The organism is candidate division TA06 bacterium, from assembly GCA_016235665.1.
In the GTDB taxonomy this organism is placed as follows: Bacteria; Edwardsbacteria; AC1; order AC1; family EtOH8; genus UBA5202.
Map to the genome: position 1 here is coordinate 1 of JACRJI010000010.1, position 115,343 is coordinate 115,343.

Annotated in this window: 118 protein-coding genes and 1 pseudogene (1 of these 119 running past the window's edge); 75 read left to right on the top strand and 44 right to left on the bottom strand. The window is 54.5% G+C overall.

Annotation, left to right across the window (positions count from 1 at the left end; translation table 11 throughout):
* Positions 1-411 precede the first annotated feature (411 nt).
* The 29 genes from HZA73_04990 to HZA73_05130 all read left to right on the top strand — a co-directional run bounded on the left by HZA73_04990 (position 412) and on the right by HZA73_05130 (position 31,302).
* Positions 412-948: a CDP-alcohol phosphatidyltransferase family protein gene (locus HZA73_04990; GenBank protein ID MBI5805380.1), complete on the top strand. Its 537-nt coding sequence runs from the start codon at positions 412-414 to the stop codon at positions 946-948.
* Positions 949-975: 27 nt separating this feature from the next.
* Positions 976-1,971, top strand: coding sequence for a tetratricopeptide repeat protein (locus HZA73_04995; protein ID MBI5805381.1), 996 nt, complete (start codon positions 976-978; stop codon positions 1,969-1,971).
* Positions 1,972-2,019: 48 nt separating this feature from the next.
* Positions 2,020-3,123, top strand: coding sequence for a DUF362 domain-containing protein (locus HZA73_05000; protein ID MBI5805382.1), 1,104 nt, complete (start codon positions 2,020-2,022; stop codon positions 3,121-3,123).
* Positions 3,124-3,152: 29 nt separating this feature from the next.
* Entirely contained in the window at positions 3,153-4,016 is an 864-nt protein-coding gene (locus HZA73_05005; GenBank protein ID MBI5805383.1) for a putative phage abortive infection protein, read from the top strand.
* A 114-nt stretch (positions 4,017-4,130) separates the two neighbouring features.
* Entirely contained in the window at positions 4,131-4,688 is a 558-nt protein-coding gene (locus tag HZA73_05010) for a hypothetical protein (GenBank protein MBI5805384.1), read from the top strand.
* Between the two features lie 128 nt (positions 4,689-4,816).
* Positions 4,817-5,413, top strand: a complete 597-nt coding sequence (locus HZA73_05015; GenBank protein ID MBI5805385.1) for an isoprenylcysteine carboxylmethyltransferase family protein — start codon at positions 4,817-4,819, stop codon at positions 5,411-5,413.
* A gap of 350 nt (positions 5,414-5,763) precedes the next feature.
* A complete protein-coding gene (locus HZA73_05020; protein MBI5805386.1) occupies positions 5,764-6,501 on the top strand; it encodes a class I SAM-dependent methyltransferase in 738 nt (245 codons plus the stop codon).
* A gap of 303 nt (positions 6,502-6,804) precedes the next feature.
* Positions 6,805-8,679, top strand: a complete 1,875-nt coding sequence (locus HZA73_05025; protein MBI5805387.1) for a penicillin-binding protein activator — start codon at positions 6,805-6,807, stop codon at positions 8,677-8,679.
* A gap of 180 nt (positions 8,680-8,859) precedes the next feature.
* On the top strand, positions 8,860-9,099 hold the full coding sequence (locus tag HZA73_05030; protein MBI5805388.1) for a hypothetical protein: 240 nt from the start codon (positions 8,860-8,862) through the stop codon (positions 9,097-9,099).
* Positions 9,100-9,119: 20 nt separating this feature from the next.
* Positions 9,120-10,181, top strand: coding sequence for a DNA polymerase III subunit delta' (gene holB / locus HZA73_05035; protein ID MBI5805389.1), 1,062 nt, complete (start codon positions 9,120-9,122; stop codon positions 10,179-10,181).
* Positions 10,178-10,969: a stage 0 sporulation protein gene (locus tag HZA73_05040; GenBank protein MBI5805390.1), complete on the top strand. Its 792-nt coding sequence runs from the start codon at positions 10,178-10,180 to the stop codon at positions 10,967-10,969. Before holB ends, HZA73_05040 begins: the two co-directional genes overlap by 4 nt.
* Positions 10,966-12,951 (top strand): methionine--tRNA ligase, encoded by a 1,986-nt coding sequence (gene metG, locus HZA73_05045; protein MBI5805391.1) that lies wholly within the window; start codon positions 10,966-10,968, stop codon positions 12,949-12,951. The genes HZA73_05040 and metG overlap by 4 nt, the downstream gene beginning before the upstream one ends.
* Before the next feature lie 536 nt (positions 12,952-13,487).
* Positions 13,488-14,273: a SagB/ThcOx family dehydrogenase gene (locus HZA73_05050; protein ID MBI5805392.1), complete on the top strand. Its 786-nt coding sequence runs from the start codon at positions 13,488-13,490 to the stop codon at positions 14,271-14,273.
* Positions 14,274-14,318: 45 nt separating this feature from the next.
* Positions 14,319-15,341: a carboxypeptidase-like regulatory domain-containing protein gene (locus HZA73_05055; protein ID MBI5805393.1), complete on the top strand. Its 1,023-nt coding sequence runs from the start codon at positions 14,319-14,321 to the stop codon at positions 15,339-15,341.
* Positions 15,342-15,469: 128 nt separating this feature from the next.
* Positions 15,470-16,030, top strand: coding sequence for a nitroreductase family protein (locus HZA73_05060; protein MBI5805394.1), 561 nt, complete (start codon positions 15,470-15,472; stop codon positions 16,028-16,030).
* Positions 16,031-16,038: 8 nt separating this feature from the next.
* A complete protein-coding gene (vsr, locus tag HZA73_05065) occupies positions 16,039-17,385 on the top strand; it encodes a DNA mismatch endonuclease Vsr (GenBank protein ID MBI5805395.1) in 1,347 nt (448 codons plus the stop codon).
* Position 17,386: 1 nt separating this feature from the next.
* A complete protein-coding gene (locus HZA73_05070; protein MBI5805396.1) occupies positions 17,387-17,974 on the top strand; it encodes an HNH endonuclease in 588 nt (195 codons plus the stop codon).
* Between the two features lie 101 nt (positions 17,975-18,075).
* Positions 18,076-18,768 carry a hypothetical protein gene (locus HZA73_05075; protein MBI5805397.1) on the top strand — a complete coding sequence of 231 codons (693 nt, stop codon included), beginning with the start codon at positions 18,076-18,078 and terminating at the stop codon, positions 18,766-18,768.
* A 93-nt stretch (positions 18,769-18,861) separates the two neighbouring features.
* Positions 18,862-19,356, top strand: a complete 495-nt coding sequence (gene rfaE2, locus HZA73_05080) for a D-glycero-beta-D-manno-heptose 1-phosphate adenylyltransferase (protein ID MBI5805398.1) — start codon at positions 18,862-18,864, stop codon at positions 19,354-19,356.
* Positions 19,357-19,417: 61 nt separating this feature from the next.
* Entirely contained in the window at positions 19,418-20,197 is a 780-nt protein-coding gene (locus HZA73_05085; protein ID MBI5805399.1) for a hypothetical protein, read from the top strand.
* Positions 20,198-20,218: 21 nt separating this feature from the next.
* Positions 20,219-21,934, top strand: coding sequence for a proline--tRNA ligase (locus HZA73_05090; protein MBI5805400.1), 1,716 nt, complete (start codon positions 20,219-20,221; stop codon positions 21,932-21,934).
* Between the two features lie 269 nt (positions 21,935-22,203).
* A complete protein-coding gene (locus tag HZA73_05095) occupies positions 22,204-22,788 on the top strand; it encodes a nucleotide exchange factor GrpE (GenBank protein MBI5805401.1) in 585 nt (194 codons plus the stop codon).
* Between the two features lie 50 nt (positions 22,789-22,838).
* On the top strand, positions 22,839-24,764 hold the full coding sequence (gene dnaK / locus HZA73_05100) for a molecular chaperone DnaK (protein ID MBI5805402.1): 1,926 nt from the start codon (positions 22,839-22,841) through the stop codon (positions 24,762-24,764).
* Positions 24,765-24,952: 188 nt separating this feature from the next.
* Positions 24,953-25,591, top strand: a complete 639-nt coding sequence (locus HZA73_05105) for a hypothetical protein (protein MBI5805403.1) — start codon at positions 24,953-24,955, stop codon at positions 25,589-25,591.
* 31 nt (positions 25,592-25,622) lie between these two features.
* On the top strand, positions 25,623-26,798 hold the full coding sequence (dnaJ, locus tag HZA73_05110) for a molecular chaperone DnaJ (protein ID MBI5805404.1): 1,176 nt from the start codon (positions 25,623-25,625) through the stop codon (positions 26,796-26,798).
* Between the two features lie 44 nt (positions 26,799-26,842).
* A complete protein-coding gene (locus HZA73_05115; GenBank protein ID MBI5805405.1) occupies positions 26,843-27,397 on the top strand; it encodes a hypothetical protein in 555 nt (184 codons plus the stop codon).
* Between the two features lie 41 nt (positions 27,398-27,438).
* A complete protein-coding gene (locus HZA73_05120; GenBank protein ID MBI5805406.1) occupies positions 27,439-28,221 on the top strand; it encodes a 16S rRNA (uracil(1498)-N(3))-methyltransferase in 783 nt (260 codons plus the stop codon).
* Complete coding sequence (locus tag HZA73_05125) at positions 28,218-30,527, top strand: T9SS type A sorting domain-containing protein (protein ID MBI5805407.1); 2,310 nt, start codon at positions 28,218-28,220, stop codon at positions 30,525-30,527. The genes HZA73_05120 and HZA73_05125 overlap by 4 nt, the downstream gene beginning before the upstream one ends.
* Before the next feature lie 217 nt (positions 30,528-30,744).
* The gene (locus HZA73_05130) at positions 30,745-31,302 is read left to right on the top strand and encodes a CvpA family protein (GenBank protein ID MBI5805408.1); all 558 of its coding nucleotides are present in this window, start codon (positions 30,745-30,747) and stop codon (positions 31,300-31,302) included.
* 178 nt (positions 31,303-31,480) lie between these two features.
* Here HZA73_05130 and HZA73_05135 read toward each other — a convergent pair whose 3' ends face one another.
* A complete protein-coding gene (locus HZA73_05135) occupies positions 31,481-31,801 on the bottom strand; it encodes a hypothetical protein (protein ID MBI5805409.1) in 321 nt (106 codons plus the stop codon).
* On the opposite strand from HZA73_05135, the gene HZA73_05140 reads away from it, so the two are divergent.
* The 13 genes from HZA73_05140 to HZA73_05200 all read left to right on the top strand — a co-directional run bounded on the left by HZA73_05140 (position 31,800) and on the right by HZA73_05200 (position 46,234).
* Positions 31,800-32,720: a DMT family transporter gene (locus HZA73_05140; protein ID MBI5805410.1), complete on the top strand. Its 921-nt coding sequence runs from the start codon at positions 31,800-31,802 to the stop codon at positions 32,718-32,720. The two genes, HZA73_05135 and HZA73_05140, sit on opposite strands and share 2 nt — an antisense overlap.
* Positions 32,720-35,053 carry an endonuclease MutS2 gene (locus HZA73_05145; protein MBI5805411.1) on the top strand — a complete coding sequence of 778 codons (2,334 nt, stop codon included), beginning with the start codon at positions 32,720-32,722 and terminating at the stop codon, positions 35,051-35,053. Before HZA73_05140 ends, HZA73_05145 begins: the two co-directional genes overlap by 1 nt.
* Before the next feature lie 69 nt (positions 35,054-35,122).
* A complete protein-coding gene (locus HZA73_05150; protein ID MBI5805412.1) occupies positions 35,123-35,917 on the top strand; it encodes a 4Fe-4S binding protein in 795 nt (264 codons plus the stop codon).
* The gene (locus HZA73_05155; GenBank protein ID MBI5805413.1) at positions 35,898-36,191 is read left to right on the top strand and encodes a pathogenicity locus; all 294 of its coding nucleotides are present in this window, start codon (positions 35,898-35,900) and stop codon (positions 36,189-36,191) included. Before HZA73_05150 ends, HZA73_05155 begins: the two co-directional genes overlap by 20 nt.
* Before the next feature lie 23 nt (positions 36,192-36,214).
* Positions 36,215-37,342 (top strand): hypothetical protein, encoded by a 1,128-nt coding sequence (locus tag HZA73_05160; GenBank protein MBI5805414.1) that lies wholly within the window; start codon positions 36,215-36,217, stop codon positions 37,340-37,342.
* A gap of 187 nt (positions 37,343-37,529) precedes the next feature.
* Positions 37,530-39,038, top strand: coding sequence for a DUF1846 domain-containing protein (locus HZA73_05165; protein MBI5805415.1), 1,509 nt, complete (start codon positions 37,530-37,532; stop codon positions 39,036-39,038).
* A 56-nt stretch (positions 39,039-39,094) separates the two neighbouring features.
* Positions 39,095-39,733, top strand: coding sequence for a CDP-alcohol phosphatidyltransferase family protein (locus tag HZA73_05170; protein MBI5805416.1), 639 nt, complete (start codon positions 39,095-39,097; stop codon positions 39,731-39,733).
* Positions 39,730-40,374, top strand: a complete 645-nt coding sequence (locus HZA73_05175) for an HAD-IB family phosphatase (protein MBI5805417.1) — start codon at positions 39,730-39,732, stop codon at positions 40,372-40,374. The genes HZA73_05170 and HZA73_05175 overlap by 4 nt, the downstream gene beginning before the upstream one ends.
* On the top strand, positions 40,371-41,066 hold the full coding sequence (locus HZA73_05180) for a hypothetical protein (protein ID MBI5805418.1): 696 nt from the start codon (positions 40,371-40,373) through the stop codon (positions 41,064-41,066). The genes HZA73_05175 and HZA73_05180 overlap by 4 nt, the downstream gene beginning before the upstream one ends.
* A 1-nt stretch (position 41,067) precedes the next feature.
* Positions 41,068-42,156, top strand: coding sequence for a DUF362 domain-containing protein (locus HZA73_05185; protein ID MBI5805419.1), 1,089 nt, complete (start codon positions 41,068-41,070; stop codon positions 42,154-42,156).
* Between the two features lie 245 nt (positions 42,157-42,401).
* A complete protein-coding gene (locus HZA73_05190; protein MBI5805420.1) occupies positions 42,402-44,066 on the top strand; it encodes a peptidyl-prolyl cis-trans isomerase in 1,665 nt (554 codons plus the stop codon).
* A gap of 1 nt (position 44,067) precedes the next feature.
* A complete protein-coding gene (locus HZA73_05195) occupies positions 44,068-44,904 on the top strand; it encodes a peptidyl-prolyl cis-trans isomerase (GenBank protein ID MBI5805421.1) in 837 nt (278 codons plus the stop codon).
* Positions 44,905-44,950: 46 nt separating this feature from the next.
* Entirely contained in the window at positions 44,951-46,234 is a 1,284-nt protein-coding gene (locus HZA73_05200; protein ID MBI5805422.1) for a peptidylprolyl isomerase, read from the top strand.
* A 122-nt stretch (positions 46,235-46,356) separates the two neighbouring features.
* Here HZA73_05200 and HZA73_05205 read toward each other — a convergent pair whose 3' ends face one another.
* From HZA73_05205 to radC, 22 genes are all read right to left on the bottom strand, one after another.
* Complete coding sequence (locus HZA73_05205; protein ID MBI5805423.1) at positions 46,357-49,188, bottom strand: M1 family metallopeptidase; 2,832 nt, start codon at positions 49,186-49,188, stop codon at positions 46,357-46,359.
* Positions 49,189-49,644, bottom strand: coding sequence for a hypothetical protein (locus HZA73_05210; protein MBI5805424.1), 456 nt, complete (start codon positions 49,642-49,644; stop codon positions 49,189-49,191).
* On the bottom strand, positions 49,641-50,183 hold the full coding sequence (locus HZA73_05215) for a DUF4416 family protein (protein MBI5805425.1): 543 nt from the start codon (positions 50,181-50,183) through the stop codon (positions 49,641-49,643). Before HZA73_05215 ends, HZA73_05210 begins: the two co-directional genes overlap by 4 nt.
* Positions 50,184-50,246: 63 nt before the next feature.
* Entirely contained in the window at positions 50,247-50,930 is a 684-nt protein-coding gene (locus HZA73_05220; GenBank protein ID MBI5805426.1) for an epoxyqueuosine reductase, read from the bottom strand.
* Positions 50,931-51,629 (bottom strand): DUF554 domain-containing protein, encoded by a 699-nt coding sequence (locus HZA73_05225; protein ID MBI5805427.1) that lies wholly within the window; start codon positions 51,627-51,629, stop codon positions 50,931-50,933.
* Positions 51,630-51,700: 71 nt separating this feature from the next.
* Positions 51,701-53,149 (bottom strand): DUF853 family protein, encoded by a 1,449-nt coding sequence (locus HZA73_05230; GenBank protein ID MBI5805428.1) that lies wholly within the window; start codon positions 53,147-53,149, stop codon positions 51,701-51,703.
* A 17-nt stretch (positions 53,150-53,166) separates the two neighbouring features.
* Positions 53,167-53,673, bottom strand: coding sequence for a DUF3795 domain-containing protein (locus HZA73_05235; GenBank protein ID MBI5805429.1), 507 nt, complete (start codon positions 53,671-53,673; stop codon positions 53,167-53,169).
* A 1-nt stretch (position 53,674) separates the two neighbouring features.
* Positions 53,675-53,986 (bottom strand): DUF1232 domain-containing protein, encoded by a 312-nt coding sequence (locus HZA73_05240; protein ID MBI5805430.1) that lies wholly within the window; start codon positions 53,984-53,986, stop codon positions 53,675-53,677.
* A gap of 16 nt (positions 53,987-54,002) precedes the next feature.
* A complete protein-coding gene (locus HZA73_05245; GenBank protein MBI5805431.1) occupies positions 54,003-54,380 on the bottom strand; it encodes a GxxExxY protein in 378 nt (125 codons plus the stop codon).
* 25 nt (positions 54,381-54,405) lie between these two features.
* Entirely contained in the window at positions 54,406-54,603 is a 198-nt protein-coding gene (locus HZA73_05250; GenBank protein ID MBI5805432.1) for a hypothetical protein, read from the bottom strand.
* A gap of 13 nt (positions 54,604-54,616) precedes the next feature.
* Positions 54,617-55,129, bottom strand: a complete 513-nt coding sequence (locus HZA73_05255) for a hypothetical protein (protein MBI5805433.1) — start codon at positions 55,127-55,129, stop codon at positions 54,617-54,619.
* Positions 55,116-55,523: a divalent-cation tolerance protein CutA gene (locus HZA73_05260; protein MBI5805434.1), complete on the bottom strand. Its 408-nt coding sequence runs from the start codon at positions 55,521-55,523 to the stop codon at positions 55,116-55,118. The genes HZA73_05255 and HZA73_05260 overlap by 14 nt, the downstream gene beginning before the upstream one ends.
* An 11-nt stretch (positions 55,524-55,534) precedes the next feature.
* Positions 55,535-56,185 carry a Type 1 glutamine amidotransferase-like domain-containing protein gene (locus HZA73_05265; GenBank protein MBI5805435.1) on the bottom strand — a complete coding sequence of 217 codons (651 nt, stop codon included), beginning with the start codon at positions 56,183-56,185 and terminating at the stop codon, positions 55,535-55,537.
* A complete protein-coding gene (locus HZA73_05270) occupies positions 56,182-56,730 on the bottom strand; it encodes an NUDIX hydrolase (protein ID MBI5805436.1) in 549 nt (182 codons plus the stop codon). The genes HZA73_05265 and HZA73_05270 overlap by 4 nt, the downstream gene beginning before the upstream one ends.
* Before the next feature lies 1 nt (position 56,731).
* Complete coding sequence (locus tag HZA73_05275) at positions 56,732-57,508, bottom strand: DUF4292 domain-containing protein (GenBank protein MBI5805437.1); 777 nt, start codon at positions 57,506-57,508, stop codon at positions 56,732-56,734.
* Complete coding sequence (locus HZA73_05280; protein ID MBI5805438.1) at positions 57,501-59,159, bottom strand: tetratricopeptide repeat protein; 1,659 nt, start codon at positions 59,157-59,159, stop codon at positions 57,501-57,503. Before HZA73_05280 ends, HZA73_05275 begins: the two co-directional genes overlap by 8 nt.
* 160 nt (positions 59,160-59,319) lie before the next feature.
* Positions 59,320-60,081 (bottom strand): 3',5'-cyclic-nucleotide phosphodiesterase, encoded by a 762-nt coding sequence (locus HZA73_05285; GenBank protein ID MBI5805439.1) that lies wholly within the window; start codon positions 60,079-60,081, stop codon positions 59,320-59,322.
* 92 nt (positions 60,082-60,173) lie between these two features.
* Positions 60,174-60,803 (bottom strand): hypothetical protein, encoded by a 630-nt coding sequence (locus HZA73_05290; GenBank protein MBI5805440.1) that lies wholly within the window; start codon positions 60,801-60,803, stop codon positions 60,174-60,176.
* 40 nt (positions 60,804-60,843) lie between these two features.
* Positions 60,844-61,425, bottom strand: coding sequence for a DUF523 domain-containing protein (locus HZA73_05295; protein MBI5805441.1), 582 nt, complete (start codon positions 61,423-61,425; stop codon positions 60,844-60,846).
* 18 nt (positions 61,426-61,443) lie between these two features.
* Positions 61,444-61,692: a DUF4342 domain-containing protein gene (locus tag HZA73_05300; protein ID MBI5805442.1), complete on the bottom strand. Its 249-nt coding sequence runs from the start codon at positions 61,690-61,692 to the stop codon at positions 61,444-61,446.
* Between the two features lie 28 nt (positions 61,693-61,720).
* On the bottom strand, positions 61,721-63,208 hold the full coding sequence (crtI, locus tag HZA73_05305; protein ID MBI5805443.1) for a phytoene desaturase: 1,488 nt from the start codon (positions 63,206-63,208) through the stop codon (positions 61,721-61,723).
* A gap of 16 nt (positions 63,209-63,224) precedes the next feature.
* A complete protein-coding gene (radC, locus tag HZA73_05310; protein ID MBI5805444.1) occupies positions 63,225-63,905 on the bottom strand; it encodes a DNA repair protein RadC in 681 nt (226 codons plus the stop codon).
* Between the two features lie 103 nt (positions 63,906-64,008).
* Here radC and HZA73_05315 point away from each other — a divergent pair, with 103 nt between their 5' ends.
* On the top strand, positions 64,009-64,647 hold the full coding sequence (locus HZA73_05315) for a response regulator (protein ID MBI5805445.1): 639 nt from the start codon (positions 64,009-64,011) through the stop codon (positions 64,645-64,647).
* Here HZA73_05315 and HZA73_05320 read toward each other — a convergent pair whose 3' ends face one another.
* Positions 64,648-65,355, bottom strand: a complete 708-nt coding sequence (locus tag HZA73_05320) for a DNA alkylation repair protein (protein MBI5805446.1) — start codon at positions 65,353-65,355, stop codon at positions 64,648-64,650. It abuts the gene before it with no gap.
* A 178-nt stretch (positions 65,356-65,533) separates the two neighbouring features.
* Between HZA73_05320 and HZA73_05325 the strand changes: the two genes are divergently transcribed.
* The gene (locus tag HZA73_05325; protein ID MBI5805447.1) at positions 65,534-66,655 is read left to right on the top strand and encodes an ATP-binding protein; all 1,122 of its coding nucleotides are present in this window, start codon (positions 65,534-65,536) and stop codon (positions 66,653-66,655) included.
* A gap of 125 nt (positions 66,656-66,780) precedes the next feature.
* A complete protein-coding gene (locus tag HZA73_05330) occupies positions 66,781-67,779 on the top strand; it encodes a VWA domain-containing protein (GenBank protein ID MBI5805448.1) in 999 nt (332 codons plus the stop codon).
* A gap of 82 nt (positions 67,780-67,861) precedes the next feature.
* Here HZA73_05330 and HZA73_05335 read toward each other — a convergent pair whose 3' ends face one another.
* From HZA73_05335 to HZA73_05390, 12 genes are all read right to left on the bottom strand, one after another.
* On the bottom strand, positions 67,862-68,419 hold the full coding sequence (locus HZA73_05335) for a hypothetical protein (GenBank protein ID MBI5805449.1): 558 nt from the start codon (positions 68,417-68,419) through the stop codon (positions 67,862-67,864).
* A gap of 206 nt (positions 68,420-68,625) precedes the next feature.
* Positions 68,626-68,955 (bottom strand): MGMT family protein, encoded by a 330-nt coding sequence (locus HZA73_05340; protein MBI5805450.1) that lies wholly within the window; start codon positions 68,953-68,955, stop codon positions 68,626-68,628.
* A 71-nt stretch (positions 68,956-69,026) separates the two neighbouring features.
* Positions 69,027-69,785 carry a slipin family protein gene (locus HZA73_05345; GenBank protein ID MBI5805451.1) on the bottom strand — a complete coding sequence of 253 codons (759 nt, stop codon included), beginning with the start codon at positions 69,783-69,785 and terminating at the stop codon, positions 69,027-69,029.
* 68 nt (positions 69,786-69,853) lie between these two features.
* Positions 69,854-70,000: a four helix bundle protein gene (locus HZA73_05350; protein ID MBI5805452.1), complete on the bottom strand. Its 147-nt coding sequence runs from the start codon at positions 69,998-70,000 to the stop codon at positions 69,854-69,856.
* A 24-nt stretch (positions 70,001-70,024) separates the two neighbouring features.
* Positions 70,025-70,225: a four helix bundle protein gene (locus tag HZA73_05355; GenBank protein MBI5805453.1), complete on the bottom strand. Its 201-nt coding sequence runs from the start codon at positions 70,223-70,225 to the stop codon at positions 70,025-70,027.
* A 49-nt stretch (positions 70,226-70,274) separates the two neighbouring features.
* The gene (locus HZA73_05360) at positions 70,275-70,433 is read right to left on the bottom strand and encodes an NfeD family protein (protein ID MBI5805454.1); all 159 of its coding nucleotides are present in this window, start codon (positions 70,431-70,433) and stop codon (positions 70,275-70,277) included.
* Complete coding sequence (locus HZA73_05365; protein MBI5805455.1) at positions 70,394-71,257, bottom strand: PD40 domain-containing protein; 864 nt, start codon at positions 71,255-71,257, stop codon at positions 70,394-70,396. Before HZA73_05365 ends, HZA73_05360 begins: the two co-directional genes overlap by 40 nt.
* Positions 71,258-71,396: 139 nt before the next feature.
* Positions 71,397-71,540, bottom strand: coding sequence for an NfeD family protein (locus HZA73_05370; GenBank protein ID MBI5805456.1), 144 nt, complete (start codon positions 71,538-71,540; stop codon positions 71,397-71,399).
* An 18-nt stretch (positions 71,541-71,558) separates the two neighbouring features.
* Entirely contained in the window at positions 71,559-71,951 is a 393-nt protein-coding gene (locus HZA73_05375) for a hypothetical protein (protein MBI5805457.1), read from the bottom strand.
* 33 nt (positions 71,952-71,984) lie between these two features.
* Positions 71,985-73,262 carry a nodulation protein NfeD gene (locus HZA73_05380; GenBank protein ID MBI5805458.1) on the bottom strand — a complete coding sequence of 426 codons (1,278 nt, stop codon included), beginning with the start codon at positions 73,260-73,262 and terminating at the stop codon, positions 71,985-71,987.
* An 88-nt stretch (positions 73,263-73,350) separates the two neighbouring features.
* Positions 73,351-74,124 (bottom strand): AMP nucleosidase, encoded by a 774-nt coding sequence (locus HZA73_05385; GenBank protein MBI5805459.1) that lies wholly within the window; start codon positions 74,122-74,124, stop codon positions 73,351-73,353.
* Positions 74,125-74,232: 108 nt separating this feature from the next.
* Positions 74,233-75,987: an ABC transporter ATP-binding protein gene (locus tag HZA73_05390; protein MBI5805460.1), complete on the bottom strand. Its 1,755-nt coding sequence runs from the start codon at positions 75,985-75,987 to the stop codon at positions 74,233-74,235.
* A gap of 275 nt (positions 75,988-76,262) precedes the next feature.
* On the opposite strand from HZA73_05390, the gene HZA73_05395 reads away from it, so the two are divergent.
* From HZA73_05395 to HZA73_05405, 3 genes are all read left to right on the top strand, one after another.
* Entirely contained in the window at positions 76,263-77,321 is a 1,059-nt protein-coding gene (locus HZA73_05395) for a radical SAM protein (GenBank protein ID MBI5805461.1), read from the top strand.
* A gap of 137 nt (positions 77,322-77,458) precedes the next feature.
* Positions 77,459-78,808: an SPASM domain-containing protein gene (locus HZA73_05400; protein ID MBI5805462.1), complete on the top strand. Its 1,350-nt coding sequence runs from the start codon at positions 77,459-77,461 to the stop codon at positions 78,806-78,808.
* A 728-nt stretch (positions 78,809-79,536) separates the two neighbouring features.
* A complete protein-coding gene (locus HZA73_05405; GenBank protein ID MBI5805463.1) occupies positions 79,537-80,568 on the top strand; it encodes a radical SAM protein in 1,032 nt (343 codons plus the stop codon).
* Between the two features lie 61 nt (positions 80,569-80,629).
* Here the strand turns inward: HZA73_05405 and lpxA are convergent, their stop codons facing one another.
* The 6 genes and pseudogenes from lpxA to HZA73_05435 all read right to left on the bottom strand — a co-directional run bounded on the left by lpxA (position 80,630) and on the right by HZA73_05435 (position 85,878).
* Positions 80,630-81,406 carry an acyl-ACP--UDP-N-acetylglucosamine O-acyltransferase gene (lpxA, locus tag HZA73_05410; protein MBI5805464.1) on the bottom strand — a complete coding sequence of 259 codons (777 nt, stop codon included), beginning with the start codon at positions 81,404-81,406 and terminating at the stop codon, positions 80,630-80,632.
* Between the two features lie 96 nt (positions 81,407-81,502).
* Positions 81,503-82,397: pseudogene (locus HZA73_05415) on the bottom strand (2-dehydropantoate 2-reductase).
* Positions 82,398-82,439: 42 nt separating this feature from the next.
* Complete coding sequence (locus tag HZA73_05420) at positions 82,440-83,027, bottom strand: hypothetical protein (GenBank protein MBI5805465.1); 588 nt, start codon at positions 83,025-83,027, stop codon at positions 82,440-82,442.
* 374 nt (positions 83,028-83,401) lie between these two features.
* Positions 83,402-83,956, bottom strand: a complete 555-nt coding sequence (locus HZA73_05425) for a GNAT family N-acetyltransferase (GenBank protein MBI5805466.1) — start codon at positions 83,954-83,956, stop codon at positions 83,402-83,404.
* A gap of 130 nt (positions 83,957-84,086) precedes the next feature.
* Positions 84,087-85,400, bottom strand: a complete 1,314-nt coding sequence (locus tag HZA73_05430) for a bifunctional UDP-3-O-[3-hydroxymyristoyl] N-acetylglucosamine deacetylase/3-hydroxyacyl-ACP dehydratase (GenBank protein ID MBI5805467.1) — start codon at positions 85,398-85,400, stop codon at positions 84,087-84,089.
* Between the two features lie 163 nt (positions 85,401-85,563).
* On the bottom strand, positions 85,564-85,878 hold the full coding sequence (locus HZA73_05435; protein ID MBI5805468.1) for a hypothetical protein: 315 nt from the start codon (positions 85,876-85,878) through the stop codon (positions 85,564-85,566).
* A gap of 144 nt (positions 85,879-86,022) precedes the next feature.
* On the opposite strand from HZA73_05435, the gene HZA73_05440 reads away from it, so the two are divergent.
* The 4 genes from HZA73_05440 (at position 86,023) to HZA73_05455 (ending at position 89,215) form a co-directional block, all read left to right on the top strand.
* Positions 86,023-86,346, top strand: coding sequence for a helix-turn-helix transcriptional regulator (locus HZA73_05440; GenBank protein MBI5805469.1), 324 nt, complete (start codon positions 86,023-86,025; stop codon positions 86,344-86,346).
* 86 nt (positions 86,347-86,432) lie between these two features.
* Entirely contained in the window at positions 86,433-87,263 is an 831-nt protein-coding gene (locus HZA73_05445) for a metal ABC transporter ATP-binding protein (protein MBI5805470.1), read from the top strand.
* Positions 87,260-88,093, top strand: coding sequence for a metal ABC transporter permease (locus HZA73_05450; protein MBI5805471.1), 834 nt, complete (start codon positions 87,260-87,262; stop codon positions 88,091-88,093). Before HZA73_05445 ends, HZA73_05450 begins: the two co-directional genes overlap by 4 nt.
* A gap of 27 nt (positions 88,094-88,120) precedes the next feature.
* Entirely contained in the window at positions 88,121-89,215 is a 1,095-nt protein-coding gene (locus HZA73_05455; GenBank protein MBI5805472.1) for a hypothetical protein, read from the top strand.
* Positions 89,216-90,015: 800 nt separating this feature from the next.
* On the opposite strand, the gene HZA73_05460 is transcribed toward HZA73_05455, so the two are convergent.
* Together HZA73_05460 and HZA73_05465 are read right to left on the bottom strand one after the other, a co-directional pair.
* Positions 90,016-90,810, bottom strand: coding sequence for a mechanosensitive ion channel family protein (locus tag HZA73_05460; protein MBI5805473.1), 795 nt, complete (start codon positions 90,808-90,810; stop codon positions 90,016-90,018).
* A gap of 110 nt (positions 90,811-90,920) precedes the next feature.
* On the bottom strand, positions 90,921-91,799 hold the full coding sequence (locus HZA73_05465) for a polysaccharide deacetylase family protein (protein MBI5805474.1): 879 nt from the start codon (positions 91,797-91,799) through the stop codon (positions 90,921-90,923).
* Between the two features lie 217 nt (positions 91,800-92,016).
* Here HZA73_05465 and HZA73_05470 point away from each other — a divergent pair, with 217 nt between their 5' ends.
* The 23 genes from HZA73_05470 to HZA73_05580 form a co-directional block, all read left to right on the top strand.
* Positions 92,017-93,102: a 4Fe-4S dicluster domain-containing protein gene (locus tag HZA73_05470; GenBank protein MBI5805475.1), complete on the top strand. Its 1,086-nt coding sequence runs from the start codon at positions 92,017-92,019 to the stop codon at positions 93,100-93,102.
* Positions 93,103-93,208: 106 nt separating this feature from the next.
* Complete coding sequence (locus HZA73_05475) at positions 93,209-94,045, top strand: FAD/NAD(P)-binding protein (GenBank protein MBI5805476.1); 837 nt, start codon at positions 93,209-93,211, stop codon at positions 94,043-94,045.
* Between the two features lie 136 nt (positions 94,046-94,181).
* Positions 94,182-94,646 carry a hydrogenase maturation protease gene (locus HZA73_05480; protein MBI5805477.1) on the top strand — a complete coding sequence of 155 codons (465 nt, stop codon included), beginning with the start codon at positions 94,182-94,184 and terminating at the stop codon, positions 94,644-94,646.
* Positions 94,647-94,674: 28 nt separating this feature from the next.
* Complete coding sequence (locus HZA73_05485; GenBank protein MBI5805478.1) at positions 94,675-96,129, top strand: hypothetical protein; 1,455 nt, start codon at positions 94,675-94,677, stop codon at positions 96,127-96,129.
* A 68-nt stretch (positions 96,130-96,197) separates the two neighbouring features.
* Positions 96,198-96,842, top strand: a complete 645-nt coding sequence (locus tag HZA73_05490; GenBank protein ID MBI5805479.1) for a hypothetical protein — start codon at positions 96,198-96,200, stop codon at positions 96,840-96,842.
* A gap of 36 nt (positions 96,843-96,878) precedes the next feature.
* The gene (locus HZA73_05495; protein MBI5805480.1) at positions 96,879-98,927 is read left to right on the top strand and encodes a hypothetical protein; all 2,049 of its coding nucleotides are present in this window, start codon (positions 96,879-96,881) and stop codon (positions 98,925-98,927) included.
* 75 nt (positions 98,928-99,002) lie between these two features.
* A complete protein-coding gene (locus tag HZA73_05500) occupies positions 99,003-99,173 on the top strand; it encodes a four helix bundle protein (protein MBI5805481.1) in 171 nt (56 codons plus the stop codon).
* A 30-nt stretch (positions 99,174-99,203) separates the two neighbouring features.
* Complete coding sequence (locus HZA73_05505; protein MBI5805482.1) at positions 99,204-99,422, top strand: four helix bundle protein; 219 nt, start codon at positions 99,204-99,206, stop codon at positions 99,420-99,422.
* 15 nt (positions 99,423-99,437) lie between these two features.
* Positions 99,438-101,117 carry an NADH-quinone oxidoreductase subunit C gene (locus HZA73_05510; GenBank protein ID MBI5805483.1) on the top strand — a complete coding sequence of 560 codons (1,680 nt, stop codon included), beginning with the start codon at positions 99,438-99,440 and terminating at the stop codon, positions 101,115-101,117.
* A gap of 65 nt (positions 101,118-101,182) precedes the next feature.
* The gene (locus HZA73_05515) at positions 101,183-102,082 is read left to right on the top strand and encodes an NADH-quinone oxidoreductase subunit H (protein ID MBI5805484.1); all 900 of its coding nucleotides are present in this window, start codon (positions 101,183-101,185) and stop codon (positions 102,080-102,082) included.
* A 64-nt stretch (positions 102,083-102,146) separates the two neighbouring features.
* Positions 102,147-102,542: a four helix bundle protein gene (locus HZA73_05520; protein ID MBI5805485.1), complete on the top strand. Its 396-nt coding sequence runs from the start codon at positions 102,147-102,149 to the stop codon at positions 102,540-102,542.
* A 43-nt stretch (positions 102,543-102,585) separates the two neighbouring features.
* Positions 102,586-103,038, top strand: coding sequence for a 4Fe-4S dicluster domain-containing protein (locus tag HZA73_05525; protein ID MBI5805486.1), 453 nt, complete (start codon positions 102,586-102,588; stop codon positions 103,036-103,038).
* A gap of 93 nt (positions 103,039-103,131) precedes the next feature.
* Positions 103,132-103,794, top strand: coding sequence for an NADH-quinone oxidoreductase subunit K (locus tag HZA73_05530; GenBank protein ID MBI5805487.1), 663 nt, complete (start codon positions 103,132-103,134; stop codon positions 103,792-103,794).
* A 69-nt stretch (positions 103,795-103,863) separates the two neighbouring features.
* The gene (locus tag HZA73_05535; protein MBI5805488.1) at positions 103,864-104,340 is read left to right on the top strand and encodes a cyclic nucleotide-binding domain-containing protein; all 477 of its coding nucleotides are present in this window, start codon (positions 103,864-103,866) and stop codon (positions 104,338-104,340) included.
* A 206-nt stretch (positions 104,341-104,546) separates the two neighbouring features.
* Positions 104,547-106,073 carry an oxidoreductase gene (locus HZA73_05540; protein MBI5805489.1) on the top strand — a complete coding sequence of 509 codons (1,527 nt, stop codon included), beginning with the start codon at positions 104,547-104,549 and terminating at the stop codon, positions 106,071-106,073.
* A 139-nt stretch (positions 106,074-106,212) separates the two neighbouring features.
* The gene (locus HZA73_05545) at positions 106,213-107,376 is read left to right on the top strand and encodes a branched-chain amino acid ABC transporter substrate-binding protein (GenBank protein MBI5805490.1); all 1,164 of its coding nucleotides are present in this window, start codon (positions 106,213-106,215) and stop codon (positions 107,374-107,376) included.
* Positions 107,377-107,462: 86 nt separating this feature from the next.
* Entirely contained in the window at positions 107,463-107,945 is a 483-nt protein-coding gene (locus tag HZA73_05550) for an NADH-quinone oxidoreductase subunit B family protein (GenBank protein ID MBI5805491.1), read from the top strand.
* 158 nt (positions 107,946-108,103) lie between these two features.
* Complete coding sequence (locus HZA73_05555) at positions 108,104-108,859, top strand: phosphate/phosphite/phosphonate ABC transporter substrate-binding protein (protein MBI5805492.1); 756 nt, start codon at positions 108,104-108,106, stop codon at positions 108,857-108,859.
* Positions 108,860-108,897: 38 nt separating this feature from the next.
* Positions 108,898-110,685 (top strand): molybdopterin-dependent oxidoreductase, encoded by a 1,788-nt coding sequence (locus tag HZA73_05560; GenBank protein ID MBI5805493.1) that lies wholly within the window; start codon positions 108,898-108,900, stop codon positions 110,683-110,685.
* A gap of 221 nt (positions 110,686-110,906) precedes the next feature.
* Entirely contained in the window at positions 110,907-111,092 is a 186-nt protein-coding gene (locus tag HZA73_05565; GenBank protein MBI5805494.1) for a hypothetical protein, read from the top strand.
* 137 nt (positions 111,093-111,229) lie between these two features.
* Positions 111,230-113,197, top strand: coding sequence for a Glu-tRNA(Gln) amidotransferase subunit GatE (gatE, locus tag HZA73_05570; GenBank protein ID MBI5805495.1), 1,968 nt, complete (start codon positions 111,230-111,232; stop codon positions 113,195-113,197).
* 85 nt (positions 113,198-113,282) lie between these two features.
* Positions 113,283-114,668, top strand: coding sequence for a Glu-tRNA(Gln) amidotransferase subunit GatD (gene gatD, locus HZA73_05575; protein MBI5805496.1), 1,386 nt, complete (start codon positions 113,283-113,285; stop codon positions 114,666-114,668).
* Between the two features lie 103 nt (positions 114,669-114,771).
* Positions 114,772-115,343, top strand: the 5' portion of a protein-coding gene (locus tag HZA73_05580; GenBank protein ID MBI5805497.1) for a transposase. 34 nt of this gene lie beyond the right edge of the window; only the first 572 of its 606 coding nucleotides appear in the window; its start codon is at positions 114,772-114,774; the stop codon falls past the right edge of the window.

Here is a 115,343-nt window from a genome sequence, read left to right on the forward strand (position 1 = left end):
AGAAGACAGCTGATTTGGTACAAAACGTAGCCTTAACCCTGTTATGTTCTTTTTCTTTTTGTGCCGCCCCTTCGTTTGCAAGGTAAATAGCCGTCTCAGGGCAGGCTCCAGAAAAAGAACCAAAAGAAAAAGCTCGTCGCTGAAAACTCTCCTGGCCATGCTTACGCTAAAGCTTCAGCAGGCCCGCGCTGCGCTTCTCGTTGCCGGCGGGCTTGTCTGAACTCGGGCTTTGGCCAAGCCCTCAAACATGCAGACAAGCTTTTTCCGCCGTCAACTGCGATGCTCACTGATCGTTTTAACGCGACATACCGGGGTTGGCACCGGTTGTTCAACCAGTTTCCTGAGCTGATTAGGTAAGCATTCTCCATTTTTTCTTGACTTTAAAGCAGGGTAAGGTTAAACTTATGCGTCATGAACAAAAATCTCAATCTTCCCAATATCCTCTCGCTGGCCAGGCTGGCACTGCTGCCGTTCATAGTGCTTTGTTTGAAACACAACCAGAACGGGATGTTGCTGGTCCTGCTGTTTCTAGCCGTGCTGACCGATTATTTCGACGGGTTCTTTGCCCGCCGGCTGGGGCAGGTCACGGATTCCGGAAAGATACTGGACCCTTTAGCCGACAAGATCTGCGTCAACACCCTGACCATGGCACTGTGGCTGTGGCGGGGATTTCCGTTGTGGGCGGCCGTTCTGATAGTGGTCAGGGATTTGATGATTGTGATTGGTGGGTTGTTGATTATGCGTAAGAAAAAAGTAGTGCCTGTCTCCAACTGGCCGGGGAAGTGGGCGGTCACCTTCATGGCGGCCACCATCATCTGCTATTCGTTGAACTGGCAGCCCTGGGGGTTGTACCTGTTGTATGTTTCGGTGGTGATGGTTTTTATATCGGGGGTGGTTTATCTTGCCAGGTTTCACAGGAACGGTTCGGGGAGTGAGAATCCAAAGTAGAGATAACAGTAGAAAGGGCAGCGGTATATGGAAAACATCAACTACGAAGTTTTGTCAGGCTTATTGATAGTCTTGTTTCAGACAAAGCACACACCTTCGAATCTTAGTGTGACCAACCCGGTGAAATGGCTGGACAAAGCCAGGAATATATACGGCCCGGACGACCCCAGCCTGGTGCCTTTTTTGCTTAATGTGGCCCAAGCCTTCTTATTATACGGGACCACTTATCAGACAGTGGGTCCGGTTCCGTCATACGGGCCTACCAACTGCAATAACGCACTGCCACATCTGGAAAAGGCTTACGAGATCCGCAAAAGAAGCTCGCCTCCCGACAGTCTGGAAATGGCCGAAGTGATGGCTCCGCTGGGCACCTGCCTGGCTTTTATGGGAAAGCACGACCGGGCCGATTTTTATTTGAAAAAGTCCCTGGAGATCCGCGAGTCTAAACTGGGCAACGATAATCCCCTGGTGGGGCGGGTGCTTTTAGGCATGGCCATGAACCAGATACTGCAGTCGCAGCCGGGCGCCCAGCCGGTTATTGTTAAAACGATGCTTTCGGTCAACCCGCTGCCGGTGCATATGCTGCCTCCCGCTTCCCGGGAATATGCCTCCAGGTCTTTGGCTATCTATAATGATCTGCAAAAGCAGAAATACGGGCAGGAAACCTGGTACAAGCAGGATAACGCCTTCAGCTTTGACGCCCAGGAAACCGCTTTCAAGCTGTATGAGGACGAGGGAAGCGATCTGATGGATAACATCAAGGCCATCAAGGAAGCGGAAGGCGGGCCGCAAGGCGGCGGCTGTTTTGTGGCTACCGCCGTTTACGGCGATTATGACTGTCCCCAAGTGATGGCGCTGAGGAAGTTTCGGGATGAGAGGTTGCTGCCGGATCCCCTGGGACGGGCCGTGGTCTTCCTGTATTATACAGTAGGGCCTTATCTGGCGATGGTGGTGGGCAAGTTGCCGTGGCTGTCAAAGGCCCTGCGCCATCTTTTGAATGCCGTGATCAGAAAAATCAAATAACATCCTTCACGGCTAAAGATAAATAATAAACACAGCGAGGTTCCGGATATGCCAAGCCAGGTCTATTTCACCGATTTCAGCGAATCGTCCCAGCGCAACATCTACGCCAAGCTCTCTGAAATAATAGACAAAATGCCGCTCTCCAAGGTTGTGGCCAAGGGCGACTTGGTGGCGGTCAAGGTCCATTTTGGCGAGCGGGGCAACACCGCCTTCGTCCAGCCGCACTTTGTGCGGGCGGTGGTGGACAAGATAAAAGCGCTGGGCGCCAAGCCCTTCGTCACCGACGCCAACACCCTGTACGTGGGCAGCCGCTCCAACTCGGTGGACCACCTGGAGACTGCCCACCAGCATGGGTTCACCTACTCCTCGCTGGGATGCCCGGTGATGATCGCCGACGGCCTGCGGGGCGGGGCGTATGTGGAGGTCGCGGTCAACGGCACCCACCTGAAGAAAGTGAAGCTGGCCCACGACCTGTACAAGGCCGACGCCATCGTCTGCGTCACCCACTTTAAGGGCCACGAGCTGGCGGGCTTCGGCGGCAGCATCAAGAACCTGGGGATGGGCGGCGGGGCCCGGGGCGGCAAGCTGGCCATGCATTCGGACGTCACGCCGGTGATCAAGGCCGAGAAGTGCATAGCCTGCGGCAAGTGCGCCGAGAACTGCCCGGCCGATGCCATCGTCATTGATAAATACGCGGTGATAGACCCCAAGAAGTGCATCGGCTGCGGCTCGTGCATAGTGGTCTGCCCCACCCACGCCGCCCGCAACGGCTGGGACACCGGGGCCCAAAAGATGCAGGAGAAGATGGCGGAGTACCTGGCCGGGTTTGCCCAGAACAAAAAGGGCAAGATAGGATATCTGAATTTCATCATGAACGTCTCGCCGGCCTGCGACTGCTACGGCCACGCCGACAACCCGATAGTGCCGGACTTAGGGCTCTGCGGCTCGCTGGACCCGGTGGCCATTGACGCGGCCAGCAACGACCTGGTGATGCAGGCCGGGGGGAACAAGAACTCGGCGCTGGAGAAGGCCCACAAACCGGGCAGCGACAAGTTCAGGGATATTTACGCGGAGGTGGACTGGGCCTGGCAACTGGATCATGCGGAGAAGCTGGGACTGGGGAGCAGGAAGTATGAGTTGGTGACAATATAGAAAACAAATCAATAAAGTAAGGTTACATCATGCATAAAAACAATAAAGCAAACATTTGGGTTTACATTCTGCCAAATCTATTTATTGTATTGTCATGGCTTATATATTTATATGTGATAACACAAAAATTAACCTGTTGGGAACAACGATCTGGTTTTGGGGATATGTTTGGTGCGCTTAGCGCGTTATTTACTGGTTTTGCGTTTGCTGGGGTGATAATAACAGTATATTTACAGAGAGAAGAATTAGCTTTACAACGAGAAGAGTTATTTACAACAAGGGAGGAGTTTAAGGCACAAACAAAAACTTTCAATAAGCAATTATTTGAAACTTCTTTCTATCAACTTTTAAATTACCAAAACAATATTGTAAAAGAAATGGATCTGCGTACAGTTGTTGTCAATAGCAATGCTATCGGTAGAATTTGCTTCAGAGAGTTATATGATATATTTAAAAGAGAATATTGTGAAACAGTAAGGGACATGAAAGACCAGGAAGAAATAAACAACGCGATTCACGCTTATGAAAAGTTCTATGATAATAATCAGCCATTTGTCGCACATTATTTTACAAATTTGTACATAATGCTTAAATACATTGACAATGCTGAATTTATTGGAAGTGAAGACCAGGTATATAAAGAAAAAAAGTATTATACGAATATCATTAGGGCACAATTATCTACTTATGAATTGTTGCTTTTGGGTTATCATAGTTTAAGCACAATAAATCTAAGGTATAACGGTATTTTGAATAAATACAACATATTAAAATTCCTACCAGCAAATAGATTGTTAAAACCTGAACATGAAACAGTAATAAAAAATATACTGGAGTTTACAGCAAACGATGAAGAATGGTCAAAAATAAGTGGTAAAAGCAAGGGTGGCTAAGCTAAGATTATGTAAGGGCCCGAACAATATAAACCGCTAATATACCATATTCCCATACTAACTTGTAAATTAAGACCTGTTTTTAATTAGTAATTAGTAAAAAAGGAGTTGTATATGGGATTAATGATTCATAGCTTAGAAATGCTTTCGCAAAATGCTAGAAGGGACTATTATATTTATATTCTTGATTATGGTTGGCAAGAACCCTTGTCGCAAACTTTGCGAAACAATTTTCAAAACATGGCCGAGAGAGCATCGAAAAATGAATCGGCCGTTATAATTGGTGTGGGTGATGTCGGTCATTTTGACACAGAGGTTTTGTCGTGGCATAATATCAATGGTGATAATGCTGATGAATTATTACCGGCGATACTGATTACTCGTACTAACCCCCATGATTTTAAAAATATGGAGACAATTCGTAATCCCGATAAAGACTTTTCTTTTATTCTCATACCAATAAAAAAGGTGTGTAAAACAGAAACAGAGGTCGTCGCTTTAATTAAAAGTATTTTTAAAGATATTGAAAGTAAAAAAGATCTCAAGGGTTTTAAAGTAAGTAAGGAATTGAAACCGGGCATTGGGGGAGCCATTGTTAAATCGATAATTCTTGAACCAAATTTTAGTGGTATTGGTTTTAGTTTCAACAAACTGAAAGATTCTTTAAAATAAGACCTTGTCAGCCGTAGCATAAAATAATTTAGTTGGCACATGTATGGTAAGCACAACTGCTTTGGATGCATAACTCGTAGCACGATTCATCTAATTCGTAGCACAAAATTAAACCATAAAGGAAACATATGGCACTCAAACAAACCCTCGGCAACCTGTTCTTCAAATGGCGCAGCTACACGCCTATCCCGCTGCTTTTGGCGGCCCTCTATTTTGCCAGGCCCACCTGGTGGTCTCTGGCCATCGGCATCGCGGTCACTTTCATGGGCGAGGCCGTCCGGATCTGGGCGCTGTCCTATGCCGGCGGCAGCACCCGCACCCTTTCCCCGGACGTGGGCCGGCTGATCACCGGCGGGCCATTCGGCTTTGTCCGCAACCCGCTGTACGTGGGGAATTTCCTGGTCTCGCTGGGGGTGTGCCTGGCCGCCTGGCCCTGGATGCCCTGGATGATCCTGGTCTTCATCGGCGCCTTCTTTTTGCAGTACGTGTTCATCGTGGCGTTGGAGGAGGAGACCCTGGCCGGCAAGCTGGGAGCTGAGTATCAGGAGTACTGCCAAAAAGTACCGCGCTGGCTGCCGCGGCTCAGCCACTTCGGCCCGCGCTTTCCGGAAAAGGGCGACACCAAAGCCGCTTTCCGGGCCGAGCGCCGCACCCTGCAGACTTTGTGTATCACCTTGCTGGCGGTGGTGGGGATCTTCATGTGGCGGGTGATGAAGGGATACTAGGACCAAAATTGCCACAGAGACACTGAGGCACAGAGGGTTAATCAATATTTGGGATCTATGAATTGGGTTGTTAGTCTTACTCTGTGTCTCTGAGCCTCTGTGGCCGGTTATTTTTCTAACAACTATGAACAGTGTGCTGTATCTGCATAACCCTGCAGACCGTGTGCATCACCTTGCTGGCGGTGGTGGGGATCTTCATGTGGCGGGTGATGCAGGGATACTGACGGTTTTTTGCCACAGAGGCTCAGAGACACAGAGTGATACTTGCTCTTGTTAATGTCTGGTTGTAGATGATTGAATTTCCCTCCGTGCCTCAGTGTCTCTGTGGCTAAGTTTGGGTAATTTTAACTATGAACAGTTTGCTGTATCTACATAACCAGTATCAGCGGCAAGCCGCATGGACCAAGGCTCTACGGCTTTCTCTGTACCGCAGGGTACAACTGGCCGGGAAGAAGAACATCCTGGAACTGGGATGCGGCAGCGGGGTCATCCTAAGCGAGATCTCGGAGCGCACGGAGGCCCGGCTTTGCGGGATAGAGGCCGACCCCCAAATGACGGCCCTGGCCAAAGCCCAATATCCAGGCATAGAATTCAGGACGGCCCGGGCTGAAAAGCTTCCCTTTCCGGCCAACTCTTTTGACCTGATAGTCACCCACTACTTCTGGTTGTGGCAGAAAGATCCCGAAGCCGTCCTATCTGAGGCCCTCCGGGTCCTAAAAAAAGGCGGGCACCTGATCAGCCTGTGCGAGCCGGACTATATGGGCCGCATTGACGAACCGACGGAGCTGGGAGGGATAAGGGATTTGATTTTAGGGACACTGGCCAAACAGGGCGCGGATCCGGGCCTGGCCGGTAAACTCGAAACTCTCATGTCCCAAGCCGGGTTCAAGACCGAAGCCGGGCGGCAGGATGGCTGCTGGGACTGGCGGGAGTACCGGAAGCAGTTTGACCGGGAATGGGAATTCATTGAGGATCTGTGCGGCTTTGGGAAGAGGCTGGAAGCTTTGAAACAGAAGGACCTTCAGGCGGTGGCGGAGAAAAAGAGAAGGATGTGCATGCCGGTGCGCTGGGTCATAGGACAGAAGTAAAGACCGTTTTTTGCCACAGAGACTCAAAGACACAGAGGGGTTTAATTTTTATAGCTTGTGCATAAAAACACAAAAAAGGCGTGTCATAAACTACCATTAAAAAAACCGGCTGGGCCGGTTTTTTTGTTGTAAAGCAAGGACCTTATGCCCATCCCTCTCCTAATGCTTTAGGAGAGGGAAAAGGGTGAGGTCAAGCGGCATTTTTATTGTTGACAGAGCCCTAATTGCTTGCTATACTTACAGTTTATATGATGGGGCAGTGGGCTTTAACCAGACATAAAAATATCATTTCAGGTGAATAAAATGAAAAAATACGGCGTAATATTGTTGTCACTTTTGACGGTTTCCTGCGTTACCCTGCAGCCGGCGGTGGACAAGAAACCCCCAGTATCACAGGACCAGAAAGCCAGGGAGGAACTGCGGCTGAAAAAGGAAGCAGAGGCCGCCGGCCTCCTGGAAAAGGCCAAAGAACAGTATTCCGAACGCAAGCCGGCCGAGGCGGCGGAGACACTGCAGCAGTTGCTGGCCAAGCATCCCGAGACGCCGGCGGCCGCGGAGGCTCTCTACCTGACGGCACTGTACCGCCTTGAGCTGAAACAGACAGACCTGGCCTTGCAAAACGGCTTCAAGCTGACCGAGAAATATCCCGATTCCGAATTTTGGGCCAAGACCAAGAAGGTGCTGGGCGACTGTTACACCGAGAACAAGGACTATGTGAAAGCCGGTCAGCAGTATCTGGAGGGCATGGCCAAGGCCAAGGCTCCGGAGGACCGCGAGACCATCAGGCTGCCGCTGCTGACGCTGATCAACGAAAAATTATCCGCGGGCGAACTGCGGATACTCTACAAGACATATTCCACTACTGAGACCGCCCCGGCCATGGGCCTGAGATTATGCAAACTGGAGCTGGAAGCCAAGAACATTTCCGAGGCTAAAAAACTGCTGGCGGACCTCGCCAAAAAATATCCCGCCAGCGGAGAGGCCGGAACCGCCAATCTTCTGTTATCCCAGTTGTCCGGTGAGAACACCCTGATCCCGGCGGTCCCGGTGGAAAAGAAGATCGGCCTGCTGGCGCCCCTGACCGGCAAGTTCGGGGAATTCGGGCTGGCGGTGCAGAACGGGGTGGAACTGGCATTTGAGGAATACAACCAGAAGGCCGCCGAAAAATTCAAAATAGTATCGTCCGACACCAAGGGCGACGCCATCGATGCGGTCAAACAGGCCCGGCGGCTGGCCGACTCCTCCATGGTGATGGGGCTGATCGGCGAAGTGCTTTCCACCGCCACCATCGCCGCGGCCGGGGTGGCCGATGTGTTGGGCGTTCCCCTGCTTTCGCCCACCGCCACCGATGACCGGATCTCGACCATCGGGCCCAACATCTTTCAGCTGAACCCCAGCCTGAGCTGGCAGGGGCCGGCGGTGGCCCAGTACGCGGTGAAAGCCCGGGGTTTTAAGACCCTGGCCATGCTGTATCCCGACGAGGGCGCCTGGGAATCGGTGGCCCAGGCTTTTGCCAGGGAGGCCGCCAAGCTGGGGGCCAGGATGGTCTATGCCCAGGCCTACACCCCAGGCACCACCGACTTCAAGGCCCAGATCGACCAGCTGCGGCTGGTGAAGGTGGACGCGTTGTTCCTGCCGGCCTCGCCCTCGGACATCGTGATGATAGCGCCCCAGCTGGCCTACAACCAGGTGAAGCTACAGTTATTGGGCCCGGAATCCTGGGGAGACCCCAAGGTTTCGGCCCAGGGCGACGTTTACGTGGAGGGGGCCATCTTCGCCGTGCTTTCGGAAAGCTCGGAGCTGGCCCAGTCCTCGGCCGCCTTTGAAGAGCGCTTTAAGAAGCGCTACGGCAAGCCGCCGTCCAAGCAGGCCGCCCAGGGCTACGATGCCGCCAGGATCATGATCGCCGCCTTGCAAAAGAACCCGGCCTCCCGCCAGGAACTGCGGACCTATCTGACCAGCGGCGATTTCACCAGGCTGAAACTCTCGGGCCAGGGAAGCTTCGGGCGGTTCGGGGCCCAGCCCAAGGCCAAGATGATGACCATCAAGAACCGGCAGGCGGTGGGCCTGGATGAAGCGGCTGCGGCCAAGGACAAGAAGACCCCGGCCCCGGTGAAGAACGAAAAGGCCAAGGCCGACAGCACCAAGAAGGAAACACCCAAGCCGAAGAAACCGTAATGGGACGCTGATTAACGCGGATTACGCAGATAGATCTAATTCTTCATGGGAGCTTATAAAGAAACCATGAAAGCAGGAAATTGATTATTAAGACATTATCAAGAGAGTTCAGGAAACAGGTTGTTTAACTGGTGCCTACCCCGGTTGTCGCGTTAAAACGATCAGTGAGCATCGCAGTTGATGGCGGAAAAAGCTTGTCTGGCCTGTTTGAGGGCTTGGCCAAAGCCCGAGTTCAGACAAGCCAGCCAGCAACGAGAAGCGCAGCGCCCGGAGAGTTTTAAGCGACGAGCTTTTTTCTTTTTGGTTCTTTTTCTTAGTTGGCGGTACAAAAAAGAAAAAGAACACAGTCCGGTATTATCTGCGTTTTTAAAAGTCACTATTTTCTTTAGACTTCTCCCAGGTAAGATAGATAGTCATTAATATTTGTAATCAGTCTTATTGTGAAACTGTTTTCCAGCATGATCGGCCAGGAAGTGGCCAAGAAGATACTGCGCCGGTCCTTTGAGGAAAACCGGCTGGCCCAGAGCTATCTGTTCTACGGCCCTTCCGGGGTGGGCAAGGAGATGGCGGCCTTTGAGCTGGCCCAGGCCCTTAATTGCACCGGGGTGGAGGCCCCCTGCGGCGCCTGCAGTCAGTGCAAAAAGACGGTGGAGTTCAACCACCCCGATCTGCACTACGTCTTTCCGGTGCCCCATCCCTCCGGCGAGAGCGACAAGAAAAAACTGGCCGAGGAGATAGCCGAGCTGCTGGCCCGGAAGGCCGAAAAGCCTTACCTGTCGCTGGATTTCGACCGGCCGGTGGCCATTACCATAGACGACATCAGGGCCCTGCAGGCCAAACTTTCGCTCCAGCCCTATCAGGGAAAAAAGAAGGCGGTGATCATAATCAAGCCCGAGGCCATGACCACCGAGGCGGCCAACGCCTTCCTAAAAACCCTGGAGGAACCGTCCCCCACCACCAATTTCATCCTGGTCTGCGACAAGCCCAACGCCCTGCTTTCCACCATCCTCTCCCGCTGCCAGAAGATCCGCTTCATGCGGCTGGACAGGGCGGCGGTGGTCCAGAACCTGGAGGAGCGCCACGGGCTGGATCCTGCCCAGGCCAAAATGCTGGCCTCCCTTAGCCAGGGAAGTCTGGGGCAGGCCCTGGAGATGATGGACCTGGATCTGCTGGAGGAGCGCCGGATGGCCGGGGACCTTTTGCGGGCCGGGCTGGAAAAGAGATACGCCGAGATGATGGAGGCCATAGACCTGGCCACCGGCGAAAAGGGCCGCCCCCAGCGGGTGCTGGAGCTGATGTCGGCCATAGCGCTGGAGGCCCTGCACCCCGAGCCCCAGGCCTCACCTGAAATATTATCCCTGGCCCGGCTGCTGACAGAACCGCAGCTCAATAGGATCACCGCCAACATGGAACTGGCCCGGACGGCCCTGAACCGGAACGTAACCCCCAGGCTGTGCCTGATGGCCGCCTGCAGTCCCGATATAATAAAAGAGGAGCTATGAGCGAAAACCTGATAATGGTGCGCTTCAAGGAAGCGCGTTCCAAATACTATCTCAATCCCCAGGCCTACAGCCTGGTCCCGGGGGAAATGGTGATCGTCACCACCGATAACGGCGAGGAGCTGGGCGCGGTGGAGGGCGAGCGGGCCATTCTCAAGGAAAAATTCAAGGCGGCCGGAGAAGTGCTGCGCAAGGCGGCGGAGGAGGACATAGTGAAGTTCCAGGCCAACCGCAAGCGCGAGACCGAGTCCTACCAGGCCTGCCTGGACCTGATCCACCGGCACGGCCTGCAGATGACCCTGGTGGACGTGGAGGCCAAGTTCGACGGATCAAAACTGACCTTTTACTTCACCGCAGAAAAGCGGGTGGACTTCCGTTCCCTGGTGCGGGACCTGGCCGCCATGTTCAAGGGCCGGATCGAGATGCACCAGATAGGGGTGCGGGACGAGGCCCGGCGGGTGGGCGGGCTGGGGTTATGCGGCCGCCAGCTGTGCTGCGTGGCCTGGCTTAACGAGTTCGAGCCGGTGACCCTGAAGATGGCCAAGGAGCAGAACCTGTCCACCACCTCCAACAAGATGCTGGGTCTGTGCGGCCGCCTGATGTGCTGCCTGACCTACGAAGACCGCTATTACGAGGAGGCCCACCGCAGCATGCCCCGGGTGGGTTCGGTGGTCGTCACCCCCAAGGGCCCGGGCACGGTCTACAAGGTGGACATCTTCAAACAAAAAGTGATGGTCAGGTTCGAGGAAGGCCACGGGGAATTCGAGGTAGCGGAGGTTTCCAAGAAATGAGCAAGTTCTACATCACCACCGCCATACCGTTCGTCAACGCCAAACCGCATATCGGCTTTGCGCTGGAGACGGTGCAGACCGACGCTTTGGCCCGCTATCACCGGCTGTTCGGGCGCCAGGTGCGCTTTTTGACCGGTTCTGACGAGAACAGCCTTAAGAACGTGCAGACCGCGGAGAAGGAGGGGATCCCCACCGAGGCGCTGGTCAAGCGGAACGCCAAGTTCTTCGCCGACATGCACGATTACCTGTCGCTTTCCAACGATGACTTCATCCGCACCAGCTCCGAGGAACGCCACAAAAAGGGCGTGGAAAAGTTATGGCAGGCCTGCCTGGAGAACGGCGACATCTACAAAAAGCGCTATCAGGGGCTTTACTGCGTGGGCTGCGAGGGGTTCTACACCCCGGACGAACTGGTGGACGGCAAGTGCCCGGAGCACGAGACCGTGCCGGAAAACATCGAAGAGGAGAATTATTTCTTCAAGCTGTCCAAATACCAAACGCAGCTGGAGGAGCTGATAGGATCCGACCAGTATCTGATAACGCCCAAGACCCGCAAGAACGAGGTGTTGTCCTTTGTCCGGAGCGGGCTGGAGGACATCTCGGTCTCCCGTTCCAGGGAACGGGCCAAGGGCTGGGGCATACCGGTTCCCGGCGATCCCAATCAGGTGGTCTATGTCTGGTTCGACGCCTTGTCCAACTACATCAACGCACTGGGTTACGCCGATCCCGGACAGCTCTTTAAGGATTTCTGGACCGACTGTCCGGAACGGGTGCACGTCGTCGGCAAGGGCATCATCCGCTTTCACGCGGTCTACTGGCCGGCCTTTCTGATGTCGGCCAAGGTCGCTTTGCCCCACAAACTGCTGGTGCACGGATACATCACGGCCGACGGGCAGAAGATGTCCAAGTCTTTGGGCAACGTGATAGACCCCGAGGCCATAACCAAGCGGTACGGCACCGACCAGGTGCGCTATTTCCTTTTGTCGGAAATATCGACCACCGGCGACGGTGATTTCAGCTATACCCGGGCGGAACAGAGGATCAACAGCGACCTGGCCAACGATTACGGCAACCTGGCCAGCCGGATATTCAAGATGATGGACAATTACTGCGGAGGCCTTGTCCCGGAAGCCGGGAAGCCGGGAAGTTCAGACGATGAGCTTCTCTCCAGCGCCACCGGCTTGGGTTTGAGGGTCAAGGATCTGGTGGATAAATTTGACCTTAATGAAGCCATAGTCCAAACCATGGACCTGGTAAAGCTTACCAACCGCTACGTGGAATCCAATGCCCCCTGGAAGCTGTTCAAAGAAGGCAACCAGGAGCGGATCAACCTGGTCCTGTACAACGCGGCCGAGGCCCTGCGCATCGCCAGCATCCTGTTGTCCCCGGTGATGCCGGGCAAGTGCCGGGAGCTCTTATTGCGATTGGGGGTGGAGGAGAAGGACATCACGCTGGCCAAGGCTTCCGAATGGGGTCTTCTGAAGGCGGGGCAGAAGATATCGGCCGGGGAACCTCTCTTTCCCCGAATAGACACAAAAACGAAAGATGAAGGCAGAAAACAAATGACGGAAGAAAATACCAAAGCCGAAAGTGAAATCACTAAACCAGGGGCGTCGAACAGCATACAGCCTACAGCTGACAGCATAAAGCCAGTTGAAGAACTGATAGATATAGACTATTTCAAAAAAGTAAAACTGCGGACCGCCGAGATCATCTCCGCCGAGAAGGTGCCCAACGCCGACAAGTTGCTGCGCCTGCAGGTGAAACTGGGCGGGGAGACCCGGCAGGTGCTGGCCGGCATAGCCCAATGGTACACCCCGGAATCGCTGGTGGGCCAGCAGGTGGTGATAGTGGCCAACCTGAAACCGGCCAAGATCCGGGGGCTGGAGTCGCACGGAATGCTGCTGGCGGCCCAGGACAAGGACGGGGTGGTGATACTTACGCCGCAGCGCAAAGTGGAGACCGGCGGAGAGGTGCGTTGACCCCTCCCATAATCCCTCCCCGATGCGGAGAGGGAAACAAAACGGCATAAAGGTTTTAAACCCCTCCCGGTTCTTTGTTGCGATAGCCTAAAGACTATCGCTAGAATCCATCAAGGCTTGTGCTGAGCGGGGCCGAAGTGCCTCTGGTAAGGCCTGACGAGGTAACCCGATTCATCGGGGTTGATGATTAGTAGCGATGTCATTCATGGCATCGCATAAAAAGAAATTATTAAACCAGCAGGTGAAATATGTCAGAGATCATCAAAAAACTTATAGCCCTCAAAGATACTGAGCGCAAGATACTGGTGGGCGAAATCCTGGAAAGTCAAAATAATCTATGGGTGGCGTTGTGCCTTTTGCTTAAACAAGCCGATGAACCGCTACGGGAAAAATTCTATGCCAGTCTGTCTTCCGGATGGAGTGAATACATCAAAGAGCTGGCGGCAAAGGAGGTGTCACTCAAACCGGGGCAGGAACAAAAAGCCCTGGATGAGATATCCCGGATGTTAGATGGCATTGGGGCCAGGATGGAGAAGATGGAGAAGAACACCATCAAGGCCAAGAAGCAGACCCTGAAGTTCCGCGAGACCATGAAGGCCGGGTTCATCAAGCTGGAGAAGGTGATCTCGGACCAGACCAAGGGACTGGAGCGCGGGCCGCTGCAGAAGGAATATCCAAAAGACGCAGAGGTCATTGAACTGCCCAAGCCGGATAAATCCGTTTTAAAGAAATCAGACATCTTCGACTGCATCGGCGACCGCCAGAGTCGCCGCAAGTACACCGACGATCCGCTGACCTTGGAGGAGCTGTCCTATCTTTTATGGGCCACCCAAGGGATAAAAAAGCTGATGGCCAACGGCAAGGTCGGCCTTCGCACAGTTCCCTCCGGCGGATGCATGCATCCCTTCGAGACATATCTGGCAATAAACAATGTCACTGGTTTGAAAAAGGGAATGTACCGCTACCAGCCGGTGGATCACAAACTGGTCAAGCTTTTTACCGTACCGTCGATGCCCAGGAAACTGACCAAGGCGTCCCTGGGACAGACATACGTGGGCAACTGCGCGGTGACCTTCATCTGGAGCGCGGTGCCCTACAAGACCGAATGGCGCTATTCGCTGGAAGCCAAGAAGATCATATTGCAGGATTCCGGGCACCTCTGCCAGAACCTTTACCTGGCCTGCGAGTCCATCAACTGCGGGACCTGCGCCATCGGGGCTTATAACCAGAAGCTGTTCGACAAGCTGTGCCAGTTGGACGGCAGGGACGAGTTCGTGGTCTATGTGGCGCCGGTGGGGCGGGTGGCGGGGGAACAAGTTTGAAATGTTTGCCACCGCCGTCGGCGGGGTGTCGCCAGCGGCGACAAAATGTTGGAAACGTTTAAAAAGTTGGGAAAGGCCGTTATGCTGAAAAAATATTTATGGGGTGCAATAGTTCCGGTGCTGGCAATATTTATTCTAAGCGGCTCCGGGGCAAGACCCAAGAAAGAAGGACTGCCAAAGCAAAATGCTGATACCGTAAAGTATCAAAGCATTATGAAAAAGCAAACCTCTAAAGACACATCCATAACGTTTGCCGGACCTAATGGAAGGATAGCTGGAATAGTTGTTGATCTAGAAACTAAGGAACCGATACCTGGAGTAAATATCACTATAGTTGGCACCAACTTCAATGCAAAAACAGATTCAGCCGGTAAGTACACCATTGTTAATGTTCCGGTTGGCACATATGCGGTAGAGGCCCAAAAGAAAGGGTACCAAAGCCAGAGAATAACAGGCCTCAAATCCATAATGAGTTTTAGAACCCCGGTCAATTTTCGGCTTAGATCAAGTGTTATTGAGATGGAGGGTACTGTAGTAAAAAAACCAAACATCTATCTCTACCCCACAAAAAAGGAAACGCTGACCGTACAAGTACAACCAATAGGGAAAATAACAACTTCCATTCCTGAGTACAACACAGGCTGGAACATCGTGGTTGCTCCCGGTGGCAAGATAAATGATACCTACGATTATTTGTTCTACGAAGCAAAGGTAAATTATAACTTTACCCTTGATGCCGGCTGGGTTCTGCAGAGTTCTAACTTTGACCGCAGGATGAACGAGATACTGGTGAATATTGGTCTGAATGACAAGGAACGCACAGATTTCATGGCATACTGGCCCAAGAGGATGGACTGGAAGAAAAAATACTGCACAGCCTATTATCTTAAAAGAAACGAGATAGATCAGGCCGTACCGCTGACTATCTCAAAAACCCCGGAATCCTTGTTGCGGCTGTTCTTCAAGTTTGTGCCGACGGACACACTGGTCACAGTTCCCGAACCGAAGATCGAGAAATTCCAGAGAATTGGTTTTTCGGTGGTGGAGTGGGGCGGGATACTGGATTGAAAGGGCAATTGGAGGGAACGGAACTCATCCCCCGTCCCCTTCTCTTATATATTTTTCAAGAGAAGGGGTGTAGGGGTTGAGTTCGCAGCCTCTAAACTGATTTGACCAAAAACAACCAGGATCAAAAAATGAACCAAATCTTAGAAACCATAAAATCCCGGCGCAGCATCCGCCAGTTCAAGCCGGAGCCGCTCAGGGAAGCGGACCTGGCGGCCATCATAGATGCCGGGTGCTGGGCGCCCAGCGCCATGAACGGGCAAAGCTGGCACTTTACCGTGGTTCGCAGCCAGGAACTGCTGGACCGGATGAGCGCCCAGGTGCGGGACCTGTATAAGGACATCGACAGCCCCCGGATCAAAGAGCGGCTGAAGGACCCCAACTGGCAGGCCTTTTACCGGGCCCCGGTCATGGTGGTGGTCTCAGGCCAGCGGGATGCCAAGTTCCACCAGACCGACTGCGCCGCCGCCACCCAGAACATGCTGCTGGCCGCGGCCTCGCTGGGCATCGGTTCGTGCTGGATCGGGATCATCGCCCAGCTGTTGGACAGCCCGCAGGGTGCGGACTTCGTCAAAGAGCTCGATATTCCTTCAGGATACAAGGCGCTGTATGCCGTGGCGCTGGGCTACCCGGACGGGGAACAGCCGCAGGCCGCCCTCAGGAAAGAGGATGCGGTGAAGTATATTAATTAGCATTTATTATGACTGATAGATTGTTAAAATCACAGCGCAGTGAAAACATGCGCCGTATATGTTCCAAAAACACAAAACCTGAATTAATTGTCAGGCGTTTGTTGTATTCTATGGGGTATCGCTTCAAATCAAACGATAACAGCTTGCCTGGCAAACCTGATATAACAATTAAAAAACATAAGATAGCAGTTTTTATACACGGTTGTTTTTGGCATCAGCACAAAAAATGCAATGAAGGGAGAATCCCTAAGACTAAAATTAATTATTGGAAACCAAAGCTTGAAGCCAACGTTAAACGGGACAAGCAGAATGCCAGCGCGCTAAAGAAACAGGGCTGGAAGGTTCTCAAATTGTGGGAATGTGAAATACAGAATGAAAATGCGGCAAAGGATAAAGTTGTAAAATTTATGAATTCATCGGTTGTGTATAAATCAATAGAAATATGTACGGGTGCAGGCGGCCAAGCATTGGGTTTAGAGCAGGCAGGTTTTGAACACACTGCTTTGGTTGAAATTGAACCCATTGCTTGTGATACATTGCGTAAGAACCGGCCCCAATGGAATGTTGTTCAGGGCGATGTAAAATCATTTCAAGCGGATAAGCATCGCGGCATCGATCTTCTTGCAGGCGGCATACCGTGTCCGCCATTCTCAATTGCAGGTAAACAGTTGGGGGCAAAAGACGAAAGAGATCTTTTTCCGGAGGTCATCCGTTTGACGCTGGAATGCAACCCAAAGGTGGTAATGATAGAAAATGTTAAGGGATTGTTAAGTGATAAATTCGCCCCATACCGTGTTTTTATAGAAGATGAGTTTAATAAAATGGGATATAAATGCAACTGGAAATTGCTGAATGCCTCAGATTTCGGAGTGCCACAATTAAGGCCAAGAGTAGTCTTCGTGGCGTTAAAGGATGAGTTTGCACAATACTTTAAATGGCCCGAAGGAAAGAAAAATGGAAAAACAGTGGGTCAATCCTTATTGGACTTAATGAAAAGCAATGGGTGGGAAAAGGCAGAAAAATGGGCGGGGAATGCAAACGCAATTGCGCCCACCTTGGTCGGCGGTTCAAAAAAACATGGTGGTCCAGATTTAGGGCCTACCCGGTCAAGAGAAGCATGGGCGTTGTTAGATGTTGATGGTTCTGGGTTGGCAAATCAACCGCCCAATAAAGAATTTATTGGAAAACCGAAATTGACAGTTGAAATGACCGCTATTTTACAAGGTTTCCCAATTAGCTGGAAAATTGCAGGCAGCAAAACCGCATCTTACCGGCAAATAGGGAATGCTTTTCCCCCGCCAGTAGCAAAAGAGGTCGGAATATCAATATTAAAGGCACTTAAAAAAGAGGTTTAATATGCCTGACAAAATTGGCTCAAGGGCAAAACTGCGCAATTATTTTCAGAAGCATGTTGGGAAAATACTTGATTCGGCAACGCTTAGAAAAGTGGCAGGGACAAGCGAGTGGGCCCGCCGGGTCCGGGAGTTGCGCAATGAAGAGGGTCTGCACATCATTACTCACAACGATAGAAGCGATTTAAAACCTGGGCAATACATACTTATTGACACAAAGTTATTGCCAGCCTTTGATCGAGGTATTTCAAAGGAAACACGTTCAATTGTGCTTGACAGAAATGGCTATACTTGCCAGATGTGCGGTGTAGCGGCTGGCGAACTGCACCCATTTGATGGGAGAAAAGTCCGTTTGCATATAGGTCATATTATCGATAAATCACAAGGTGGTAGTGATGATTCCGCAAACTTGCGGGCGGTTTGTTCTGTATGCAATGAGGGAGCATCTAACATAACAGTAAACAGGCCGGATTCGGTAAAACTTCTGATGCAGATAAGACGAGCGCCAGGAAGTGAACAACTGAAAGTATTACAATGGTTGATGACAAAATATCCCATACAAAGTAAAGAGTTTGTAAAAAAGCTAAAGTGAAATATTTTGCAAACAATATTGCAAAAAAAGAAACTTCAGTTTCTATTTGGCCGTCGTTGCCTCCCCGATACGACCGGGCGTTACGCCTGGCGGTAAGTTATATGCAGAAAAGGTTCAAACCGACAGCCATCATTGCCTCAGGCACCATTATCCGCGGGAAGCCACACGCCAACAGTGATCTGGACCTGTATGTCATTCACCGGAAGCCATTCATGCAAAGGGTTCAGAAGCGTTTTAACGGAGTGCCGACAGAGATATTTGTCAACACTCCTACTACGGTCATCAAACATCTCATGTCTCAAAGGGAGATGAGGCGTCCCATAACCGCCCATATGATCTCCACCGGTTTTGTGTTGCTGAACAATGAGCCGTTGCTGCCGAAACTGACAGCCAAGGCCAAACAGATCCTGAAAAATGGACCGGCCAAACCGGCCAAGCTGGACATCGTGCATGAGCGATATTTTGCCGGGTCGTTATATGAGGATTCGCTGGACACGGCCCAGCCCGATCCAGCTACCGCTGCCTTGATCCTTTCCCAGGCGGTCAAACAGATGCTGTTAATGGCAGTGATGCTGGCCGGCAGGTATGAGCCCCGTGATAAGGACCTTTTACAGGCAATAAAAGAGATCGATCCGACGCTGGCCGCTTGGGCCAGATCGTTTTACACTGCGGCATCGCTGAAGACAAAACTTGGCCTGGCGGAACGCATTGCCGATAGAACCATCAAATGCCGGGGATTCATTGAATGGGAAAGCAAGCCGGTAAAGGTGAAGGTACTGGACGAGAGCAAATAGTTGGATTGTTTTTGACCTCACCCACTTCGGCCTTGCTCAGTGCAGGCCTGCCCCTCTCCTAAAGCATTAGGAGAGGGAGTGAGAAAGGAAGTAATGGTAGAGAACATGCTTAACAAGATAAAATCAATATCAGAGGCCCAAACCATCCGCCAGCAAGCCAGGGCCGCAGGCAAGAAGGTGGTCTTCACCAACGGTGTGTTCGACATCCTGCACCGGGGGCATGTGGAGTACCTGCAAAAAGCCAGGGAGCTGGGAGACCTGCTGATCATCGGCCTGAACTCCGACTCCTCGGTCCGGCGGATCAAAGGGCCAAAGCGGCCGCTGTGCGGCCAGGAGGACCGGGCCATCGTTCTTTCGGCGCTGGCCTGCGTGGACCATATCGTGCTGTTCGACGAGGACACCCCGCAGAAGCTGATCGAAGCTTTAGTTCCAGACATCCTGGTCAAGGGCGCGGATTATTCTGTCGAGCAGATCGTGGGCGCAGACATCGTCTTAAAGAACGGGGGCGAGGTTTTGCCGATAGAGCTGACGCCGGGGAGGTCCACCAGCGGGCTGATCAAGAAGATATTGGATATTAATTCAAAATGATAAATGTAACCCTTCGACAAGCTCAGGGTTCATGAAAATTGCAATTTTTAGGAGAATAGAAATGAAGAAAACCCTGCTATCTGCGTTCTTGGTAATGGTTGCCGCTTCGTGGTGCCTGGCCCAGACCGACAGCCTGCCGGTCCCAACGGCTGAGCCATGCCAATCTGCTCCTTGCGCGGAACCCTGCCAGTCTGCTAACTGCAATTCACCGTGCCAATCCGGGCCCTGCGCAACGCCTTGTTGCCCTGCTGCTGTGGCCGAACCGTTTGTTCCCAAGTGGGCGGTGGGGGCATCCATTCAACAACTAACAGATATACCAGGCACATTCTTCATTGAAAGGTTGTGCAACAAAAACATTCTGCAGATATTTATTGCAGCCGATTACAACGGGAGCATTGAACCCGACGGGGAGTATTATGACGGAAAAACAAATGATTTGTATATATCCTTAGGCGCGACCGGACTGAAAGAGATGAAAGATTGTGGCAGGTACTTGAGGTTATATTTTGGTTTGAGCCCGGAATTATTTTACGACAGATATGCCCGTACATATTATGATTATAGAGACAGCACTTACTATGACAGATATTCAACATATTATGGCGCAAAGCTCAGGGCTTTTATTAAGGCAAGCTTTGTAAAAGAAATGAACCTTAAAGGCGCCATATTCCAAAATGAATTATCGGTTATACCAATAAGTTTATATTCGCGAATCAGATATGATAGGGATTATGATGAATACAGCTGGGGCGATCATGAATCCAGTTTTTATAAAATATATTACGGGGTAAACCTTATAACGGCAGGCTCAATTACCTACAGCATAAAATACTTGTTCTAATAATTACAGGAGGCTACTTAATTGCTCTGGAGTAAAGCGTTCATACCCACGTTAAAAGAGGTCCCGGCCGAGGCCGAGATGATCAGCCACCAGCTTATGCTGCGGGCCGGCCTGGTCCGGCAGCTGACCGCCGGGGTTTACGAATACCTGCCCCTGGGCTGGAAGGTGATGCTGAAGGTGATGAAGATCGTGCGCGAGGAGATGGACCGGGCCGGGGCCCAGGAGATCTATCTTCCAGCATTATGCCCGGCCGAGATCTGGCAGGAGAGCGGCCGCTGGGAAAGCTTCGGCGACGAGATGTTCCGTTTAAAAGACCGCAAGAAGCGGGAATACGCCCTGTGCCCCACCCACGAAGAGGTGATCACCGACCTGGCCCGGGCCCAGCGCTTCAGCTACCGCGACCTGCCCCAGAACTGGTACCAGATGCAGGTGAAATTCCGGGACGAGCCCCGGCCCCGGGCCGGAGTGATAAGGGTCCGGCACTTCACCATGAAGGACGCCTACAGTATGGACCGCGATCAGGCCGGATTGGACCAATCTTACCTGTCCATGCGCGAGGCCTATAAACGGATATTCTCCCGCTGCGGCTTAAAATACTTCATCGTGGGCGCCTCCTCCGGGCTGATGGGCGGCAGCGGCTCCCAGGAGTTCATGGTCCCCTCGCCCTCGGGCGAGGACACCTGCGCGGTCTGCGAGGCCTGCGGCTACGCCGCCAACATCCAGATCGCCTCCTCCAAGCTCCAGGCGCCGAAATACCAGGACCTGCCGCTGCTGGAGGTCTCCACTCCGGAAAAAAGGACAGTGGAAGAGGTCTCCCAGTTCCTGAAAGTCCCCGCCTCCCAGCTGATGAAGAGCCTGCTGTACATCGCCGACGGCAAGCCGGTGTTCATCTTAGTGCGGGGCGACGACGAAGCCAACGAGGACAAACTGCAGAAGGCCATCGGCACCGCCACCTTCCGCCCGGCCACCCCGGAGGAGGTGCTTAAGCACACCGGGGCCAACGTGGGCTTCATCTCGCCGGTGGGGATCAAGGGCGTCAGGATCATCGCCGACCATCTTTTAAAGGACGCCACCGGGCTGGTCTCCGGGGCCTGCAAGGACCACTTCCACTACCAGGGCATCAGCGTCAACCGGGACCTCAAGGTCGACGAGTACGCCGACATCAGGACCATCAAGAACGGCGAGCCCTGCCCCGAGTGCGGCAAGCCCATGGGCCTGACCCAGGCCATAGAACTGGGGCACATCTTCAAGCTGGGCCTCAAATATTCCCAGGCCCTCAACGCCAATTTCACCGACGAGGACGGCACCCAGAAACCGCTGGTGATGGGAAGCTACGGCATAGGCATCGACCGGATAGCGGCCTGCGTCATCGAACAGAGCCACGACAAGGACGGGATCATCTGGCCGGCGGCGGTGGCCCCCTACCAGGTGCTGATCACCCTGCTGGGAGATCCTTCGTCCGAAGCGGGCCGGCTGGCCCTGAAGATCCACGACGACCTGATCCAGGCCGGCTTCGACGTCCTTTTGGACGACCGCCCGGAGCGCCCCGGCTTCAAGTTCAAGGACGCCGACCTGACCGGCATCCCGGTACGGATCAACGTGGGGGAAAAGGGCCTGCGGGAGGGAATGGTGGAGATCCGCCAGCGCAAGGACGGACAGATAAGCAAGGTTCGGCCCGAGGAGATCAAGCTCAAACTGCAGGAACTGACCGCGGCCCAGATCTGGCCGGGCAGGTAAGAACGAGCGTTTATCCACAGATTTCGCAGATTTACGCAGATTCTTCATTTATTTTCTCCAAATATGGAAGGCCCATTAGCAATAACTATTATTGCTTGACAAAATCCCAATAAATGATTATATTTATTTAACGGGGAACCTGGCAAAATCTACCACGGAAACACGGAAAGGGGAATCCTATCGAGAAGGTCATTTTTATTCGGTATTTCCGGTTTTCAGTGATTCCGTGGTAAAAAGATCGTTGTTTCCCAAACTCAAGGAGACGTTAAGTGACCGAGGAAAACAAGGGAATGGTAATGTACCGCAAGCTCAGAGGCCGTTTGAAGGAGCTGATGGGCCAGTCCACCCTGTACCGCCAGATGGCCGACGAGAACTTTGACAAGTACTTAAGGGCCATGGCCGACCTGGATAATTACCGCAAGCGCACCGCCAAGGAATACCTGGAGAAAGAGGGCGACGCCAACCGCAACCTGGTGGCCAAGATCCTTCCGGTGCTGGACAACCTGGACCGGGCCCTAAGCTCGTCCAAGGAACTGTGCGACCGGGACGAGAGCTTCCGTTCTTTCTACCTGGGCGTCCAGATGATAGACCAGCAGATCCACAAGATCCTGGAGGCCGAAGGACTGTCCATACTCAAGAGCGAGGGCCAACCGTTCGACCCCAACAAGCACGAGGCGGTGCTGGCGGTGGAAAGCCGGGAACACCAGCCCGATACGGTGCTCAACGAGGTGGAGAAGGGATTTTTGTTCCGGGATAAGATCCTGAGACCGGCCCGGGTGACGGTTTCCAAGTTTCCGTCAGAACCGGAAGCAAAGGAAGAGGATCCACCCAGCGATCAGATTAATGAACAGTAAACCAACATCAGACATAAAAGTATTTTTTAAATAATAGGAGACAAAGAAAAATGGGTAAAGTAATAGGCATTGACCTGGGAACCACCAATTCCTGCGTGGCGGTAATGGAAGGCGGAAACGCCGTGGTGATCCCAAACCAGGACGGGATGAGGACCACCCCCTCGGTGGTGGGCTTTTTAAAGACCGGCGAAGAGGTAGTGGGCATGGTGGCCAAGCGCCAGGCCATCACCAATCCAGAGAACACCATCTATTCCATCAAGCGCTTCATGGGACGCCGCTATAACGAAGTGGATTCGGAGCTGAAGCTGGTGCCCTACCAGGTCTCGGAGGGCCCGCACGGCGACGCCCGGGTCAAGGTAGGCGACAAGGTCTATTCCCCGCCGGAGATCTCGGCCAAGATACTGCGCTATCTTAAGGAAGCGGCCGAGGCCTATCTGGGCGAGAAAGTGACCCAGGCGGTGATCACCGTTCCGGCCTATTTCAACGACGCCCAGCGCCAGGCCACCAAGGACGCCGGTCAGATAGCCGGGCTGGAGGTGCTGCGCATCATCAACGAACCCACCGCGGCCAGCCTGGCCTACGGCATGGACAAGGAAAAGGCCCACAAGATAGCGGTCTACGACCTGGGCGGCGGCACCTTCGACGTCTCCATCCTGGAGCTGGGCGAGGGCGTGTTCGAGGTCCGCTCCACCAACGGCGACACCCACCTGGGCGGCGACGACTTTGACCAGAAGATCATCGATTGGCTGGTGGAGGAATTCAAGAAGGCCCAGGGCATAGACCTCAAGGGCGACAAGATGGCCCTGCAGCGCCTGAAGGAGGCGGCCGAGAAGGCCAAGTGCGAACTGTCCTCCACCATGCAGACCAACATCAACCTGCCGTTCATCACCGCCGACGCCTCCGGGGCCAAGCACCTCGACCTCACTTTGACCCGGGCCAAGCTGGAGCAGCTGGTGGACGACCTGATCCAGCGGACCATCGGGCCCTGCCGCCGGGCCATCGAGGACGCCGGCCTGAAGGTCACCGACATCAACGAAGTGGTTTTGGTGGGAGGGATGACCCGGATGCCCAAGGTCCAGGACATAGTCAAACAGGTGTTCGACAAGGAACCCCACCGCGGCGTCAACCCCGACGAGGTGGTGGCGCTGGGGGCCGGCATCCAGGGCGGCGTGCTGGTGGGCGACGTCAAGGACGTGCTGCTGCTGGACGTGACCCCGCTGTCCCTGGGCATCGAGACCCTGGGCGGGGTGATGACCCGGCTGATAGAACGCAACACCACCATCCCCACCCGCAAGAGCCAGGTGTTCTCCACCGCCACCGACAACCAGCCGGCGGTGTCCATCCACGTGATGCAGGGCGAACGGGAGATGGCGGTGGACAACCGCACCCTGGGCCGCTTTGACCTGGTGGGCATCCCGCCGGCCCCCCGGGGCGTGCCCCAGATAGAGGTCTCGTTCGACATCGACGCCAACGGCATCCTCCACGTTTCGGCCAAGGACCTGGGGACCGGCAAGGCCCAGAGCATCAAGATCACCTCGTCCTCCGGATTGAGCAAGGAGGAGATCGACAAGATGGCCAAGGACGCCTTGGCCCACTCGGCCGAGGACCAGAAGAAGCGGGAGGAGATCGAGACCCGCAACAAGGCCGACGGCCTGATATACAACACCGAGCGGATGATGAGGGAGTACGGCTCGCAGATCTCGGCCGACGACCGCAAGCGGATCGAGGACGGCATTGCACGGCTGCGCAACGTGCTGGGCCGCGATGACGTCGCGGCCATCAAGAGCGCCACCGAGGAGCTGAACGTGGCCTCCTACAAGATAGGCGAGGCGGTGTACGCCAAGGCCAAGGACCAGGGTGCCCAGCCGCAGGGCGGTCCGGGGCCCGAGGCGGCCCCCGGACCCGAGCCCGGTCAGGCCAAGCCCGAAGGCCCGGAGGACGCGGATTATAAAGTGGTGGACGACGAGAAGAAATAACGGCCCGGTAAATTTAAAACGCAACGGGGGAGATAAGCCTTGTCAAAAGGCTTCTCCCCTATTTGCGTATTTATGAGGATATGTCAGAAGTCTTTCGAACTCATCCCTTGCTCCCTTCTCTTGCCAAGAGAAGGGTCGGGGTTGAGTTCAGTGTTGATTAAAGAATGTAAAATTGCAAACTGAAGAAAATGAAACAAACCCATAGTATTACTATTTTAGTTCTTCTATCCCTGGCCTTTTGTCTTCAATGCAGGCCACAGAAGGCTGAACAGTCAGTTAAGAACAGTACTGCAACGGTGAAAGCAGAAGATTATGTTCTTGACACAATCATCACAAAACGAATACCGTTAACAGTTGATGGTGAATGGGCAACCATCAACTATCACTTGAAAGTAAAGGACTGGAAGAAGCCAGTTGAATGGATGTTTATAGTCGTTAATGATAAAGATACCATTTATGAAATCGTTTCGATTGATGCGAGAATCGATACATTTTTTTATGATAATAATTATATTTGCTATGATAGCGGAGGGTATTTTGCAAATAAGAAAGGGTGGTACCTGAACGGTATTAGTAATTTTCACTGCGATACTTTATCACCAAAAGAAAAGAGAAGAATTGATTTTAAAAAATGCAGTAAAGATTATTTTCTGTCAGAATTCGGAGCAAATAAGAAAGAACAATTAGACAATTGGAATATGTTTTGGAACGATTATGAAAATAAAATAATGTTGATATATACATTTCATGATGCTCCAGAATGTGATCCTGCATCACTTGTATACTATAATAAGCTAAAACGGTTCGTGCCAATATACGCACCATAAAGTTCACATAAATATAATAAATACTGATAAAATGACCCCCACCAAAAACGACTACTACGAAATACTGGGCATTCCCAAGAATGCCACTGATGACCAGGTAAAGCAGGCCTATCGCGCTCTGGCCAAGAAGCACCATCCCGACATGAACCGGGAGAATCCCAAGGCGGCCGAGGAGAAGTTCAAGGAACTCTCCGAGGCCTACGAGGTGCTGATGGACAAGCAGAAGCGGGCCAACTACGACCAGTACGGCCACGCCGGGGTGGATCCCAGCTTCGGCCGGGGCGGCTTCGATTTCGGCCGCGACTTCACCCACGCCGAAGACATCCAGGACATCTTCGGTTCCATGTTCGGCGGCGGCGGCGGGAATTCCATCTTCGACATGTTCTTTGGCGGGCAGGGACAGGGACAGGGCGCAAGACGGCGGGGCCGTAACGAGCGCCGGGGCGGCGACCTGCAGATCCGCCTGCCTTTGACGCTGGAGGAGATCGCCTCTGGGGTGGAAAAGACCCTTCAGCTCAAGCGCTACGAATCCTGCCCCGACTGTACCGGCTCGGGGGTCAAGTCCGGGGCGGACATCAAGGAATGCCCGGCCTGCAAGGGCTCGGGAGAGGTGCGCCAGGTCTCGCGCTCCGTCTTTGGGCAGTTCATCAACGTGGGTACCTGCCCCCAGTGCGGGGGCGAGGGCAAGATCATCTCCAAACCCTGCCAGGGCTGCGGGGGCGAGGGCCGGGTAAAGAAGGACGCCACCATCAAGGTGAAGATCCCAGCCGGGGCGGCCGACGGCAACTATCTGCCCTTAAGGGGCCAGGGCAACATCGGACTGCGGGGCGGCCCGGCCGGCGACATCCTGGTCTACATCGAGGAGAAGCAGCATCCGCTGTTCACCCGGCACGGCGACGACCTGATAGTTGGCATCTCGGTCTCCTACGCCCAGGCGGTTTTGGGCTGCAAGATAGAAGTGCCGATGCTTAACGGCAAGGCCGAGCTCTCCATCCCCTCCGGCACGCCTTCGGGCAAGATCTTCAGGATGCGGGGCAAGGGCCTGCCCCGGCTGAACTCCGGCGGCAGCGGCGATGAGTTGATCAAAGTGGAGGTCTGGATGCCCCAGAAGCTTTCCGGCGAGGAGAAGAAGCTGCTGAAACAGCTGGAGGAACTGCAGAAGAATAAAGTGCCGGGGGCCTGTAAGATAGATGTCAGTGAAAACTAATTTGCCACCGAGGCGCAGAGTTTACATAACGAAGTTGGATGCAGATGGAACAGACGATTGCTTTCAAAGACCGCAAGGTTTTCCGCGCCTGGCTTCAGAAGAACCAGGATTGCGGCCACAGTATCTGGATTGAGTATTACAAGGACGGCAGGCCGGGAATCACATATTCCGAATCTCTTGAAGAAGCGTTGTGCTTCGGGTGGATAGACTCCACCCTCAAGCGGGTGGATGATGCGGTTTATATCCGTAAATTTGTTAAGCGCCGGGCAGGCAGCGTCTGGTCAGTTCGCAACAGACTGATTGCGGGAAGGCTCATCAAATCCGGGAAGATGACCAAATGGGGAATTGAAGCGGTCAACACAGCCAAAAGCAACGGCCAGTGGGCCAGAAGCGAAAGTGAGGAGATAACCCCGGCCGATGTCGCAGGCCTGAGAAGAGTGATTAGTAAAAAGACCCGGCTGTCCAGTTTCGATAAACTGGGCGCGTCAAGAAAAGAACTGTTCGCCCGGTACTATTTCGATGGCAAGAAGGAGGAAACCCGTAAGGCCCGTCTGGACAGAATCTTCGAAGTAATGGACGGGAAAAGGCAGTTGCTGTAAAAAGGCTGGTACGGTGCATCTAACAATCACAAGACGCTGAAATGTCAGAATACTTTTACGCTCCGCCGGAGAATGTATCCGAGCGGCAGGTTATCATCACCGGCGAGGAGGCCCGGCACATCGCCAAGGTGCTGAGGCACAAGAAGGGCGACCTGCTGACCATCGTGGACGGACAGGGCGGCGAGTACATGTGCTCCATCGCCACCGCCACCGAGCACACGGTGACGGCCAACATCGTCAACAAGCTGCGCAAGTCGCACGAGCCCATCGCCCGGGTCACTTTGGCCCAGGCGGTGCCCAAGGGCCAGCGTATGGATTTCGCCATTGAGAAAGGGACCGAGCTGGGCCTGTTCGCAATCATCCCGCTGATCACCAGGAACTCGGTGGCCCGGCCCGGCGAGGCTGACCGGCTGCTGCCTCCTTTGCAGGACGAGGAAGGCCCAGGCCACAAGAGCGCCCGCTGGCAAAGGATCGCCACCGCCGCCATGAAGCAGTCCCTGCGCTCGGTGCTGCCCCAGATCGCCCAGCCCGAGGATCTCAAGGACCTGATGCAGAGGCATAAGGAGTTCGAGCTGATCCTTTTGGCCGACGAGGGCCAGCAGAAAATATCGGTGGCTTCGGTGTTCAAGGGGCTGGCTAAAATGCCCCGGACCGTCTTATGCCTGGCCGGGCCCGAAGGCGGATTCACGCCAGAAGAACGGGAGCTGGCCATGAAAAGCAATGCCCACATAGTCACTTTGGGTCCGCGGCGCCTGAGGGCCGAGACCGCCGGGATCGTACTGAGCACTTTGATCCTGGCCCAACTGGGCGAACTGGGGGAATGAAACAGATGAGTTTGATCAAGACGATATTGGTCCTGTTGACAGCCGCTGCTCCGGCTCTGGCCCAAGAGCCCCTGGAGCTCCGGGCAGCCCAGGACCGCTTTAAGCCAATGCTTGGGACGGTCAAGTTAGACTCAACCCACCAGTATGATGTCCTTAAGTACCGGCTGGCGGTGGACCTGCCCATGACCAACGACTCTCTCTACGGGCATCAAGACATTCTGGCCATCCGGAAAACTACCGGCGACAGCCTGACCCTTAACTGCGTCCGCCTGGAGGTGGATTCGGTCAAGCTTGACGGCAGCCATACCGGATACAGTCTCAGCGCCGACACCCTGTTTTTGACGGCGGATTTTGCATCGGTTGGGGTGGGACAGAGTTTCAATCTGGAGGTATTCTACCGGGGCGGGAATTTCAGCAAGAACGGGGTTTGGTCCAACGGTTATTACTGGTTCAAACAGGGAGTGGCCCGGGGCACTTCAACCGACACCCTGCATACATTGGGCTACACCATGAGCGAACCCCAGGACGCCAGGGCCTGGATGCCATGCTTTGACGAGCCCTGGGATAAGGCCGATTCCGGCTGCAGCATCTCCATCACTCTACCGGACTCCTTTGCCGCGGCTTCCAACGGCCTGCTGCAGGACACTCTGCGCAGCGGCGACCGGCTGACCTGGCGCTGGCAGGAGGATTCTGCCATCGCCACCTACCTTATGTGCTTTACCGCCTCGCGCTATGCCATGTGGTCCGATACCGCCCACCTGGCCTCGGGCCGGGCCGTTCCGTTGAACTATTTCATCTGGCCCGAGGATTCGGCCCTGTCGCGCATCGTCTTTGCCACGGTCCCCGGAATCACCAGTCTTTACGACTCGCTTTTCCACGATTATCCCTTCTGCAAGTACGGGATGGCAGTGGTCTATCCGGTCTATTTCGGAGGGATGGAACATCAGACCATGACCACCATCAGCCGTTCCTGGCTGCTGGGCAACGTGCAGAAGGGGGTGGTCCACGAACTGGCCCACATGTGGTACGGGGATCTGGTGACCTGCGGCACCTGGCCCGACATCTGGCTGAACGAGGGCTTTGCCAGCTACCTGGAGGCCGTACATTACGAATGGGAGACGGACAGCCTGCCGGGAAATTACATGAACCGGTGGTTCTGGAGAGCGCTGAGCGGTACCGCCAATCTCTATCCCATCTACAATCCGCCGGAAAACCTTTGGTTTGACTATCCCCTGGTTTATAACAAGGGTGCCTGGGTGCTTCACGGGTTGCGCTGGGTGATGGGCGATACGGCTTTCTTTCCCATGATGCGGGCATATGCGGACAGTTTTGCCAACGGCAACGCGATCACCACCGACTTCCAAAGAATAGGTGAACAGCATCACAGCTCATCGCTGCAATGGTTCTTTGACCAGTGGGTCTACCGGGCCGGGCACCCCATCTACTCCACGGCGATCTACTACAAGACCCAAGGCGACAGCAATTCGGCCTGGGTAAAACTGAGGCAGACCTCTACCACCGGAGAACTTTACAAGATGCCGCTGGCCCTGGCCTGCAGCACCTCCGCAGGCTTTGACAGCGTGACCGTGGTTTGGGACAGTCTGACCTCACAGGATTTTTTGGTTTACGATGACCAGCCGGTAGCCGGGATCAAGCTGGACCCGGACAGCTGGGTGCTTAAGGAGTGGAACGATTCCCTGCCGCATTTAACCGGATTTCTTGTGCCGATAAAAAGGGACAAGGGCGCTATCGTGCCTTGTTGGAACCGTTTTACGGCCGATACAACCATAGCGGGGTACAACCTTTATCGCAGTGCCGATTCAGCTGGACCATTTACAAGGATCAACGCCGCGATCATTACTGACACTGTCTATTTCGATGGTCCCCTCAATAATGGGGATGTATTTTTCTACTGCATTACGGCGGTCAATGGAGTTGATACTTGTTATGAAACACATTTTTCAAATATACTTTCTGGAATGGCCGAGGACGGGGTGGAGGGAACACCTGGCGAAGGCGAACCAGTAACGGGCCTTGGGCTGACCCAGGCTGCGCCTAATCCCTTTAAACAGTCAACGGTGATCAATTATCAATTGACAAGACCGGGGCTGGCAGCCATCAAGGTTTACAATGTCCAGGGACAGCTGGTGAAGACTCTAGTTAACGCCGTGAAACCAGCGGGCCGGCACCAGGCGCAGTGGAACGGCCGGGATGAAACCGGGAATAGAACTTCCAGCGGGATATATTTCGCCAGGCTGGAGGCAGAGGGCAGAACCATCACCCGGACCCTGCAGTACGTAAAGTAAACGGAAGCATTCAAGGTCGCATACACCCGAAGGGACTACAGTAGTCAGTGAATTGTGAAAGGTGAATAGTGAATATTGTGACTTGGTAGCTCATTAGCGATTGCTTCGTTTGTCAAACTTGATGCCGTCTCGCAATGACCGCTCTGTGTCACTTCGACGCCGCTCAGTGCAAGCTCTGTGGCAGGAACTTCCGGTTTAACTTAGCAAGGAGCAATACATGAACTGGATAGATATCATCATTTTGGTCCTGCTGGGGCTGGCGGTGGGAATGGGCTTCAAGAAGGGCCTGGTACAGGAGATCGTGGGCATCGTAGCCCTGATCGTCTCGTTCTTCCTGGCTTTAAAGCTGCATTCGGCCGCGACCGGCGGGCTGGTCAAGCTGTTCCCCAAGGTGCCGGCGCACTTGGCGCCCACCATCGGGTTCGCGGTGATGTTCCTGGCGGCCTTCGGGGCCATTACCCTGGCCGGGTGGCTGCTGTCCAAGCTGATCAAGGCCACGCCGCTGGACCTGGCCGACAAGCTGGGCGGGATGGTGATCGGCCTGCTTAAGGGCGCGGTGGTGATCTCCATCCTTCTTCTTCTTTTGACCTTCCTGCCATTGCCCAAGGACGTCACCCACAAATTGGACCGCTCCGGGATGATCCGTTCCATGCGCAAGGTGGCGCCGTGGGTGTACGAGAAGACTAAAGGACTGTGGCCCAAGGCCCAGGAGCTGTACAAGGAATTTGAGAAGACGCCGGAGCCCAAGAAGGTGGAGGAACTGAAGACGATCTGATAAGATAGGAATGCAAATATTAGCACGAATTATTTCCACAAAAAGTAAATATGGTAACAAGAGAAGAAGAAAAAGAAATAATTGAACAATATTCTTTGGAATTTGGTCTTACATCTTTTCAAAGAATATTATATTATTTTTCCTGTCTTACAATGTGTATTTGGTTTTTAATGCCAGTCTATTCACCAGATAAATTGCCATTGTGGGTTATCTTTGTTGTCTTTCCACCTATAATATTTCTTGGCGTAGTATCCTTACCAAAATATTTCAAAATAATGACATTCAGCTCAACTTTTGATGAATTGAGGTGGGATCCAATTTTAACCATGAAATGTACATTTGCTGCAGCATATCCACCCAAGGAGCTATTGGCTAAATACCCTTGGTTGAAATTACTACATATAGTTTTTATTCTCTTACCATTTTTATGTTTTGCCATTTCTTTTTTAGTTATGGCTGGAATTATATAAACCATTTTGGGCAGTAATTTTGTAGTCATGAAAAAATCCTCACCCCTGGTCTACATATACACTCTCAGCGCCATGCTCTTCTGGGGCCTGTCGTATGTCTGGGTCAAGATAGCCTACGAATACTACCAGCCGCTGACGGTCGTTTTCTTAAGGCTGGCGTTGTCCACGGTTTTTCTATGGATCATCGCCCGGTTCATGACACCGGGCGAAAGCATCAAGAAAGGCGACAAGCGGTATTTTATGCTGCTGGCCTTCTTTGAGCCGTTCTGCTATTTTCTGGCCGAAAGCTTCGGGCTTAAATACGTCTCCGCCGCCGTGGGCTCCATCATCATCGCCACCATTCCGGTCTTTACGCCGCTGGCGGTTTATTTTATGCTGCGGGAAAAAGTGGGCTGGGGCACCCTGGCCGGGCTGGCGGTCTCGTTCCTGGGGGTGGGGCTGATCGTGTTCAACCAGGGCTTCGGGATAGAGGTCTCGGCCAAAGGCGTGCTGCTGATGTTCCTGGCTGTCTTCTCCGGCGTGCTCTATGGCCTGCTGTTGAAGAAGGTCTCCCATAAATACTCGGCCCTGACGGTGGTCAAATACCAGAACATCATCGGGCTGTTTTTGTTCCTGCCGCTGTTCCTGTTCTTCGACTGGGGGCATTTCAGCGGCGTTGCTCCGGACCTCCGGGTGATCTCGGTCCTGGCCCTGCTGGCGGTATTCCCCTCCAGCCTGGCCTTCGTCTTCATCACCATCGGGGTCAGAAACATCGGGATATCACGGGTCAATCTGTTCACCAACTTCATCCCGGTCTCCACCGCGGTCTTTTCCTACTTTCTTCTGGGAGAAAGGTTCAATGTATTAAAACTAACCGGAATGACTGTGGTCATTGCCGGGCTGTTACTTTCAGAGTTAACTTCACGGCAAAAAGAAACCGGAGAAATAATCACACGATTTGACGGCTAATGAATCAGCATTCACTAAATATTCTTGAATTCAATTTTGTTCGTAATGCTTTAGCTCAGAAGGCTGCCACCCCCTACGGCCGGGAGGAGGCCATGGCGCTGATGCCGCTGGCCGATCCCGAGGCCGTGGTCAAAATGCAGGACGAGACGGGCGAGGCTAGGAAGTTTTTGGAGGCCGGATTCGGCCTGGACTTCTACGAACTGCAGGACATCCGTCCTCAGCTGGAGGCCCTTAAGGCCGAGGGTGTGGTGATGGACTCTCTGGTCCTGCTGCACCTGTCCCGCCATCTGTACGTGGCCCGGCAGGTCCGCTCATCGCTGGGGCTGCGCACCGAGGAGTATCCCCTGCTGGCATCGCAGGCCTTGGGCCTGATCGCTTTCAAGGACCTGGAGGACCGGATAGTCAAGGCCATAGAGCCGGACGGCCGGGTGGCCGACAAGGCCAGCACCGAGCTGTACCACATCCGGCGGGAGCAGGAGACGGTGCGCCAGCGCATCCACTCCAAGCTGGAGGACATCATGGGCCAGGAGGCGGCCGACATCCAGGAGACGCTGATCACCATCCGGGAGGGGCGCTATGTGATCCCGGTCAAGGCCGATTCCAAGAACAAGCTGAAAGGCATAGTCCACGACAGCTCGGCCTCCGGGGCCACGGTCTACATGGAGCCTTTGGCCACCATCGAGATGAACAACCGGATGCGCCAGCTGTTCTCGGCCGAAAAGCAGGAGGTGGAGCGGATCCTGCGCCAGTTCTCGGTGGAGGTCTCCGAAAACCTTGACGCCATGGAGAACAACCTGGTGCTCGTCGCCCACTTTGACCTGGTGTTCGCCCGGGCCAAACTGGCCCTGGCCTGGAAGTGCGTGAGGGCCATATTCCCGGGCGGCCAGTACCTGAAGCTGATAGAGGCCCGGCACCCGGCGCTTAAGGATCCGGTGCCGCTGAACCTGGAGCTGGGGGACGGCCGGACCACCATGGTCATCACCGGGCCCAACACCGGCGGCAAGACCGTAGTGCTCAAGACCGTGGGCCTATTGGCCCTGATGAACCAGTCAGGCCTGCAGATCCCGGCCCGGGACGGCAGCGCCCTGCCTTTGTTCGGCCAGGTGTTCGCCGACATCGGCGACGAACAGTCCATCTCCCAGTCGCTGTCCACCTTCTCCTCGCACATCTCGCAGATCAAGGGGGTGCTGGAGAATTCCACCGCCCGGTCGCTGGTGCTGCTGGACGAGATCGGGGCCGGCACCGAGCCGGCCGAGGGCGCGGCCCTGGCCATGACCATTCTTCTGCAGCTGACCAACAAGGGCTGCCTGACCCTTTCCACCACCCATTACGGGGCGCTGAAGGCCTTCGTCCAGCAGAATGTCCAGATGCTGAACGCGGCCATGGAATTTGACCGGGAAAAACTGCAGCCCACCTACCGCCTGATGATGGGCGTGCCCGGGGCCAGCTACGGGATAGAGATCGCCTCGCGGCTGGGGCTTTCGCCCGAGGTCATAAAAGACGCCCGTTCCCGGATAGACTCCAAGTCGGTCCAGCTGGAGGAGCTGATCACCTTTTTGGAACAGGTCAAGCGCCAGGCCGAGCAAAAGGAGCTGAAGGCCATGGACGACATGGAGCAGGCCCAAAGCCTGAAGGATGAATACCAGTCCCGGCTGGAAGGTTTGCAGGAAGAACTGAAGGTCATGAAGCTGAAGGCGGCCGAGGAATCCCGGAGCATCATCACCCAGGCCCGCAGCGCGGCCGAGCAGGCGGTGGCCGTGATCAAGGCCGAACAGGCCGGCAAACAGAGCATCATCAAGGCCAGGGAGATGCTGAAAGCGGCCGAAGCCCTGCTGCCCCCGGAGGAGCGGCCCCAAGCCTACGCCAGGCAGGACCCCGGCCACGTCTTTAAAAAGGGGGAGAAGGTCTACCTGACCGACCTTAAAAAAGAGGGGCTGGTCACCGACCTGTTGGATTCCGGCAAAAAGCTTAAGGTCCGGGTGGGCAACGTGCAGATGACCGTGCCCCGGCAGAATGCGGTGGCCGGTTCTTCCCAGAAGGCCCCGGAGCAGAAACCAAGCCCCACCGTCAGCGCCGACAACGTCTCCGGGTTCGCCCCGGAGCTGCACCTTCTGGGGATGCGGGCCGATGAATCCATAGAGGCGGTGGAGCGCTACATCGACGACGCGGTCTATTACGGGATCACCAATATCCGGATCGTCCACGGCAAGGGGGAAGGGGTGCTGCGCAAGGTGGTCCGGGAGATCCTGACCAAGCATCCCCAGGTGAAGGCCTTCCGGCTGGGCGCCTGGAACGAGGGCCAGGACGGGGTGACGGTGGTGGAGCTCAAATAGGCCATGCAATCAACAATTGACAATGAACATTGAACGGTAAACAGTAAACTGAGAAAAGTGATTGAATTTATGAATTTGCAGGGATCAAACATTGATTTATATTATTTCTCCGGCACCGGCAACACCCTGCTGGCGGCCCGGGAGATGCAGAAAGCATTCGCCGAAAAGGGACTCCAGTGCACGATGCACCGGATCGAGGCCAGCGACCCGCAGAAGATCGACCTTTCCCACACCATCGGCCTGGCCTTTCCCATCGCGGCCTTCACCACCTATCCCCTGGTCTGGGATTTCGTTTATAAGATGCCGGTGACCAGGGGAACAAAGGTTTTTGCCATGGCTACCATGGGAGGTTTTTCCCTTTGCGCCATGGGGCCTCTGAAAAGAGTCATGAAACAAAAAGGCTATTTACCCATCGGAGCCAAACAGGTGGTGATGCCCAGCAACCTGTGGTACAAGAACTACGATCCGGCAAAGATTCAGAAAACAATCAGCAAGGGGCAAAGGACAGCCCGGAATTTTGCCCTTGATCTTGCGGCGGGGAAGTCAAGCTGGATAAGAGTTCCGCTGGTCCCGGACCTGCTGTTCCCCCTGTTCCTCAGCAAAAAGCTCTGGCAGGGCTCTCCGGGATACGTCAAGGTAAACCCCGACAAATGCACCAAGTGCGCCCAGTGCGTGGAAATGTGCCCGGTGGGGGCCATCCAGCTCAACGAGGAACTGGTGATCTCCAACGCCTGCCAGTGGTGCATGCGCTGCATTTCCTATTGCCCGGAGAAAGCTCTTTATTACGGCAATGACCAGTACCAACGCTACAAACCGGTCGAGATCACGGAACTGACAGCAAAAGATGAAACGTCAAACCGATAACTTCAAGGGTCTGCAGGTGATCCCTGGAGTGGGCAGAAGCATCGAAGAAGACCTGAGAAGGCTGGGGATCAAGAAGGTCTCCTGCCTTAAGGGCCGGGACCCGGAGAAGCTCTACGCCAGATACTGCGCCATGGAGGGGTGCCCGGTGGATCGATGTCTGCTGTATGTCTTCCGTTGCGCGGTGTATTATGCTTCGCATGACAGGCACGACCCGGAACTTCTGAAGTGGTGGAACTGGGCTGACTTAAAACTAAAAACAAAACACAAAAAATAAAATCTTTTAGGGACCTAAGAACAATGCCGATCATCATCAAAGAGGTCGTCACCAAAAAGGAACTCAAGCAGTTCATTGAATTTCCTTTCTCGCTTTACCGGAACCATCCCTATTGGATCCCGCCGCTGCTGATGGACGAGTACGAAACCCTTAGGGCGGACAAGAACCCAGCCTTTGAGTATTGCCGGTCCAAATACTGGCTGGCTATCAAGGACGGCAAACTGGCCGGGCGGATCGCCGGGATAATCAGCCAGCGCTACATCGAAAAATGGGGCAACAAGTACGCCCGTTTCGGCTGGGTGGACTTCATAGACGATGCCGAAGTGGTCAAGTCCCTGTTCGCCACCGTCGAGAAATGGGCCGGGGAGCAGGGCATGGCCGGCATCCACGGGCCGCTGGGCTTCACCGACATGGACCACGAGGGGATGCTGGTGGAGGGTTTTAACGAGCTGGGAACTTTGGCCGCCATCTACAATCACCCCTACTACCCCAAACAGCTGGAAGCGCTGGGCTACGCCAAGGATGTGGACTGGGTGGAGTTCGAGGTCAAGGTTCCCAAAGAAATCCCGGAGAAGGCCGATCGGATCGCCAAGATCGTGATGCAGAAGACCGGGGTCAAAGTGCTGGAAGCCAAGAAGGCCAAGGACCTGCTGCCCTACGCCCACCAGATGTTCGAGGTCCTTAACGCCGCCTTCGCCCCCATCTACGCCTTTGTGCCGTTGAACGAGAAACAGATCGCCATGTACATCAAGCAGTATTTCTCGTTCATCCTGCCGGATTATACCAAGATCCTGCTGGACTCCAAAAACCAGGTGGCGGGGTTCGTGATAGGCATGCCCTCGCTCTCCAGGGCCCTGCAGAGGTCCAAAGGCCGGTTGTTTCCCTTCGGCTTCATTCACATCCTGCGGGCCATCAGCAAAAAGAACAGGCAGATAGACCTGTATCTGGGCGCCATCCGGCCCGACCTGCAGGGCAGGGGCGCCGACGCCCTGCTGATGACCGAGATGTGCCGCTCGGCCATGAAGAACGGGGTGGTCTCGGCCGAGACCAACATCGAGCTGGAGGAGAACGTGAAGGTGCAGAGCCACTGGAAGTATTTCGAGTCCCGCCAGCACAAGCGGCGGCGCTGTTACATCAAAAAATTACAGTGATAACCCACAAGGCAACTTTTTTCACCAAGGGAAATACGGGAATTGTATTGGGACGCAGATAAACGCAGATTATATTTTAAATATCTGCGGGGATCGGAATCGATCAGCGGAGATCTGCGTTCCGGTTGGTGTCTGGTTCCCTGAAGGAAAAGGGTGTCCTGAAAAACACAATAATAGTTAGGGCCAGATGAAGAACGGTTTTGACAACGAGAAATACCTGCAGCTGCAGGCCGAGGCCATCCGGGAGCGGGTGGCCAAGTTCGGGGGCAAGCTGTACCTGGAGTTCGGGGGCAAGCTGATCTATGACTACCACGCGGCCCGGGTGCTGCCCGGTTTCCATCCCAACGTCAAGATGCAGCTGCTGCAGCAGCTGAAGGACCAAGCCGACATCCTGCTCTGCATCTACGCCGGGGACATCGAGCGCCGCAAGATCCGGGCGGACTTCGGCATCACCTACGACGTGGACGCCATGAAACTGGTCGACGACCTTAAGGCCAACGGCCTCTCAGTAAAAGCGGTGATCATCACCCGGTTCGAGAACCAGCCGGCGGCGGTGATCTTCAAGAATAAGCTCCAGCACCGGGGCCTGACGGTCTACACCCACGGCTACACCAAGGGCTATCCCACCGATGTCGACACCGTGGTCAGCGACCTGGGGTACGGAGCCAACGAATACGCGGCCACCGACAAACCGCTGGTGGTGGTGACCGGGCCGGGGCCGGGCAGCGGCAAGCTGGCCACCTGCCTGTCCCAGATGTACCACGACCACCGGCACGGCCTGAAATCCGGCTACGCCAAGTTCGAGACCTTTCCCATCTGGAACATTCCGCTTAAGCACCCGGTGAACGTGGCCTACGAGGCGGCCACCGCCGACATCCGGGACTACAACATGATCGACCCCTTCCATCTTGAAGCCTACGGCAAGACGGCCGTCAACTATAACCGGGACGTGGAGGTGTTTCCGGTGCTGCGCCGGATCCTGGTGAAGATCATGGACGACCCGATGTACAAGTCCCCCACCGACATGGGGGTCAACTGCGCCGGGTTCGGCATCGTGGACGACCAGGCGGTGCAGGAGGCCTCCCGGCAGGAAATACTCAGGCGCTACTTCCGCTACCGCTGCGAGCACGTGATGGGCTTCGTTGATAAGGAGACCATCCAGCGGGTGGAACTGCTGATGAACGACCTGGGGATCAAGCCGGAGGACCGGCCGGTGGTGGAGCCGGCCCGCCGGGCTTCGGCCGAGGGCCAGGACTGCGGCAAGGGAAACGAGGGGATCTTCTGCGGCACCGCCATCCAGCTGCCGGACGGGACCATCATCGCCGGAAAGAATTCGCCCCAGATGCACGCCGCCTCCAGCCTGGTGCTGAACGCGGTCAAGAAGCTGGCCGGGATCCCGGACCAGATACACCTGATCTCGCCGGCTATCATTGAATCCATCGCCAACCTGGACCGCAACATCCTGAAAGAGCGGACGGTCAGCCTGGACCTGGAGGAGACCCTGATAGCCCTGGCGGTCAGCGCCATGACCAACCCCACCGCCCAGCTGGCCATGGAGCAGCTGAAGCAGCTGCAGGGCTGCGAGGTGCACAGCACCCACATCCCCACCCCCGGCGACGAGGAGGGGCTGCGCAAGCTGGGGGTCAACCTGACCAGCGACCCGAATTTCTCCAGCCACAGTTTGTTCGTGGTCTGAAACCGAGAGATATAGTGATTTGGTAATCACGTATTGATCAATCATTAAAACTATTTATGGCCAATCTCGTCACATTATTCCGCCTGATCCTCCTCTTCGGGCTGGTGGTGATGGCCTACCAGACCCGCTACCCCTGGCTGCAATTGGCCAACATGCCGCTGCTGGTGATAGTCATCGCGCTGGATGCGGTGGACGGGGTGGTGGCCCGGATGTTCAAGGAATCCTCGCTGTTCGGAGCCATCTTCGACATCATGGTGGACCGGGTGACCGAGAACGTACTGTGGATAGTGCTGGCCGACTTACGCTACATCCCGGTATGGGTGGCCATCGTGTTCATCACCCGCAGTCTGATCGTGGACTCCATCCGCTCCCACGGCATCCAGCAAGGCAAGACACCGTTTGGGCAGATCGTTTCCAGGTCGGGACAGTTTCTGGTGGGCAGCCGGTTCATGCGGGGATTTTACGGCGCGCTGAAAGTGGTCACCTTCGGTTGGATCTTCCTGCTGCAGCCCTGGCCGGTGCTGATGCCTGGCTTCTGGGCCAATAACTCAGGATACTTCAATCTTGTCACTGCGATCCTGATCTACCTGACCGTGGCCGTCTGTATCCTGCGGAGCATCCCGGTGATAACCGAGTTCGTGGCGGTGCACAGGGTCTTTTCCTACATCAAGCTTCCCCGCAAAAAGGCCGGATGATGCCGATAGTCTTCATAGACATCGACGGCACCATTGTCAGAGGTACCAGTTGCGAAAAACTGTTCATCCCGTATCTGCTGGGAAAACGAAAACTGGGCCTTAAGCAGTACTTCCACTTTGTCCGGTTTGCCCTGCGCCATTTCCCGAAATACGGCTTCAAGGTCTACAAGCGGGACAAGGCCTATCTGGCCGGCTTGCCGACGCTGGAGACCGGGCAGCTGGCGCTGGAGTTCATAGACAAAATATTGCCGGGGCGCTTCAACCGGGACCTTCTGACAGAACTGGAGCGCCGGAAGGCCGCCGGGGACGAGCTGGTGCTGCTTTCGGGAGCGCCCGAATTCCTGGCCGAGCCGCTGGGCAGGAAACTTGGGATCGACAATGTCATCGCCTGCAGGGTCCCTTCGCTCGACGGCCGCTTTACCAGCGGGGATCCGGAACAGCATCCCTACGGGCCTAGCAAACTGTCATTAGCCCTGGAACATTGCCGTAAGCGGGGAGTTCCAATAGAACAGACAGCCGCCTACGCCGACAAATTCAGCGACCTGCCATTGCTGGAACAGGTGGGAACGGCGGTGGCGGTCAATCCAGACAATAGATTGTTAAAAACAGCGAAAAGGAAAGGTTGGAGGATAATCAAATGAAAAAATACATCATAGTCCTGGTTATGTGCGGATTTCTTTTCGTTTTGGCCGCGGCCCAGCCCGGTGAGCAGTCCCTTATCGCCGCCTGGGAACAGTCAATAAAGAATGACCCGGCCACGGTGTCCTTTGAGAAGACAGGCGACCGTTCTTACAAGTACCAGACGAAGAAATTTCCCTATAAAGGCGGTTTGCGGGTCGTAAATGTCACGATCGATGATTACGGCACCGACTATTACAATGACGGATACGACGAGGCCTGCAAGGTCGGCTATGTGGAGACCGAGATCGACAGCAATTCCGCGTCTTTCATGGAACGCTATGCCCGCAGTTACGGGGCATGGCAGGCTTTCAATACCCTTTATTTTGACCATAAGCAGAACCAGTGGCTTAATTATAACCAGTACCGCCAATCCCTCACCAAGAAATACGGCAAAACATGCAGATCCCCCTGGCTGGCCATATTAGGAAACTTTTGGGTGATATTTTTCGTAATCCTTATAGTGTTCATCATCCTTCTTTCCCGCAGGACCAACAAACAGATGAAACAGGCCCTGGCCCGGCAGGACCATGCCCTGGCCGAGACCGACCGGGCTTTAAAGCTTTCCGAACAGTCGGTAAAGTTAAACGAAGAAAGCAACCGGTTGCTTAAAGAAATACTTGAAGCTTTAAAAAACAAAGATCAGGAAAAATAGGATGATGAGATCCAAAGTAGCGGTCATCAAAACCAGACCCGAAACAGTGATCCAGGACATTGCCCGGGTGATGGAGCTGGCGGGATTCAGGCAGTCGCTTGATCCCCAAAAGACCACCATCCTCAAGGACAATATCTCCTGGCATTATCCCTTTCCCGGTGCCAACACCACGCCCTGGCAGCTGGAGGGCGTGATCAAGGCTCTGCAGGAAGCCGGCTATAATGATATCTCCTGCGTCCAGAATAAGACGGTGGTCACCGACACCTTCAAGGGCGAGGACCTCAACCGGTACCTGCCCATCCTAAAAGGTCACAGCGTTCCGGTGCTTTACAACTTCAAGGGCCCGGACATGAAGTGGGTGCCCTATGTCCCCAAGGCGAAGATGCTGGCCCTGGACAAGATATTTCCCGAAGGGATACTGGTGCCGGACTACTTCTTCGGCAGGAACATCGTCCACCTGCCCACCGTCAAATGCCACATCTACACCACCACCACCGGGGCCATGAAGAACGCCTTCGGCGGCCTGCTGAACACCAAAAGGCATTATGCCCATTCCTGGATCCACGAGGTGCTGGTGGACCTTTTGGCCATCCAGCAGGAGATCCATTCCGGGCTGTTTGCGGTGATGGATGGAACCACCGCCGGCAACGGCCCCGGCCCCCGCACCATGTTCCCGGTGATCAAAAACTATCTGCTGGCCTCAAGCGACCAGGTGGCCATCGACGCGGTCTCTGCCCACATGATGGGCTTTGACCCCATGTCCATAAAGTACATCCGGCTGGCCCACGAACAGGGTTTGGGCTGCGGCAGGTTCGAGGAGATCGAGCTGGTGGGTGACGACGTCCGGAAGGAGAACTGGAACTTTAAAGTGGGCCAGAACCTGGTGAAAAGGGTGGGCGGGGACCTGATCTGGTTCGGGCCGTTGAAGAAGATGCAGAAATTCTTCTTTCACACCCCGCTGGTGCACCTGTTCATCCTGGCCTCGGAGATCTATCACGACTACCTGCGCTGGCCGCTAAAGGACCGGTTCACATTTGAAAAATGGAAGAAGGAAACTACCTGGGGGCGGCTGTTCCAGAAGTATTCATAGAACAGGGATCCCATTAACCGGGGAAGACAGGATTAACATGATTTACGGGATTTTTCCATCAAAACATATATCTTGGCAACAAAAGAAACAATTATATATCCTGTAAATCCTGTCTGGTTCATAGGTTCGTAATGATCATATATTTCGGGCAAATTATATTGAAAAAAACCGGAATTTATGATAAACTTTAAGTTTACGGCAAAATACAATAAAAAACCATATTACATTCAAGGAGAATCACTGCCATGAGAAAACTTTTAGGGCTGGCGCTGGTCCTGGGCCTGGTACTAACCGTGGTATCCTGCGGCAACCGTGGCAAGGTGATAGCCAAGGTGGGCAGCCAGAAAATCACTCTGGGACAATTTGACGACAACTACCGGGCCCCGGTGCCCCCGCAGGATTCGGCCACTGCCATGACAAATAAAAGGCGGCTGCTGGATCAGATGGTGGAGCAGAAGCTTTTGGCCCTGGAAGCCCTGGCCCGCAACCTGGACAAGGAGCCCAAACTGCAGAAGGAATACGAGGACCTGACCAAGAACATGCTGATGGGCCAGCTTTACCGCCAGGAGATCCTGGAGAAATCACAGCCCACCGACAAGGAGATCAGGGATTATTACAAGCGGATGGGCACGGAAGTAAAGGCCCGGCACATCCTGGTCAAGACAGAGGAAGAGGCCAAAGCCATTTACAAGTCGCTTAAGGACGGAGCCGACTTTGAGGAGACAGCCAGGCAGAAATCCCAGGATCCGGGCTCGGCTCCCCGGGGCGGCGACCTGGGCTGGTTCGGCTGGGGCCGGATGGTCCAGGCCTTCCAGAAGGCGGTCTTTGACCTGAAGCCGGGACAGCTGGGCAAACCGGTCCAGACCCCGTTCGGCTTTCACATCATCCGGATGGATTCCACCCGGGCGGCCGAGATCAAGCCCTTTGACCAGATGAAGGACATGATCAAGCAGCAGCTGACGGCATCCAAACCCCGGGAGATGGCCACCGAATACGTGGACAAGATAAAATCCTCGGCCAACGTCAAGATCAAAAAGGATGTTCTGGACCTGCTGGCCGCCAAGCAGCCCCAAACCATGGGACCGGCTCCACTGCCGCCGCTGGGAGACGAGGCGGAAAAGAAGAAGGTCATAGTTACCTACAGCGGCGGTTCCTGGACTGTGGAAGTGTTCTACAACAAGCTCAACAAAATGTTCGGCGGCAACGCCGACCTCAGGAATTCCGCAGTGCTGGAACAGCAGGTGCAGGCCATGCTGGTGGAAGACCTGCTTCTGGCCCGGGCCAAGTCCAAGAACCTGCAGAACAATCCCAAGGTCAAACAGCAGATGGAAAAGGCCTGGGACGAGATGCTGGCCGCCTCATTCTATCAGGCCGAGGTGGGCCCCAAGGTCAGCGTCAATCCGGAATCGGTCAAGGTCTACTATGCCAAGAACAAAAAGGCCTTCTATCAGCCGGCCAAGGCCATGGTCCATCAGATTGTGACCCGGACCAAGCCCGAAGCCGATGCGGTATACAAATTGCTTTCCCAGGGCGCCGATTTTGCGGCCACCGCCTCTGAAAAATCAATTGACTGGACCAAGTCCTCAGGCGGAGCCCTGGGCGAAGTGACCCAGAACGATCCCCGGTTCCCGGAAGTTTCCAAGGCGGCTTTTGCCGCCGGTCTGAACCAGGTCACCAGGCCCTTTGCCGTCAAGGAAGGTTTTGCGGTGATCAAGGTCAGCGCCCGAACCCCCGGCAAACAAATGAACTTTGACGAAGTGAAGGCATCCATTGAACAGAACATGGCCCAGGGCCAGGAGCAGATCCTGTACCTAAGCCTGATCGAGACCCTTAAGTCAAAATATCCGGTAACAGTAGATGAGAATGTCTTAAAGCTGGCCGGCCAGCAAAAGCCGGAAGAGGGAAAATAAAATGAAAAAACTAACCATGGCCGGGCTGGTCCTGATCCTCGGTTTAAGCCTGCTGGCCGGAACCGGCTGTAAAAAAGAACAGCCCCAAGGGCAGGTGGTGGCCCGGGTCAACAAGGCCGTCCTGACGGACTCAGACGTCAAGGATTATCTGCCCAACGGCGCGGCCGGCATTTCACCGGCCCAGAAGGAAGAGTTCTTAAGGCGCTGGGTGGATACGGAACTGTTCTACCAGGAAGCCATAAAAAAGGGATTGGACAAGGATCCCAAGGTGGCCAAGCAATTGCGCGACCTGAAGCGTGAGATCCTGGCCAACCAGCTGCTTCAAAAGGAAGTGGTGGAGAAGCAGAGCGTCAGCGAGTCCGAGGTCAAGGCCTACTTTGACCTGCACCAGGCCGAATTTCAGAACAATGTCCGCTACAGCCAGATAGTGGTCCAATCCCCGGAAGAGGCTGCCGCCATCAAGTCCGCGCTGGACGGAGGAGCTGATTTTGCCAAGATTGCCAGGGAAAGGTCGTTGGATGCCGCTTCCCGGGCCAACGGCGGAGACCTGGCCGGCTACCTGCAGCGGGGCAGCGGGGAGATGCCGCTGGATTTTGAGGAAAAACTTTTTGCCCTGGCCAAGGGGCAGACCTCGGACGCCATCAAGCTGTTCAACGGATATTTCATCATCAAGGTCACCGACAAGAAACCGGTCTGGCCGCCGGTGAAGTTCGAAGACGTCCGGGAGGGATTGACCAACGGGATGACCATGGGCAAGCAGAAAACGGCTTTTGACAATCTGACCGAAGAGCTTAAGAAGACCGCCCAGGTGGAGACCCACCCCGACCTGATCAAGTAGCATTGCAGCAATATAATATTTGCAAACAAACAAAGGACTATTTTTCATGAAAAAAATCTATTTGGCCGGAGGCCTGCTGCTGCTGGCTTTGACCTGCTCGCTATACGCCCAGACGGCCGGCGACGGGGTGGTGGCGGTGGTGGACGAGCAGCCTGTCCTGCAAAGCGAACTGGACAAGCAGGTCTCGCTCTTGAAACTGCAGCTCAACCAGACCCAGAACATCATTCCCGAGGACTCCCTGAAAAAACTGGCCCTGGAAAGGCTGATCGAGGTCCGGCTGCTGATGCTGCAGGCCAAGAAGGAATCGCTGGAGGTCACCGATGCCGAAGTGGAAGAAGCTTTGAACAAGAGTATCGGCGAGATGAGGTCCCAGTTTCCCAGCGAAGAGGCATTTAACGCCCAGCTTAAGGCCGAGGGTACCAATATCGACAAGCTGAAGGCCAAGCACCGGCCAGACGCCAAGAACCAGCTTATAATGCAGAAGCTGATAGACAAGAATATACGGGCCAGGGTGTCCCCGCCCACCGAGAAGGAAGTGCTGGATTTTTACGCCAGCCATAAGGACTCAATTCCCCCGGAACCGGAGAAAGCCGAGGTAGCCTGGATAGTGGTCGTGCCCAAGCCGGGCCCCGCCGCTAAGACTGCGGCCATCAAAAAGTATAATGAAGTGATGGCCAAGCTTAATGCCAAGGGCAACTTTGCCGCCTTGGCCAAAAAATATTCCCAGGATCAGGGTTCGGCCGTCAACGGGGGAGACCTGGGCTGGTTCGGGCGCAACCAGATGGTGCCCGAGTTCGAGAAGGTCTGCTTTGAAGCCAAGGTCGGGCAGGTAGTGGAGACCGACACCCGCTACGGCCGGCACATCATCAAAGTGCTGGAGAAGAAGGGAGACCAGGTGCACGCCGCCCACATACTGATCTCACCCATACCCACCGAGGCCGACCTGGCCAAGGCCCGCAAGCTGGCCGCCGGGCTGTACCGCCGGGTGACCACCGGCAAGGAGGACTTCGGCCGGGTGGCCAAAACCTACTCCGACGATCCGATGTCCAAGGAGAACAGCGGACTGCTGGGTCTGATCCCGGTGGAGGCCTTCCCCGATGCCATCAAGACCGAGCTGGCCAGCATGCAGGAAGGCGACATCAGCGAGGCGGTGGAGACCGAGCAGGGGCTGACCATCCTCAAGCTCAACAAGCGGGTGGCGGCCAGGGAGCCCACCTACGAAAACATCAAGAACGATCTGGTGGAGTACTTGAAGAACAAGAAGATGCAGGAGTCGCTGGAGGGGTATTTGAAGAATTTGAAGACCAAGTATGTGATCGAGCGGAAGTAGGGACACTGCCCGCGAAACACGCGAAAAGGCGCTAAATACTTAAGGTCAGCAAAAGAGCCTCCCCGTAATTACGGGGAGGCTCTTTGCTTTTTCCGGGTACGTACAATAGGACAGGTTAATCGCTACATCTTAACGCTAAACGATCCACCCAGGCCCACCTTCCACCTCTTCCAGTCAAACCGCTTTTCTCCTTCCAGCGGGCGGTTTATCCACAGCGGGAAGATGGCCCGTACCGGGCCCAGGGAAAGCGTGACCCCGGCGTCGGCGTAGAGGTACTTGGCCTTCATCTCCTGCCAGTTGTCTTTCACAGAGCCCACATCTCCGAACACCGAAACAAAGCCCGGCAAGACCGAGACCGAGAAATTAGCGCTTATGGCCGCGTTGCCGTGCAGGTGTCTTCCATAATAGCCCGGCAGGTTGGCCCCGCCGTCAATATGGTAATGCTCCTGGGCCGAGAACCCGCCCTTGTAGGAAATGATCATGTCGTCCAGGCCCTTGGACTTGAAGGCCCCGGAAAGGAAGTACTGCTCCTGGCTGGGGGCATTGCTCTGAATATTTCCGGCAAACAGCCGCAGGCTGGGCCTCAGCCATTTGTGGAAATAAAAGCTGTTCTTGTATTCCAGCTCGGCCCGCAGGAAGTTCTTAATATCCCAGGCCGGCTCGGCCACGTAGCCCAAAGTGGCGGCCAGCCGGAGGTCGGAACTTATAAAGGGGTTGCTGGCAGCATAGCCCCTTTCCCCGGTCAGCATGAAGATCTTGGCCGGGATGATGTCCCGGGCGTCCCAGAATCTGTACCCGTAGTCCACCATCTGGCTGTATTCCAGTTTCAGATCAAATCGTTCGGTTGGTCCCTGCATCAGGTACTTTCCCCAGCTTCGTTTCAAACCAAGGCTGGCCCAGCGCAGGTCAAAGGCCTTGCCGCCGGAAACATAGATCCTGGGCGGGCGGGGGAGGTCAGTGACAGGCGTCAGGTAATCGGCCGAGAAACTGAACTGTCTGGCTTTAAAACCGTAATAAGGAGAGAATGTCCACTGGTGTTTTCCCATCATGGGGTCGCCGTCGGCCAGATAAGCGCCGTGGGACATCACCCCCAGCCTGAAACCATTGACCGCATCGTACCAGGGCAGGGGGAAGGCGAAGATCTGATAGGCTTCGAAGTCCGGAATCCGGGGAAGAATGCAGAAGCTTACCTTACGGGGCCAGCGGTTGTTCCAGCGGTTAGCCTCCAGAATGGTCATGTTTTTATCCAGCGCCGCCCATTGCAGTTTACCGTCCATCTGCAGGTAGAAGCTGGTGTCGGGCCGCTGGGCGCTCCAATCCAGAGAATAGGACCTGTTTGCTTCGTCCAGGGCCTCGAACCTGACCGGCACCCTGAAGTCCCCCCGGCGGGAAAGCTTGAAAAGGTAAGTGTTTCCCGGAGCCTCAATCCGGGCCGCCTTGGTTATGGAATAATCGACCGGGGAGGCGTTGCTGAGCCAGATCTTAAGCGGCTGGCTGACAGTCTTGCTCGAGACCGAATCCATGACGGCCAGAAAATTTCCGGTATTTACATGCTTGAACTTGAATTTGCGGTAATAGGCTTGCATGGCGGCGTCAAAAGTGCTGTCTCCCAAATATCCTTTCAGCCACCACATCATCAGGGCCGGCTTCTTGTAGGCGGTAACGGCGTACAACGGCTGTTCGTTGACCAGCGAAGCCTTGGTGCTGATGGGCTGTTCCATCCGGTTGGCGGCGTACATATAGCTGAGGATGTAGCCGATATATCTATCCGACAGCTCCGGCAGCATCTTCTGCAAATATTTATTTGAAAGCATGTTCCCCCTGGGGCCGTACTTTTCCTCAAAATACCGCTCTTCGGAGAAGCTGTTGATCCCCTCGTCCAGCCAGGCCTCGTCCAACTCGTTGTTCCCCAGAATGCCGTAGAACCAATGGTGGCCTATTTCGTGCATCACCACGTTCTCCAGCAGCCGGGTTAACTTGTCTTCGCCCGAAGAGATGATCACCAGGTTGGGGTACTCCATGCCGCCGCCGGCCGCCATGTCTCCATCGCAGACCGTCAAAGTGGAATAGGGATAGGCACCGTACCACTTGCCGTAATAGTCCAGGGCGTCCTTGGAATACTGCATCACGTTGGCCCATTTTCCCTTGTTCTTGGGCAGGCAGAGCACTTTGATCTCCACCCCCTTGTGCGTTTCAGTTGTTTCCAGATATGAAGTATCGGCGCACCAGGCAAAGTCGTGGACATCGTCGGCGTAGAAGAAACGGTAGGAGCCGCTGTCCCCGGGCTGGTCCAGCGAATCATAGGGATTCACCAGCTCGATGCCGGTGGCCCCCACCTTCATGCCCCGGGGGACGGTCAGCCCCACGTCAAAACTGCCGTAATCCCCGTAGAACTCGCCGTTGTAGTGGTAGCCGTCGGGATGCCAGCCCAGGCTGTCATACACCGCCATCTTGGGATACCATTGGGACATCTCGTAATGCAAACCTTCATGGCCCAGCCGGGAGAATATCTTCGGGATCTTGACCCGGTAGTCCAGGGAGAAATCCAGGGAATCGCTGGGGGCCAGCGGACTGTTCAAGGGGACCTTGATCCCGGTCAGGTCCGGGCCGTATTCGTAGTTCAAGGCCTGGCCGGATGCGGCCAGTTGGTGGAGCTCGATGTATCCCCGGTCTTCGGGCTTGCTGCGCCAGAATTTGTAATCACCAGCATTCCGGGCTTCCCGGGCAAAGTCAGAATTCCTGTCCCGGTAGGCGTTGGGATAGAGGTGGAACCAGACGAACCTCAGGGTGTCCGGTGAATTGTTGAAATAGCGCAGGGTCTGGCTGGCGGACAGGCTGTGATCGGCCGTATCCAGCCGGGCCTCAATCTGATAGGCCACCCGCTGCTGCCAGGCCCAGAGGCTCCATGGGCAAAGAGAGAGGGCCAGCAGAATAAGGGTCAATGATCTTTTCATCTAAACCTCCGTTTTAAGGAGTGGTTTATCTTGAGGGATCCTTTTCCCGAGATGCAGCAACACTTCTTCCCGGTGTTTCCCAAACTGCAGATACAGCCCCCGGAAGTTCTCCAGCCAGGTCTTGTTCACGAAGGGCGAGACCAGCACCCCGGTGCGGTCGGGATAAAAGCTTTTGATCTGCTCCCAGGTCCGGGACTGGACCACGCCGCCCCGTTTCTGGGAAACTCCTTTTTCGTCAAAGCGGTAGGATGTTTTTAAAAAGAATGGGAACTCGGAAGAGATCATCAGCAAAAAAGCCAGCCCCACCCAGAACCAGGACTGCATCCAGAGATAGACCAACAGGCAGGTTATGACCGGCGCCGCTATTGCGATCACAGCCCGTTTGGGGGATTCGGCGAAAGGGTGCACTGTCCATTCAAATATCACGGCTGGTTCAGAAACTTGTTCCGGACTCATTTTTCTCCTTTTAGCTGGCTGCGGTAATCTTGCTTCAATGTTTCAAAATACTTTAGAGCTTCGGGGCTCTGGTAATCGGGGTAGGTCCATTCCAGGGGCTTAAAGCCGTCGCCCTTGTAGATCAGGGTGGTCTCGGCAAAGATCCCTTTTCCCAGATGAATGCGGTGGGAGAAATCTTTGCAGGAGGCCAGCACCAGGCGCGATTCGTTAATGTACCCGGGATCTATGTTCACTATCCGGCCCGGGGTCTCGGCCTCCCGGCTGTACTGGTCCTCCAGTTCGTTGGCCAGAAGTTTGAACTCGGCTAGCCGGTCCGGGCTTTGCAGACGGTGCAGGCTCCACCAAGTGCGGTAGAGGTTCTGGCCCATCTCTTTCTGATAGTAATCGGTGAATCCGTCGAATTCCAGCACCGGGCTTTTGCGGTCGATGAAATCGAACTTGCTCTGAAGGACCCGTTCCAGGTCCCACAGGCTGACCAGGCCGTTGTAGATCAGGCCCAGGAAATATTTTACCGGCTGGGGCGGATGGGGGAGGGACATACTTAAATACCAAAAACTAAAAATAAAATATTAAAAAGGCGAGACAGGATATCCTGAAATTCCTTAACCATTATCTTCGGCACTGCCCTGGCAGGCTTTGACGCAGACCCCGCAGATGTACTGGTTTATTCCCGGGCGGCGGGAGAAATCCTTGAGTTTGGCGATGCACTTGGGCTTGTCGTAGCCCTGTTCGGTGATGGCCCCGGCCGGGCAGGCCGTTATGCAGCGCCGGCAGGCGCCGCATTCTCCTTTAACCGGCGAGCCGGACTCAAGCGGCATATCGGTCAGCACGCTGACCAGGCGCAGCCTGGCCCGGTGCACCGGGTGGATGAATATAGCCGATCTCCCGATCCAGCCCAGCCCGGCCTGAACCGCCAGCGCCTTGTGCGACAGGTGCCCCAGGTGTTTTTCCCAGTCCACAGTCTGGGAGGCAGGGATGGGCAAAGCCTTGAAGCCTTTTTGCTGGATGTAAAATCCGAACGCTGTTGCAGCCCGGTCCAAGGCGTCATTGGCTGTCTGGTAATGGTACTTGTAGAGAAATGTCGGTTGGTCAACAATGTCATCGATCACCGGATCCGAAAGCCTGATGCCGGCCACTATTCCGTACTTCAAACCCTTGGCCGGGCCTTCCAGCTGGGGATGAAAGGTCTTGCGCACCGGATCCAAGTCTGCTATTCCGAACACCGACATGCCCAGGGATGCAGACAGGTCGCGGAGTTCTTCGGTATATTTGTAAGGGTCGGTCATTTACTTTATCCAGCCCAGCCAGGCGCCAAGCCACAGTAGCAGGGGGGCCAGGAACACCGCCGGCAGCAGGTTGGCCACCTTAAGCTTCAGGTTGCCCAGCAGGTTCAACCCGATGCCCAGCACCAAAAGTCCGCCGGCCGCGGACATCACGTCGATATAGGCTCCGGGCAGGATGCCCTGGAACAGATAGGCTGCCAGAGTCAAAAGGCCCTGATACAACAAAACCACCAGGGCCGAGAAGATGACGCCCAGGCCCAGCGAGGCCGCCAGGGCGATGGAACTGATGCCGTCCATCAGGGACTTGGTGAACAGCAGGGTGTGGTCGTTCTTAAGCCCGTCCTGCAGGCAGCCCACGATGGTCATGGGACCGACGCAGAACAGCAGGGAGGCGGTGACGAAGCCGGTGACGAATTTGTCGCTCTTGCCTTTGGAGAACCTGGCCTCCAGCGCCCGGCCCAGATCATCCAGCCTTTGCTCGATGTCCCACCACTGTCCCAGCAGGCCGCCCAGCACCATGGCGATCAGCACCATGAACAGGTGGGGGCTTTTAAAGGACAGGTCCAGCCCCACGATCAGGGTGAACAGGCCTATGGCCTGCATCACGATGGCGGAGAATTTCTCCGGCATTCGCTTGTGCAGCAGCAGGCCCAAAAGACTGCCCAAGATCACGGCGGCGGTATTGGCGATGGTTCCCAGCATGCTTTGTAGACCTCTCCCTTCGTCCCTCTCCTGGGAGGAGAGGGATAGTTATTTGGAAAAACATTGTCCTTTTAACGGAAGATTGAGCCCAGTATCCCCCGGATGATGGTGCGGCCGGCCTGACTGGCGGCGGCCCGGGCCGCACTCTTGACCATGGCCTCGGCCACGCTCTGGCGCTGTCTTGGCGCCGCCGTCCTGGCAGCGGTCTTGGGAACATTCACCGGTGCGGTCTGGGTCGTTTTCTCGGCCTTGGCCTTTAGCAGTTCGTAGGCCGATTCCCGGTCCACCATTTTTTCGTAATGGCCGAAAAGCACCGATGTTTCTATCACCTTTTTCCTCTGGCCGTCATCCACCGGGCCCAGCTGGCTGGCGGGGGGAACGATGTAGGCTTTCTGGGTCACTGACGGGCTGCCCTTCTCATCCAGCAGCGAGACCAAAGCTTCGCCTACCTCCAGCTGGGTGATGGCCGTTTCGATGTCCAGTTTGGGGTTGGAGCGGAAGGTCTGGGCCGCGGCCTTGACGGCCTTCTGGTCGTTGGCGCTAAAGGCCCGCAGGGCGTGTTGGATCCTGTTCCCCAGCTGCCCCAGTATCTTGTCCGGAATGTCGGTGGGATTCTGGGTGACGAAGTAAATGCCCACCCCCTTGGAGCGGATCAGGCGGACCACCTGCTCGATCTTCTCCACCAAAGCTTGCGGCGCATCTTCAAACAGCAAGTGGGCCTCGTCGAAGAAGAAGACCAGTTTCGGCTTTTCGGCATCGCCCATCTCCGGCAGCTGCTCGAACAATTCCGACAATAGCCACAGCAGGAAGGTGGCGTACATCTTGGGCGACTGCATCAGCCGGTCGGCGGCCAAAAGATTCACCACCCCGCGGCCCTTTTGGTCGGTCTGGATCAGGTCGTCCAGGTTCAGGGCCGGCTCGCCGAACAACTGGTCCGCGCCCTGTTCATCCAATGCCAGCAGAGAGCGCTGGATGGTGCCGATGCTGGCGGCCGAGATCTTGCCATATTCGGTGGTGAACTCGGAGGCGTGATCCCCGGCATACTGCAGCATGGAACGCAGGTCTTTCAGGTCCAATAACAGCAGGCCGTCGTCATCGGCTATCTTGAAGACCAGCGACAGCACGCCGCTCTGGACCTCGTTCAGATTAAGCAGGCGGGACAAAAGCAGGGGGCCCATCTCGGAGATGGTGGTCCGGGCCGGGTGGCCCTTTTGGCCGTAGACATCCCAGAACACCGCCGGGCAGGGCTCGAACCCAAAGTCCTTAAGACCAAGGGTCTTTATCCGGTCGTTTATCTTTGTGTTCTGGCCCCCGGCCTGGCTTAAGCCGGCCAGGTCGCCCTTGACATCGGCCAGAAATACCGGAACACCGATCCGGCTGAAGCTTTGGGCCAGACTTTGCAGGGTGACGGTCTTGCCGGTACCTGTGGCGCCGGCCACCAGCCCGTGGCGGTTGGCCATCTGGGGCAGGAGGTAAAGTTCCTTCTCGCCCTTGGCGATCAATATGGGATTTATGGACATTTTATGAACTCCGCAGCTCAAAATTTATTGTGATCTTTTGATGTTTCCAGTTCTTTTCCGCATTGCGAGCATTTTTCCTGGTACCATGAAAAAGAGGTTCCGCACCCGGGGCATTTCCAGCGTTGCTCCTGCTGTTTAAGCCATTCTTCCTCGCTATGATCCTTCAAGAACTCCAGATTCCGGAGCATCACCTTGCAGTGGGGAAGGAATTCCTTTACTTTCTGGACAAGGTCTGCCAAACGTTTGGTATGAGGGCAGGGATAATCATTGCACTGGATGCATGATCCGACCTTTTTCTCGCGGGCGCAGGCTCTAATCGCACAGCCTTGGCAGCCGGCAAAGACAGTGCCGGACTTACAGCCATGGCAGATTATTTCCGCCTGCGTGATGTATTTGCTGAACTTACCTGGCAGGTCTTCCCATCGGGCTTTGGCGCTGGTGGCAAGCTCTTTGCGGTAGGCTTTGATTATTTCGCAGGCCCCGCAGTAAAGCCCGCAGTAACTATCGTAACGAAATTCTTCCATGTTAGCTGGCCTTTTGATCGTCCCGCCATTTCCGGTATTTGCGCAGGTCCTTTCGGATCAGGGCCAGTTCCAGGGCGGCCACGGCGGCATCGTCTATGGCCCCGAAAAAGGGAATGGCATCGGGCACGAGGTCAAAGGGATTGAAGATGTAGAACAGGGCCACGGCTATGCCGAACAGCGTCCATCCGGGGGTCACAGGATAGCGTTTTTTGAAGGAGTCCCGGAGCATAGAGGCCAAAGCGCCGAAGTCATCCAACAGCTCCCGGATAAATCCATTATTTTTCTTTTGCGGAACCATAATATATTTAGACACTGAAAAACACTGATTATTAAAATATTTTTCTACAGATTTTAACCCGGTTGCCAAAATATATCAAAAGATCAACCTTTATTTTAGTTGCTTTTAAATAATTTACCAGTTGGGTCTCATGTGCTTTTGAGAGTTCACTGCAGGATTTTAATTCAATGACTACTTTTCCATCAACAATAATGTCGGCAAAATAATCGCCCACAACGTGCTCTTCAAAATAAACCTTAATTGGCACCTGCTGTTCGATAGTATGCCCAGCTTGTTTCAGTTTAATTGACAGGGCATTCTCGTATACCTTCTCAAGGAAACCGAAACCAAATTTTCTATGCACCTCGTAAGAACAGCGGATTATGGAATCGGTTATTTCCGAGTAGATATATTTAGATTCAATAGTCATAGAAATGCAGTGTATTCAGTGTCAATTAATCCCTTTGTGAGTCTCTGGTAAAGGCGGCTATTGACCGGTCATAGCTTGCTTCTCCGTTCTTGGTGAAGAAACAGCCGGGGATCTCCCCGTTCTTGCGGTGGTAGGCCACGCACTCGCAGCACAGCCCCTTGCGGGAACAGGGGGAATAAGTGCAGGTGCAGTTCGTGAGATTAGCTGTTTTATTGCATTCCATTTGTCCGCTCGTTTTATTGTTTCATTGCCGAATCCAGGATAGTTCCGAGTTGTTCCGGTTTCTGGGTCCCGATCAGTATTCTTTTACCGTCCTTGAGCACCAGCTGCAGTCCTTTATTTCCGGATACATTATAAGCCAGCCCGCCGCTGCCCCGCTTGATTCCCCAGCCGCCGTATTCCAGAATGGGCCGGTAGGTGCGCACGGAGTGTTCCCTGATGTCAGAAAAGGGGAATGTTACCGGTTTCCGGTGAAGGGGTTTGAACTGAACTGATATTCCCTGGTTGGTGACCCGGGTGATAAGTTTCAATGAAATGAATAGGGCGGTAATTCCCAGGCAAAGCAGGGCCCCCATTGCCATGCCGAACAGGTCGGCGGGGCCGGAGGGCCGGGGCGGCACCGGCCCGAAGAACTGGGCAAAGAACATGGTGAAATAAGCCACGTCCATTCCTATCAGAACCAACCACAGCCAGACCTGTCCAAAGCGCTGTTCTTCGGTGAATATGAATGGTTCATTATTTGCTTCCATCCGTCTTCTTTCCTTTTGACAGTTCGGTTTTCTTCTTCAGATATTCCCGATTCTTCTCTTTGCGCTCCCTTTTCTCCACCGGCCGTACGGTCTCGTCCAGGATCCATTGTAAGAAAGGGGTGTAACCGTCCCGGATCCGCCACATCACTATCTGGGGCACCGTGTCCGGATGCAGCTGCTTGATCCGCCGCTCGATCCGCTTGAAGAACCGGTGCTCAGCCTGGAAGAACACGGCCCACTCGGCGCGCTGTTCTATCTTTCCCTGCCAGCGGAACAGGGATTCGGCCTGGATGATGTTGGCCCCGGCCGCCAGCTGTTCCTCCAGCAGGATGCGGGCGGTTCTGGCGGCATCTTCCTTGAAAGGGAAGGTGGAGTATACTATTATGCAATTCATTTTTTCGTACGCTATTGTGATTTTATGATTCCGTTCTCTATCTTCAGCAATTCTCCCACCAGTTCTACCTTTCCGCGTTTTATCACCATCCCGTCCCCGTCCTTGCAGGCGTAGACCGTGGCTTGGTTCACCTTTGAGAAATATTGAACATCCTCCAAACGTCCTGCCCGCAAATTCCAGTGGGGCAAAAAATGAAAGTCCACTAGGCCCACTGCCTGATGCTTGTCCGTCCGGCTCTGGTAGAATACGTGCGAGATTTTGATGCTGGGAGTGAGCACAATGGCCCCGGCGCTGATGCCCAGCAGGATGCCGCCATCCTCCCAGTATTTCTTAAGCACCGGGCCGAAGTTCCTTTTCCTGATGGAACCCAGGAACTGGAAGGGGTCGCCCCCGGATAGGTGGATGGCATCGCAGGCCAGCAATTCGTCTGTCTTGGACGGATCATACTCCTTGTTCAGGTCAAAGTACAGGATGTCTTCGATCCCGTACTTCTTATAGTATTCGTATTTTTCCCTGTAATACTTCCTGGTGCTGTCCGAGGCCGAGGGGATGTAGGCCAGCTTGGGCTTGTCCTTGTTGACCAGCTCCAGTAACCGCCGGTCCAGTTTTTCATTCCCGGGGACCACCTGATCGCTGTAGAATATTATGGCGCCGCTTTTCACGATAAAAAGAAAAGGTTCAGCGCAGCCAGAGTGATGCCGCAGTTTATCCGGTTGCTTCGGATCATCTTCTTTACACCGGCCGGAGAGAACTCTGATATCTCCAGAATGGACTCGTCGTGCTGCTGGTTAAGGCTGGAGACTTTGGGATGTTTCAACTTCCTGGCCAGATACACTATGATCTCGGCATTCTCGTGTCCCAACGCGGTGTAGAAATTGCCCAGCCTTTTCCATTTAGCCGCTTTCAGGCCGATCTCCTCCCACAGCTCCCGCTTAGCAGAAGCTAAAGCACTTTCCCCTTGGTGAATGGCGCCGGCCGGCAGTTCATAGAAAACATTATCCAGAGCATAGCGGTATTGTTTGACCAGGTATATTCTTCCCGCATCGTTCACCGCCACCACGGCCACCCCCGGCCCTTTCTGGACCACGCCGTAGATCCCTTTACGGCCGCCGGGATAGGAAATGCGGTCATGCCGCACCGTGATCCAGGGGTTCTTGTAAACAATTTTAGAAGACAGGGTCTTCCAGCCGTATTTATTCTGGTTCATTTTAAAACTCGCCCGGAGTTACGCCTTTGGGCAGAGGTTGCTGCCAGGTTTCAGCCTTAAATGAGTCTGCAGGGGAGATCTTGCCGTAGGTAATCGAAAGTTCAAGATGCTGGCGAGGCTTTTCCATTTCGATCTCATAAGGGCGGTAACTTACTCCCAGCGTTTGCCATCTGCCGTATCTGATCTGCTGCAGGTCCCCGGTCCCGGACTGAACCCGGTATTCCGCTATCCTCCCGATCTTGGGGTCCACCCGGAAAATGTAGGCCGCCAGACTGTCCTGATAGCTGAAGTTCGAGTATTCGTCCTCCCCGGCAAAGTTGCATTGGCCCGGGGGCAGGGGAGGCCGGCCTTCCAGCATCTTAAGGAACTGGTCCAGAGAAAATCCCAGAGTGTTGGCCGAGGCCGAGTCTATCCGCTGGATCTGTCCCTTCAGGTAAACGCCCTTGATGGGGATGTTCAGCCAGGCCAGGCTGTCGCAGACCGCGGCCGAGGCCAGGGTAAATCCCAGGAAACCGGAGATGTCTATCCGCATCCTTTGGGGGCTTTCCCAGCGCAGGGTGAAGGAAAAAGACTGGTTGATATCCGGGGAACGAAGACTGATGTCCCCCTCGGCCAGATAAGGCAGGCGCGGTTCGGAATAACCATGCTGCACCTGCTGCCAGACCTTTTCGGGGGTGGGCTTTTGGGGCTTGGTTTTGAAATGGGAACAGCCGGGAAAAAGGCAGAAGGCAAAAAACAAAAAACAAAAAGGCAGCAGCTGGCGTTTAAGTTCATTCATGGGCTTCGATCTTCTTTCTGATATCATCCTTTTTAGGGTCCAACTTCAGGGCCTTGCGCCACTGTTCCAAGGCCTTCTCACTTTGTCCCAGAGCCGAATAGATGTCCCCCAGGTGGTCCCGCAAGGCGGAATCATCTGACAGAATATTTACAGCCTTCTCCAGTTCTTGCTGGGCCTGGGAGATCTTTCCCTGTTTAAAGTATATCCAGCCCATGCTGTCGATATAATAGGCGTTGTCCGGTTCGGCCTGCAGGGCCTGGGCCAACATGGTCTCGGCTTGGTCCAGGTTTATGCCCCGTTCGGCGTACATATAGCCCAGATAATTCAATGCCAGGTGGTTCTGGGGCTGGCGGGCCAGCAGCAGAAGGAAATAGCGCTCGGCCGCTTCAAAGTCTCCCGACCTCTCATAGGCGGCGGCCAGGTTAAAGACCAGGTTAAGGTCCCTTTTGTTCTTGGGATAAAGTTTAAGATAATGGGGGATGGCCTGGGAATACTGCTCCAACTGGACATAGGCATAGCCCCAGATGTAATCCAGTTGCATCTTGTTGCCGTGGCGGCGGGACCTTTTAAAAGATATTTCGGCGGAATCCTTCCGGTCACAGGCCAGCTGACAGATCCCCAGGTTCAGCCATCCCTCGGACAGGCGGGGCAGTATCTTCAGTGTACGGCTGAAATACCCGGAGGCTTCGGCATACTGCTTCTGCTCCATCTTTAGCTTAGCCAGGGTATACAGGGCCTCGGTGTTAAGGCTGTCGTCCTGCAGCAGCAGGTCAAAGTTCAGAAAGGCATTGGGAAAGTCCTTTTGCTGGTAGTAAAGGCGGGCCAGCTGCAGTCTTAAATTCCTGTCCTTGACCCCCAATGCCAGAATCTCCTCGGCCTTAAGGATGGCCCCGGAAAAATCGTTCTTTAAAAGCAGCAGGTTGAAGATGTGTCTTTTAAGGTATTGATTCTTGGGAGCCAGTTCTTCGGCCAAAAGATAATATATGTAGGCCGAGTCCGGCTGTTCCCTCGCTTCGTAAAGCGCGGCCAGGGAAAGGGAGGCCTTGGCATTCTGGGGATCGCTCAGTAAAACAGACCGGTATTGTTCTATGGCTGGCTGGTATTTCTTGGCCCGGGCCAGCACCCCGGCCAACTGGAACTGAAGCTCCGGGTCGTCATTCTGCTCCATGGCCTTAACCAAAACTGCCTGGGCCGAATCCGGTTGGTTTACCACTTCATGCAGCCCGGACAGGGTGACCGCAACCTCGCTGTTTTTGGGATCCAGCTGGAAAGCTTTTTGGTATTCGGCCAGGGCCGCCGGCCAGTCCTTGGCAATCAGGTGGGAGTTGCCCAGTATAAGGTGGGGATCGGCGCTGGCGGAGTCCAGCCGGGCAGCCTTTCGGGCATACAGCGCCGCCAGGGTGTCATTGCCCAATTCGTAATAGTTCTGGGCTATGTACAGATGCAGCAGGGCCGAGTTCTGGTTGAGCTTAAGTGCCTGCTTATAGGTCTTGATGGCCCCCTTAAGGTTCCCCTGATCCTCCTGGGAGGCAGCCAGGTCTATGTGATCCAGCAGGGAAAGGTTAGCCTGCCCGGGATCCATAACCTGTCTTTTAACACAGCCTGCAGTCAAGGACAGTCCCAACAGCAGTAAGATGAGATTGTTTTTCAATATCTTAACCCTTGAACAATTTAAGATGAATAATGTCAGGATACCATATTCTATGGTATTCTTGATGCTTTTGCAAGCAAAAAATAGGCCGGAACACTCATCCTGGTGTTCCGGCCGGTTGTTGGTTTCATGTGCAAATAATGGGTCAATAAGTGAAACTTTAAAATATATATCGGGCGCCTTCCCGAGCCAGCTTGATCCGGGGATTCTTCAGCGCGGTGATCTCCTGCCTGATCTCCTTTGCGAACAGGGCCTTGATGTGGAAGACGTAAAAAGGAACCTTCAGGCCGGACTTGGCGATCTCCCCGGCCAGGGTTTTGGGCGTCAGGTGGCCTGAGGCATCCGCCAGGTTCTGGAGGCGGTTGGGAAAGGAAGTTTCTATCAGCACCGCCTTCAGGTCTTTCACCTTTTTGCCTTCCTGCCAGATGCGTTCGGTGGGCTTGGTGTCGGCGGTGTAGAGCAGGCTGGATTTGCCGTCCGATATTATGAAGCCCGCGGTGGGCACGGAATGGCTGACCTTGACGGCCTTAACCGTGTGTTTGCCGATAGTGACGGTCCTGTTTTCCCTTAACGGACAAAGCCGGTACACCGCCCGCTTCCGGTCCGGAATAGCGGTGAAATCGGGCCAGACCTGGTTGTTGAAAAGCTGCTGGTGCAGGCTCCGCAACACTTCGGGGAGGCTGGCGATGCTGACTGGCTTTTGGGTGCAGCCGGCCAGGTTGTCGGCCATCATCAGCAGCCCCAGGCTGTGGTCGATGTGAAGGTGGGACAGAAAAACCGTTTCGATCTTTTTCTGTTCTTCAAAGCTGAGCTTTGAGGCGGCGGCCCCGGTGTCTATCAATACAGTTTTGTCCAGCAAAAAACTGGTCAGCCCAAAGCCGGGAAGTTTTGATCCGGAAGCGCCCAATACCCGAAGTTTCATATCAAGCCCTTATCTTAAGTTGGATTTTCTGAGAGGGTTGCCGTAAAGACAGGCGGGGGCAGGTTAGACCGAGGTAACGGGGAAGTGAATGTTTAGGGAGCCAGGCCCAGGCCGGCCACCAGGCCCAGGGGACGGATGTCTCCGCCAAGTTGCATATATAAATAACGTCCCAGTTTACAGTAAATGCCACCGGTAACATTAAGATTTACTGTGGAGTTGGCGTCATCTCTAACCCAGTAAGAACCATCGGCGCTTATGCCTCCGGTATAAGGTTCACGGTACTGCCGGTAAGCTTTATGGAAGGAAGCTCCCAGCCCCAGATATGAGCAAAAACGGTCATTTATGGGCCAGGTGATCCCACTGTTGACAGAAATCCAAGAATAACCAGTGTCCTTTAATGTGTCAGCATAAAAGGCAGTTTCCACATCTTCAACTGTTAGGTTTTCGGATAAATAAGGAGAGATCTCCAGTAAGGTAAGGTCCATTTTATATTCTAAAAAAAGGCCATAGGTTCTGGAGCGGGAAAAACCCAGGGTAAAGCCTATATATTGGTTGGGAATATTGGCGGTGTATCCCAAAATAATCCTGGTTCCGGAATTGAACCCGGGGCCTTCCTCGTCAAGATAATTATATTTGTCCCCCTGAGCCTGGGTCTGGCCTGGAACGATGATTAAAGCGGCAAATATTGTGAGGAATAATCCCGCTTTTAACGCTTTTAACATACTATCCTTATATTACGCTGTATTTTTGGTTATTTACGTTTTAATCTACGGCCCTTGACGGCGGGGCTTTATTTTTGGAAACTGATCCCCAATGTTCCTTTAATCTTACCATGGCCGATACCCTGGCCAGGAAATGTTTCCGGATGACGGTATTGTTCAAGTGATTCTCGTCCACGATGGCCAGCCCCGGGTAAAACTCCAAAGCCCGGCCGCCAAAGAAGCCCTGGCTCCTGACTGTCAGGAGTGTTTGCTTTACACTGGAGCCTGAATAAACCTTGACATCCCTGAGGCCGCAGGAGGGTGAGCGGCTCTTAAACAGAAAACCATCCACAGGCCCCAGGTTCCTGAAAAATAGTCTTATAAAGGCGTTCATTTCTTTGGTCAGGTCCCGGCCAGTGGCCGGCTGGTACAAGTAGCGGCGGCCCTTGATTTCTACGATCCTGATGGGGTCGCGTGGTATGCCCAGCCCGATCTCCTGTTCGGGGCAGACCGGGACGAAGTCTACATGGTCCTTAAGTTTCCTAACCAAAGGACTGGAGATCATCAGGCCGTTGTAGCGGCAGGCGGCGAACCCCAGGCATTTGCTGACGACTATCCGGGGTTTTATTGATTTGACTGTCATTTTAGGAAAATAGTTTACCTACGGCTGTTCCCGCTCCACCTTGACCGTGCACTCGGTCACTAATGCCGCCACCGCGCCGATAGCGGCCAGGGTCGGGGCGATCAGGGCGCCCACCACCCCGATGGTCAGGGGAAAGGCCATGATGGTCTTGCCGTCCCGGTCGATGATGGTGATGCGGCGGATGTTGCCCTGACGGACCAGTTCCTTGATCTTGGCCAGCAGCTGCTCGCCGGATACCTTTATCTCTTCGGTGAATTGATCGGGCATGATTCTATTCCTTTCACAATTGGTTTGATCAGGAGACCTTGGTTCCCATGATCATTGAGGCCGCAATCCGCCCCGACTGGTAAATGGTGGGCAAGCCCGAGCCGGGGTGGGTGCCGCCGCCAACCAGGTAGCAGTTGCCGAACTCCTCGAACTTATTATGGGGCCTAAAGGACAGCATCTGGCTTATCTTGTGGCTTAGGTTGAAGGTGGCTCCGTGGTATATCCCGTATTCATTTTCCCAGTCGGCCGGGGTGATGATCTTCTCCGCCTCTATATGTTGGTCAATGTCCTTGAGCTCGGTCTTCTGCTTGATGATCCCGATCACCCGGTCGCGGAAGGCTTTTCGCTCCTTCTGCCAGTCCAGCCCCGATGTCTGGTTGGTCACCGGCACCAGCACGTAGACGGCGGATTTGCCCTTTGGTGCCAAAGTGGGGTCGGTGATGCTGGCGTTCTGGATATAGACCGAGGGATCGCTGGACAGGGCCTTGCGGCGGACGATGTCCTCTACGTTATTCCGGTAGTCATCGGCGAAGATCACGTTATGGTGCGGTATGTCGTACAGCTTGTCCAGGCCCAGGTAGAGCATGAAGGTGGAGCAGGAATATTCCATCCTGTCCAGTTTTTGATCGGTATATTTCTTCCTGTCCTGCGGAGCGACCAGATGCCGCATGGCCCAAGCGAAATCCGGGTTGATGATCACCGCATCGCCCCGCACCTCGTTTCCATTTTCCAGGATGACCCCAGTCGTTTTGCCGTTTTCGACGATGATCCGCCTGACCGGGGTGTTCAGGTGGATCTTGCCGCCGTCCTCCCGGATCACCCGGGCCATGGCTTCCGATATCTTATTGAGTCCGCCGATGGGGTGGTAGATGCCGAACTTGTGCTCGATGATCGAGAGTATGGTGAAGGTGGCCGGGCACTGCCAGGGCGACATCCCCAGGTATTTGGCCTGGAAGGTCATGGCGATCCGCAGGTGCTCGTGCCTGAAATAACTGGACAGCCTGTCATACACCGAGGCAAAGGGGTCCAGACGGGGAATGGCTTTAAGGAACCGGGGCTTGAGATAAGAGAGCAAACTGCCATAAGGCACCTTAAGGCAGGGATAGACCCGGTCGAACTTCTTGCCCTCGGTCTTTTTGAACCGCAGGTAATTCTGACCGTCTCCAGGGAAGGCCCGCTCGATCTCCGCCACCATCATTTTCTCGTCCCCGGTGGGGAAGAAGTCCTTTGCCCCGTCAAAGCGCAGGCGGTACATGGGATCGATGCGCTTCAGATCCAGGTATTTGTTCAGGTCCCGGCCAGCGTCGGCGAAGGACTGCTCCAGCACTTCCAGCAGCATCAGAAAAGTGGGGCCGGTGTCAAAGGTAAAGCCGCCCAGCTTGATAGGAGCGTTGCGGCCGCCCACCACGTCCTTCTTTTCAAAGATGTCCACCTGGTGCCCTTGGTGGGCCAGCAGCATGCCGGCGGTCAGCCCGCCAGGCCCGGCCCCGATGATGATCACTTTTTTCTTCGGCATGACAGTATTGTTATTGTTACAATAATTTATTCTCGGCGAAACTATAGTAACCGGCCCTTCCCACTATCAGGTGGTCCAGCACCCGGATGTCCAGCGTCCTGGCCACGCTGATGATGGAATCGGTCAGCTGGCGGTCCTCCGGCGAGGGCTGGCAGTGCCCGCTGGGGTGGTTGTGCACCAGGATCAGCCCGGCGGCGTGCAGGTTCAAAGCCTCTTCGATGATCCGCCGGGGATAGACAGCCGCCTTGTCCACCGTGCCCTGATTGATGGTCTTGTATTTCAGCACTTCGTTCTTGGTGTTGAGATAGATGCAGAGGAAAGCCTCGTTGGGCAGTCCGGCCATCTTGGTCCGGGCGAAGGCCAGCACCGACTGGGGCGAGGAGAGGGCGTCCCTGGATATCATCCCGGCCGCCAGGTACTGCTCGGACAGGTGCTTGGCCAGCTTGATCAGCACCGCCGGGGAGTTTCCCAGGCCCTTGACCTTCTCCAGGTCTTCAGGCGAAGCGTCCAGCACTCCGGCCAGGCCGTTGAACCTGTCTATTAACACCTTGGCCAAAGGTTTCACGTCGCGGCGGGGCAAGGCGTAGGCCAGCAGCAGTTCCAGAAGCTCGTAGTCGTGAAGGCCTTCCCCGGCGGTCTGGCGGAATTTATCCCTCAGCCTCTGACGATGTCCCGATGTCTGTTCTTTCTTGTCCACGTCTCGCCTTTGTTGTGTTCCCTTGCCTGAAAGAGAAACCGGCTTGCATATTTGCCTGGTTTGTTATACAATTTATCTGAACCCTCTTTTAAAACGGAGGCCTATGGAAAAGTACACCATTCTGGTGGTAGAAGATGAAGCCAACATGGCCCGCCTGCTGGAATTTCAGCTGCGGAGCGCCGGCTATCAGGTGATCCAGGCCCGGGACGGCCAGGACGGCCTGCAGGTGGCCAAAGAGAAGCATGTGGACCTGATCCTGACCGACATCATGATGCCGCTGATGGACGGCTACGAGCTGTGCCGGGCGGTCAAACAGAGCCCGGAGCTGTGGCACATTCCAGTGATCATGCTCTCGGCCAAGGCCGACCGGGCCAGCATCATCCACGGTTATGCGGTGGGGGCCGCCCGTTACCTGACCAAGCCCCTTAAGCGCGAAGAATTGTATAAGGGCATCGACCTGCGGCTTAAATACTCCTACAAGGCTAAGGTCATGCTGGACCGCAAGGCCAAGGAGTGGGCCGGCCAGCTTTCGGAGAACAACGTTTTTACTGTGCTGGAGCTTTTCTCCATAGGCGGATGGACCGGGCGGATAGACATCACCAATTCACTGGGCCAGCACGGCTGCCTGCACATAGCCGGGGGGGCCATCCTTAGCTGCAGCCTGGAAGGGCAGAGCAATAATTTCAACATCTTCCTGGTGCTGTCCTGGGAACAGGGCGAATTTACCGCCTTCCGGTACTGATCATTTAACCATGGCTTTTTTGCGTAGTGTGACCGGCATCTTTTCTATGGCATATCTTAAGGCCGTCCGGGGCATCCGATCCTTGTTCTTCATCACATAGCCGAAAATATCACGGGGAAATTTGACGTAAGCCTCTTTAAGCAGCCAGCCATATCCCTTTTGCACCAGGTAATGCTCATCGTTCATCAGAGTGTCCGATGTTCTAAGTATCTCCGGCAAGGCCCGGCCTAATTTGGCGGGAGAGATCAGGATCACCGCCGCCGCCCGGCGCAGGTGCCATTCCCGGGATCTGGTCCAGCGGAACACCTGAGGCAGGAATTTTGGATAACGGCAGATGAAATATCCCAAGGCCCGCCGGCAAAGGTCGTCCACCCCACCCCAGTTGCTGACATGGTCCTTGAGCCAGCGCTCCAGTGTCTTGTAATCGGCTGGCTCGAACTGTCTGCGGAGCCGCCAGGCCCAGTCGAAGGCGATGGTGCGCTCCTCGGCGGTATCGCAGCTCAGCAGCTTGTCGCACAGGGCGAAGAGCACAGGTCTCTCCAAGCCCTTTACCTGCTGATAGTACTTGGCCGAGATGGCCCTGACCGCCGGAAGGCGCACTCCGTGCAGGACAATTCCTTCCTTGAAGTAGTTCTGAGCTCCCCGGCGGTAGACGGGGTCAACATTCTGCAGCAGCTCGGCCCTGATCTGTTTGATGATATCATTCATGCTGATCTAATAATTTAAGCACAACGTCGCATAATATGCAACAAAATAATGAAAATAATTTGATCTTTTTGCCGGCGTTTATCGTCGCCCGGACCAAATAACCCAGCCTTACATGATCCGGGGAATTATGATCAAAACAATTGTTGACATTTAAAGCTGCCATCACTATAATAATATTATGAACGATCCCAAACGCCGCCTGTTCCCGTTCCCGGCCATCATCGGCCAGGAAAAGCTGAAGACCGCCTATCTAGCCAACGTGGTCAACCCCCGCATAGGCGGGCTGCTGATATCCGGACCCAAGGGAACCGGCAAGAGCACCGCCGTACATTCTATCGCGCAGGTGCTGCCGGAATATAGTGCGGTCCGGGGCTGTCCCTTCAACTGCGCCACGGCCGACCCCTCCCGGTTTTGCACCCTGTGCCGGGAGAAAAGCGATCACCAGGCCCAGAGCAGGCCGATGCGGATCATCAACCTGCCGCTGTCCTGCAGCGAAGACCGGCTGGTGGGCAGCATCGACGTGGAGAAACTGCTGAAGACCGGCGAGAAAGTTGTGCTGCCGGGCATTCTGGGCGCGGCCAACGGCAACATCCTTTACGTGGACGAGGTCAACCTGCTGTCCGACCACCTGGTGGACGACATCCTGGACGCGGCGGCCTCGCACTGGAACACCATCGAGCGCGAGGGGGTGTCCATCTCCCACCCGGCCGATTTCGTGCTGGTGGGCACCATGAACCCGGAGGAGGGCGACCTGAGGCCCCAGATACTGGACCGTTTTCCGCTCTGCGTCAGGATCGAGACGGTCAAGGACCCGGAACAGCGGGTGGAGATAGTGCGCACCAACCTGATGTTCGAGGACCATCCGGAGGAGTTCTTTCAGCGATACGGACCCCGGTCGGAAGAGCTCAAGACAGCCATCGTAACCGCCAGGGCAATGCTGCCGCAGGTGACGGCCGGGGATGAGGCGGTGGCGGCGGTGGCCTATTCCTGCGCCGAGCTGAAAGTGGACGGCCAGCGTCCGGACATCGTGATCATCAAGACCGCACTGACCCTGGCGGCCCTCAACAACCGGACCCAGGCCGTCCGGGAGGATATCATGCTGGCGGCCGAGCTGGCTCTGGTGCACCGCACTCGGGACGGCGGCCTGCTGGAACCGCCCTCGCCCGAGGAGATTGCCCGCAGTTTCGGCAAACATGCGGCATCAGTGCCGGCCGCGGCCGAAATGCAGGCCCCGGAGAACGGAAAACAGTCCTCGGGAAAAGAGGCTTCCGATGCCGACGGCGTAAAAAAAAACAAATAAAGGCCAAGCTGCAGATACTCCGGCCGGCCAAGCTTAACGTTCAACCCAGGAGCGCCGGCAAGAATATTTTCAGGAACCTCTTCAGCAAGATAAAACGCCGGTTCACCAAGCCCAGGCCGGCGGCAGTGCTTTCACCGGGGCAGCCGGTTCCGCTGTTCGATCCCTCCCGCAGTTTTACCGCCAGACTTAAGGGCGGTTTCCTGAAGTTCCTGAAAAAGATTGGCAAAACCAGAACCCGGTCGTTCAAGGGGAGCCCCCGGAGACGGACCGTGCTTACCGAACGTTCCGGGCGCAACGTCAAGGCGGTGCGCTACCAGCCGGGCGAGAACACCCTGGCCCCGGTGCAGACCATCATCGAAGCCGCGGGAAAAGGCCGGTACCAGCTGAACTCCCGGCGTTTCAGCATCGGGGGCCGGGACCTGGTGGGCTGGGAGAAGGCGGAGAGGCAGAGCCTGACCCTGGTGCTGCTGGCCGACGTCAGCCACTCCACCCATCCCTACATCAACGTGATGGCTGAGATCATCCGCTCGCTGACCGGATATTTCCGGATGCACAAGGACCGGATCGGCCTGATCTCGCTGTCCGGGGCCCAGGCCCGGATCCTGAATCATCCCACCCACAATTACCAGGTGGTCACCAAGAGCCTGCTGTCCCTGGCCGTTCACGGCCAGACCCCGCTGGCCGACGGGATGCAGAAGGCCCTGGCCATGATCCGGCTCCAGAAGCACCGTTCGTTGGGATCATCCAGCCTGGTGATCGCCCTGACCGACTGCTATCCCGAGCCGCTGACCCACCATTATCCAGATCCCTTCGACGAACCGGCCTACCGGGAATCGGTCCGGGCCGCCAAGCTCTTCCGCAAGGACAAGGTCCCGCTGCTGGTGATCAATCCCAGCTTTAAGCACCGGGAGGAAAAGGATTATTTCCCCGGGGAGAAGCTTTCGGCGGCGATAGAACGGGAAAGCGGGGGGAGACTGATAAAATTATACCGGGACGTGGAAATCGCCCAGACCCAGCCCCAGGGGATCCCGCCCAGCCAGAAGGACATCCTCCGGATCATCACTGGGGTGGAGGACATGCTGGGCAACCGGAAACTGGGGGAGGACCGCAGAATGGCCGGATGATGGCTCCTTCCGGGAAAATGAAAGTATTCGGCAATAAAAAGACCCCGCCTTTGGCGGGGTCTTTTTATTCGGGCAATCAGGATCACTTGGCGGCTGTTTTCTCACCCAGGCTGGCTTCGATCTTGGCAGCCTGTTGCTTGATCCCGGAGGCCCTGGTCACGGCCTCATACAATTTACCGGCCTTGAACTCTTCTTCTGCTTGTTTCCAGGCTTCGGGCATTCCGTCGACCGCGGTTTTGGCCTCGGCCAGAACTGTCTTGTCAACGCCCCGGGCCTTAGACACAGCTGACTTGACATTGGCGATCAGTTTTGGCATCTCGGTGCTCAGGGCCTGCCAGTCCTGGGGCAGAGCGGCCTTTTTGGCCTCGATGGCCGAGGCCAGGTCCTTGATCTTGGCCGGGATGTCCTTGGCGCTGGCCAGGGCGGCCTTGTAGTCGCCGGTTTCAAAAGACTGCTTGGCGCTTGCCAGGACGGCTTCCATGTCCGCCAGCTGTTCTGGCACGAACTTGGCGGCCTCGGCCCGAACAGTATTCATGGCCTCCTCGGCGGTTTTGATGGCCAGCTGGGCCGGGGCCTTGACCATGCTGCAGGACACAACCAGCAGCATCACGCAAAACAGAACGGGCAATAGTTTTTTCATGTTTTCTCCTGATTGGTTTTAGTTGGGGTTGATGTGGAAATAATTGTCCAGGCGCTGAACTCAACATCGCTTCGTTTGTAAAATGCTTGCATTTCTCAGTGCATGCTTTGCTTCCCCTTCTCTTACATCAGGCTTGTCCTAATTTATCCAAGAGAAGGGGACAGAGGGGATGAGTTGGAAAGAAAAATATTATTGGTTTCTAACAACTATTCTTTTTGGCCTTGTCTGTTACCCGGCCCCGGCCACTGGAATCTTTCAAGATCAATTTTCCCCTGCAGGCCGAATTCTACCCCTTCGCTCTCCAGCATGGCCCGCTGTTCTTCGTATCCCTGTCCGGGCGGCAATGAGATGGTTCCCCGGCTGTTGATCACCCGGTGCCAGGGGAGTTTTTCCCTGCCCGAGCTGGAATGCAGCAGCCAGATGACCGCCCGGGCGCCTCTGGGATTGCCGGCCAGGGCCGCGATCTGGCCGTAGCAGGCTACTTTGCCGCGGGGGATGCGCTTGATGAGGGAGATTATTTGGGAGGAGAAGGTCATAGGCAAATGTGAATACTTACTTCAAACACTAAAGCGGCGGCCAATACAGGCCGCCGCTTCTCTTTGTCTGGTTATTTCTTGGCTTCCCGGTCAATGATCTGGGTGAAGTATTTCATGAACTCTATGGGCAAGGGGAAGATGATGGTGGAATTCTTTTCCACCGCGATCTCGGTCAGGGTCTGCAGGTAGCGCAGCTGCACGGTCACCGGCTCGCTGGCCATTACCGTGGCGGCGTCCTTGAGTTTGGCCGAAGCCTGGAACTCGCCGTCGGCGTGGATCACCTTGGCGCGGCGCTCGCGCTCGGCCTCGGCCTGCTTGGCCATGGCCCGTCTCATGCCCTCCGGCAGGTCCACGTCCTTGACCTCCACCGCCGAGACCTTGACGCCCCAGGGGTCGGTCCGCTCGTCGATTACCTTCTGCAGCATCTGGTTGATCTTCTCCCGGTTGGAAAGCAGGTCGTCCAGCTCGTGCTCGCCCAGGATGGAGCGCAGGGTAGTCTGGCCCATCTGGCTGGTGGCATACATGTAATCCTCCACCGCGATCACCGCTTTGTCCGGAAGGAAGACCTGGAAGTACATCACGGCGTTGACCTTCACCGAGACGTTGTCCTTGGTGATCACCTCCTGGGGCGGTACGTCCAGGGCCACAGTGCGCAGGGTCACTTTAACCATCTTCTCAAACAGTGGGATCAGAATGATCAGCCCCGGGCCGCGGGTGCCCACGTAGCGGCCCAACCGGAACACCACGCCGCGCTCGTATTCCCGCAGGATCTTGAAGGTGTTGAGCACAATGAACAGGATAAAGATGATCAGAACTATGGTACCGGTCATGGCTGGTTCCTCCTTATGTTGGGTTGAAATTTACTGAGCGTGAAGCGGATAGCGTCAAGCGTTAAGCATTACGAAGCAATTTCCTTCAGGCCAACGATCATTTTCCATAACATTCGGCCAACTTCCTGCGAAAGGGTATATAGCGTGTCAAAGTCGTCAGTCTTGAGATATCCAATGTCCTTGACTAACATTAATTGGGTTTGGAATTCTGCCAAGGATCCGTTCGCGGTATAAAGAAATTAAATATATTCTTTTCTGTTTTTCCGGCCATAACCTTCCGCAATGTTTGAAGGAATTGAAACCGAGCACCTTCTGATCTGCGAGGTTAAACCATAATTTTCATTGGCTGGAAATAATTTGGTGATATGGTATACATCTACACATAATTTGTAGGACTTTTGCCATACAATCAGATCGGCAAAGCTTTTTGTCGGTTGCATACAATCCTTATTCAATGCTCAAATAACGCTTTTCGCTAAACGCTTACCGCTATCCGCTTATGGTGACTTTCAGTGTCATGCCCTTTACCGCCACTACCTTGATCTTGGTGCCTTCGGCGATCTCGGCATCCGACCAGGCTCTCCAGTGGGTTGTGGCCCCTGAGTTGATCAGGGTTTGAACTGAGCGACGATGTCGCGGCTCACCCAATAGATATTCCCGTCGTCTCCGCAAAAAAAGATGTATTTGCCGTCCGGGGAAATGGAAGGAAACCTGGCTCCTTCCAGAAAACCAATTATTTTATTCATCTTTTGGGGTGAGGCCCAGGTCCCGTTCTCGTTCTTAAAGCTGATGCAAAGAGACATATCCTCTTTTGTTGAGGGACGGCTGGAAGAGAACAACAGGTAGTCGTCCTCCGGCGAAATATACGGCGTGTAGTCAATATAAGGAGAATTGATGACCGAGTCCAAAGGCTGGATATCGCCGTATCCCTCTTCGGTGTAACGCGCGCAGTAAATGCCTATGTTCCAGACCTTGCCGTTAAGGGTCGCTAAAAAATAAACCAGACCTGATTTGGTGAACGAAGAGCTTGATTTAAGCAGGACGCCGTCGTTTTTCGGTTCGCTCCACCCGGAACAGGTTTTTTCAACGTACAATGTCTTTCTTCCCGACAGGCTGTTTTCGGAATAATTGAAAAACAGCTTCTTCCCGTCCGGGGAATACTGCGGACCGCCGGATATTCCGCCGGCAGCAAACGGAGGGACCCGGGGTTCCGTCCATTTTCCGTTTTCGAAGGACGTGTACATTAGAATGCTGGACCCCGGCTGGGACATGTCCGGGATGACCGTCCAAAACATCTCTTGGCCGTCGGGCGATATTGTGAGCCTGCTGTGGGTGTTGCCTTTGGAGACGACCCCTTTTCCAAAAATCACCGCAGCGTTTCCGGGAGGGGTTTGGCCTAAATAGGACCATGAAGCTTCGTCTGTTCTGACAGCGCCATCTTTTTGGGACGGATTTGATTTAGTGCTTGGCATGGCCTTCTCCGCTTTGCATAAATAAATGGGTTGAGCATTGATGCCGGTGATGGTTATGGCCTGAAAAATTGCATGGCTCATCATTAAAAAAAGAATAAGGGGTCTTTTTAGCATTTTACCGCCTGCTTGTAAAAAAGTTTCATGGCTGGTTCCTCCTTATGTTGGGTTGATTAGATAAGCTATTGGTTACTTTCAGCGTCATGCCTTTCACTTCCACTACCTTGATCTTAGTGCCCTCCGGTATCTCAGTCTCCGACCAGGCGCTCCAGTGGGTCCCGGCCACGAACACCCGGCCGTCTGGTCAGTTATTGGTTTGAAGTGAGTCTTGAATTAGCTTACTTCTTGGCGGGGCGTCTTCCGCGTAAAAATCAACATAGGCCTTAAAGTGTGATATCTTCCAAAAAATAAGAAAAGGATCGCTGACATATTCAATGCTATAGACATTAGCGGTATGTGCGGAGATGCGATGATATTCCTTCTTGATGATTTCTATGGCGTCATCAATTGTTAAGCGGCCATCAAAGGCCATTTGTTCAATCCTATTATAACTGGTCAACCCTTTGCCATTGACAATGATCTTTGGTTCGGATAAAAGGGGTGTGTATGTCGTCTCGCGGTATCCGAATCGTTTGATGGCCGGGGCGCAAGAGATGGTTACTAAACAAGTAAGGAGGAGTAAAACAGTGTATTTCATTTATTCTCTCAATCAAAGTTATTCCTCTAAACGCTATGTAAGTTTTTCCACCTTTAGCTTCATCCCTTTGACCTCAACGACCTTTATTTTTGAACCCTGCACTATCTCTTCGTCGGAAAAGGCCGACCAATGTGTGCCTTCCACAAACACGCTTCCGCCGTCTTTGTTCACCAGGGTTCTAGCGTCGCCTTCCTGGCCCAGCAGGCCCTTGTCGCCGGAAAAGGGTTTGGTCCGCAGGGTCCTGATGGACAGCCAGACCCCGATGATGAAGAAGGCCGCGGTCACCAGCACCACCGGGATTATCACCTGGAGCGAGGCCCGCATGGCCGGGTCCGGCGAGTTGAACAGCATTACCGATCCCATGAACATGGCTACTATACCTCCTGTGGTCAGGACGCCGTGGGTGGCGGCCTTGACGTCTATGATGAAAAGGACTATGGACAGCAGTATCAAAAGCATTCCGGCGTAATTCACCGAGAGAGTCTGAAAGGCGAAGAAGGCCAGGATCAGCGAGATGGCGCCCACCACCCCGGGTAGTATGGCCCCGGGATTGGAGAACTCAAAGTACAGCCCCAGCAGTCCCAGCATGAAAAAGATGTAGGCCAGGTTGGGGTCGGAGATCACCGCCAGCAGACGGTCCCTCCAGTTCATCTCCATTGTGATTACCCTGGCCGACCTGGTGCTTAGGGTCACAGTGTCCCGGTCCATCACGATCTTCCGGCCGTCCAATGAATCCAGCAGGGCGGAGGTGTTGGGCGCGATCAGGTCAATGACTTTGCGCTTTAAGGCCTCGGTCTCGGACAGCGAGACGCTGTGCCGGACGGCGGAGTCGGCCCAGGCTACGTTGCGGCCCCGCTTCTCGGCTATGGAGCGGATGTAGGCCGCGGCGTCGTTGGTGACCTTGCCGGACATGGTGCTGTCCATCTGTCCGCCGGTGCCGATGGAGACCGGGTGGGCCGCCCCGATGCTGGTGCCCGGCGCCATGGCGGCCAGGTGGGAGGATAAAGTGATGAAGGCCCCGGCCGAGGCCGCCCGCGATCCCTGGGGCGCCACGAAGACCACTACCGGCACCGGCGAGGCCATGATGGCCTTGATCACCTGGCGCATGGACTGATCCAGCCCGCCCGGGGTGTCCATTTCTATTATCAGGCATTCGGCCTGTTCCTTCTGGGTCCGATCAACGGCCTGGACCATGAACCTGGCCGAGGCCGGGCTGACGGCGCTCTCCACCCGGGCGACCAGGACCTGGGAGGCTTGGGCTATTCCACCGAGAGCCAGCAACCAAAAAACGATCATCAATCTTTTCATCATCACTCGCCTCTTTAGTGGATACTGACTACTGACTACTGACTACTGGTTACACACAATAGTATCCAGTAGCCACTAACCAGTATACAGTTCAGTACTGAAAATGCTTGATCTTCTCGCCCATCTGGCCGATCTCGGTCATGCTCTCGATGCCGATGTCCAGGTGCAGTTTGCTGAACTTCTTGGTGACCTCCCGGTCGCTGCGGTCGGTCTTGATGCCGTGGGGTACCATGGGAATGTCCGAGACCAGCAGCAGGGCGCCCCGGGCGATCTGGTTGGCGTGGCCCACTATGAACAGGGTGGCGGTCTCCATGTCGATGGCAATGGCCGTCAGCTTCTTCAAGTATCTTTTGAAGGGCTCGTCCCATTCCCAGACCCGGCGGTTGGCGGTGTAGATCACCCCGGTGCGGTAATCCAGATTCCGCTCCTTCAGCTTTTCCGAGACGAACTTGTGGAGCTTGAAGGAGGGCAGGGCCGGCACCTCGGGCGGCAGGTAGTCGTTGCCGGTGCCCTCGCCCCGGATGGCCCCGATGGGCAGGATGAAGTGGCCCAGCTCGGTGGTCTTTTTAAGCCCCCCGCATTTTCCCAAAAACAGCACCCCCTTGGGATGCCGGGCCACCAGCAGGTCCATGATGGTGGCGATGTTGGGGCTGCCCATCCCTAGATTCACGATCGACAGTCCCTTGTCGTTGGTGGCGGCCTGCATCGGCCGGCCTTTGCCCTTGATCTCGCAGTTGAACCGCTCGGCAAAGCGCTGCAGGTAGTCGTCGAAGTTGGTCAGCAGGATGTAATCGCCGAACTGGTCGATCTCCATCCCGGTGTAGCGGGGTAGCCAGTTGCGGGCTATGTCTAGTTTTGTTTTCATAAGTTTTACCTGAAGCTGAAAATCAGTTGTTTATGACGGATAACTGCGATCCCTGATGCTTATAATAACGCAAAAAAAGCCCCATATCAAGCATTAATTATAAAAAAATCAAGCTGTTTCCATTTTGGAATAAAGTTCCCGGTACAAGGGGCAGGATTCGTAAAGGTCCTCATGCCGGCCTCTGGCAATTATCCGGCCTTGGTCCAGCACCACTGTCATATCTGCCTCGCGAACCGTAGAGAGCCGGTGGGCTATTATGATCACTGCCCGGTTATGCCCCAGATCATTCAAGGTTTGCCGGATATCGCGTTCCGACTGGGAATCGATCTGTGATGTGGCCTCGTCCATTATCAGTATCTTCGGATCTTTCAAAAGCGCCCGGGCAATGGCGATCCTCTGGCGCTGCCCACCGGAAAGGGTGCATCCCCTTTCGCCCACTTTGGTCTGATATCCCTGGGACAGATTTTCTATGAAACCGTGGGCCGATGCCTGCCGGGCCGCTTCCATCACCTCCCGGTCGGCGGCCTGGGGCCGGCCGAAGCGGATGTTCTCCATTACCGTGCCGGAAAACAGGAACGTATCTTGTGAAACCCAGCCGATCTCCTGGCGCAGGGAGGTCAGACTTACCCCGGCGATATCCTGGCCGTCCACCAGGATCCTCCCGGCGGTGGGCTCGTATAACCTTAAAAGCAGGGACATCAAAGTTGTTTTGCCGGCACCGGATCTGCCCACCAGAGCCACGGTCTGTCCTGGTTCGATCCGGAGATCAAGATCTTTCAGTATGATTTCAGGGTCTTCCATTTCCGGGGAACCGGCTCTTTTTCCGTAGCTGAAACCCACTCCTTCAAAGCAGACGCTGCCCTTGACGATCTTCAGGCGAGGCCCCCGGTAATTTTCCCGGGATACCGACAATATTTCAAATATCCGTTCCACCGCCGGGAGGGACCGTTGTATCCCCAGATTAAGATCGTATAAAACCCTGACCGGGCCGAACAGGTATCCGATGAAGTTGACAAATGCCAGCAGTCCTCCCACGGTCAGATTCCCCCGCATTATTTCGGCCGAGCCGTACCATAAAAGAGCCAGGGGGCTGATGTTGGAAATCACCATAGAAGTAAGTCCGGCTCCCATGCTTACCATATCCAGCTTGACCTCGTTTTTTATGGCAGCCTTGATCACTGAAATATATTTCAATCCGGCGCGGTTCTCGGCGGTATACGCCTTGACCAAGGTCACTCCCGACAGAAGTTCCTGCAGCTCCTGCTGGACTGCGGCCGCCAGTTCCCGGTTTTGAGCGCTCAAGCTGCGAATTCTCTTATTGAATACGATCAGCGATAAAAGATAAAAAGGCAGCAAAGCCAGGGAAAACAATGCAAGTTTGGAGTGGATGTATAGAACCGCGATAGTGCCGCCCAAAAAAAGCAGAACGTTTTGAAAGCCGGTAACCATGGCGTCGGCCAACAGACCTTGGACCGAATCCACATCGCCGGAAAGCCGGGACATCAGATAACCGGTCTCCCTGCCGTGGAAAAATGAAACCGGAGCCTTTAGCACATGGACAAAAAGCGAACGGCGGATATCGAAAATGACCCGGGCCTTAAAAGTTGTAAGCAGGTAAGTTTGAAAAAAGTAGGAAGCGACCCTGATAACTATAACGCCAATAGTGGCCCACCCTATGATGTTTAACAGGTCATAGGAGCGGGACGGAATGACCTTGTCAATCAGGTATCCGGTTATAAAGGGCATGGGCAGCTGCAGGGCAGCTGTCAAGAGCATCAGCATAAAGGCAAACAAGCCCTTTTTCCAGTACGGTCTTAAATAGGACAAAAACCTGAAAATTGTTTTAAGCGAATTTTTATCCATGATAACCTTATATAATATAAATAGTTTGATGTTTTATGCTACAATTACAGTATTGTGTAAAAATTTTATCAATAAATAACGTGACAGTAAATATATAAAAAAAAAGAAATAATATCATTGACTTTTAAGACGAAAATCATTACAATATTATATAATGGCAAAAATAACTTTATTTGATAAAAACAATTCTATCATATTGTAAGTTGATATTCAAATAAAATAATTGAACTGGAAAAACGCTAATCAAATGTAATAATATAAAGGAAAGGAATAGCATGGAGACCAAGCAGGAACAAAAATATAGGCCTCAAATCGTGGTCTGGGAAACAACCTTCAATTGTAATATGAACTGTCTCCATTGCGGCACTGCGGCCGGAAATGTCCGGACCAAAGAGTTGACCACCGAAGAAGCTTTAGGCGTTTGCGATGAACTGGCCAGGCTGGGCTGCGAGGTCGTGGTCCTTTCCGGAGGCGAGCCTTTGCTGCGGCAAGATTGGCCGGAGCTGGCCCGGCGGCTTAAAAAGAACGGGATCAAACCGCGCCTGATAACCAACGGCTACCTGCTGACCCCGGAGGTGGCGCGTCAAATGAAAGAATGCGGGCTTGGCGTGGTGGGAGTCAGCTTTGACGGCGATGAGGCGGCCCATAACAAGATCAGGCGCAATCCGCAATCCTACCAAAAAGCGTTACAGGCTTTCGGCTTTTTGAAGGACGCCGGAGTTGAGGCATGCGCTGTCACCCAGATCTCCAAGCATAATTTTCATACTTTGGAGAATATCCGCTGTACTTTGATAGAACATAAGGTGCCGGCATGGCAGATACAAATGACAACTTTGACCGGCCGGATGAAAGAAGAACCAGGCAGCCCGGTGCTGGATGAGGACCAGTTCATGCATCTGGCAGAATACACAGCCAAGATAATGGATCAGAAGGAACTTGCAGTGTATGCCGGCGAAAACATAGGTTATTTCAATCACCTGGAGGGAATATTCCGCAAGGGCGGTACATTCATGGGATGCAATGCGGGCTTAAGAGTGCTGGGGATCGAAAGCAACGGAAACATCAAAGGCTGCCTGTCCATGCCCGAGGAATTCGTCGAGGGCAACATCCGGGAAAGGAGCCTGACCGAAATATGGAACGATCCCAATGCTTTTGCCTATAACCGGTCGTTCTCAGCGGATGCCGGCGAAGGCAGCTGCAAGATCTGCAAATTTTTTGAAAAGTGCCGGGGCGGCTGCGGAAACACAGCGATCTCCTCGACCGGACACAGGCACAATAATCCGTATTGCGTATTGGCGATAGAAAAGAAAAGGGAGGCCAACCTGTCACGGTGACACGACAGTTGTAAAGCGGTAAGAATATGAAAAAGCGGCTGGCCGGATAGTGTCTGGGTGATAAATTATATTACTAAAAAAAATATAACCATTCCGAATCACATAATAACGGTTTTACAAACCACTATGATAGGGGAATGATGGGACATAAAGCCTCTAAATACAATTATTTTTTTAAAGCCCAGGATGGAACCTCCCTGGCTTTTAACGCCACCACGTCCGGCCTGGCCAAGCTGGCCCCGGATAAGGCGGTGGTAGTTGATGGCATATTGAAAGATCCAAACGGTTATGATTACTGCACCGCAGAAAAAAAGGATATCAAAGAAAAACTGTTGCAGGGCCGTTTTTTGGTGGATGAAAAGGAGGACGAGGTCGGCCGGCTTAAGGTTAACAACCGGATCGGCCGTTTCAATACTCAAAACCTGGGGTTGACCATTGCCCCCACTCTGTCCTGCAATTTCAAATGCCGGTACTGTTACGAGACAGCCAAGCCTGGTGTGATGAAGCCTGAAGTGGAGAAGGCTCTGGTAAAGATGGTCCAGGAGAAGATGAAACATTGCCGGAACCTGTCTGTAACCTGGTTCGGTGGTGAGCCTTTGCTGGCCCTGATAAACATCGGACGCCTGACCGCCCGGTTCAAAACCATTTGTAAAAAGTCCAAAGCCGGATATTCCGCCGACATAATCAGCAACGGCTATCTGTGGGATAGAAAAACGGCCCAGAAACTTAAACGCTGGGGCGTTAAGTCGGTTCAGATCACATTGGACGGTCCCAGGGATATTCATGATCAGCGCCGGCCGCTGGCGGGCGGCAAAGGCAGTTTTGATAGGATATTGGACAATATAACCAAGACCCATGATGTGATACCGATCAGGGTCCGGGTGAACACCGATAAAACCAATTCATCAAAAGTACTGGAATTGCTGGATGAGATCTCATCCAGGGGGCTAAGAGATAAGATTAAAGTGTACTTTGCCCAGGTAGAAAACTACACCGATGCATGCAGTAATATCATCGGCAGCTGTTACAGCAGCCAGGAATATTCGTCCCTGGAAGTGGATCTGTATCAAAAAGCAATAATGAAGGGGTTTCCCATAGGAAGATACCCGGGTCCCATCGGCGGAGGATATTGCGGCGCCGATCACCTGTCATCCTTTGTAGTGGCCCCCAGCGGACTGCTTTTCAAATGCTGGAATGAGATCTCGGGAGATGAAAATATTGCCGTGGGCAGCGTCTTGAAAGATAAACCCGACGGCGGACAGCAAGCCAACCTGGAAAACTGGCTGAGCTGGGATCCTTTCGAAAAAAAGGACTGCCGGAGCTGCAATATCCTTCCGATCTGTATGGGCGGATGCCCATATAATGCCAAACGTTTCAATAATAACGATAACGCAGGACATTGCGCCAATTGGAAGTACCATTTGCTGGATATGCTTAAGCTGACCTACTTTGGGCATACAAAGGGATCGGACGATAGAACACCCTAATTAGTAACCGAAAGGAGGTGAATCTTAGTGGAGTTTATCATCAATCCAGTGGAGCCGCAACAGGGTCCTGGAGGATGTACAACGAAAATTGGATGTCCGAGCCAGACATGTCCCCAGGTAATACCGCTTTACGGTGTACCGTGCCGCGTGGAGCCTTACTAGCATGCTAAAATGCCCCGCAATCCGTAAGGGTTGCGGGACAACAATTGAAACAACTGTAAACCGGAATACGAACCGGTTGTAAAAAATATAAATTATGTTATGAAAGGAGGTGAATCTTAGTGGAGTATATCATCAAACCGGTGGAATCACAGCAGGGCCCGGGCGGCTGCGTATGTCAGGGAGGCGGATATCAGGGATGTCTAGACCTTTGGGTACCGCTTTATGGCGTAGTGTGCACTACGGAGGGTCAATAACAGCAGGCTAAAAAATGCCCCGCAATCCTTAGGGGTTGCGGGGCGGCATATGAAATATTAAAACAGTAAAAGATCCGGTCTATTTAATGATAGAACACCCCAAAAATGAAAGGAGGTGAATATAATGGAGTATTTGGTAAAACCCAATAGCGGCGATACAAAGTCTGGATGCCCGACAGTATGCACCGAGGTGATCTATATCATCAGCACCTGTCCGCCTAACCGGCATTGATCAACCAAGGCGATTTCAGGTACTACCCTCGCCGTCAAAAGCGGGGGTAGTACGATCCAAGAAACAATTTCGGGGCTGTAATGCAAGAAACATTAAGAGTGGTTGCCCTGGAGGCCACCAGGCAATGCAATTTGAATTGTCCTCATTGTTTTACCAACGCCGGCAAAGCCGTTTCCGACGAGCTTTCGACCAAAGAATGGCATGGGATCATAGACCAGATAGCTGGATTCAAGCCGAAAATCATAGGGTGGTCCGGTGGGGAGCCTTTGTTGCGGCCGGATTTTCTGGATATCTTTTGCTATGCTTATCAAAAACACGGTCTGGAAGCGTCTCTGGTAAGTAACGGACTGACCCTTACCCCGGAGAACCTGACGGTTTTAAAGAATAACGGGCTGTTGAATGTTCAGATCAGCCTGGATGGTTCTACCCACGAGGTCAACTCCATGATCCGGGGCGGCACCGATGAAATATTTCAGAGGATCCTGAAATCATTCGATTATTGCCGGGAGGTAGGAGTACCGACGGTCATCGGAGTGATGCCACATCCCAGCAATATTGACGACATTCCTAACATAATAAAGCTGGCGGAAAGCTATGGCATAAAGTACCTGCGCTTTTGCACTTTCGTGCCTTTCGGCCGGGGCCAGCATGAGGCCGTTAAATCACAATACTTCCTTAGCCACCAGGATTTCAAGCGGTTCCTTAAGATGACCGGAGAATATCCTCACCTGAATCTGATGATCGATCCGGTCTCCGGGCCCTTGCCGCCAGATTTTACTTTCAACTGCCGTAACGAAGACGGATGCCCGGCCGGAAAAGACATACTATACATAACCGCCAATGGCGACGTGTACCCCTGTACCGCCTTGTGGGGGGATGGTTTTAAAGTTGACTCCCTGCGTTCAAGAACGCTTAAAGACATCTACCATTCGCCGGCCCTGACCAAGGTGGGCAGCCACTCAAAAAGCAAAATCAAGGGGGCCTGCCGGGCTTGCGATAATTTCTCGGCCTGCGGTGGAGCCTGCCGGGGAACGGCCTACAGCATGACCGGCGATCTTTCGGCCTCGCTGCCGTATTGCTACTACCGGGAGGAAAGAAGGGCCGGCGGGTAGATAGATGAAATAAAAGCCCCTTGCCGTTAAAGGCAAGGGGCTTTTATGTTTTAGCAGAGGTTTATTTGGTGATTCCCCGTTCCGAGGCTTCTATGAACTCCACCATGTGCTTGATCTCCGAGGTCATCTCCATTTCTTCCTTTATCCGGGTCAGGGCCTGGGTGGTGTTCAGGTTTGAACGAAAGATGATGCGGTAGGCCTTTTCCATCATGTCACGTTGCTCCTGGGTAAAGCCCCGCCGGGACAGCCCCAGGGTGTTCAGGCCGTACATCTTCAGCGGATTGCCGAAGGCCTTGGAGTAGGGCAGGACGTCCTTCTGGACCGCCGAAGCCCCGCCCACGATGGTGTGGCAGCCCACCCGGGAGAACTGGTGGACCGGGGTCAGCCCGCCGATGATGGCGAAGTCCTCTATTATGGTATGCCCGGCCAAAGTGGCCGAGTTGGCCAGGATCACGCTGTCGCCAACGGTGCATTCGTGGGCCACATGTGAGTAGGCCATCAGCAGGCAGTTGCCGCCGATCTTGGTCACCTGGCCCTCGATGGTGGAAAGGGTGATGGTGGCGAACTCCCGCACCACGGTCTTGTCGCCGATGACCACCCTGGTCTTTGCTCCCCGGTATTTCAGGTCCTGGGTGTCGCTTCCTATTGAGGCCCCATGCCAGACCTTGCAGCCGGCGCCCAGCTCGGTCCATTTGTGGATAGCCACCGAGTCGCCGATCTGGCAGTTGTCTCCGATGACGCACTCCGGGCCGATGATGGTGAAGGGGCCGACCGTGACGTTGTCGCCCAGGCGGGCGGTGGGGTCGATGATGGCGGTGGGGTGGATATGATTAGGCATGGGCTAAATGAAGTAAAGGTTGTAAATGTGGTAAAGGAAGAAAAGGTTGTAAAAGAAATAATATGAACGTCAGGTTTGTTTGATCCTCAGTATGCACTATACCAGGCGTTGTGCGCTGTAGGTTTTTAAGTCTTTTCCTCTCGCTTTCAAGTCATTTGGCAGAATACAACTATATACAAATCTATTGATTGGAGTATCAATTCCATATTTCTTCCCAAGCTGAACAACGATTCCGTTCTGATATTCAATCTCCGAAGGCTTGTTTTCCCATACATCTCTGGTCAAGGAAGAGGTTGAGTCATAGGGAAAAGAATCAATGAAGGAAACGGTGTTTTTGATAAAATCAGATTCAATATTTATTCCGATCTTTTGTGACAATAAATATATCTCTGTGAGCAGATCGATCATTAGTTGCCGGGTCTCTTTTAATTCTCTCAATTCTCAATAGGTTGTCTTTGTAACAGCCAATAAACCGCTTACACAAATAGAAATGAATTTTTCCCATAAATCAGCCTCGATATCTTCCGATATTTTTGATTCGATGCCGGCTGTTTCCAAGATTTTTTTAACCTCAAAGATCCTTTTGGTTTTCGACCGGTCAAGTTCGCCAAAAACAACAGTTGGTGTTATCCCAAAATGATTAATGACCCCGGGTGATTCTATTTTACTGATTATCCGGCACAATCCACCCAATATATTTTGCTTATCTATCCTCTGGGATAACTCTGTTGCAGCCAAAACGCCATTTTGAAGGGGTAAGATCATGGTATCCGAATGCAAAATCCGGTTTATCTATTTCGGTGATCTTATCGGTAGCTCTTAATTTCTCTACTTTAAAATCACCGAGAATACTCTTGATGGTCAGCCCGTTGTTTGATGGGGCATTAAGATGTTTTCCCCGTGCTAAAAAAGTCACGTCAAGTCCAGCTTTGGCCAATTTAGCACCAAAGTATCCACCTACTCCACCTGCTCCAATGACTGCTATTTTCATTTTAATCCATCATGTTTGTTCGGGGCTTTACCCTTGAAACATCTACTGTCGAACTGGTGTCAAGTAAAATACTAAACTACCGTTAATGCTCATATTGAAAAACTTATAATTACTATTTGACGTTTTAAGCCAAAACAATTGTGGCCCAACCCGAATTCCCAATCTTTTTGCAACAAACCATTCTTTATCTACGCTCATATTAAATCCTAAGCCATTTCCTCCATCGTCACCTTCGGCCGCACTCCATTTGTGCGCCAATGAAACTTTACTATATGCACCTAAAACAGACACTTTAATGGCAGCCGGCGTTTTGTAACAAAATCCTAATCCAAAAGCATCAAGATTAATATAATCATAGGTTCCAACTTTTAGTTTATTCAAACCTCCGAATTCGCCAATTTGAACTGCAAAATTATCTGTAATACCCCAACCAAAAGAATGATTCTTGGTTACAATTGAAAATACAGTTTTATTAATGTTTGAATATTCCGTTGTAAATCCCGGACCAACACTAAACTTCAAGAACAAGCCTTGTTGCGCCTTGGCAGGAGACAATGTGAATAAAAGGAATACAAGCAATAAAATCATTTTATTGCAAAGACCAGCACTTGCCTTTTCTAAAACGATCATCTTTTTCAACAAAAGATGATGGTGGATACATCTATGATAGTTCATAAAATCAATTTTGCTTTAGACGCTTATGCTAATCATTTTGTTACTGTGCGCGGGTTTGCAAAGGTGGCAGTTAAATGGCATTGCGCTTGCGGTACCAGTTCTCTTTACTCAGCCTGTACGCCGCAACAACAGCCCAGGCGGGCGGTGGGGTCGATGATGGCGGTTGGATGGATCTGATTAGGCATGTTTAGATACAGTAAAGATTGTTTTTATGTTTAATAAACGGGGCATAATGTTTTGTACTTGGCGAAGCGGCTGATCCAGATGCTCTTAATTTCAGGATAACATTGCTGCCGTTAGCAATTCTTTGTTTTTTGTTCAGTCAAATATTACGGTTTTCTTTCGTCCCAATCTCGTTTCAACATTGCGTATTGGAATTCACTTCCCCATTTTCCTTTAAAAAATATGTTTTCAATGAAGTGTCCTTCTTGTTTAAATCCGGTGCCTTTTAGTAAATTAATTGAAGCAATGTTTTCAGCGTCCACGGTTTCAACTACTCGGTGTATTTCTTTTGTGTCAAATAGAAAGGTCAAAATGCCATGCAGAACTTCTTTTGCATACCCCTTTTTTTGTTCAAGGTGTGAAATCGTAATTCCAATCTCTGCAATCCTTGTATCGTGCCGGTCAAGTTTAATTGCACAATCGCCAATAAGTTTTCCGGTTTCACTGTTTTCAATTCCATACTGCACCCATTCTCCCGCTTTGCCAAAACGTTTTGTCGAGTTATTTTTAATAAACTCTTCGGCTTGTTCAATTGTCATCACGTCAAAACCTTGATATTTTGTAACTTCCGGGTTTGAACGATAAACATGAAAGTCAGATAGATCTGATAATTCGAGATGTCGGATGGTAAGTCGCGTCGTTGGTATATTTAATATTTCCATTGTCAAAAATTCCACCGTTTGTGATTTTATTGGTTGTCTTTTACAATGAACAACGGCTTTTCGGTTTGCGAAGGCATTGCGCGAACCTGCCGCCAGAGGTAGGATTTACACAACAGTTACATATAATTTATCAGTTAAGTTTTCGGTCCACCACCGCCGCGGTCAGCTCAGCCTCGCAGACCACCTGGCCGTCCACCAGGGCCCGGCCCTCCATCTTGCAGATGCCCCGCTTGAAAGAGGCCAGGGTCAATTCGAACCTCAGCTGGTCGCCGGGCATCACCGGCTTGCGGAACCGCACCTTGTCTATGGCCGCAAAGTACAGCAGTTTCTGGTGGTAGTTCTCCACCGAATGCAGCACCATGAACGCCCCGGTCTGGGCCAGGGCCTCCACTATAAGCACCCCGGGGAACACCGGGTGGTCCGGGAAATGCCCCTGAAAGAAGGGCTCGTTGATGGTGACGTTCTTCAATCCCACCACCCGTTTGCCTTCCTCCAGCTCGATTATCCGGTCCACCATCAGGAAGGGGTAGCGGTGGGGCAGCATCCCGGCGATGGCGTTGATGTCGAACACCGGGCCCTTCTTCTGGCGCTCCACCTCGTCGTAAACCTTCTTCAGTTCCTGCACCAGCTTCACATTGGAGCGGTGGCCGGATTTAATGGAGATGACGTGGGCCCGCAGCGGCCGGCCCAGCAGGGTCAGGTCGCCCAGCAGGTCCAGGATCTTGTGCCGCACGAATTCGTCGGGGTAGCGCAGGGGCTCCTTGTTCTCGATCCCCTTTTCCCCGATCACCACCGCCGACTGCAGGCTGCCGCCCTTGATCAGGCCCTGGGCCCTCAAATGTTCTACGTCCCGGGCCAGGCAGAAGGTCCGGGCGTCGGCCAGCTCCTTGTCAAAGGTCTCCCCGCTGATGGGGAAGGAGGCGTACTGGCTGCGCAGGATATGGTGCTCAAAGTCTATGGTAAAGCTGATCCGCAGCTCGTTGCTGGGGCTGGCCACCAGCTGGACGCTGCCGTCGTTGACCGAGACCACCTTGGGCAGGTCAAAGTAATGCCGGGGGGCGTCCAGCTCCACCGTGCCGGCCTGTTTCAGGATGTCCAAAAAGGGGCGGGAGGAGCCGTCGCCGATGGGCGGCTCGTTGTTGTCCATCTCCACCCGGATGTTGTCTATCTCCAGCGAGGCGATGGCCGCCAGCACGTGCTCCACGGTGTGGGCCTTCACCATCTGGCCGTTAAAGTCCCTGCCCAAAGTGGTGCCCCGGGCGGTCTCCACCACGTACTCGATCAGGGCCGGGATCTCCGGGCAGTCCGGGATGTCGGTGCGGATGAAGCGGATCCCGGTATCGGCCGGGGCCGGCTTAAAGGTGAGGTTGGTCATGTTTCCGGTGTGGACCCCGACCCCGGAAAAACGGACCTCGCTGACTATTGTTTTCTGCAGTTTGGGCATTAAAAATCATCTCCTAAAATGGATGGTGTAAAATATAATAATACCCCAAAACCAGGGGGTTGTCAAATGATTTTAGGGGTTTATTAAGCCTGTTTCTGGTTTAAATAGAAGACAAAAAAACGGGGCTGCAAATGCAGCCCCGTTTTTATAAACTTAACTGTGGTTATTTTACCTGATATACTTCCGCAGTTTTTGTTTGTATTGTTAAAACACCAAGAAGACCGCTCAATAGAAAATCGACAACAGACATTTTAGTCTCGACCCGCACCTTGGAATTTGCCGGAACAATGCTATCTGTTGAATTGTCGCCAATGGGAACTAAACCCCACAAAACATACCAACAGCGTTTTGCGGCAATTTTCTCACCAGTCGATGTGGTTGGAGCCAACTGGGCATTGCCCCCAACTTTGATAGTTGCGCAACCGATGAAGGAAAGGCAAAAGACCACCAGAAAGAAAGAAGCAAATAGTTTTTTCATACCAGATCTCCTTTATTATGTGGAGTTAATGATTTGTAATAAAATACCACATATAACTATACATGTCAAGTAAAAAGTATATATATAATATGGTATATTTTAAACGGCAGTAGTGATACTATAATCAAAACAAAGGATCATTATATGCCGGAAAAGGAACTAAAGCTTATCGGCCAGCGTATAAAGGATATTCGCAAAGCGGCAGGGTTAACCCAAGATGCCTTGGCCGAGAAAGCTTGGATGCATTCAAAATATGTAGGTCAGATCGAACGTGGTGAAATAAACAGCACGATCGAAACATTGATAAAAATAGCAAACGCGTTGAATATGCCTTTGCAAGAGCTCTTTTATGTTAGCGATAACAAAGGCAAGGAATTAGTGGTTAAGCGTATTTCTGATAGGCTAAGGATGCAAAAACTAAAAACGCTGGAGTTGTTGGAAAAAATGGTAAAAGCGTTAGAAAAATAAAGCCGCCCCGAAAGGGCGGCTTTAAAATTTTGGTTAGTGCTAATTCCTTGACAAAATATGACCTATTGCTTATAATGAAAATTCTGATGGTAGAAATAACTATACAAAATACCCCCTCCTGCGGCTCCTGTTGCACCAAGCTGGTGCGGGTGGGGGTCAAGCTGGGCAATAACGTGGTGCTGGAGGACATCAACCTGCACCTGCACTGCGGCCAGCTGACGGCCATCGTCGGCCCCAACGGAGCCGGCAAGAGCACTTTGCTCAGGACCATTCTGGGCGAGGTTCCCCATGCCGGGCACGTCCATTTCCTGGACTTCGGCAAAAAACGCCCCGACAAGCCCTTCATCGGCTACGTGCCCCAGCGGCTGGAGTTCGACCCCTCGGCCCCGCTGACGGTGGCCGACCTGTTCGGCGCGGCCCTGCTAAAGCGCCCGGCCTGGATGGGCCTTTCCCGCGGCCAGCGTAATGTTGTCGGGGAGGCGCTGGACACGGCCGGGGCCGGGCACCTGTTTAACCGCAAGCTGGGCCAGCTTTCGGGCGGCGAACTGCAGCGGGTGATGCTGGCTTTGGCCTTGACCCCGCTGCCCGATCTGCTGCTTTTAGACGAGCCGGTCTCCGGGGTGGACATGGCCGGGGTGGACGCCTTCTATGAAATGGTCTCGCATCTCCGGGAGCGCTACCATCTGTCCATCATCCTGGTCACCCACGACCTGGCGGCGGTGGCAGGGTTCGCCGACCGGATGATATTCCTGAACAAGAAGATGATCGCCCAGGGCTCGCCGGCCCAGGTGCTTGGCCATCATTTGGTCCAGCAGATCTTCGGGCGGCTGAAACCGGAGTTGAAGCAGGCGGTCCCGGAAACTCCCGAAAGTATTCCCCATGACTGCATCGCCTGCGAGCTGGAGGTGAAGCCATGATGAGTTTCTGGCAGCAAATGATAGGGCTGCTGCCCTTTGAATGGGCAAAATTCGCCTTCATGCAGAACGCCTTGCTGGCGGCCCTGCTGGCCTCGCTGCTTTTGGGGGTGCTGGGAACCATGGTCATCAGCCGCCAGATGGCCTTCTTCTCCGACGCCGTGGGGCACGCCGCCCTGACCGGGGTGGCCATCGGCGCGCTGCTGGGGCTGGGCGACCCGCTGTGGGCCATGCTGGTCTTCTCCGCCCTGCTGGCTCTGTCCTTCAGCTTTTTAAGGCAGCGCACCAAGGCCTCGGCCGACACCGTGATCGGGCTGATCATGTCCTTTGCCGTGGCCTTGGGCATAGTCATCCTTTCCCGGCGGGGCGGGTTCAGCCGCTACTCCCAGTACCTGATCGGGGACATCTTGAGCGTGGGCCCGGCCGATATCGTCAAACTTATGGTCCTGCTGGCGGCGGTGGCCGGGTTCTGGGTGTTCTATTTCAACCAGATAATGCTGCTGAGCCTAAGCCCCTCGCTGGCCAAAAGCCGCCGGATCAACACCGGACTGGCCGAGGCGGCCTTCTCGGTGATGACCGCCCTGGTGGTGACCGTGGCCATCCAGTGGGTGGGCCTGCTGGTGATCAACGCCCTGCTGATACTGCCGGCGGCGGCCGCCCGCAACCTGGCCGGAAACATGAGGCAGTACCTGTGGCTCTCGGCGGGCTTCGGCCTGGCGGCCTCGCTGACCGGGCTGGTCGCCTCGTACTACTGGGCCACCGCCTCCGGCGCCACCATGGTGCTGGCGGCCATGGCGATCTATCTGGCGACCCTGGCGTTCAAAAGGAAATAAAAATCAACAAAACAATACTGGATATCAATGAATAAAATATTCTTTTCGCTCCTGTTCCTGCTGCCGCTGCTTTGGACTTCCCCGGCCCTGGCCGGCGATCAATGCACCCAATGCCGGAAGTTGATCACCGCCAAGGACAGTTATATCGAACACGAGGGCAAGGTCTACTGCTCCCAAAAGTGCTTTGCCCAGGCCATGCCCAAGTGCGCCACCTGCGGGAAATCCATCGCCGAGGGCAAGGGGCTGGCCGGCGGCTATGTCTACACCAAGGACAAACACTACTGTTCCGACGAGTGCTTCCAAAAATCACTGCCCGCCTGCGCCGTCTGCGGAAAACGTACCCAGGGGGGCTTAAGGGACCAGCAGGACAAGAGCAAATTTTACTGCTCCCAGGAATGCTACCGGACCACCCTGCCCAAATGCGCCCTATGCGGGGATGTGATGCAGGCCTGGACCGAGATCGAGGGCGCAAAGTTCTGCAATCATTGCGCCCAGCTGCCGGAATGCTTCAACTGCCAGATGCCCGGGGCCGGCCGGGAATCCGGGGACGGGCGCCGCTGGTGCGATTCCTGCATGGCCCTGGCGGTGATGGATCAGGCTGAGGCCCAAAAAATGTTTGACCAGGTGCGCCGGGACATCAAGCAGCACCTGAATACCTTCACCGGTGACACCATCGCCTTTCATATGGTGGACGCCGACAGCCTGGCCCTTTTATTGGGACACAAGAATTTTGCCGAAAGGGGCTTTTACAAATACAATGTCCGGTACACGGTCAATAAAAAGAAACAGAAAAAAGTGACCCGGGAACTGTTCGACATTTACATCCTCTCCGGTCTCTCGCCCGAGAATTTCCGGGACGTGGCGGCCCACGAGCTGGCCCACGACATCAACTACCGCTATTTCCCCAAGGTCCAGGGCCAAAGGGAGGTGGAGGGCTTTGCCGAGTACATTTCGGCTTTGATGAACAAATACTGGGGCCAGGAAAAAGCCAACGAAAGCAAGATCAGAAACCAGCAAAAGGAATATGCCGAGGCCTACAAGTATTTTCTAAAACTAGGAGAAAAGGGCGGACTGAATGCGGTGTGGGAACACATGGAAAGGAAGAACAAAGCCGGCAGGTAAACGGAGAATAAGAAAAAAGAAAAGCCCCGCCAGCGGCGGGGCTTTTTCAATGTCTAAGTGATCTGGTCCGGCACAAAACAAAAGCGCCCCGAGGGGGCGCTTTTGAAACTGTGTTAAGAAAACTCAGTTATTTCTTTTTCTTCTTGGCGGCTTTCTTCTTGGCTGGCATGATTAAACCTCCTTTCTCACCGGAATTCCTCCGGTACTTAAAATTGTGGTTTGTTCTGTTAGCGAGCCAGTAAATTTATGCCGATCTTTTTACTTTTTCTTAGCGGTCTTCTTGACGACCTTCTTCACTGCCTTCTTGACGACCTTCTTGGCGGGTTTTTTTGCGCAAGCCATTATTTTCACCTCCTTTAAGATAAAATAATTTGAATCTTGTATTAAGTATGTATAAATATACAACATATTGTATATTTGTCAAGAAAAAAAATAAAAATATTTTTCGGTGGATAACTTTTACCGTATTGCAAAAAAATGAAAGTATTGTAAAACCCTTTAAAATCAATGGTCTTAGAGAACAATAAAATATATTTTAATGAATAGTAAAAAAAATATCCACAACACAATGGGTAGTGTTGTGGATAACTATTCTATGGTTTTTTCAAAGATTTTTTGGGAAATGGGCTGAAAACAGGAAAAGACAAGGGTTTCAAAGAATCCACTTCCAAAAAAATTGTACAAACCGCATAATTACTATTGTTTTCGGATCTCATTTATTTTTTTAAAAGTAAAAAAACATTTTTTCATTCCCAATTCGAGCCGCAGCAAAAACCGGTTTTCGGGAACAGGAAACCGGATTAATTTTTACTGATGATCTCCCGGTGGGGAAAGGCTGGGCGTATCCCGCGCCCCAGCAGCACCCGCTGGATATTTTCATTCAGGTCGGAAAGGCTTTGCAGATAAGCCTCGCCCTTGACCCACAGGAAAAGATCCAGGCTGGTGCCGCTTTCCCCGAAACCCTGCACCACTATGAAGGGGTGGGGATCGGGCAGGGCGTGCTGGTAGCCGCGGGCCTCGTCCAGGATTATTTTCTTGGCCAGGGCGGTGTCGGCTTCCGGGCCCAGCTTAAAGTTCAGGCAGAGGCGCCGGGTCTTGTAGCGGGTGAGGTTCACTATTTTGTTTTTGATCAGGTTCTCGTTGGGTATCCGGACGTAGAGATTGTCGAAGGTCCGCAGCTTGGTGGACAGCAGGTCGATGGAGGTGACCGTGCCCATCTGGCCGTCGAAGTCGATCACGTCGTCGATCTCGAAGGGCCGGTCCATCAGCAGGAAGAAGCCGGAGACGATGTTGGCCACCGAGGTCTGGGCGGCGAAGCCCAAAGCCACCGACATGATGCCGGCCGCCGCCAGGATGGCAGTCAGCTTGACGTCAAAGATGTCCAGCACCGCCACCAGCACCAGCACGATCACCGCATAGTAGACCACCTTGCCGATCATCATGGCGGTGTGCTTCTCCGATCTTTTGGCGGCGGCCTTCTCGGTCATTTTGGCCAGGGCCTTGGCCGCGAAGAAACCGATGGCCAGCGTGATCAGGCCCTTGACGGCCATGCCGGACCTGAGCCACTCGGGAAGTTGTTGGATAAGGTCTTTCATGAAAAGTTCCTTTCCCTTGCCACAGAGACACTGAGACACCCTTCGATATACTCAGGGTAAACTCCGGCACGGAGACTCGTTATTTTTAATTTTTGATTTACTGTTATAATCTATCGTTTCATGACCCTCTTGGCCAGGGCCGTGCCGCCGGCGCACCAGTTCACCAGGCGGCTCCACAGGTCCTGCAGCCAGAACCAGGCGGAATCGTGGTCCACCTTGTGCTTGATGTCCCACAGTAGATCCGTGACATAGACCCCGCAGCGGCGCAGGGCGTAATAATCGATGTCGCTGTTCTTCTTCCCGGGCGAAAGACTGCAGGCCGAGAGGTAGCCGGCATCCCGGGCGGCCTGCTTTACCGCTTCATTGTAAAGACCGAAGGGATAGGACAGGGTGGTCACCGGCAGGCCCAGGTTCTGCTCCATCACTTGGCGGGATCCCGCCAGCTCTTCCCGCAACTGCTCCGGGCTTAATGAACGCAGGTCCCGGTGGGTTTTGCCGTGGGAGCCGAACTCGATCCCGCAGGACTGCATCTCCCTCATCTGTTCCCAGTTTAGGTGCCCGAACTTCAATCCGCCCCAGTTGATGTCCCAGTCATTCATTTTCCCCGCGTAATCCGTGACCACAAAGACTGTGGCGGTGAAGCCGTATTCCTTAAGCAGGGGAAAGGCGTGCTGGTAAAGACCGGCGTAGGCGTCGTCAAAGGTCAGGCAGAGGTATTTCTTTCCGCCGCTTTCACCCTGCCGCATCAGTTCCACGGCCCGGGACAGGGTAACGCTTTGGTAGCCGTTCCGCTTGAAATAATCCAGATGCCCGGCAAAACGCCTTGGGCTGATCATGGTTCCGCCCAACTCCAGCCGGGTATCCACCTTGTGATAGGCCAGGATGGGAATGGAACCGTTGGCCGGCGGGCCGAAGCGAAACCGCCAGAACAGATAGAGCAAAGCCCAGACCAGAGAGGCCGACAGCATAAATACAATCAATGTCTGCATGGCCTGAATTTTACAGCCTAATGGCTCCGGTTGTCAATTAAAATATGGGTTATAATTTTTGGCAAAACCCTTGACTTTTTATGTTCTTTGTGAAATAATTCACTTTCTGTGCCCCGAATATATCCGAACGGTCAACGGTTATCTTGTGACCCCGGGTTTAAGGGGCCATTGTCCCATTATCCGCAATCATTTCAATCATACTTAAGGCAATAAAAATATGCCGGAAAAGACGGTTTATTCGCTGGCCAAGGCCCAGGTGCCGGAGCTGATCGCCAAACTGCTGAAATCCCGGAACGAGGTATGGGCTCCGGTAAAGGGTGAGGGCGGCGACACCTTTTTGGCGCAGATCGACTCGGCCAAGCAGATAGCCCCCGAATACGTCAACGGATTCCTGGGGGCCAAGCGCTATGTGTTTCCGCAGCTGGAGGAGCTGTTCCGTTTCAAGAAGGGCAAGAACGGCACCACTCTGGAAACGGAATTCGACCAACCCCGGGCGGTGATCTGGGGCATCCGGCCCTGCGACATGTCGGCGGTCAACTATTTCGACAGTTTCTTCGGGCAGGGCGCCAAGTCCGGCCCCGGCTGGAAATCGGGCGATCCATTACCTGATCCGTTATACGAAAAGCGGCGGGAGCGGGCGGTGTTCATCACCCTGGCCTGCAACCAGGCCGGGCCCAAGTGTTTCTGCGTCTGCACCGATTCTGGGCCGTTCCTCTCCAAGGGTTTTGACATCCAGCTGACCGACCTGGGAACATATTATCTGGTTGAGGTGGGGAGCCCCAAGGGAGGGGAGTTCGTCAAGGAATTCAAGACCCTGTTCGGGACCGGGAACGAGAACGATATGAAGCTCCGCCGGAAGCTGGAAACGGAGGCCGAGAAGACCTTCCAGCAGCCGGTCAGTTTCTTCGCCAAGGCCATGCGCAAGCTGGACGGCGGCAAGGTGGACCAGAAGTTCTGGGAGAAGGTGGCCGGGTACTGCATCGGCTGCGGCGGATGCATCTATGTCTGCCCCATGTGCAGCTGCTTTGACGTGGACGACAAGATGGAATCCGACACCGAGGGCCTGCGCTACCGGGCCTGGGACACCTGCGACTTTGCCGGGTTCACCCGCGAGGTCTCGGGACACAACCCCCGGGCCTCCAGGGCCGACCGCCGGAAGCGTTGGTTCTACCACAAGCTGTCCATGGACTATCTGGAAAAGAACCCGGTGATCGGCTGCGTGGGCTGCGGACGCTGCGTGGTCACCTGCCCCGGCGAGGTGGACATGGCCACCGTGGTGAGGTGGATGAGGAAGGTTGAGTGACCTCACCCGCCCGGACTGCCCGCGAAAAACGCGAAAGATCACGAAAAATATTTTGAAGTTGTTTGGGTTTTAGAAATTAGAATTTAGAAATTTAGCAAGAAAAGTTATGAATCCCAATATCTATGTTCCTTATATAGCCGAGATCACCGACATCAAGCAGGAGACCGGCGACACCCGGACCTACGATGTCAGGATAAAGAACAGGGACGAGGCCAAGCTGTTCGTCTCCCGGCCCGGCCAGTTCGTGGAGGCCTCGGTGTTCGGGGCCGGCGAGGCCCCCTTTGGGCTGACCACATCGCCCAAAGAGCCGGGGGTGATGACCTTCACCGTGCGGGCCTGCGGCAAGGTGACCAACGCCCTGGCCGAATTGAAGAAGGGCGACGAGATAGGCATCAAAGGCCCCCTGGGCAACAGCTTTTTGGACAAGATAGATTCCAAGGGCAAGGACATCCTGGTGATCGGGGGCGGCATATGGCTTCCGCCGCTGCGCTCCATGATAGACCACATCTTCAATAATCGTTCAGATTACCGGGAGTTCACCATCCTCTACGGAGCCAGGACGCCGGCCGACCGGGTCTACAAATATCAGCTAAGCGACTGGGAAAAGAAGACCGACCTCAAGCTGATCCAGACGGTGGACGTTGCCGACAAGGACTGGACCGGCAACGTGGGGGTGGTCACCACTTTGTTCCCCAAGCTCAAGCTGGACATCCCCAACACCGTGGTCTACACCTGCGGCCCGCCCATCATGATCAAGTTCGTGATCATCGAACTGCTGAAGCTGGGCCTGCCGGAGAAGCAGATAGTGTCCACTTTGGAGCGCTACATGAAGTGCGGAGTGGGGAAATGCGGGCACTGCTGCATCGGGAACAAGTACGTCTGCACCGACGGGCCGGTGTTCGATTACACCGAGATCAAGGGGCTGGCAGAAGAGGCGTTCTAACGACCGGGCAACTATCGTTACACAATGGTGATGCGATGGGAATACAATTGTCATGCAATGGGGATACCCTTGGAATACTGGGGTGTGACAATGATTGGTCAATAGTATCACCACGGTATAAACGGGGAGGGCAGTCGTGATTGACCTGATAGAGTACCTGCGTTCCCTGAACCAAAACTCCCTGATCATAGGGGTGGGGAATCCGTTGCGGGGCGACGATGGATTCGGCCCGGCGCTGATAGCAGGACTTAACGGCAAGACCGGCATAAAACTCCTGGACGCCGAGGAAATCCCGGAAGCCTTTCTGGACCAGGCGGTGAAAATGGCCCCGGACAAACTGCTGATCGCCGACGCGGTGGCCCTGGGCGGCCTGCCGGGGGAAGCGGCCCTGATGCCGCCGGAATCGCTGGGGCAGAAGATAGCCATCTCCACCCACAACCTACCGCTGTTGATGTTCATAAAATTCTTCAGAGAGCAAAGCCCCAACACCGAGGTGATGCTGCTGGGGGTCCAGCCCAAGGGCATAGAGTTCGGAAAAGAGCTGAGCCCGGAGATAAGGAAGACCATAGACAGCCTGGTGAATATCATCGTGTCAAAATAAAATATCAAATATCAAAGATAAAAAATATATGCTGTTACCAATTTTATTATTCACCATGCTGCTGCTGCCCTTTGCCGGGGCGCTGGTCTCGCAATGGCTGCCGGAGAAGAGGCAGGACGGCTTTGCCGCCGTCATAGTCAGCCTGGTGACCGCGGCCTCGCTGTGGGCGGTGTTCCTGGGCCTGAACCAAAGGGTGGACATCAACATCCTGCCCTGGCCCTGGCTGCCCCAGGGAACCCAGGTGCTGGGGATCCATCTGGACCCGCTGTCCATCGTCCTGCTTTTGGTGACCACCATCATCGGGCTGGCGGTGACCTTCTATGCCCGGGACTATCTGACACCCCAGAACAAGTATCATCCCGTTACGGGCGGCAAGCGGCGCTTTTACCTGTGGCACCTGCTGTTCGTGGGGGCCATGGTGGGGGTGGCCCTGTCCCCGAACTTTTTGCAGATGTTCATCTTTTGGGAGCTGACCACCATCTGTTCCTGGGCTCTGATCTCCTATTACCATAATAATGAATCCCTGGAGGCCGGGTTCGAGGCCCTGATCAAGACCTTCTTCGGGGGCATCTTCTTCCTGATCGCTTTGATCGTGATCTTCGTCAACACCGGCAGTTTCGGCTTTGACGCCATCAATCTTTTGACCCCCCAGCTGAAGACGGCGGTCTTCATCCTGTTCCTGATAGCGGCCTGGGCCAAGTCCTCCCAGATCGTATTTTTCGCCTGGCTGCCCAACGCCATGGCCGCGCCCACCCCGGTCAGCTGCTACCTGCACGCGGCCGCCATGGTCAAGGCCGGAGTATATTTGATGGCCCGGGTGGCCATATCCACCGTGGGCTTCTCCTACGGGCTGGGCCTTTTAGTCGCGGTGTTTGCGGTGTTCACCATGCTGGCCGCGCTGTTTTTGTTCTTCTTTCAGACCGATCTCAAAAAATTCCTGGCCTATTCCACCATCGCCCACCTGGGATACATCTTCCTGGGGATCGGGCTGGGGGTGATGGGCAGCTACTACGGCTACCAGGGCGCCATCCTCCACATCATCTGCCACGCCCCGGCCAAGGCCCTGCTGTTCATCTGCGTGGGGGCCATTGCCTATGCCACCGGCACCCGCAACATGGACGAGCTGGGCGGCCTGACCAAGACAATGCCTTTGACCTCCATCGCCTTCATAGTGGGAACTTTGGGCGTCACCGGCATCGCCCCGCTGTCCTGCTACTGGTCAAAGCTGTTCCTGATGGAGGGCGTGATAGAGATGGGCGGCAAGACGGCCGTCTTCCTGATCATCCCCTTCGTGGCCGAGATCATCATCGCCTTCGCCTGGTATTTCTTCATCGCTCACAAGGTGTTCTTCGGCGAGGCCTCGCCCCGGGTGAACCAGGCCCTTAAACTGCCCATGAACACCAAGGTCATTTTGATAGTGCTGATGGTGCTGACCGTGATCGCCCCGCTGGTGGGTTTGCCGCTGGTGAAGCTGATCAGGTAACTAACGGGACGCGGATTGACGCAGATTTTCGCGGATATTATTTAAAGATATTTTATCACATAAACATAATGTGCATAAATAAAGAACACGATATTACCTCGGTGTATTTACCGACAAACGAACCTTATTTAGGTAGGGAACTGGTTTTTCATTTTGACCAAACTATAATATCTTGTTTAGAAATTAATGCGGATATCGCAGCTTACACGCATAATGCTAAACTATCGGATATTCAGAAAGCAGCTTGTCAAATCATTCCGCAAGGAATAAATCTGTCTCTAACGATACGAGAATTAGTTCGACAGGGTTACCTTTTTGGTGCAATAGTATTAATGCGCCCGCTAATTGAGAGAGCAGCAATCATCTCCTATTTACATGCAAACCCCGACAAAGTTAATGTTTGGCAAAGAGGATGGCAGTATGGAGAGAGACCCCCTCTTTCAACAATGCTTGAAACAATGAGCGGCAATGCAGACATTAAACTTGCTAAACAGATATGTGAAGATTTTAATCATATTGTGCATGGTGACCCTGTTGGTTCACAATGGAATTTAGTTAACCTTAGTAATGGTGGATTAGGTTACTCTGTTGGGAAAGTAATAAATGATCCTGACTTATGTGATTTTATTTGTGCACAGTCTTATTGTTACCTGATAGTTTTAATGGGCAGAATGGCAGGGATCTTTCCTGAGGTTAATAGCAAAAAACTTTAATGTTGTAATTTATAATTCGTAATTTCAGATAAAGATATGAGCCTTCAATTCATCATACTCCTTTCCATGGGCTGGCTGCTGGCCGGCGCGGCCGTGACCCTGGCCATGCCCTACTCCCGGCGGACCATCGGCTGGGTCTCGCTCTTCTTCCAGACCCTGGCGGCGGGCGGATTCGGCTACGTGGCCATCCAGGTGCTGGCCAACGGGACCTTCAGCCTAGACAAGCCGCTGTTCTCGGTGGCGGGGCTGGGGGCGGCCTTCCTGCTTAAGGTGGACGCGCTGTCGGCCATTTTCCTGCTGGCCATCACCATCGTCTCCTGGGCGGCCGGGCTGTACTCGGTGCAGTACATCAAGCACTACAAGGAATCGCTGGGCCGCTACTATCCGCTGTTCCTGCTGTTCCTGCTGGGGATGTACGGGGTGGTGGTGGTGCGCGACCTGTTCTTCTTCATCGTCTTCTGGGAATTCATGACCCTGACCAGCTACGGCCTGGTGGTGTTCGAATGGGGCAACAAGCAAAGCGTCAACGCCGGGTTCAAGTATTTTTTAATGACCCACATCGGCACCGCCGGCATCATCATCGCCGCCAACACGCTGTACCACTATTCGCAGTCCTTTGATTTTGAGGCCCTGCGCCCGGTGATGGCCCTTTTAAGCACCGAGAACCCGGCCCTGCTGCACACCATCTTACTGCTGTTCTTCGTGGGCTTCGCCACCAAGGCCGGCGTCTTTCCCTTCGGCGACTGGTTGCCCGACGCCCACCCGGCGGCCCCGGCCCCGGTCAGCGCCATCCTCTCCGGGGTGATGATCAAGATGGGCATCTACGGAATACTTCGTATCTTTTTGGGGATGCTCCCGGTTTCCGAGTTCTCCTACATCTGGGGCAACATCTTCGTGATCTTCGGCACGGTCTCGCTGTTCATCGGCACCATGACCGCCATGTTCCAGCACGACGCCAAGCGGGTGCTGGCCTTCCACTCCATTGGCCAGAACGGTTACATCATGCTGGCTCTGGGGGCTGGCCTGATGCTGGCCCGGATCTCGCCGGCTTTGGCCACGGTGGCCGTCATAGCCGGGCTGTTCCATTTGATAAACCACGCCGCCTTCAAGTCGCTGCTGTTCCTGACGGCCGGCTCGCTGCAATACCAGACCGGCCACCGCGACCTGGACAAGATGGGGGGCCTGGCTAAATACATGCCCTGGACCGCGGCCGTGGCCCTGATAGCCGCCATGGGCATCTCCGGCATCCCGCCCTTCAACGGCTTCGCCAGCAAGTGGCTGATCTACCAGTCCACCATCAACGCCGGGTTCAACACACCCATCCTGCTGCTGTGCGGACTGATCGCGCTGTTCACCAGTCTTTTGACCCTGGCCAGCGTGATGATCAAGTACATCGGCCTGGCCTTTCTGGGTCAGCGCCTGCCCAACAATAAAGAGGTCAACAGCGACGTGCCCCGCTCCATGATCTGGGCCCAGGCCGTCCTGGCGGCAGTGGTGGTCTTGGAAGGGGTGCTGGCCGGGTTCATCGTCCGCGGCCTGTACACCGCTGCTTCCGGGCTTTTGACCCCGGATTACTGGCCCCAGTTCTCTTCGCTGTTCCACACGGCCTTCCTTGGCCTGCGCCTCAACTTCGGCGAGGGGCTGGTGGGCTTCTATAATCCCCTGTTCCTGCTGATCATATTAACAGGGCTGGCGTTGATCGCAGTACTGTTCTGGTGGTCGGGCGGGGCCAAGCGCAGGGTGGTCTCCGAGCTCTGGTACTCGGGCGAACTGCAATCCCCAGCCTCGGTTCGCTATTCCTCTTACAGCTATTTCAAGACCTTCAAGCAGAATTTCAACATCCGGATCGGCAAGTACACCCAGGAGGGCGTTTATCCCAAGTGGCCGTCGGTCAAGTTCAAAAGGCCGTTCAAGATCAAATACCTGCTGGACGTGGACAGCTGGCTTTACCGGCCGCTGGCTTTCATTGGTCACAAGGCGCTGGAGATCTTCGCCGGAACGCACAGTGGGTTCCCCCAATGGTATCTGCTGTGGATGGTGATCGGGGCGGCGGCGGCCATGCTGGTGATGTTTTTGGTGAGGTAAACCGGGAAACCGGTTGAAGAGGTTGAACGAACATACGGTTGAAGATGTTGAAAAAGTTGAAGTGATTGAAAATATATGACGGTCAAGAGATTTGAGGATCTGAAAATCTGGCAACAGGCCAAAGAGTTAGCCAACTTAATTTACGATTTAACCGGAACCAATGCTTTTAAAGGCGACAGGAGCCTTACAGATCAAACCCGACGGGCGGCAGTTTCGGTAATGGCCAATATTGCCGAGGGATTTTAGAGAGGCAGCAACAAAGAATTCATTCAGTTTTTGTTTATTGCAAAAGGTTCGTGCGGAGAATTGAGAAGCCACCTGATATTTGCTCAAGAACGCGGTTATATATCCCCGGCACAACATACGCAAGCCAGAGAAATGGCTTTAGGGATTTCCACGATGGTGTATAACTTCATCATATATTTACAAAACACTAAAGTTAAAGGCAAGAGGTGCCAAACCTCTTCAACAATTTCAAAAAAAGCAACATCTTAAACATTCAGGGATACAATGACCAAACAGGAAATCCTCTCTTTACTAAAGGCCAAGCTGGGCACCGGATTCATAGCCCACACCGAGCCTATCCCCGACCAGCTGTGGGTGGAGGTCAAGCCCCAGGCTTCGGTCCAGGCCGTGGAGCTGCTGCACCGCACCACCAAGGCCCGCTACTTAGTGAGCGTGGGCTCGGACGAACGGGAGCTCAAAAAGCGCTTCGGGGTCTACCACCTTTTCAGCTTTGACAAGGAGCACTTCTTCGTCACCATCGACGTCTCGGCCGACCCCCACAAGCCGGTGCTGCCCTCCATCACTAACGTCCTGGCCGGGGCCAACTGGTCGGAGCGGGAGATCCGCGATCTTTTGGGAGTGCAGTTCGAGGGCCATCCCGATCCCCGGCGCCTGGTGCTGGCCGACGACTGGCCGAACGAGGTCTATCCGCTGCGCCGCGATTTTGACTACAGTTCCAAGCCGCCCTCCAACCCGGAGAACGCCTATCCCTTCAAGGACAACCCGCCCAACACCACGGTGGTGGCCATGGGCCCCTATTTTCCTGTCTTTGAAGAGGCCACATACTTCCGTCTCTACGTCGAGGGCGAGAAGGTGGTGGACGTTGACTACCGCGGCTTTTACGCCCACCGGGGGATAGAAAAGCTGGGCGACGCCTCGCTGACCTACAACCAGATTCCCTTCATCGCCGAGCGGATCTGCGGCATCTGCGGCTTCGTTCACAACGTCTCCTTCTGCAAATTAGTGGAGCACGCGGCCGGGATCAAGGTCCCGCGCCGGGCCGACTATATAAGAACCATCATGCTAGAGCTGGAGAGGATCCATTCCCACGCTTTGTGGCTGGGGGTGGCCGGGCACATCATCGGCTTTGACACGGTGCTGATGCAGACCTGGCGGATGCGGGAGCCCATCATGTGGCTGTGCGAAAAACTTACCGGCAACCGCAAGACCTACGGCATGAACCTGATCGGCGGGGTGCGCCGGGACATCACCAAAGCCCAGGTGCCCGAGGTCCGCAAAAAGATAGACGCCATGGACAAGGAATGGCAGGCGGTGCTGGATGCCGTCAAGGACGACACCACATTAAGAATGAGATTAGAGAAGGTGGGGATCCTAAACCGCGAGCAGAGCCACGAGTGGGCGGCGGTGGGCCCGGTGGCCCGGGCGGCCGACATCGACATGGACTCCCGCAAGGACCATCCCTACTGCGCCTACGACGCGGTGGACTTCAAGGTGATCACCGCCGACACCAACGACGTCTGGGGACGGACCGTGGTCCGGATCCTGGAAACAATCGAATCGTTCAAGATCGTCCGCCAGTGCCTGGACGCTTTAATGGAACTGCCGGAGGGCGACATCATCACCGAGATCCGGGACGAGATCCCGGCCGGGCGGATAGCCATTTCCGCTGTCGAAGCGCCCCGGGGCGAGGACGTCCACTTCCTTTTGACCGGCGGCGACAACCGGCCCTACCGCTGGCGGGTGCGGTGCCCAACCTACCCCAACCTGCCCACCGTGCAGGTGATGGTCAAGGGCGAGCAGGTGGCCGACGTGCCGATCATACTGGGCTCCATAGATCCCTGCTTCAGCTGCACCGAGCGGATGGAGGTGGCGGACGTTAACACCGGGAAGATCAGGGTTTATTCACAGGAAGAACTGGCGAACTGGACCACCAAGCGCAGTTAGAAACGGTTGGAAACTGTTGGAAATGGAAGAGTTTTCATTCAAAACAATATTAAGTTAATAGCGATATGCAGTCATTAGTAAAAATGATCATCATGGTGGCGCTGCTGCTCTTCGTCTCGCCGCTGCTGGAGGGCGTCCTGCGCAAGTTCAAGGCGCTGGTGCATTCCCGGCTGGGGCCGCCGTTGCTGCAGCCGTACTGGGACATCCTTAAGCTTTTGGGCAAGGACGACGTCCGCTCGCCCCACGCTTTCCTGGGACCGCTGCCGGCCTTTCTAGGACTGGCCGCCATCCTGGCCGCCGGCCTGCTGGTGCCGCTGGGCAACAGCGCGCCCTTCGCCAGCGGAGACCTGTTCCTGTTCCTGTACCTGATCGGCTTCGCCTCGGTCTGTGTGATGCTGGCCGGCATGGACTCCGGCTCTCCCTACGGCTTTCTGGGCACCGCCCGGGAGATGATGACCTCGTTCGTGGTGGAGCCGGTGCTGTTCATCGCCCTGATCACGGTGGCCATCAAGACCCGTAACTTCCGCTTCTCGGACATGGCGGCCTGGCAGCAGATCTCCGGAACCTCGCTTTCCACCATCATCTCCGGCCTGGCCCTATTCCTTGGTATCCAGGCCCAGCTTTCCAAACTGCCGTTCGACATCCCCGAAGCCGAGGGCGAGCTGATGGGCGGCACCTTTGCCGAGATGTCCGGACCGACCTTCGCCCTGTACCGCTGGGGCTTCATAGCCAAGCAGGTGATATTCTCCATGATCCTGGCCCAGTTGTTCTTCCCCTGGCCGCTGGGTTTGGTTGGCCTGTGGGCGGTGGTGGCCCAGATAGTCAAGGTGGTTCTGATCGTGGTGCTGGTGGGCCTGATCGATGTGGTCAATCCACGCTTGCGGATAGACCAGGCGCTCATCTATTATTTTGGTGTGATATTGATGGCGATCGTCGGGCTGGTCTTCGCACTGGTCGGAGCTTGATATTGAACAGATAGTTTACAATTTACAGTTTAAAAGTTTGTTTGAATAACGCAAGGAGGTTTGTATGGGTACGTTCAGAAAGTTTGAAGACATTACCGCTTGGCAAAAAGCGCGCGAGTTGACAAAGTTGGTTTACGAGATCACTAAGGACGGAAGTTTTTCAAAGGATTTTGGCCTGCGAGATCAAATAAGAAGAGCCGCTATTTCTATGATGTCCAACATTGCAGAAGGGTTTGACAGGGGCGGCAGAAAAGAATTTATTCAGTTTTTATCAATAGCCAAAGGCTCCACTGGCGAGGTCAAAAGCCAATTGTATATCGCAGTGGACCAAAATTACATTACCAAAGATTTATTTGATAAAACATTTTCCTTGGCAGAGGAAGTTAATCGTTTGATTTTTAGCCTGATAAAGTACCTGAGCAATACTGAAATTAAGGGAATAAAATATAAAGTTAACTGATTACAAAAACTGTAAATTGTAAACAATACAACTGTAAACTGATATGATACTATCAAAGATAAAAGAAGCCATCATCTGCTTCAAGAACCTGAGGGTCACCTTCCCCTATCCCCTGAAGAGGAACATTGAGGCCCTGCCGGTGGAAGGTTTTAGGGGCAAGCTGACCATAGACGTGTCCAAGTGCATCGGCTGCGCTGGCTGCGCCAATGTCTGCCCCTCGCGGCTGATCATCGTCACCGACAAGAAGGCGGTGCGCCGGCTGGACTTTTACCTGGAGCGCTGCACCTACTGCGGGCGCTGCGCCGACGTCTGCCCGGAGAAGGCCATCACCATGACCCAGGAGTTCGAGACCGCCACCAACGACGTCCACAACGACATGCACATCAGCGCCGAGGTCTACATGGGCACCTGCCAGCGCTGCGGAAGATGCTTCGAGACCCAGACCATCCTGGACAAGATGATGACAGTGGGGTTCAGGAACAATCAAGCCGAGTAACTGCCACAGAGACACAGAGACGCAGAAGATTAATGTAGGCTTAAAGTAATATCCGATCCATCAAACCCAATTTATTAGCTTATAGGTCAAAGTATGGGCGACTTAATCACAACTTTAATGGTCTGCCACTTCATAGCCTCGGTGGGCGCGGCCGAGATCAGAAACCTGAAAACCTCCACCATCTTTCTGATGCTGCAGTCCCTGCTGCTGGCCCTGATCATCGCGGCCTTTGCCGGGCGCAGCCAGAACTACTCGCTTTACTGGTGGGTGGCCCTGACCGTGATAACCAAGGTCATCATCATCCCCTGGCTGCTGTGGGTCCACATCAAGAAGACCCAGGTGATGGAGATAAAACCCCTGGTCAGCTTCGTGGTCTCGTTCATCGTGCTGGCCATCTTCCTGGTGGCCTTCTACCAGATGATCCACACCTACGCCGGCTTCGTGGCCCCCACCGCGGCGGCGGCGGTGGAACCGGCCCGCTCGGCCCTGGCCCTTTCCTTCACCATCTTCGTGCTGGGGCTTTACGTGCTGGTGATCCACCGGGACGCGGTCAAGATAATCATCGGCCTGCACCTGATAGAGAACGGAGTGCACCTGGCCCTGGTCACTTTGGTTCCCCAGCTGCCGGTGACCACGGTCCTGGGCATCGTTTCCAACGTGGTGGTGGCCGCGGTGATGCTGCTGTTCCTGACGGATAACATTTACAAAACCTTTGGGTCTTCGGACACCATGAAGCTTTCCAGCCTGAAGGGCTGATCCGGTTACCGCTGGATGGTCCGGCCTGGGTCAATAAAGAACGTTTAACGTTTGAAAGGAGCCCGGCAAATGACAGACAAAAATATCCTTAAAAGCATCTCGCTGTTTTCCGATTTTTCGGACAAGGAGATCGAGAAGATGGCGGTCCTGTTCTCCGATAGGTCCTTCAAGGAAAACGAGGTGCTTATACCGGAACAGTCCGAGAACCGGGAACTGATGATTCTTTTGGAAGGCAGCGTGGCGGTGGAGGTGGGGTTGAGCCTTTCGGCCAGCGCCGAAAAACTGATGTTGACCTCCGAGGACTCCCCGGGCCGGATCATCGAATGGTCCTCGGCCATCGACACCACCAAAAGCGGCGGCACCGCCTCGGCCCGGGCCTTAAAGCCCACCAAAGTGCTGGTGGCCGACGGGCAGGCTTTGGTCAGCCTTTTTAAGTCCGAGAAGGAACTGGGTTACAAAATGATGCACAAGATCCTGCTGGTGATCGCCTCCCGGTTGAAGGACACCAGGTTGCAGTTGATCAGCATGGCGGCGCAGTGCCGGTAACTGAAAATATCATCGCGAGAAGGACAGGCATAAAGACGAACGAAGCGATCCAACTGTAAACAAGTCAGATTGCTTCACTTCAACCGCAAAGCACGAGGCAATTCTCAGTGCAGGCGTCTGCAAGGCAAGTTATCATACTCGCAATTACATGGGGCAATGGCAATAGTTTTGAAAACAGTACAAAAGCAATAAAATAGAGATATCATATGGTCGTTACTATCAATCCCACCGCGGTCTCAATCCTGCCGTTCCTGGTGTTCATGGTTCCCCTATTCTTCGGGGGCCTGATCTTCGCCCTGGGGCGCTACGGCAAATTCTTCCGGCAGGGGCTGGCCCTGATCGGGATCTTCGCCACCTTGGCCATCTCGGTGATGATGACCGGCCGGGTGCTGGGCGGCGAGGTGCTGACCTGGTGGAACAACAATTTCTACATCGACGGCCTGGCCACCCTGATGGAACTGGCGGCCAGCGGGCTGGGGGCCATCGTGGTGGTCTACTCCATCTACTATTTTTCGGAGAAGACCGAGGCCGCCGAGGCCCACCCCTACACCAGCATGACCAGCTACTACGGGCAGATCATGGTCTTTTTGGGGCTGATGAACTGGACCTGCGCCACCAACAATATCATCATGATGTACGTCTCGCTGGAGTTCACCACCCTGGCCACGGTCTTTTTGGTGACCTTCCACTGGAACAAACAGGCCTTGGAAGCCGGTTACAAGTACCTCCTCCTGGTCACTGTGGGGGTGATCTTCGCCCTGCTGGGCTCGGTGTTACTCTACGCGGCGGCTATTCCCTACCTGCCGGTGTCAAGGGTCCTGCTTTTGACCGAGCTGGGGACAATTGCCACCAAGATACCCACCAACATCGTGCTTTTGGCCTCAGCCTTCCTGGTGGTCGGCTTCGGCACCAAGGCCGGGCTGGTGCCCTTCCACGCCTGGCTGCCGGACGCCCATGCCGAGGCCCCGGCCCCGGTAAGCGCCCTGCTTTCCGGCATCGTCATCAAAGTGGGGGCCTACGCTTTGGCCCGGACCATCTCGGTCTTCGCCCCGCACTACGGGACCATCCCGCTGTTCATCGCCATACTCTGCTCCATCTCCATGATCGTGGGGATGATGATGGCCATGATCCAGGACGACCTGAAACGGATGCTGGCCTACTCGTCAGTCGCCCAGATCGCCTATGTGATCGAGGGCCTGGGAATGGGCACCTACCTGGGGATCTACGGAGGCCTGATGCACCTGCTGAACCACTCCATCGTCAAGGGCCTGCTGTTCCTGGCGGTGGGGGCGCTGATCTACGCCACCGGCAAGCGCAAGGTGTCCGAGCTGTCCAGGACCAATTTAAAGATGCCGATCACGGCCTTCGCCTTTTTCGTGGGCATCTTCGCCCTGTCCGGGATGCCGCCCTTCAACGGCTTCGTCTCAAAATTCACCCTGTTTTTGGCGGTGGGCCAGGCCAATCTGCTATGGGCGGCCATCATCGGCATCATCACCTCGCTGTTCACTTTGGTCTGCTTCTTCAGGGCCGGTTACAAGATATTCTGGTCGCCCAAGGAGGTGCACGCGGTGGGCGCGGAAGCCACCACCGCCACCGAGGTCCCGGCTGGGATGTGGGTGGGCATGGTGATCCTGGCCGCAGCGGCCATTGTGCTGGGCGTGTTCCCCCAGGTAGTTCATCCGCTGATAGATAGTGCCACCAAGTGCATTCTGAGGATCCTCATTGGAGGCTAATACTGGTTGTCCGGCAAAGTTGAAAAAGTTTGAAATGTTTGAAAAGTTTAAGATGGTTGGAACAAACATAGTAGCACGATTTTAGTATTCGTAGCACGAAATAAATCCAAATACAACCAATATACAATGGACAGATGATATGAAGAAGACAACGGCAATTCTATTAACGGCAGGCGTCCTGGCCTCGCTGGTGTTCTCGGGATGCGGGCCGGGCGGACAGCAGATCAAGATCGGGGTGGCCGGCCCCTTGACCGGCGAGCAGGGCAAGGCCGGGCAGGACCTGCTGCACGGGGTGCAGCTGGCGGTCTCGGAGTGCAACGCCAGGGGCGGGGTGCTGGGCAAGCGGGTGGTGATCATCGCCGGGGACGACCGGGCCGATGACCGTGAGGCCAATGCCATCGCCCAGCGCCTGTGCGACCAGGGAGTGGCCGGGGTGGTGGGGCACTACAACAGCCACTGCTCCATAGCCGGCAGCCGGATTTACAACCAGAGGATGATCCCCCAGATCACCCCTTCCTCCACCAATCCCAAGTTCACCGAACAGGGCTTTGCCAACGTCTTCCGCACCTGCGGCCGCGACGACCAGCAGGGCAGGATAGCCGCCGATTACGCCTTCAATGTCATGAAAGTCAAAAAAGTGGCCATCTTCTCCGACGGCACCACCTACGGGCTGGGCCTGGCCGAAGAGTTCAAAAAATCGATCCTGTCGTACAATCAACCCAGAAAAATCGAAGTGACCATTGTCGCCGACGCCCAGATCCAGATGATCACAGAGGGCAAGTCCCCGGACTACGGCCCGCTGCTGGATCCCCTGATCAGCTACCAACCCGACCTGATCTATTTCGGCGGCAGTTACCCCGAGGGGGCCATGCTGATCCGGCAGATCAAGGAACGCCGGCTGGCGGCGGCCTTCATGTCCGGCGACGCCATCGCCAATTCGGAGCTGATCAAGCGGGGCGGGGTGGCCACCGAGGGAATATACTTCACCTTCGGCCCGGCGGTAGAGGACATGCCCCAGGCCGGCAGGTTCTACGATTCCTTCAAGGCCCGCTACGGCGAGCTTGGGCCGTACTCGGTCTATGCCTACGACGCTGCCAACGTGCTGCTGAAGAGCATAGAGCTGGCAGGGACCACCAGCGGGGATTCCCTGGTCAAGGTTATCCATTCCGCCAAATTCGCCGGAGCCATGGGCGAGCTGGAGTTCGACGGGAACGGCGACATCAAGGCCGCGCCCTATGTGCTGTGGACGGTGAAGGGCGGGGAGTTCGGGCCGGTCAAGGCGGAGGCTTCCAACGAACAATAACCACAAAGTCACAAAGACACAAAGGATGAATATTCTATTTGGTGCCTTAGTGTCTTGGTGGTAAATGTAATTCATAGAGTAATAATATGTTTCTAAAGAAACTTTGCGCCAAGGCCTTTCCCAAGTCGCTGTGGATCTACCACGTCAATACCGGGTCCTGCAACGGATGCGACATCGAGATCGTGGACGTGATCACCCCCTACTACGACGCCGAGCGCTTTGGCATCAAGCTGGCCGGAAGCCCACGCCACGCCGACATCATGCTGGTGTCCGGGCCGGTGACCCGGCAGGCCCTGCCGTCATTAAAGCGGGCCTACGAGGCCATCCCCGACCCCAAGATCGTGATCGTGGTGGGCTCCTGCGGGGCCGGCGGCAACCTGTGGTTCGATACCTACAACGTCACCGGCGGGGTGGACAAGGTGATCCCGGTCAACTACTACATCCCGGGCTGTCCGCCCCGGCCCGAGGCCATCCTCTACGGGGTGGCGGTGGCCCTGGGGCTGGCCCCCAAGAAGGTCAAGGCCGAGGAATCGGTGGAAGGCCCGATAAGGGAGGGAATGTGGAAATGATGAGACCAAAATCAAAAATCAAAAACCAAAAACCTGGCGGGCCGACCAAGGCGGGTTTTTGTATTTTATATTTTATATTTTATATTTTATATTTAGTTTTTAGTATCCCAGGTTGCGGCAACATTTCCCGGGGCAGCCTCAGCCAGGAAGCGGTCAAGATGGCGGTGCTGCCGGCCTATTCCACCGCCCTGACCAGCCAGAAGTACCTGCCGCTGCTTAACTACCTCTCCCGGGAGACCGGATACGAGGTCCAGTACATCTGGGGCCAGAGCTACTCCGGCCTTGGCGCTGCCATCGAGACCTCGGGGGCGGACTTCGTGATCTGCGATCCGCTGGCCTATCTGACCCTGCAAAAGACCCACCGGGCAAAATTGCTGGTGATCAGCGTGGGGGCAAACAGCCAGACCGGGGCGCCGGGAATGATATTCGTTCCGCAAGGTTCACGGATCACTGATCCCCGGTCACTGAAAGGGAAGCTGGTGGCCTGCGCCTCCCTGCAGTCTTCCGAGGGTTTCATATCCCAGGCCGTTTACCTGAAGTCAATGGGGCTTTTGGCCGGGCGGGATTACCGCCTGCTGGTCTGCGGCACCATGGACGAGGCGGTCAAAATAGTTGCCGAAGGCAAGGCCCAGGCCGGCTTCGGGGGACCGGGCTGCCTGGATCCGGCAATGACCGGCAAACTGATCCCGCTGGCCAGCACCGATCCGGTGCCGGGCTGGCTGTGCCTGAGCCTGAAGGGCGACAATTACGAGGTGGAAGAAAAACTGACCCAGGCCTTCTTGAGGCTCGGCCTTGAAAACACGGAGCATAAAAAACTGCTGGAAGGTCTGGGATATAACGGTTTTGCCATTCCCCAAGGTACCGGTTTCCAGGGTCTGGCGGAAATGGCCCGGAGCCTGAACGTTCCGTTTTAAACTGACCCAAATACTCCGACCAATAACATAAAGATGATATGAAACAGACCTTTACCATTTGCCCCCATTGCGGCTGCGGCTGCGGCCTTTACCTGGTGCAGCAGGACGGCAGGACCGGCGGGGTCACCGCCAGCCAGGAGCATTATTTTTCGGCCGGGCAGCTTTGCGCCCGGGGCTGGACCGGATACCAGCTTTTGTGGTCGCCGCTGCGGATAAAGACCCCGCTCTATAAAAAGAACGGCGGGCTGGCCCCCATCGGCTATGACAAGGGGCTGGAGTCAGCGGCCAAGAAACTTAAGTCCATCAAGGAAAAGCACGGGCCCCAGAGCATAGGGGTCATCGCTTCCTCACGGTTGACGGTGGAGGAGGCCCAGGCCCTGCGCTCGTTTGCCAAAGACATCCTGGAAACCCCCAATTGCGACAGCGCCGCCCGGCTGGGCTACCTGCCGGTGGAGTTCCCCAAAACAGCCGCCACCACGGACATTCCCGGGGCCGACCTGATCCTGGTGCTGGGTGCAAACCTGATGGAAGAGAACCCCATGCTGGGGGCCCGGGTGGTCTCGGCCTGCAAGCCGGAGGCCGACCGGCCCTATCAGTCGGCCGATCTGAGCCACATCATTGCAGGCAAGCCCGCCCGGCTGGCGGTGATGGACAGCCGCAAGAGCGCGCTGGCGGATGCGGCGGAATTGTTCCTGAAGACCGTTCCCGGCAATGAGGCCGGGGCGCTTTTAGCCCTGCTTAAAGTATTGATCGAAAAATACCAGCTGGAAGCCAAGGATCCGGCTTTCCGCAAGGTCAGGGAAGCCTTGGCCAAGATGACCTGGGAGAACCTGTTGTCCAACACCGGGCTGGTGCTGCCGAACCTGGAACAGCTGGGGGCCATGATAACCTCCGCCAAAGCGCCGCTTTTGATATTCGGGCGCAGCCTGTTCACCGGACATGATGCGGCGGCGGCCCGCTCGGCTCTGACCGGCCTGTCGCTGCTGCTGCCGGAAAAACTTTCGGTGCTACAGCCCACCGCCGCCGCCAACGACTGGGGATGCGCCCGGATCCTGCATCCGGACAAGGGCCAAGGCTATCTGGAGATGATGGAATCGCTGGCCTCCGGGAAACTAAAAGCCCTGGTGCTGGCGGGCGAGGATCCCCTGAAGACGCTGGGCGGAAAAGAGGGGGTGGCCCAGGCCCTGGCCCAGGCCGAACTGGTGGTGGCCTTTGATCATTTTGTCTCCGACAGCCATCAGTACGCCGAGGCGGTGTTCCCGCTGGCCCTGTCATTTGAAAAGGAAGGCTCGTTCTGCAACCTGGACGGAAAACGGCAGAAATTAGAGCAGGCCCTCAAACCGGATCTTGATATCAAGTCACTGGAAGAGTCATTAAAGACCATGGCTTCGGTGATCGGCGGAAAGCTGGATCCCAGGGACGAGTTCACCCAGCCGGCCAGGGCCGGGTGGGATGCGGCCTTTGACCTGTCCAAGGCGGCCCCCCAGGGCTATGTGCTGGAACTGGGCACGGCCTATCCCCATCTTTACGGGGACGACCAGCTGACCTTCAACAGCTACCACCTGACCCGGGAATTTGCCGGCGGCTTTGTGGAAATGCATCCCGATGACATAAAGGAACTTGGGGTCAGGGCGGGATGGAAGGTCAAGGTCACTTCTGCGACCGGAAGCCTGGTGGCCACGGCCCGAGCCAACCCCGATCTGGTCAAGAAGACCGTCTTCATGCCGGTCCACTTCGGCGGCAACCTGCTGGCCCCAGCCAAGCCCAACCACCACCTGAAGACCCCGCAGTTGAGGGGCATTGCGGTCAAGATAGAAAAGACCTGAGGCATCGGTATGCCACAGCCTCCCGGTCTTGAAACATAGCCACCGTCAATAATTTATCATTTGGTGCGGGCAGCTTAAAAAAGGCAAGCCTGTCCGCACCGTTTCTATACCCTTAAGGGAACCAGGCATTTTTCCTGGTTGACATGAGGGCTTATTTGTATTATCCTTATGGTTCACAATGATAAGATGGTGTGCCAAGGAAACATGGATTTCACTCAGGTATGTTCTTTTTCTTTTTTGTGCCGTCAACTAAGAAAAAGAACCAAAAAGAAAAAAGCTCGTCGCAAAATACTATCCGGGCGTTGCGCTTCTCGCTGACGGCGGGCTTGTCTGAACTCGGGCTTTTGCCAAGCCCTCAAACAGGCGCAGACAAGCTATTAACCGCCGTCAACTGCGATGCTCACTGATAGTGATTCGATAAACTCATCACAAGTTTTTAACGCGACAACCAGGGTTGGTCCCGGGTGATCAACGGATTACATGAGATAATCGGATAATCATTTGGTTCATCTATAAATCACTATTAAGCTAAATAAACATTTTCATGAGCTCAAAGTTAAATCCGCAGGATAACTACCGGGCCACCCTGGCCTCCACCGGCTATGTTCCGATCAGGGAGGCCACCCAGGCCACCTACGACGCCATCGGCTTCATGTCGGGGCTGGAGGTGCACCAGCAGCTGCTGACCGATCAGAAGCTGTTCTGCCGCTGCCCGGCCGGGCGGTTCCAGAAGTCAGACGACTACGATGCCGAGATAGTCCGCCACATGCGGCCCACCCTGTCGGAACTGGGGGAATACGACGGCACCGCCCTGATGGAATTCCGGACCCGGAAGAACATCGTCTACCGCATCAAGAGCCCCACCGCCTGTACCTACGAGGTGGACGACACCCCGCCCTTTCCCCTGAACCGCCAGGCGCTGGAGATCGCCATCGAGATCGCCCTGCTTTCCAAGCTGAACCTGGTGGGAGAGGTTCACATCGCCCGCAAGCAGTACCTGGACGGCAGCATCCCCACCGGGTTCCAGCGCACCGCCATCATCGGGGTGGAGGGCTCGATCCCGCTGAAGCACAAGAAGGTCCGCCTGATCCAGCTTTCGCTGGAGGAGGACTCCTGCCGCGAGGTCTCCGACATCGGCCACCTCCGGATCTACCGCACCGACCGGCTGGGGATGCCGCTGATAGAGACCGTGACCTATCCCGACATGAAGAATCCGGACGAGGTGAAGGAGGCCTGCGACTACATCCGCTTTTTGAACCGCAGCACCGGCAAGGTCCGCACCGGCATCGGGGCGGCCCGCCAGGATGTCAACGTCTCCTGCACCGGCGGCACCCGGGTGGAGCTGAAGGGGGTCTCCCACACCAAGTGGATACCGCTTTTGACCCACAACGAATGCTTCCGCCAGTGGGCCCTGCTGAAGATCCGGGATCTGCTCAAAAACAAGGTAAAACAGCCCAAGGATTGGAAGATGGTTTCCGAGCCGCTGAAATCCTTGTCCGGAAAGCTGGAGAGCCCCCGGGTCCGGGAGCTTTTCAGCAACGGGAACAAGGTGATGGCGGTGAACCTGCCGGGGTTCCAAGGCATCCTGTCGCATTTTACCCAGCCCGGCAAATGCTTCGCCGACGATTTCTCGGAACGACTGAAGGTGATCGCCTGCATCGAGAGACCGAACATGACCAGCTCCGAAGCCCTGGATCCGCTTCTTACCGACAAAGACTGGGACCAGGTCCGGACCCTGCTCCGCTCCTCAGAAGGCGACGCCCAGCTGGTCTTCTGGGGCCCGGAGGCGGACATCAAGACCGGGCTGGAGACCATTGACGAACGCTGCCGGCTGGCCTTTGCCGGGGTGCCCAACGAGACCAGAAAAACATTTGAGGACGGGACCACCATCTTCGAGCGGGTGCTGCCCGGGGCCGACCGGATGTACCCCGACACCGATTCCAAGCCGATCCCGCTGGAGGACTCCCGGATAGAGGAGATCAGGAAGATAGTGCCCAGCGAGGTGTCCGACCGCTACCGGCAGCTAAAGGACTGGGGCGTGCCGGAGGATTGCTACACTTACCTTTTCGTCCGGAATTTGTATCCGGTGATCGAGAAGATAATCAAAGAACTGGGGCAGGATCCCAAGACCGTGGGCGGAGTTTTCGGACATCTTTTGAAGAATATCGAGGGGCATTACAAAAAATCACCGGACTTCACTTGCGACCGCATCTACGATCTCTATAAATACGTGGTTGACGGCAAGCTGGATGGGGAGATAGTCAAAACCATGCTGCCGGTGGTGTACCAGTATCCCAAGATGGACTTTGACTCGGTGCTGGTGAACCTTGAATTCAAGCGGTTCTCCAGGGAAGAGATAGTTTCCAAGGTACCATTCCTTAAGGATAAGTACAAGAGCATCAGGACCTCGAAACTTCCGGCATCAGAAAAACACTGGATCATGGGGCAGTTGAGGAAGATGGCAGTAGGCAACATCAAACTGGCAGAACTTTGGACGGTGATCAAAAGTTGACCTCACCCCAACCCCTCTCCTAAAGCATTAGGCGAGGGATGGTATGGATAAAAGAATTAACACTGCATAACGGATAATTAGATATATGACAGACGACATCTTCCAAGGCTACAAAGGCGGGGGGCTGGAGGTCCTCAAGAAATACAACGTCCGGGTGTGGGGCCAGGCCGAGGTGCTCACCAGCCGCGGGCCTTTCAAGGGAACGGTGCTGCCCCGGGCCGACCAGGACGACGACCAGCACATCGTGCTGAAGATCGCCACCGGCTACAACGTGGGCATCGACATCAAGACCATCACCGGGATGACCGAGACCGGCTACAAGAAGGCCAACTACAAGATCCCGGAGAAGGAATTCCCGGTCACCCAGGGCCTGCCCAGGGTCAAACTGCTGGGGACCGGGGGCACCATCGCCAGCCGGCTGGACTACCGCACCGGGGCGGTGATCCCGGCCTTTACCCCGGGCGAGCTCTACGGCGCGGTGCCGGAGCTGGCCGACATCTGCAACCTGAGCACCGAAAAACTGTTCGCGGTCTTTTCCGAGAACATGGGGCCGGAGCAGTACAAGAAGCTGGCGGTGGCCATCGGCAAGGAGATAGAGAACGGGATCGACGGCATCGTGATCGGCCACGGCACCGACACCCTGCACTACACCGCGGCCGCCCTGACCTACATGGTTCAGAACCCGCCGGTGCCCATCGTTTTGGTAGGCTCCCAGCGCTCCTCCGACCGCCCCAGCTCCGACGCCGCCCTGAACCTGATGCACGCCACCACCGCCGCCGGGCACGGGGACATCGCCGAGGTTATGGTCTGCATGTTCGGCCCCACTTCGGACGAATACGGCTTTTTGCACCGGGGCACCCGGGTCCGCAAGATGCATTCCTCCTACCGTTCAACCTTCCGCACCATCGGGGACACCCCGCTGGCCACCGTCACCCGCCAGGGGGTCAAGCCCATCAAGCAGGATTACCATCCCCGGCGCAAGGACCGGAACGTAAAGATCATGCCCTACTTCGAGGAGAAGGTGGGGATGATCTACTATTACACCAACATGCAGCCGGACATGATAGATTCCATGGTGGACAACGGCTACAAGGGGATCATTATCATCGGCACCGGGCTGGGGCACGTCAACAAGCCGCTGTACCCGGCCATCGAGCGGGCGGTGAAAAAAGGCGTAGCCATTTACATGACGGTCCAGACCCTGTGGGGCTATGTCCACATGTTCGTCTACGACACCGGGCGCGACCTGATGGCCCAGGGGGTGGTGCCGGCCCAGAACATGCTGCCCGAGGCGGCCTACATCAAGCTGGGCTGGGCGCTGGGGCAGACCTCGGACATGGAGAAGGTCCGGGAGATAATGATGACGCCCATCAACGACGAGACCACGCCCCGGGAGCCCTATAACGGGTATTTGATCTACCAGGGCGGGGTGCCCGAGGTGGAGGAGTTCATCAAAAAAGTGCACAAGTAAAAACACCGGAAGCCCCGTGAGAACGGGGCTTCTGTTGCAAGTGGTACGACCCCCATGGTAGGGATATGGTGAGCCATGTCCCTACAAGTATTGCGACAATATTATGAATAACGTTTGTTTGCCTGCCAACAAAACAAAACACCACCGGCGCTCCATCCGTCTGCCGGAATACGATTATTCCCTGGAAGGGGCGTATTACATTACAATGTGTACCCAGGGGAGAAAATGTTTGTTTGGTGATATTATCGATGGATGCATGGTATTGAATCCCTATGGAGAAATTGTTAGACAGGAACTATTGCGGACCCCGGAAATCCGCCGGGAAATAACATTGGGTGAATGGGTGATAATGCCCAATCACGTTCATGTCATCGTATTGATAAATGATCATTATGACAATGTAGGGGCGACCGGCCGGTCGCCCCTACCGTGCCGGGCCAAACCCTGTGGACCCAAACCCCATTCGTTGGCAGCATTCATTGCCGGGTTTAAATCGGGGGCCGCCAAACGGATAAATGAAATACGTAAAACAACAGGATGCCCTGTCTGGCAGAGGAATTATTTCGAACACGTCATTCGCAGGGAAAAGGCCTACGACAGGATCAGGCAATACATCATCGAAAACCCTTTGTACTGGGCTCTGGACGACGAAAATCCTCAAAGATTGAATAAATG

Bases quoted from the DNA above. Each gene is read 5' to 3' on its own strand.
- HZA73_04990 (MBI5805380.1), top strand. From the start codon at position 412: ATGAACAAAAATCTCAATCTTCCCAATATCCTCTCGCTGGCCAGGCTG.
- HZA73_04995 (MBI5805381.1), top strand. From the start codon at position 976: ATGGAAAACATCAACTACGAAGTTTTGTCAGGCTTATTGATAGTCTTG.
- HZA73_05000 (MBI5805382.1), top strand. From the start codon at position 2,020: ATGCCAAGCCAGGTCTATTTCACCGATTTCAGCGAATCGTCCCAGCGC.
- HZA73_05005 (MBI5805383.1), top strand. From the start codon at position 3,153: ATGCATAAAAACAATAAAGCAAACATTTGGGTTTACATTCTGCCAAAT.
- HZA73_05010 (MBI5805384.1), top strand. From the start codon at position 4,131: ATGGGATTAATGATTCATAGCTTAGAAATGCTTTCGCAAAATGCTAGA.
- HZA73_05015 (MBI5805385.1), top strand. From the start codon at position 4,817: ATGGCACTCAAACAAACCCTCGGCAACCTGTTCTTCAAATGGCGCAGC.
- HZA73_05020 (MBI5805386.1), top strand. From the start codon at position 5,764: ATGAACAGTTTGCTGTATCTACATAACCAGTATCAGCGGCAAGCCGCA.
- HZA73_05025 (MBI5805387.1), top strand. From the start codon at position 6,805: ATGAAAAAATACGGCGTAATATTGTTGTCACTTTTGACGGTTTCCTGC.
- HZA73_05030 (MBI5805388.1), top strand. From the start codon at position 8,860: ATGGCGGAAAAAGCTTGTCTGGCCTGTTTGAGGGCTTGGCCAAAGCCC.
- HZA73_05040 (MBI5805390.1), top strand. From the start codon at position 10,178: ATGAGCGAAAACCTGATAATGGTGCGCTTCAAGGAAGCGCGTTCCAAA.
- metG (MBI5805391.1), top strand. From the start codon at position 10,966: ATGAGCAAGTTCTACATCACCACCGCCATACCGTTCGTCAACGCCAAA.
- HZA73_05050 (MBI5805392.1), top strand. From the start codon at position 13,488: ATGGAGAAGAACACCATCAAGGCCAAGAAGCAGACCCTGAAGTTCCGC.
- HZA73_05055 (MBI5805393.1), top strand. From the start codon at position 14,319: ATGTTGGAAACGTTTAAAAAGTTGGGAAAGGCCGTTATGCTGAAAAAA.
- HZA73_05060 (MBI5805394.1), top strand. From the start codon at position 15,470: ATGAACCAAATCTTAGAAACCATAAAATCCCGGCGCAGCATCCGCCAG.
- vsr (MBI5805395.1), top strand. From the start codon at position 16,039: ATGACTGATAGATTGTTAAAATCACAGCGCAGTGAAAACATGCGCCGT.
- HZA73_05070 (MBI5805396.1), top strand. From the start codon at position 17,387: ATGCCTGACAAAATTGGCTCAAGGGCAAAACTGCGCAATTATTTTCAG.
- HZA73_05075 (MBI5805397.1), top strand. From the start codon at position 18,076: ATGCAGAAAAGGTTCAAACCGACAGCCATCATTGCCTCAGGCACCATT.
- rfaE2 (MBI5805398.1), top strand. From the start codon at position 18,862: ATGGTAGAGAACATGCTTAACAAGATAAAATCAATATCAGAGGCCCAA.
- HZA73_05085 (MBI5805399.1), top strand. From the start codon at position 19,418: ATGAAGAAAACCCTGCTATCTGCGTTCTTGGTAATGGTTGCCGCTTCG.
- dnaK (MBI5805402.1), top strand. From the start codon at position 22,839: ATGGGTAAAGTAATAGGCATTGACCTGGGAACCACCAATTCCTGCGTG.
- HZA73_05105 (MBI5805403.1), top strand. From the start codon at position 24,953: ATGAAACAAACCCATAGTATTACTATTTTAGTTCTTCTATCCCTGGCC.
- dnaJ (MBI5805404.1), top strand. From the start codon at position 25,623: ATGACCCCCACCAAAAACGACTACTACGAAATACTGGGCATTCCCAAG.
- HZA73_05115 (MBI5805405.1), top strand. From the start codon at position 26,843: ATGGAACAGACGATTGCTTTCAAAGACCGCAAGGTTTTCCGCGCCTGG.
- HZA73_05120 (MBI5805406.1), top strand. From the start codon at position 27,439: ATGTCAGAATACTTTTACGCTCCGCCGGAGAATGTATCCGAGCGGCAG.
- HZA73_05125 (MBI5805407.1), top strand. From the start codon at position 28,218: ATGAAACAGATGAGTTTGATCAAGACGATATTGGTCCTGTTGACAGCC.
- HZA73_05130 (MBI5805408.1), top strand. From the start codon at position 30,745: ATGAACTGGATAGATATCATCATTTTGGTCCTGCTGGGGCTGGCGGTG.
- HZA73_05140 (MBI5805410.1), top strand. From the start codon at position 31,800: ATGAAAAAATCCTCACCCCTGGTCTACATATACACTCTCAGCGCCATG.
- HZA73_05135 (MBI5805409.1), bottom strand. From the start codon at position 31,801: ATGACTACAAAATTACTGCCCAAAATGGTTTATATAATTCCAGCCATA.
- HZA73_05145 (MBI5805411.1), top strand. From the start codon at position 32,720: ATGAATCAGCATTCACTAAATATTCTTGAATTCAATTTTGTTCGTAAT.
- HZA73_05150 (MBI5805412.1), top strand. From the start codon at position 35,123: ATGAATTTGCAGGGATCAAACATTGATTTATATTATTTCTCCGGCACC.
- HZA73_05155 (MBI5805413.1), top strand. From the start codon at position 35,898: ATGAAACGTCAAACCGATAACTTCAAGGGTCTGCAGGTGATCCCTGGA.
- HZA73_05160 (MBI5805414.1), top strand. From the start codon at position 36,215: ATGCCGATCATCATCAAAGAGGTCGTCACCAAAAAGGAACTCAAGCAG.
- HZA73_05165 (MBI5805415.1), top strand. From the start codon at position 37,530: ATGAAGAACGGTTTTGACAACGAGAAATACCTGCAGCTGCAGGCCGAG.
- HZA73_05170 (MBI5805416.1), top strand. From the start codon at position 39,095: ATGGCCAATCTCGTCACATTATTCCGCCTGATCCTCCTCTTCGGGCTG.
- HZA73_05175 (MBI5805417.1), top strand. From the start codon at position 39,730: ATGATGCCGATAGTCTTCATAGACATCGACGGCACCATTGTCAGAGGT.
- HZA73_05180 (MBI5805418.1), top strand. From the start codon at position 40,371: ATGAAAAAATACATCATAGTCCTGGTTATGTGCGGATTTCTTTTCGTT.
- HZA73_05185 (MBI5805419.1), top strand. From the start codon at position 41,068: ATGATGAGATCCAAAGTAGCGGTCATCAAAACCAGACCCGAAACAGTG.
- HZA73_05190 (MBI5805420.1), top strand. From the start codon at position 42,402: ATGAGAAAACTTTTAGGGCTGGCGCTGGTCCTGGGCCTGGTACTAACC.
- HZA73_05195 (MBI5805421.1), top strand. From the start codon at position 44,068: ATGAAAAAACTAACCATGGCCGGGCTGGTCCTGATCCTCGGTTTAAGC.
- HZA73_05200 (MBI5805422.1), top strand. From the start codon at position 44,951: ATGAAAAAAATCTATTTGGCCGGAGGCCTGCTGCTGCTGGCTTTGACC.
- HZA73_05205 (MBI5805423.1), bottom strand. From the start codon at position 49,188: ATGAAAAGATCATTGACCCTTATTCTGCTGGCCCTCTCTCTTTGCCCA.
- HZA73_05210 (MBI5805424.1), bottom strand. From the start codon at position 49,644: ATGAGTCCGGAACAAGTTTCTGAACCAGCCGTGATATTTGAATGGACA.
- HZA73_05215 (MBI5805425.1), bottom strand. From the start codon at position 50,183: ATGTCCCTCCCCCATCCGCCCCAGCCGGTAAAATATTTCCTGGGCCTG.
- HZA73_05220 (MBI5805426.1), bottom strand. From the start codon at position 50,930: ATGACCGACCCTTACAAATATACCGAAGAACTCCGCGACCTGTCTGCA.
- HZA73_05225 (MBI5805427.1), bottom strand. From the start codon at position 51,629: ATGCTGGGAACCATCGCCAATACCGCCGCCGTGATCTTGGGCAGTCTT.
- HZA73_05230 (MBI5805428.1), bottom strand. From the start codon at position 53,149: ATGTCCATAAATCCCATATTGATCGCCAAGGGCGAGAAGGAACTTTAC.
- HZA73_05235 (MBI5805429.1), bottom strand. From the start codon at position 53,673: ATGGAAGAATTTCGTTACGATAGTTACTGCGGGCTTTACTGCGGGGCC.
- HZA73_05245 (MBI5805431.1), bottom strand. From the start codon at position 54,380: ATGACTATTGAATCTAAATATATCTACTCGGAAATAACCGATTCCATA.
- HZA73_05250 (MBI5805432.1), bottom strand. From the start codon at position 54,603: ATGGAATGCAATAAAACAGCTAATCTCACGAACTGCACCTGCACTTAT.
- HZA73_05255 (MBI5805433.1), bottom strand. From the start codon at position 55,129: ATGGAAGCAAATAATGAACCATTCATATTCACCGAAGAACAGCGCTTT.
- HZA73_05260 (MBI5805434.1), bottom strand. From the start codon at position 55,523: ATGAATTGCATAATAGTATACTCCACCTTCCCTTTCAAGGAAGATGCC.
- HZA73_05270 (MBI5805436.1), bottom strand. From the start codon at position 56,730: ATGAACCAGAATAAATACGGCTGGAAGACCCTGTCTTCTAAAATTGTT.
- HZA73_05275 (MBI5805437.1), bottom strand. From the start codon at position 57,508: ATGAATGAACTTAAACGCCAGCTGCTGCCTTTTTGTTTTTTGTTTTTT.
- HZA73_05285 (MBI5805439.1), bottom strand. From the start codon at position 60,081: ATGAAACTTCGGGTATTGGGCGCTTCCGGATCAAAACTTCCCGGCTTT.
- HZA73_05290 (MBI5805440.1), bottom strand. From the start codon at position 60,803: ATGTTAAAAGCGTTAAAAGCGGGATTATTCCTCACAATATTTGCCGCT.
- HZA73_05295 (MBI5805441.1), bottom strand. From the start codon at position 61,425: ATGACAGTCAAATCAATAAAACCCCGGATAGTCGTCAGCAAATGCCTG.
- HZA73_05300 (MBI5805442.1), bottom strand. From the start codon at position 61,692: ATGCCCGATCAATTCACCGAAGAGATAAAGGTATCCGGCGAGCAGCTG.
- crtI (MBI5805443.1), bottom strand. From the start codon at position 63,208: ATGCCGAAGAAAAAAGTGATCATCATCGGGGCCGGGCCTGGCGGGCTG.
- HZA73_05315 (MBI5805445.1), top strand. From the start codon at position 64,009: ATGGAAAAGTACACCATTCTGGTGGTAGAAGATGAAGCCAACATGGCC.
- HZA73_05320 (MBI5805446.1), bottom strand. From the start codon at position 65,355: ATGAATGATATCATCAAACAGATCAGGGCCGAGCTGCTGCAGAATGTT.
- HZA73_05325 (MBI5805447.1), top strand. From the start codon at position 65,534: ATGAACGATCCCAAACGCCGCCTGTTCCCGTTCCCGGCCATCATCGGC.
- HZA73_05335 (MBI5805449.1), bottom strand. From the start codon at position 68,419: ATGAAAAAACTATTGCCCGTTCTGTTTTGCGTGATGCTGCTGGTTGTG.
- HZA73_05340 (MBI5805450.1), bottom strand. From the start codon at position 68,955: ATGACCTTCTCCTCCCAAATAATCTCCCTCATCAAGCGCATCCCCCGC.
- HZA73_05345 (MBI5805451.1), bottom strand. From the start codon at position 69,785: ATGACCGGTACCATAGTTCTGATCATCTTTATCCTGTTCATTGTGCTC.
- HZA73_05355 (MBI5805453.1), bottom strand. From the start codon at position 70,225: ATGCAACCGACAAAAAGCTTTGCCGATCTGATTGTATGGCAAAAGTCC.
- HZA73_05365 (MBI5805455.1), bottom strand. From the start codon at position 71,257: ATGCCAAGCACTAAATCAAATCCGTCCCAAAAAGATGGCGCTGTCAGA.
- HZA73_05375 (MBI5805457.1), bottom strand. From the start codon at position 71,951: ATGAAATACACTGTTTTACTCCTCCTTACTTGTTTAGTAACCATCTCT.
- HZA73_05380 (MBI5805458.1), bottom strand. From the start codon at position 73,262: ATGATGAAAAGATTGATGATCGTTTTTTGGTTGCTGGCTCTCGGTGGA.
- HZA73_05385 (MBI5805459.1), bottom strand. From the start codon at position 74,124: ATGAAAACAAAACTAGACATAGCCCGCAACTGGCTACCCCGCTACACC.
- HZA73_05390 (MBI5805460.1), bottom strand. From the start codon at position 75,987: ATGGATAAAAATTCGCTTAAAACAATTTTCAGGTTTTTGTCCTATTTA.
- HZA73_05395 (MBI5805461.1), top strand. From the start codon at position 76,263: ATGGAGACCAAGCAGGAACAAAAATATAGGCCTCAAATCGTGGTCTGG.
- HZA73_05400 (MBI5805462.1), top strand. From the start codon at position 77,459: ATGATGGGACATAAAGCCTCTAAATACAATTATTTTTTTAAAGCCCAG.
- HZA73_05405 (MBI5805463.1), top strand. From the start codon at position 79,537: ATGCAAGAAACATTAAGAGTGGTTGCCCTGGAGGCCACCAGGCAATGC.
- lpxA (MBI5805464.1), bottom strand. From the start codon at position 81,406: ATGCCTAATCATATCCACCCCACCGCCATCATCGACCCCACCGCCCGC.
- HZA73_05420 (MBI5805465.1), bottom strand. From the start codon at position 83,027: ATGATCGTTTTAGAAAAGGCAAGTGCTGGTCTTTGCAATAAAATGATT.
- HZA73_05425 (MBI5805466.1), bottom strand. From the start codon at position 83,956: ATGGAAATATTAAATATACCAACGACGCGACTTACCATCCGACATCTC.
- HZA73_05430 (MBI5805467.1), bottom strand. From the start codon at position 85,400: ATGCCCAAACTGCAGAAAACAATAGTCAGCGAGGTCCGTTTTTCCGGG.
- HZA73_05435 (MBI5805468.1), bottom strand. From the start codon at position 85,878: ATGAAAAAACTATTTGCTTCTTTCTTTCTGGTGGTCTTTTGCCTTTCC.
- HZA73_05440 (MBI5805469.1), top strand. From the start codon at position 86,023: ATGCCGGAAAAGGAACTAAAGCTTATCGGCCAGCGTATAAAGGATATT.
- HZA73_05445 (MBI5805470.1), top strand. From the start codon at position 86,433: ATGGTAGAAATAACTATACAAAATACCCCCTCCTGCGGCTCCTGTTGC.
- HZA73_05450 (MBI5805471.1), top strand. From the start codon at position 87,260: ATGATGAGTTTCTGGCAGCAAATGATAGGGCTGCTGCCCTTTGAATGG.
- HZA73_05455 (MBI5805472.1), top strand. From the start codon at position 88,121: ATGAATAAAATATTCTTTTCGCTCCTGTTCCTGCTGCCGCTGCTTTGG.
- HZA73_05460 (MBI5805473.1), bottom strand. From the start codon at position 90,810: ATGAAAGACCTTATCCAACAACTTCCCGAGTGGCTCAGGTCCGGCATG.
- HZA73_05465 (MBI5805474.1), bottom strand. From the start codon at position 91,799: ATGCAGACATTGATTGTATTTATGCTGTCGGCCTCTCTGGTCTGGGCT.
- HZA73_05470 (MBI5805475.1), top strand. From the start codon at position 92,017: ATGCCGGAAAAGACGGTTTATTCGCTGGCCAAGGCCCAGGTGCCGGAG.
- HZA73_05475 (MBI5805476.1), top strand. From the start codon at position 93,209: ATGAATCCCAATATCTATGTTCCTTATATAGCCGAGATCACCGACATC.
- HZA73_05485 (MBI5805478.1), top strand. From the start codon at position 94,675: ATGCTGTTACCAATTTTATTATTCACCATGCTGCTGCTGCCCTTTGCC.
- HZA73_05490 (MBI5805479.1), top strand. From the start codon at position 96,198: ATGTGCATAAATAAAGAACACGATATTACCTCGGTGTATTTACCGACA.
- HZA73_05495 (MBI5805480.1), top strand. From the start codon at position 96,879: ATGAGCCTTCAATTCATCATACTCCTTTCCATGGGCTGGCTGCTGGCC.
- HZA73_05500 (MBI5805481.1), top strand. From the start codon at position 99,003: ATGACGGTCAAGAGATTTGAGGATCTGAAAATCTGGCAACAGGCCAAA.
- HZA73_05510 (MBI5805483.1), top strand. From the start codon at position 99,438: ATGACCAAACAGGAAATCCTCTCTTTACTAAAGGCCAAGCTGGGCACC.
- HZA73_05515 (MBI5805484.1), top strand. From the start codon at position 101,183: ATGCAGTCATTAGTAAAAATGATCATCATGGTGGCGCTGCTGCTCTTC.
- HZA73_05520 (MBI5805485.1), top strand. From the start codon at position 102,147: ATGGGTACGTTCAGAAAGTTTGAAGACATTACCGCTTGGCAAAAAGCG.
- HZA73_05525 (MBI5805486.1), top strand. From the start codon at position 102,586: ATGATACTATCAAAGATAAAAGAAGCCATCATCTGCTTCAAGAACCTG.
- HZA73_05530 (MBI5805487.1), top strand. From the start codon at position 103,132: ATGGGCGACTTAATCACAACTTTAATGGTCTGCCACTTCATAGCCTCG.
- HZA73_05535 (MBI5805488.1), top strand. From the start codon at position 103,864: ATGACAGACAAAAATATCCTTAAAAGCATCTCGCTGTTTTCCGATTTT.
- HZA73_05540 (MBI5805489.1), top strand. From the start codon at position 104,547: ATGGTCGTTACTATCAATCCCACCGCGGTCTCAATCCTGCCGTTCCTG.
- HZA73_05545 (MBI5805490.1), top strand. From the start codon at position 106,213: ATGAAGAAGACAACGGCAATTCTATTAACGGCAGGCGTCCTGGCCTCG.
- HZA73_05550 (MBI5805491.1), top strand. From the start codon at position 107,463: ATGTTTCTAAAGAAACTTTGCGCCAAGGCCTTTCCCAAGTCGCTGTGG.
- HZA73_05555 (MBI5805492.1), top strand. From the start codon at position 108,104: ATGGCGGTGCTGCCGGCCTATTCCACCGCCCTGACCAGCCAGAAGTAC.
- HZA73_05560 (MBI5805493.1), top strand. From the start codon at position 108,898: ATGAAACAGACCTTTACCATTTGCCCCCATTGCGGCTGCGGCTGCGGC.
- HZA73_05565 (MBI5805494.1), top strand. From the start codon at position 110,907: ATGTTCTTTTTCTTTTTTGTGCCGTCAACTAAGAAAAAGAACCAAAAA.
- gatE (MBI5805495.1), top strand. From the start codon at position 111,230: ATGAGCTCAAAGTTAAATCCGCAGGATAACTACCGGGCCACCCTGGCC.
- gatD (MBI5805496.1), top strand. From the start codon at position 113,283: ATGACAGACGACATCTTCCAAGGCTACAAAGGCGGGGGGCTGGAGGTC.